This is a genomic window from Bradyrhizobium sp. SZCCT0153 (genome assembly GCF_018129995.1).
In the GTDB taxonomy this organism is placed as follows: Bacteria; Pseudomonadota; Alphaproteobacteria; order Rhizobiales; family Xanthobacteraceae; genus Bradyrhizobium; species Bradyrhizobium japonicum_G.
Map to the genome: position 1 here is coordinate 395,893 of NZ_JAFCKS010000005.1, position 110,537 is coordinate 506,429.

Sequence of the window (110,537 nt, forward strand, 5' to 3'; positions counted from 1 at the left end):
TCGCCAGCGCCGGCAACCTCGCCATCAGCCAGTCGGTGCTCTCCACGCTGACCGAAGGCCTGGAGGACCCCAACACCGGCGATATCGAGACGCTGATGAACGCGCCAACCATGTTCCAGGCCGCCCAGCGCATCGGCCGGGCGATCCGGGCCGTGCACGCCACCGAAGGCCCGGCGTTGAAATCCGAGGATGTCTCCTTCGACGTCTCCTTCCTGTTCGGCGGCCAGATCAAGGGCGCGCGCATGCGCCTGTTCATGGTCTACACCGCCGGCAATTTCATCGAGTGCACCACCGACACGCCCTATTTGCAGATCGGCGAGCACAAATACGGCAAGCCGGTGCTCGACCGCGCCATGCATTACGACGTCGAGCTCTACGAGGCGCTGAAGACCGGCCTGATCTCGATGGATTCGACGATGCGCTCCAATCTCGGCGTCGGCCTGCCGATCGACGTGCTGGTGGTGCGCGCCGATGCGTGCGATGCCGATCTCAACCATCGCATCGAGGCGGGCGAGCCCTACTTCCACGATTTGCGCTCGCGCTGGTCGGCGGCGCTGCGCGCCGCGCACCAGAACATTCCGCGGCCGCCCTACAAGAACGAAAAAGAACCCAAAACCTGACAAAAGAACTTGAAGAGAGAAAAGGCAGGAAACGATGAGTGAGGCAAAGAAGATCGCAGTGGTGACGGGCGCCGGCACAGGTGTCGGGCGCGCGGCGTCGCTGGCGCTGATGAACACCGGCTTCACCGTGGTGCTGGTCGGGCGCCGCCTCGACATGCTCGAGGAGACCGCCAAGCTCGGGCCCGCCGGCAAGAGCCTGTGTGTCACCGCCGACATGACCAAGCCGGATTCGATCGCCGCGCTGTTTGACAAGGTCAAGGCGACCTATGGCCGGCTCGACGTGCTGTTCAACAATGCCGGCATGGGCGCGCCGGCCGTCAACTTCGAGGACCTCAGCCTCGAGCAGTGGCAGGCGGTGGTGAACACCAACCTCACCGGCCCGTTCCTGTGCACGCAGCACGCCTTCCGCATCATGAAGGACCAGAGCCCGCGCGGCGGCCGCATCATCAACAACGGTTCGATCTCGGCGCATGCGCCGCGACCGTTCTCGGCGGCCTACACCTCGACCAAGCACGCCATTACCGGCCTGACCAAGGCCAGCAACCTCGACGGCCGCATGTACGACATCGCGGTCGGCCAGGTCGACATCGGCAATGCCGCCACCCCGATGACCGACCGCATGGTCAACGGCCCCGGCGTGCTGCAGCCCGACGGCACCACCAAGCACGAGCCGCGCATGGACGCCAAGGCGGTCGGCGATGCCGTCGCCTACATGGCCGGCCTGCCGCTCGACGCCAACGTGCTGACCATGACTGTCATGGCGACCAAGATGCCGTTCGTTGGACGTGGCTAAAGCTAAAATTGCGAAAACAACCCCATGCACAGTAGGCGTCAAGAGGCGCCTGCTGTTGCCTGGCTGCGGGGGTGATGTCGGCTAAGTCCCAGCACAGCCTCCGCAATCGTGAGAGACCGGCGCCCTACTCCAGACTCTCCACCCGCCGCAGGCTGGGAAACAGCCTCATCCAGAGCAGCGCCACGGCGACGGTGCAGACGCCGCCGAGCACGGCGGCCGGCATGGCGCCGAGCAGTGCGGCCGCAACCCCGCTCTCGAACTGGCCGAGCTGGTTGGAGGCGTTGATGAAGAGGAAGTTGACCGCGCCGACGCGGCCGCGCATCTCGTCGGGGGTGGACAATTGCACCAGCGAGAAGCGGATCACGACGCTGATCGTGTCGGCCGCGCCGAGAACGGCGAGCGCGAGCACCGACAGCCACATCCACGACGACAGCGCGAACACGATCGTTGCGAGCCCGAACACGATCACGGCCTGGAACATGCGCAGACCCACGTGCCGCGAGATGGTGTGACGCGCCAGCACCATGGTCATCAGCAGCGCACCGACGGCCGGCGCGGCGCGCAATATCCCAAGGCCCATCGGGCCGGTCTGGAGGATGTCGCGGGCATAGATCGGCAACAGCGCGGTGACGCCGCCGAACAGCACCGCGAACAGATCGAGCGAGATAGTGCCGAGGATCGCCGGATTGCTGCGGATGAAGCGGACGCCGGCGAAGATATTGTCCGCGCCCGCCATATCCTTGGCGACCGCCTGCGGGCGTGGCCGGATGAAGCCGGTCAAAATCATTCCAAAAATCCAGAACAGCACCATCACGGCATAGGCGAGATGCGGCGCGACCGCGTAGGCGAAGCCGCCGAGCGCCGGCCCGGTGATGGTCGCGACCTGGGCCGCGCCGCTGGACACGGCGGTGGCGCGCTGCAGCGATCCCTGCGGCGCGATCAGCGGCAACAGCGCCGCCGTGGTCGGGCTCTCGAACGCGCCGGCAATGCCGAGCACGAAGGTCGCGACGAAAATCTGCACCTCGCCGACCGCGCCGAGATAGGTGATCACGGCCAGATAGAGCGCGGTCGCGGCCTCCACGAACTGGCAGAGCTGGACCACGCGCTTGCGCTCGTAACGGTCCGCGGCGTGGCCGGCGACGAACACCAGCAGTGCAGTCGGTAGGAACTGCACGAGGCCGACCATGCCGAGGTCGAAGGCCGAACCGGTGAGATCGTAGATCTGCCAGCCGATCGCAACCGCCGCGATCTGGCTGGAGAAGCGCGACAGGCTGCGCGAGAGCAGGAAGAACAGGAAGGCGCGATGGGAGAGGAGCGCGCGGGCACTGACCGGCGGATCGGCTGATATTGGCTGCTCTGGCATCGCCGCTTGGATTACCTCTCGGATGACCTCTTGGGTCAACCCTGGACCGTCCGCCCCTGATGTCGACGTGCTCCCCGCGTGACTGAGGCGGACCTGCTTGTCAACAGCAGGACGCCTCCCGCATGTCCCGGCATTGCCTTTGCAACGCAGGCGCGGCCATAATCACCGGGGCTTTGGGGACATCATGCTGCGCTTGCAATCGGCACTCGGCATTTTCGCATTGCTGCTGATCGCGTTCGCGTTGGCAGAAAATCGCCGCGCCGTCTCGCTGCGACAGGCGGCGATCGGTCTCGTCGCGACATTCGTCACGGCGATCGTCCTGCTGAAGGTGCCCGTCGTCGCGCGCGCCTTCGGCGCCATCAACGACGCCGTCGGCGCGATCTCGGCGGCCTCGCGCGCCGGCTCCTCCTTCGTGTTCGGCTATATCGGCGGTGGTCCCCTGCCGTTCGATTTGAAGGTGCCCGGCGCCGATTTCATCCTGGCGTTCCAGGCGCTCCCGATCGTGCTGATCATGAGCGTGCTGACGACGCTGCTGTTCTATTGGCGCGTGCTGCCGCCGGTCGTGCGCGGAATGGCCTGGCTGCTCGAGCGGACGCTCGGCGTCGGCGGCGCGGTCGGGCTGTCGACGGCCGCCAACATCTTCCTCGGCATGGTCGAGGCGCCGCTGTTCGTGCGGCCGTATCTGGCCCAGATGACCCGCAGCGAATTGTTCCTGGTGATGACCGGCGGCATGGCCGGCATCGCAGGCACGGTGCTGGTGCTCTATGCGACCCTGCTTGGCCCGCTCATTCCGGATGCGGCGGCGCACTTCGTCATCGCCTCCGTGCTGGGCGCACCGGCCGCGATCCTCGTCAGCCTGATCATGATCCCAGAGACCTCCGACCGGCGCACCGGCGGCACGCTCGAGGATCCGGAGATGGAAGTTTCGAGCACGATGGACGCGATCGTGAAGGGGACGAGTGCGGGGATCGAGCTGCTGATCAACATCGTCGCGATGCTGCTGGTGCTGGTGGCGCTGGTCTATCTCGTCAACGCCATCCTCGGCCTCTTGCCGAATCTCGGCGGTGCCGCGATCTCGCTGCAACGCCTGCTCGGCCTCGTGATGGCGCCGGTGTGCTGGCTGATGGGGCTGCCCTGGGACCAGGCCGTCAGCGCCGGCAGCCTGATGGGCACCAAGACCGTGCTCAACGAATTGATCGCCTATGTCGACTTCTCGAAGCTGCCGCCGGGCACGCTCGATGCACGCTCGCGCCTGATCATGCTCTACGCGATGTGCGGCTTCGCCAATTTCGCCAGCCTCGGCATCATGATCGGCGGGCTCGGCGTGATGGCGCCGGACCGGCGAGAGGAGATCAACGCGCTGGGATTGAAGTCGATCGTGTCGGGGACGCTGACGACGTGTTTGATGGGGGCGGTGGTGGGGGTGTTGACGTAGCGAAGGGCCCGCAGCCCGCGTGGAGCGCAGCGCAATCCGGGTCCACCTTAGAGACTTTCCCGGATTTCGCCTTGCTCCATCCGGCTGCAAGGGACCCGATTCACATCGGCGGATGCGCTAAACCAAAACTCCGGCCACGGTGCGAAATGCCGTGACCGCGCGATCGATATCGGCATCATCGATATGGCGATGGGTCACACAACGCAAGCGATGCAGACCCCAGGGCCGCGCCTTCAGGCCCGCCTTCTCGAGAGCCGCCGACCACGCGGCGCTGTCGCGTCCGGAGCGAGAGACATCGACCTGCACGATATTCGTTTGCGGGATTGTCGCGCTGAGCTTGGGATGCATCCCGTTCAGCGCATCACTCAGGATTCGCGCACGTCGGTGGTCCTCGCCCAGACGCGCACCCATGACCTGAACCGCCTCCAGACCGGCGGCAGCCAGGATGCCGATCTGGCGCTGCGTGCCTCCCAGCATGCGGCGAAACCTGCGGCTCCGGTCGATCACGGTGCGCGGCCCGGCTAGCACGGCACCTGCAGGTGCGCTCAGGCCCTTCGACAGGCACAGAGAGACCGTATCGCAATGCCTCGCAACCTCGGCCGGCGCCGTTTCAAGCGCGACCGCGGCGTTGAAGAGCCGCGCGCCGTCGAGATGCACCGGGACGCCGCGAGCCGCTGCCATGGCGTGCACAGCCTGCATATGCTCCAGCGGCAGCACGGCGCCGCTCGCATTGTTGTGCGAGGTTTCCATCGCGATAAGGGCGGTCCTGAGCTTGAGCCCTTCACCCTGTATGGCGTCTTCCAGCAAATTCAGGTCCATCGCGCCGTCGGTGCCTGCAATGGCGAGGTAGAACTGCCCTGTAAATGTCGCAGCCCCTCGTTCGGAGGTGTACATATGGGCATTCGCTTCCAACGCGATCTGTTCGCTGCGCTGCGACTGCGCCAGTGTCGCCAACAGATTGGCCATGGTGCAGCTCGGCACAAACAGGCCGGCGTCCTTGCCCAACGCCGCAGCCGCGACGGCCTCCAGCTCCTGCACCGTGGGGTCACCGTCCAGCCCGTCATCGCCGAGCGGCGTCGAGGCCATGCGGGCATACATCGCTGCGGTCGGCTTGGTGACCGTATCGCTGCGCAGGTCGATCGGCGGCAACTCAGAGCCCGCCGAGTTTGTCTCGTGTTGATGTGCCATCGGAGGACCTCTCAAGCACTTGGCGCGTCATTCGTAGACTGCCGGGTCGCCGGAATCGGTCGGGTTGGCCAGCGCCCGCTTGAGCGCGGTGCTCATCGGAAATTTCAGGTTGAGGCCATGTGGTGGGATTGGGGAATTGAAATATTTGTCGTAGAGCGCCGCGATCTGCCCGCTCTTCATCAGGTCGATCACGGCATCGTCGACCACCTTCTTGAAAGCAGGATCATCCTTGGGTTCGACGATACCGTAGGGCGCGAGTTCAAGACTCTTGCTGCCGATCACGAAATCATCCGGCGTCCTGGACGAGGCGACCGTGGCATAGGCGAGACCGTCATCGTTGGCTGTGCCGGCCACCCTGCCCGTCGAGACCAGCAAGAAGGTCTCCGCGGTATCCTTGGCCGGCACGAGCGTGATGCCAAGATTGTTCTTGGCATTGATCAGCGTAATCACCTTGAAGGTCTGGCCGCCTGCCTGGGCCGAGATGGCCTTGCCGCGGAACGAAGCCGGGTCGTTGACATCGACCCCGCCATTCTTGCGTGCGACGAGGACGACCTGCGCAACGAAGATGGTGGGAGAAAAGGCGGCGAGTTTATGTCGCTCGACATTATTGGTCGTGTTGCCGCATTCGAGATCGATCGTCCCGTTGGCGAGCAGCTGAATGCGTGTCGCCGAGGTTGTGGGGTTATAGCGGGTCTCGAGCTTGGGGAGCTTGAGGGCTGTCTTGATCGCCTGCACCACCCGTTCACAGATTTCCACGGTGTAGCCGATCGGCTTCTGATTATCGTCGAGATAGGCGAAGGGCACCGAGGTCTCGGGATACCCCAATGTGATCGAGCCGTTCTCACGGATCTTGTCCAGCCTGCTCGCACCCTGGGCCATGGCCTCGCCGGAAATAAGAACTACAGCGATGGTCGCCGCGGCGAGTGCCTTGATCCTTGTCGCTTTCATGTCGTCCCTCTCTTGGCGAATGTCCGTGACGCCGTCCGCGGTGGGTGAGCAATGACAGGACAGCTCCGTGCGAGCGGCTGCATGCTCTGGACTATCGTCCAAAAGCCCGATCTGATGAAATTCCAGTTTCACACTCCCCTATACGGATTTGATATGGCCACCAGACGCATGGGCTTGAAGCACGTGGAGGCTTTTCGGGCGGTCTTCGTGACGGGATCGATGACGCAGGCGGCGCAGCGCATGCATACCTCGCAACCCCAGATCAGCCGCCTGATCGGACAGTTGGAGGCGATCACGCAATTCCCGCTGTTCGACCGCAGTGGCGGCCGCCTGCGTCCCACCGTGGACGGGTCGCGCTTTTTCCAGGAGGTCGAGAAGACTTTCATCGGCCTGGCGGGACTGGAGGCCAGCGCAGCCAGCATCCGCTCGTTCGGCATGGGTCGGCTAAGCGTTGCGGCGATGCCGCGCCTGGCCGGCGGCCTGCTGACGCGCATAGCGGCGCGCTTCAAGCTGGACTATCCGCATGTGATGATCTCGATCCGATCCGGCACGGCGAGCGCCGTGCACGACTGGGTCAGCTCCGGGCTTTGCGACACCGGGTTGGCAATGCTCTACGGCGAGGTTGCGGGGGTGCATGTCGAGCCGGTGCTCAAGACCCGTTGCGTCGCGATCATGCCGAAGGCGCATCGTCTTGCACAGAAGAAGACGCTGCGCCCTGCCGATTTCGCCGATGACGCCTTCATCTCCTTCGCCACGGGGAGTCCGCTCCACGATCGCATCGATACGATCTTCGCGCAGGCTGGCGTCACCCGCCGCGTCGTTGCCGAAACCGATCTGGGCGCATCGGTTTGTGCCCTGGTCGCGGCGGGTCTCGGCATCAGTATTATCAACCCGATTGCCGCACATGACGAAAGCTCTGGCGCGGCGCTGATCACGCGCCCCTTCAACCCTGCAGTCCCCGTCACGATCGCGCTGCTCTATCCGCCCTATGCCGCGCGCGGCCGGTTGATCGATGTTTTTGGCGAATATGCTCGCAGGATCATGAACGAAGAACTGGACTATCTTGAGCGGTAGTCGGCCGATAGCTGCCGTAGCCCGGATGGAGCGAAGCGCAATCCGGGCTACAAGGCACCCGTCATTGCGAGCGTAGCAAAGCAATCCAGAAATTTATCCGCGGAGACAGTCTGGATTGCCGCGTCGCATCGGCGCAAAATTGCTTCGCAATTTTGTCGCGAGCTCCTCGCAATGACGACCGAGAGGGTCGAGCGACCTACGCCTTCAGCTCCACCGTCTTGAACTCCGCCGGCAGGATCACCTCCAGCAGCTCGACGTCGTCGGAATAGTCCAGGATCATGTGCTTGATCTTCGGCGGCTGGGTCCAGGCGCTGCCTGCCTTCATCAGTGTCTCGCCCTCGCCGTCCATATAGGTCTTCACCCAGCCCTTGAGAACGTAGACCATCTGGAAGTCGACAGCGTGGAAGTGCAGCTTTGACACCTCTTCCGGATTGCAGGGGCCTTGCAGGCGGATCACATGCGCTTGCGCCAGGCCGTGGGTCGCATCGGCGATGCCGAGGTCGCGGTATTTTGCATAGGCGCGCAGGCCATCGGCCTTGAAGTCTTCCTCGCGGTGATGGCTGATCACGATGCGCTGCCTGGGACGTGCGGGCTTCTTCGGCGACGTCGCGCGCGCCTTCGTTTTCACCGCCTTGCGCGCGGACGAGCGCGCCGCGACCTTGGCTCCGCTCCGCTTCTTCACCACGGTCTTCGTTGCGGGTCTCGATGACTTTTGCCTGGCCATTGTCTGCCTCCCTGATCTGAGCCGCGCCCGCCGGACGGGTACAACATACGGGCAGACTATCCGCTCTTGAACGAGGCAGCAATTGCGGGGGCAATTGCGGCTTGGGCCGGTCACGCGATGACCCGACGGTCGTAGCTTGTCCCAGGCTGTCGTGGCGAGCCGCCGTCGTCTCGTAATAGCTCCCTCGCTGAATTAATCTCGCCGGGAGATTCTGGGGGATGTGATTCATGAGCAGCAGCGCAGGCCAGCGGGCATTTCAAAATGCCCGGTTGCAGAAACGGCAAAAAGCCGACGTGGCGCCGTTGCTCGAGCGCGCCCTCCAGATGCATAAGATGGGGCTTCTGCCCGAAGCCAAGGCCGCCTATCGCCAACTGCTGGAGCTCGCGCCCAATCAATTCATCGCGCTGCATTTGCTCGGCACTTTGGAGTCTGATGCCAAAGACTATCAGCAAGCCCAGGTACTGCTGAGCCGAGCGGTGACCGTGGATCCGCGATCTGCCGAAGCTCATATGAGCCTGGGCGTCGCGCTCAATGGCCTGGGACGTCACAATGAGGCCCGCGAGAGCTATCGAAAGGCTCTCGCCTTGCGATCCAACTACGCCTTGGCCCTGTCCAATCTCGGTAACGCGAACGCGGCCCTTGAGCTCTACCAGGATGCGCTCGAGAGCTTCGACAAGGCGCTCGCAATCAACGGAAACCTTTCCGAAGCCCATAACGGCCGGGGTTGGGCGCTCTGCCGCCTGCGCGCCTACGACGAGGCCATTGCAAGCCTGAGCCGCGCGCTGTCGATCAAGCCTGACTATGCCTCGGCGCTGGCGAACCGCGCCGTTGCATGGCGGGAGCTTCAGCGATTTGACGAAGCCATGGCGGATTGCAATCGCGCCATTGCCGTGGCACCCGGCGACGCGAATGGTTGGCTCTCGCGGGCCAATGTCTTGCTCCAAACCCGGCAAACCGCCGAGGCATCGCGCGATTGCGAGAAGGCTCTCGCCATCGATCCCGGCTTCGCTCAGGCCCACAGCCTGCTCGGCCAATGCTTCTTCGCACTCGGCCGGGTCGACGAAGCCCTCGCCAGTTTCGACAGAGCCCTTGAGCTCCAGCCTGACCTCGAGAGCACGATCTCCAGCAAGATATTTGCCCTCGATTTCGTGGGGGACGCCAGCGTCGAGCAGCATCAGCAGGCGCGGCAGGTATGGTGGGAGCGGATCGGCGCGAAAATCGCTCCAGGAGCAGCGGGACCGCACGACAACGGCCGCGATCCGGATCGCCGTCTGGTGCTCGGCTACGTCTCGTCCGATTTTCGGGTGCATTCGGCGGCTTTCGTTTTCAGGCCGGTCCTAGAGCATCACGATCCGGCACAGTTCGAGGTCGTGTGCTATTCGTGCTCACCGGGATCGGATGCAATGACCAGCGAATTTCAGGGGATCGCCGATCGCTGGCACGACGCCTCGCAATGGACCGACGATCATCTCGCCGCTCAGATCCGCGCCGATGGCGTCGATATCCTGATCGATCTGTCCGGCCATACCAGCGGAAACCGCCTCGGCGTTTTTGCGCGCAAGCCGGCGCCGATCCAGGTGCATGGCTGGGGCCACGGCACCGGCACAGGCCTGCCAACGATCGATTATCTGTTCTCGGACCAGGTCGCGATTCCTGTCGCGGTTCGGCATCTGTTTGCGGAGACCGTTGTCGACCTGCCGTGCTTTGTGACGCTGGCGCCGCTGCCGGCCGGGATTGCGCGGATGGAGGCGCCGGCGATCTCGAACGGTTTCGTCACATTCGGTGTCTTCAACCGCATCAGCAAGATTTCGGACGAGGCAGCGGACGTCTGGTCCAGAATTCTCGAGCGGGTGCCTGGGTCGCGACTGCTGATCAAGGATAGTGCGCTGGACGACCGGCTGGTCCGCGACAATCTGCTGGCGCGGTTTGCGGCTTGCGGGTTGCCCACCGAACGCGTCGATCTGCTGGGACGGACCTCGCGAGGCGAACATCTGGCAGCGTTCAATCGCGTCGATATTGCCCTCGACCCGTTCCCGCAGAACGGCGGCGTCAGCACATGGGAAGCCCTGCAGATGGGCGTGCCGGTGGTGGCCAAGCTCGGCAACAGCCTGCCCGGCCGTGCTGCCGGCGCCATCCTCACCGCGCTCGGCCTGCCGGACTGGGTCGCGGAGAGCGATGAGGCGTATGTCGACATCGCCGCCAGCCGTGGCTCGCAGATCGGCGAGCTGGAAAAGTTGCGCCGTGAACTGCCCGGACAGATCGGAGCTGCGGCCGCCGGCAACGCCGTATCATATGCGCAAGCGGTGGACGATGCCTATCGCACGATGTGGAAGCGCTATTGCGACGGCTGCGCCTGAGCCCTGCCCGATGCGCCGGCCATCTGGAGCCGCGCGGCCACCCTGAAACGAGATCGGCCAAACCGGCGATCGCAAGGCCCGCATCACGCGCTCTCTGCTTGCGCACGACGCAGCCATTCAAGCGACGAAAGCCAATTCGTCGGAGCCTTCAATGCAGCCGGAACACGCCGTCCACGGCGCGAAGCTCGGCCGGCTTGATCAGCTTGGAATGCGCAACCGTCACCGAATGAAGCGGGCCATCGAGCTTCTGCTGCCAGAAGGCGAGGAAGTCGGTCAGCGCCGGGAATTTCGGGAAGAGATCGTAATTCTGCCAGACATAGGTCTGAAGCAGTGAGGGATGATCCGGCATCCGGTAGAGAATTTCGGCCGTCGTCAGCCCGTAACCCAGCACCTGTTTCCGGAAGTCGTCGGAAACAACCCCAACCCGCGAGACCATGCCAACCTCCTTTTCAGGAGCGCATATCAAGGGGTGGCTTTCCGGTACGCTGCTTACGAGCCACCCGGTGGAGATGCGCTCACATGAGAGAAATGTGACGCAAACTGACAACCCATCTCAAGCCCAAAAGTTTAACAAGCTGTTGAAATTCAATGCGTTAGCAGCAGACCAAGCTCCGTGCTAATACGGTCCCGCAAAGCGGTTAACGATGGTAAAGGAAATTGGCAGACAGCGCTTTTGAGTGCTTATTTTTCTGCTAGAAGCCCTTGCCCCCGCAAAAATCCTGTCCTATTTGAGCTTAACCCGCATTAGCACTCGCGGGCATCGATTGCTAACACCCCTAAAACATCAATCTGAGCAAATGCTTAGGAGGACTGCATGAAATTCCGTCCGCTTCACGACCGCGTCGTGGTCAAGCGCATTGACGCAGAAGAGAAGACCGCTGGCGGCATCATCATTCCCGACACTGCCAAGGAAAAGCCCTCGCAGGGCGAAATCGTCGCCGTCGGCCCGGGTGGCCGCGACGAAGCCGGCAAGCTGATCCCGATCGACCTGAAGGTCGGCGACCGCGTGCTGTTCGGCAAGTGGTCAGGCACCGAGGTCAAGATCGACAGCGTCGATCTGCTGATCATGAAGGAAAGCGACATCATGGGCGTCCTCGACGTCCCCGCTTCCAAGAAGAAGGCGGCCTAAGAGCCCCCTCTCGCACCCAGCTAAACACCTAAGGAAAAATCCAGATGGCAGCTAAAGAAGTCAAATTCTCCGTCGATGCGCGCGACAAGATGCTTCGCGGCGTCGACATTCTCGCCAACGCGGTGAAGGTCACGCTCGGTCCGAAGGGCCGCAACGTCGTGCTCGACAAGTCGTTCGGCGCTCCCCGCATCACCAAGGACGGCGTCACCGTCGCCAAGGAGATCGAGCTCGAGGACAAGTTCGAGAACATGGGCGCCCAGATGGTGCGCGAGGTCGCCTCCAAGTCCGCTGACGCGGCCGGCGACGGCACCACCACCGCCACCGTGCTCGCCCAGGCGATCGTGCGCGAAGGCGCCAAGTCGGTTGCCGCCGGCATGAACCCGATGGACCTCAAGCGCGGTATCGACCTCGCGGTCGAAGCCGTGGTCGCGGACCTCGTCAAGAACTCCAAGAAGGTCACCTCGAACGAAGAGATCGCCCAGGTCGGCACCATCTCCGCCAACGGCGATGCCGAAATCGGCAAGTTCCTCTCCGACGCCATGAAGAAGGTCGGCAACGAGGGTGTCATCACCGTCGAGGAAGCCAAGTCGCTCGAGACCGAACTCGACGTCGTCGAGGGCATGCAGTTCGACCGCGGCTACATCTCGCCCTACTTCGTCACCAACGCCGACAAGATGCGCGTTGAGATGGACGACGCCTACATCCTCATCAACGAGAAGAAGCTCTCCTCGTTGAACGAGCTGCTGCCGCTGCTGGAAGCCGTGGTGCAGACCGGCAAGCCGCTGGTGATCGTGGCCGAGGACGTCGAAGGCGAAGCTCTCGCCACCCTCGTCGTGAACCGCCTGCGCGGCGGCCTGAAGGTCGCGGCCGTCAAGGCTCCGGGCTTCGGCGATCGCCGCAAGGCCATGCTGCAGGACATCGCGATCCTGACCGGTGGCCAGGCGATCTCGGAAGATCTCGGCATCAAGCTCGAGAACGTCACGCTCGCCATGCTCGGTCGCGCCAAGAAGGTGATGATCGACAAGGAGAACACCACGATCGTCAACGGCGCCGGCAAGAAGGCCGACATCGAGGCGCGCGTGTCCCAGATCAAGGCGCAGATCGAGGAGACCACCTCGGACTACGACCGTGAGAAGCTCCAGGAGCGTCTCGCCAAGCTCGCCGGCGGCGTCGCGGTGATCCGCGTCGGCGGCGCGACCGAGGTCGAGGTGAAGGAGCGTAAGGATCGCGTTGATGACGCGATGCATGCGACCCGCGCAGCTGTCGAGGAAGGCATCGTCCCGGGCGGCGGCGTCGCCCTGCTCCGTGCCTCCGAGCAGCTCAAGGGCCTGCGCACCAAGAACGACGACCAGAAGACCGGCGTTGAGATCGTGCGCAAGGCGCTGTCGGCTCCCGCTCGCCAGATCGCGATCAACGCCGGTGAAGACGGCTCTGTGATCGTCGGCAAGGTGCTGGAGAACAAGTCGTACGCTTTCGGCTTCGACTCCCAGACCGGTGAATACGGCGATCTCGTCAAGAAGGGCATCATCGACCCGACCAAGGTGGTCCGTACCGCGATCCAGAACGCTGCCTCGGTTGCCGCGCTCCTGATCACCACGGAAGCCATGGTCGCCGAGCTGCCCAAGAAGGGCGGCTCCGGCCCCGCGATGCCCCCGGGCGGCGGAATGGGCGGCATGGACTTCTAAGTCCAGCCACCTCGAGACCTACGAAACCCCGGCAGCGATGCCGGGGTTTTTGTTTTTGCTCGGCTCTTTCCACTCGTCATTCCGGGGCGCGCGAAGCGCAAGCCCTGACTGACGGAGATCTCACCACACCTTCCCGAGCCGCTCCATGTGCGGCTCGCCCTCTTCGTCGAGCGACCAGAATATCCGCGTCACGCGGCCGACCAGATTGTCCATCGGCACGAATCCGAACGTCGATATCAAGCGGCTGTCGGTGGAGTTGTCGCGGTTGTCGCCGAGCACGAAGAAATGGCCAGGCGGCACGGTGTAGGCGTCGGTGTTGTCGTAGTAGCCGTTGTCGACGCAGTCCTGCGTCACGTAGGACGCGCCGTTCGGCAGCGTCTCGCGCCAGCGCCTGGCTTTCGCGCCGTCATCCACGCCGCAGGTGGAGCCGGCAGCCACCGCCTTCAGAGCCACGCGTGTCGCCGGACGGTCGTTGAGGATGAGCTGGCCCTGCCGCATCTGGATGCGATCCCCGGGCAGCCCGACCACGCGCTTGACGTAGTCGACCGAAGTGTTCTTCGGCGTGCGAAACACCACGACGTCGCCGTACTCGGGTTCGGCAGCCCGGAAACGGCCGGAAATCCATGACGGTGCGAACGGAAAGGAATAGCGGCCATAGCCATAGGCATATTTTGCGGCGAAGACGTAGTCGCCGACGACCAGGGTCGGCGTCATCGAGCCGGAAGGGATGTTGAACGGCTGAAACAGGAAGATGCGGAACAGGAACGGCGGCGACCACAGCACCGGGATCAAGAGGATCAGGACGACGATCGCCTTCCATTCCCCGGATTTGGCCTGCGGCCGGATCGTTTCCTGCAGAATGGTCATGCGCCTGCCCTGATCAAACCGTAGCCATCACGGGATTACGCAACCTTCGCGCGCACGCAATCCCTGCTTCAATGGTTTTGTCGTGCAACGCTTCGACCGCGTTCAACAAGGCTGATCCGACGGATCAGCCGCGCGCGACATCGCCGAAGCAGCGGCGGATCCATTCGATGGTGAGCCGCGTCGCCGGATCGCGCTTGAGGTGGTTCTGCACCAGCAGCCAGACGTCGCGGCGCCTCGGCAGCAGCGTCGCGCGCAGGCTGCGGTCGGCGAGCAGCGGCCCGCAGCTATGCTCCGGCAGCACGCCGATGGCCTGGTGCGACTGGATCATGGTCCTGATGATGCGGATATTGTCGGTGACGCAGCGCACGTTGTTCAGACGCTTCGCCCGCAGGAACTGCTGTTCGGGGATGTTATCGAGCTCGTCCGGATAGACGCAGGCGACAGGCTCGCCGCCCGCGCGATCGGCGGGCTCGAAGAAATACAGCCTGACATCGCCGAGCTTGGAGATGGTGAAGTCGCCCTTCTCCGGCTTGCGCAGGCGGATGGCAAGGTCGGCCTGCCAGCGCGAGAATTTGACGTTGCCGCTGGAGGTGAGGAATTGCAGCGTCAGGCCGGGGTGACCGCGCAGGAAGGCGCTGGCGTGGGGCGCCAGCAGCTCCTCGGCGACCGCGTTGGTCGAGGCGATGCGCAGGCGGCCGACCGCGCCCGGCTGGCTCTCACCGATACGATCGATCGCCGCGACATGCGCGGCCATCGCGCCGACATGTTCGAGCACCGCTTCGCAATGGCGCGTCGGCCGGCGCTGGCCGTCGACCGCATCGAACAGCGGGACGCCGAGATCGCGCTGGATGCGTGCGAGCCTGCGGCCGACGGTGGTCTCGTCGATGCGCAGCCGCGCGCTGGCGCCGGCATAGGTGCCCTCGTCCCTCACCGCGGCGATGATGCGCAGATCATCCCAGTTCATGGCGATGAGCCTAGCAGGCACGACCGGATCCTGCAAATTTGCAGCCATATGCTGCAATAGTCCTGCACAATGGCAGGCCGACGCCGCGCTAGGGTGGCGCCATCCGACACCGCCCTGAAGGCCTGACCCGCATGACCGCTCCCAAGACCCTGCTCGAATTGTCCGGCGCCGACCTCACTCCGCCCAAGCTCGCCGATTCCTGCCTCGTGCTGATCGACATTCAGAACGAATATTGCGCCGGCCCCCTCGCCTTGCCGGATGCGGAGCCCGCGATCGCCGTCGCCGCGCGCCTGCTCGCCCGCGCGCGGGCAAGCGGCGGTGCGATCATCCATATCGCGCACAAGGGACGTGCCGGCAGCCTGTTCGACCGCGAGGCCGAGCGCGGCGCGATCGTCAGGAGCCTGACGCCGCTCGCGAGCGAAGCCGTGATCGAGAAGGCGCTGCCGAACGCTTTTTCCGGCACCGACCTGCAGGCCCGGCTGGCCGCAACCGGACGCATCAACATCGTGCTGGCAGGCTTCATGACCCATATGTGCATCTCTTCGACCGCCCGCGCCGCGCTCGACCTCGGCCTGCGCACGACGATCGCAGCCGATGCCTGCGCCACACGCGATCTGCCCGACGGCCGCGGCGGAGCGCTTGCCGCAAGGACCATTCACGAGGTCGCGCTGGCCGAATTGTCGGACCGCTTCGCGATCATCGCACGAGCCGAAGCGCTGACCTGACGGAGCGTGAGCGATGCTGCAACTCTATTTCTTTCCGATGGCCTGCTCGCTCGCCAGCCGTATCGCGCTGATGGAGGCCGGCCTGGACGCGCACTATCATCTCGCCCACATCTGGACGAAGAAGGTGGTGGACGACGGCAGCGACTTCCGCGGCGTGTCGCCGAAGGGTGCGGTGCCGGTCCTGGTGCTGGAGAACGGCGAGCGGCTGACCGAAAGCGCGGCGGTGCTGCAATACATCGCCGACGCGAAGCCGGAGGCGGGCCTTGCACCCGGGTTCGGCGATCCCGACCGTTATCGCCTGCAGGAATGGCTGAGCTTCATCGGCGCCGAGATCCACAAGGCGTTCCTGTTTCCGACCTTCTGGTACAAGGACGACGGCTCGCTCGCCAAGCCGCGAGCGAGGATCACGCAGACCTTGTCGGTGCCCTCGGCGCATCTGGCGGACCGCGAATTCCTCGTCGGCAACCGCTTCACCGTCGCGGACGCCCATCTCACCTGGGCCCTGCTGCTGCTCCGTCCTGCCGGCGTCGACATCGCGCAATGGCCGGTTTTGTCGGCCTATCTCGAACGCATGCAGGCGCGCCCCGCAGTGCGAGAGGCGGTCGCGACCGAGTTGGCACTACGCAAAACCGTGGCGGCGAGCCCGGCGTGACAGGATGCCGCGGCCGCCACGTTTGACGGTTCCGCAGCGAGGGCGTTGATGCCGGCGCGGCATGCGCTAGTCTGGGGGATATTTTTCGACTTTTCCTCGGGCGGCATTCATGCGCGCAATTTCAAGATTTCACTTGCCCGGATTCTCTCTGGCCCTCCTTGCCTGCTGGCTCTGTGTTGCGACCGCTTCGGCGGAGACGCGGGTCGCGCTGGTGATCGGCAACGGCGCCTATGTCTCGACGGCGCAACTCCCGAACCCGTCGCACGATGCTGAAGACGTCGCGGCCTCGCTCAAGCGCAGCGGCTTCGAGGTCTTTCAGGGTATCGACCTGCGCCAGGCCGACATGCAGGACCTGACCATCCGCTTCGCGCGCGCCGCAAGCAGAGCCGACGTCGCCATGTTCTACTACAGCGGCCACGCGATGCAGTACAACGGCGTGAACTACCTGATGCCTGTTGACGCCGTGCTGACGGATGAAGCGGACCTCAAGCGCTTCGTGCGGGTCGACGACATCGTGAACGATCTGCAGCAGGCCAAGAACCTGCGCATCCTCGTGCTGGATTCCTGCCGCGACAATCCGCTGGCCGAAACCCTCAAGCGCTCCGCCGGATCCACGCGCGCCGCCTCGATCGGACGGGGCCTGTCGAAGGTCGAGGCGCCGCGCGGCACGATCGTGTCGTTCTCGACGCAATCCGGGCAGGTCGCCGCCGATGGCGCCGGCCGCAACAGCCCCTACACGACCGCGTTCCTGAAGCACATCGAGGAACCGCAGGAAATCGGCGACGTCTTCCGCGACATCAGCAGCGATGTCTATGACTCAAGCGGCAAGACCCAGCTCCCCGAGCTGTCGCTGTCGATCATCGGCAAGTTCTACCTGAACGGGCCGGTGTCGGTCACCTTGGCGCCAGCCGCGCCCCAAGCCGCGCCGCGGGCGGATCCCTGCGCAGCCGCAGAGGCACACTGGAAGGCCGCGGACAGCATCGGCACGCTGGGGGCCTACGAGGACCATCTCGCCAGATTCCCGAACTGCATTTTCGCGACGCTCGCCAGGGCGCGCGTCGAGGGGTTGAAACAGAAGACGGCGCTTGCGCCGGCGGCCGGCAACGCCCGAACCGGCGGCAGCAAGGAGTTTGACGGCAACTGGGACGTGACGTTGAATTGCCAGACCAGCGGCAAGGCGCAGGGCTTCACCAGAGCCCTCGCGGCAACCGTGACGAACGGCGTTTTTCACGCCGAGGCGCGGGGCTCGAGTGGTGTCAACCGGCTGGAGATCGACGGCCAGATCCCGGCGGACGGCAAGACGACCTTGAGCGCGCGGGGGACGACGGGGGCGAGCACGTATACGCTCAACAACATCGCGCCCGGCTCGCCCTACGCCTTTACGGTCGATGCGCAGTTCGATCGCACCCGCGGCAGCGGCAAGCGCAACGAGGCACGTTCCTGCAATCTGGTTTTCGTCAAACGCTGATCGTGCAATATCACGCAGTGCAGGCGACGGCGATCGGCTCGATCCCGCGGCGGACTGACATCTCACGACAGGAACAAGATCATGGCATCGCATGACGGGAAGAAGATATTGGCCGGCAAGGTTGCGCTCGTGACCGGCGCCGGGCGCGGGCTCGGCCGCGCCTTCGCGGAGAAGCTTGCCGCGCTCGGCGCCGATGTCGCCATCCACGGCATGCGCGAGAACGGGCCGGCTGAATATGGCGAGGGCACCACCCTCACCGCGGTGGCCGCGGAGATCGGCCGGCAATTCGGCGTTCGCAGTCGGCGCATGCTCGGCGACCTCACCAAGGGCGAGGACATCGCGCGCGTGGTTGCGGAGACGGAAGGCGCACTCGGCCCGATCGACATTCTCGTGCACAATGCCGGCGGCGATATCGCGGCCGCCGGCGGCAAGCCCGACCCGAACGACGCGGTGAACATCAAGGAGGCCGACGTCCGCGCGGTGCTGGAGCGCAATCTGCTCTCCACCATCCTGACCTGCCAGGCGGTCGCGCGCGGCATGATGGAGCGCCGTAGCGGTCGCATCGTCACCCTGGGCTCGGTCGCCGCTTTCAAGGGACGCACCAACGGCTCGATCTATGCGGTGTCGAAGGCCGGCGTGACCCATTACACGCGATGTCTGGCCGACCAGCTCCGCCCCTACGACATCGCCGTCAATTGCATCGCGCCCGGAGATACCCGAACCGGCCGCTTCCTCGGCACGCGCGCGGTGGACCCCGGCAGAATGGTCGAGACCGGCACGCTCGACCGGATCGCAACCGTCGACGAGGTCGCGCGCGTCGTCGAATTCTTCGCAGGCCCCATGGGCGCGTTCGTTTCCGGCCAGGTGCTGCGGATCGACGGCGGCGGACAGTGCTGGCCGGGCTGAAACGTCGCGCAAAAGGAAAAGGCCGCTGCGAGCGGCCCTTTCTGCATCACCAGGAATGAGCCGGGATCATTCGACCCGCGCCAGCACCGCGAGCTTGCGGATGCCCTTGTTGCGGTAGGCGTCGAGGAACGCGTAATAGTCCTTGAACGACACGCAGCCGTTGGAATCGCCATTCGGCCCGAGCATGAAGGTGTGCGCCAGCAGGCCGTCGCGGCCGTAGATCGCGCTCTCGCCGCCGATCGGGGTCAGGCGCAGCGCGGGCACGCCGTGGAACAGCGCCTCGCGCGGCTTCAGCATGTAGATGTGCGGCGGGGTCACGCCGCGCATGCGGACACGTGAGGAGCGCGGGTCGTCGAGATTGGAGCCGAGGCCGGAATGCGCCTCGAGCTTGGTGCCGTCCGGCAGATAGACCGTCCTGGCGGTGATGTCGTAGACCGCGGTGTCGCGCTCATAGGGCGCCGAACCGCCGAGCATGGGGTTCTGCTCCCGCGGCGCGATGGAGGCGGTCACGCTGGCGTCGGCCGAGGCATAGGCGAGCAGCCCGCCGGACGGCTCGCGCTTGCCCCAGAGCTTGTCCACCATCGACTGGCGCGGCCCGGTGATCGACATCACCGCAGCCTTGGCGCGATCGGCGAACGATTTTGGTTTTGCCTCAGGCGCCGGCACGATCTCGGCCGGATCAGCCGAGGCCAGTTGCACCGGTGCGTCGGCGCGCTTGGTCCTGGCAGAATCCTTGGCAGAATCCTTGGCAGAATCCTTGCCAGCATCGGCGATCCTGGCGGGAGCAGGCTTCAGCGCTTCCGCGACCTTCGCGATCACGCCCGGCTTCGCCGTGTCCTTGGCCTCGGCAACCTTGGTCGCAGGCGCGACGCTCGCGGCGTTCGACTGCACGCCTTGGGTCGCAGCCGCGGCAAAGCGCTCGTTGAACATCTCGCGCGAGATCGGAGCTGCGACCTGCAACCGGTCGGGCAACAGCGCAAAGGCTTCCTTGACGGCCTCGCCCGCCTCGCGCAGCGCGACCCTGGGCGCCCGCTTGATCACGGGTGCGTCGTAGCCGATGCTGCCGACGGTCGGATAGACGCTGGCAGCGAAGATGTTGCTGTACACGGTCCAGCCGGCGCCAAGCACGACGCAGCCGATCACGGCGGCGCCAAGCGCGTTTTGGGTGGTCATCTTCCGGGAAGGTTTCCGATAAGAATTGCTCGAGAATTCTTTGGACTTCCGTGCCGCGTTACTCTGCGCAGCGATACTCGTACTCATTCGCCTTGCGTCCAGGACGGTGTCACCAAGTCCCCCTTCGAAGTGCCGCTGGTCACGATCCGGGAACAGCATCTCGCAGAGGGTCGGAGCGTCATTAAGGCGACTTTTAGTTAAATGCGGATTAAGTTCGGGCAGATGTGAGGCATCGGGTTAACGCTGTCCCATTTCGAGAAAAAGGCCCGCAGAATTACGGACTTAGGCGAAGCTGTTAACCATAATTCTCGCCCGGTTCAGCACGGTCAGCGGACGTCTCCGGCCGCATCTCTAAACGCACCAACCAAGTCGTTTTCGTGGTCTTCGATACCCGGACGATAACGGGGAAGCATTGCGTGACGCTGGTGCGCAATAGCCTCCCTCCACCTCTCGAGGCACGCGTGGCGGGCCACTCACACACCGCACGGGGCGCTCACGCCGTGCGGCGCCGTGAGTGAAAGTTGATCGCGCCGGTCTGGAAAATGCCGCAGCGAGGAAATAGCTGCGGAAGCGGCACTGTTCAGCAGCCTCTGCGTGTGATACGGTACCGTATCAACATCGCCTTGAACTGTGCCGGGCACGCTAACGGAGGCTGGCATGAGAGAGTTCGCGCGCGCAGGGTTTCTCGCTCTGGCGGGGTCGTTTCTGTTGATCGGACATGCGATTGCCCAGCCTGCAGCCAATGTTGGCTGCACGGCGTCGCCGTCTGCCGCCGGAACGCAGACCTGGCGCTGCGACAACGGCATCACGATCGTTGCCGAAAGCGGCGCCAGATTTGAACTTAAGGACGCCAACCGCGACGGACATATAGACTCCGTGGAGTTGAGCAGCAGAGCGCTGCTGGTCGAGGTGCCCAAGAAGCCCGGCGGCAACCGCTTCAAGGTCCTGACGCCGCAAGCGATCGCCGCGGTGCGCGGCACGAAATGGGCGATCGATGTCGCGGAGGCCAAGACGTCCGTGTTCGTCGCCGACGGCCGCGTCGGGGTGAGCCGCAGGGCTCGTGGACGCGGCGTCGTTTTGGGCCCCGGCGAAGGCGTCGATGTCGAGGCAGCCGGCCCGCTGACCGTCAAGACATGGGGCCAGCCGCGCGTCGACGCGCTGATGGCAAGACTGGGCCAGTAAAACTTGGCCGGTAAGACTGGGCCAGTAAGACCAGGCCAGTCAGGCGGGGTCAATAAGGCCCGGACGAGCATTTGGACGATAGAAGAGATTGCAAAACGACCGCATGAGTAGCCGACGCGTTCAGATCCTGGTGGCACTCGTCCTCACCGCGCTGTGGGGCGCGGGCATTTATGCCGGCCACGCCAACGGCCATCTGCGCTTTCTCGATCGCCTCGAGGCAGCACTGACTGATTGGCGGACGCAGGTCCGCGGCGTGCAGGCTCCGCCCGATCTCGTCACCATCGTCGCGATCGACGACACCGTCGTGAAGCGCGGCGGCAGCTATCCGCTGCCGCGCGCCGATCTCGCCCGCGTCGTCGACACCATCGTGCAATTCAAGCCGAAGGTCGTCGCGATCGACCTGCTGCTGGTCGACCGCAGCGCCGCGATCGGCGACGCCACGCTCGCCAACACGCTCGCCACCGGCCCCATGGTCCTCGCCGCCGCGGCGATTTTCCCGTCGGCCAGCGAAACGATAGAGCCCGGCAGCCAGGGCGCCCTCGCCGCCCTGCCGCAGGCCGAGCGCTTCCTGCTGCCCCTGCAGGCCTTCGCCGACCATGCCGAGGTCGGCGTCGTCAACGTGGCAACCGGACAATCGGGCTCGCCGCTCTCGGTGCCGATGCTGTTCCGGACACGCGACAAGCTCGAGCTGTCATTCCCGTTGCGGGTCGCGGCGCGCGCGCTCGACAAGCCACTGACGATCGCGCCGGATCACCTGATGCTCGGCGACCGCGCGGTGCCCACCGATACCGACTTCGCGCTGCCGATCACCTATTACGGCCCGCGCCGCACCATCCGCACCGTCAGCGCGCAGAGCATCTTCGACGGCACGCTCAATCGTGCGGCGATCGAGAACCGGATCGTCGTGATCGGCGCCTCGGTCGCGGGCGGCGGCGACTTTTATCCGACGCCGTTCGATTCCCTGATGCCCGGCGTCGAGGTGGTCTCGACCGCGATCACCCATCTCGTCGCCGGCGACAGCATCGTGCGCGACCGCAAGGTCCACATCGCCGACGCGCTCATCGCGATCCTGTTGCCGATGCTGCTGGTGGGCCTGCTCGCCTGGCGGCGCAGCGCGCTCGGTATCATGGCCGCGGCGGCGGTGATGATCGCCTGGGCCGGGTTCAATCTGTTCGCGTTCACGCACGGCATCTGGCTGAACGGTGCGACCACGCTCGCTGCAGCATTGCCGCCGGTTGCGGTCTTTGCCGGCGTGCAGTTGTGGGCGGGAGGCCGCCGCACGCAATATTTCGCAGACAAGAGCCGGTCGCTCGCGCAATTCCAGGCGCCGGCGGTGCAGGAGTGGCTGGCGCGTGATCCGAATTTCCTGTCCAAGCCCGTCCGGCAAGATGCCGCAATCGTCTTCATCGACCTCTCCGGCTTCACGGCGCTCAGCGAGCGGATCGATCCAAACCAACTCCAGGACGTCCTGAAGGCGTTTCACGCCCTGATCGACAAGGTCGCGGTCGATTGCGGCGGCATGATCACCGGCTTTCTCGGCGACGGAGCCATGATCCTGTTCGGCCTGCCCGGCGCGATGCCCGATGACGCCGCACGCGCGCTGAAATGCGCGATCGACCTGCATCGCGGCGTCGAGCGCTGGATCGTGTCGCTGCCGTCTGCGGTCAGGGATCAGCTCGGTTTCAAGATCGGCGCGCATTTCGGTCCGATCGTCGCCTCCCGCCTCGGCGAAAGCCATCAGCACATCACGGCGACGGGTGACACCGTCAACGTCGCGAGCCGGTTGATGGAGGTCGCCGTCCAGAACGGCGCGCGGCTCGCGCTCAGCGATACGCTGCTGGATACGGCCGACTTCCACGGCGCGCCCGACGGCGTCCTGTCGGGCCCGCTGCTCACGCAGGTCCGCGGCCGCTCCGGCGTCGTGACCGTCTGGTTCTGGCGTGACCGGAACAGGCCAAGCCAGGCCGCGACCAAGGCCGAGATGATCGACTAAGACGTCTACTCATCAACGTCGGCCCTTGCCTCAAAAACGGAAGTCTCCCGCTCTCGGCGTTATCGGCGCTTGTGACCTGGAACAGACATCGGATCGGAAAACCAACCGAGCGCATCCACCTCACAGCTACGTCGATGCTTTTGCATCCGGTCGCCTTGCGACGAGAACACTGCCGACGCACTGCAGCACCGACTCTCGTCTTTGGTTGTGCAGGTGGACTTGGACGCGAAGGATTCCCGTATCGGGTCTCGACTTCGACTCGCGCTTCTCTAGGACAGTCGACTCATAGTCGAGTTCGTCGCCCGGGCGTACCGCATTCGGCAGCCTCAGCTCTTCCCAGCCCAGTCCGGCAAGTGCACGGAGCGGAGGCTGCCCTTTGTCGGTTAGAAAGATGAAGATCGCGAACGTGTGGGCGGCAGATGCCGACAGTCCTCCAAAGACGGAACGAGTGGCAGCTTCCTCATCGATATGGAAAGGCCGGGGGTCGTACTGCTTGGCGAACTGAATGATTTCAGCCTTGGAGACTAAATAGGGACCAGCCTTGCGGCTATCGCCGACTTCGAAATCTTCAAAATATCCGCTGGTCATCGGGTCAATCCTCCACGCGGTTTAACGAAGGGGACGGCATGAAACGGCTGACTTTCGGCCACTATATCCAGTGCCGATCAATATCACCACGTCCCCTTCTGGCACGAACCGTCAAGTTTGCGCGGTGCAAGGCCACGTCCGCAGTTGGGGGCAAAGCCGATCTGCCGGTTGAACGCCCAGACTCATCACTCTGACCCGCAACGGACATCTATCAAATCGTCCATTTCTGCCTTGACCCCTTCTGGTATTGTCTGTTGACCACAGCCGGTGGAGGCATCGATGGCCAACCTCTATTTCGAAGAACTGCAGATCGGAGGCCGCAGCACGGCTGGGCCCTATCTGGTCTCGAAGGAGGGTATTATCCGATTTGCGAAGGAATATGATCCGATACCCCGTCACGTCGACGAAGAAGTCGCCGCGCGCTCAGCCTTCGGAGGGCTGACTGCATCAGGTTCACATACCTTTGCGATTTACATCCTTTTGACTGGTCAGCTTCAACCGCATTTTCAAGTGCTCATGGGATTGGGTTGGGACGAGGTAAAACTGCCGAACCCGGTGCGCCCGGGTGATGAGCTCGATTTGGAAATGACGGTTCTGGAGATACGCGAATCGAAATCCAGACCTGATCGAGGGATCGTTCGAAACCGAAATATCTTGCGCAACAAAAAGCGCGAAACCGTTCTCGAATGCATCTCCAACATATTCGTTGAGCGGAGACCGAACGCGAGTGTGTAGGACTCGGTTGCACAGGGCGACTTCTGCTGATTGGCCCAACGCGGAAGTCCCGCTATGCCCGCTTTCCCGCCGTTGTCAGGGGCATAGCAGACATCAAGCGGCGTCCTTGCTTGTGAGTACACGCCCTAGCCGCGGCTGCCCGCCCAATAGTCGCTGCCGTTCCAGCGAACGCACGCGTTCGCTGGAACAACGAAGAACTACCGCGCTTCCGGCGGCGGCGAGCGGTCGAGGACGTCGCCGTTGGGATGTTCGAGCAGATCGATGCCGTAGGTCTCGACCACCAGCGGCCCGCGCTTGCGCTGCAATTGTGCGATTCGCGTCACCTTCGCAAAGAGGTCGTGGACGGCGGGACCGCCGTCGCTGCGCAGCTCGTCGACATAGAGCAGCTTGCCCGCAAGCAGCTTTGGATCTGGCTCGGGCATGTTGACCCAGCGGATGCGCTGGTTCTGCTGCACCACGCAGGTGCCGCGCGGCAGATAGAAAGCGAGCCAGCCGGTGGTGCCGTAATCCGGCGCAAGTACGCAGGTCGCACCGTTGCGCGCGCGGACCGCTTCGATCTCCGCGGCGAGCTCGCGCCAGCCGACGCCGACGCTGCGCACGGTCGCATCGCGGCGGTACCCGGACAGCCAGCCGGTGTTGGCCTGCACGATCAGCGCTGCGAACATCACGATGCCGACCGGCGCGGCCCAGCGCAGGCAGAAGTCAGCGAGGCGCCGCTGGCGCGGCTTCCACTGCACGAGATTGGCGGCAGCCGCCGCGGCGACCACGAAGGGCGGATAGACCGGCGCGAACCAGTTGGCCTCGACGCGCGCATGCAGCGAATGCCAGATGAAATAGGCGACGATGGTCCAGAACATCGTCTCGATCAGCACGCGCGAGGCCAGCGCGCCGGCGCGGCGCCAGGTCAGCGCGTGCAGCCCCATCGCGCCGAGGATGAAGACCAGCGGCGTTGCGAACGCGATCTGGGTCGGCACCAGTTCGGCGATGAAGACCGGACGGAAGTCCTCGATCCTTGCCCGCCCGAGCTGCTTTGCGAACGAAACCCATTGATGATCGGCATTCCAGAGGATCACCGGCGCGAACAGCGCGAGCGCAACGAGGCCGCCGAGATATGGCCAGGGCGAGAGAAACCAGCGCCGCAGTTTCGGCACGGCCGCGAGCCAGATCAGGATCGCCGGGCCGAAGAACATCGCAGTGTATTTCGACAGCAGCGCCGCACCGACGGCCGCGCCGACCGCGAGCCACCAGACGCCGCGGCCGGTCTCCAGCACTTTTGCGAGCAAGAACAGCACGAAGCTGGAGGCAACGAGCAGCGGCGCGTCGGGCGTGACGATCAGCGTGCCGACCGAGGCCATCATCGTGACATTGAGCAGGATGGCGCTGGTCGCCGCCACGCGCGCGCCGCCGAACAGGATCGCCGCGGAGCGATAGACCGCATAGCTCATCGGCAGCGCGAGCAGGATCGAGACCAGGCGGACGCCGAACTCGGTGTCGCCGGCGATCATGGTGCCGGCGCGGATGACGTAGGCGACCATCGGCGGGTGGTCGTAATAACCGCCCGCCAGATGCTTCGACCACATCCAGTAATAGGCTTCGTCGAAGGTGATCGGCGTGAACGCGGCCGCGACCAGCCGCAGCACCACGAGAGCAACAATCACCAGCGCGGTGTTGCGGACGATCCGCGCGTCAGCCCCGCCCATCGTGGGTTATTTCTTGCGCCAGACGAACAGTCCGGACATCGCGTAGTTCCACACCACGCCCATCAGCGCACCGGCCATGCCGGCCAGCCACCAGATCGGCTCCTGGTCGTAGACAGAGAAGGCGACGCCGACATTGGCGAGCAGGCCGACGCTGCACACGATGTAGAAGGCAATCAGGCCGCCCAGCAGCGCAAAGCCCTTCAGCCGCTGGTCGCGATAGGTGAGAAAGTTGTTGAGAACGAAATTGCTGGTCATGGCGACGACGGCGCCGGCGGCCTGCGCCTCCGCGAACGGCGCCTTGAACAGCTGAAGCGCGATGAAGAGCGTCGTCAGATGCACCACGAGGCCGATGCTGCCGACCATCGCGAACAGCAGGAAGCGCAGCGAGACGGCATCGTTGGTGAACTTCGCCAGCACCAGACCGAGAAAATCCAGCGCGACCATGGAATCGAGCTTGCTTTCGCCGTGCTGGCGTTCGCCGAACGTATAGGGGATTTCGACGGCGCGCAGGCTGCCATGCGCACTCGCGACCAAGTCGAGCAGGATCTTGAAGCCGTGCACGGAAAGCTTCGGCGCGAGCTGCTCGAAACGATCGCGGCGAACCATGAAGAAGCCGCTCATGGGATCGGCGATCTCGACCCGCAGCATCTTCTTGGCGACCTCGGTCGCCAGCGCGCTGGCGCCGGCGCGCTGCTTGTTGAAGCCTTCGCTCTTGTAGCCCTCGATGTAACGGCTGCCGACGACGAGGTCGGCCTGCCCGCTTGCGAGCAGCGAGAGCATTTTCGGCAGCTGCGTCTCGTCATGCTGGAGGTCGGCGTCGATCACGGCCGCATAGGGCGCACTGGAGGCCAGGATGCCCTCGATACAGGCGCCGGACAGGCCGCGGCGGCCGATGCGACGGACACAGCGCACGCGGCTGTCGCGCTGGGCCAGCGCGCGCACGACGTCCCAGGTGCCGTCCGGCGAATTGTCGTCGACGAAGACGACCTCCCAGGCTGTGCCGGCCAGCGCCGCCTCCAGCCGCCGGTACAGCACCGTGACATTGTCACGCTCATTGAAGGTCGGGACGACGACCGACAGTTCCGCCGACGGGGACGCCGCCTGCGGGGCCTGCGGCGGGTTGTCGGAGCCCGGTCTGATCGCTTCATTCATGACGGCAGCGTATATCCGTCGCGTGCTGCGCTGCCAAGTTCTTGCGCAGCCAGGATCTTGTGCCGACGATTCGGGGGCGGGGAACGGCCCAAAGGGGCCCTAAAATGCCAACGACCCCGGAACGGCGGACCGCGCGTACATCCGGCGCAGGCCATCTATTCCAAGGTCGTCCCAGCGCCGGAGTTTTTTGCTCAACGTCGCCGTTAAAAGTTAGATAGGAACGACAAAGCCGCATCGCAAGGGGCGAAAGACGCCTTTTCAGCCCCTATTGGTTCGGGACTTCCTTGATCACCGGCCCTCGGGGCGCCGGGGCTGCGGGCACCGCAGCGGGCGCCGGCTCGACCTTCGCGGGCTTGGGCGGCTTGCCGTACTGGCCGATCGGCCCGAAGACGACGGCGACCGCAAGCACGATCGCCGCGACGATCGCCCCCAAAATGCCACCCACCGACTCAGACGACATCGAAGCCCATCCCTGTTCCCGTTGCGCCCATTGATATCACGGATGAGCGCGGAGCCGGAAGGGCCTGCCGAACCGCAACGGTCAACGGGGGCTATTTCTGTGGCGGCCTGTGCTTGACGAAAGCCGTCACGATGTCCTTCTGCGCCGACTCCACCGCCCTGTTCGCAGTCGCGAGATGGGCGTCGGCATCGATGGCCGGATATTGCGTGGTGAGATAATCGAGCAACGCCACCCGGTAATATTGTCGCTCCGAGGGACAGGCGCCCGCGACCGAGCGGCCGAAGTCCTGTTCCGACAGACCCTGATTGCTGTCGCGCGAATATTCCCGCGCCAGGCAATGCCAGTAATCGTCGCGGCCCTGCATGGCGAGCTTCTGCGCGCCCTTGGAATCGTCGTCATCCGCCATGACTGAAGAGGTCATGGCAGCAGATGTCATCATGAAGAGCGCCGCTCCCAGCATCACCATCCGCATCTTGTTCTCCTTTTTCGCGGGTCCCGCCTGCGAGCTTAGACGGGACGTCGCAACTGGCCAATCACAACTGGTTTGATTAGGATCAGGGCCTCCCCTCCTCGTCGATGCGAGATTCCCCGTGGCCAAAGCAAAAACCGCGTCCAAAAAATCCGGCAACATCTTCATCGGCATCGGCGGCTGGACGTTCGAGCCCTGGCGCGGCGTGTTCTATCCGGAGAAGCTGACGCAGGCGAAGGAGCTGTCCTACGCCGCCTCGAAGCTGACCTCGATCGAGATCAACGGCACCTACTATGGCTCGCAGAAGCCGGAGAGCTTTCGCAAATGGGCGAGCGAGGTGCCTGATGGTTTCGTGTTCTCGGTGAAGGGGCCGCGCTTCGCCACCAACCGCCGCGTGCTCGCCGAGGCCGGGGATTCCATCAAGCGGTTCTATGATTCCGGCGTGCTGGAACTCGGCGATCATCTCGGGCCGGCGCTGTGGCAGTTCGCGCCGACGAAAAAGTTCGACGGCGCCGATTTCGGCAAGTTCCTCGAGCTGTTGCCGCGCAAGCTCGACGGCCGCGCGCTGCGCCATGTCGTCGAGGTTCGCCACGACAGTTTTTGCACGCCGGACTTCGTCGCGCTGATCCGCGAATTCGAGACGCCGGTCGTGTTCGCCGAGCACGGCAAATATCCGGCGATCGCCGACGTCGCCGGCGATTTCGTCTATGCCCGACTGCAGAAGGGCGATGACGAGATCAAGACCTGCTATCCGCCGAAGCAGCTGGATGCCTGGGCCCGACGCTTTCAGGACTGGGCCTCGGGCAGTGAACCCGACGATCTTCCGAAGGTTGACAAGACCAAGCCGAAGAAGGAGCCGCGCGACGTGTTCGCGTATGTCATCCACGAGGGCAAGGTGCGGGCGCCGGCCGGCGCCATGGAACTGATCGCACGGGTGAGCTGAGGGTCGCTCATGGCAAAGGCGAAGAAGCTCTTCACCATCGGCTACGAGCAGACGCCGCCCAAGGCGGTGCTGGACGAACTGGAGCAGGCCGGCGTCAAGCTCGTGGTCGACGTGCGCGCGGTGACGTCGTCGCGGCGGCCGGGCTTTTCCAAGAAGCAGCTATCCGCCGGACTCGACGAGCGCGGCATCGCCTATGTCCATCTCGCCGCGCTCGGCACGCCGAAGGAAGGTCGTCTCGCCGCGCGCAGCGGGCAATACGACGTGCTGGAGAAGATCTACGCACGGCACCTGAAGACGCCGCAGGCCAAAGAAGAGATGGACGAACTCTCGGCGCTGGTGAAGCAGGCCGGTCCCGTCTGCCTGCTCTGCTACGAGCGCGACCACACCCACTGCCACCGCCAGATGATCGCGGAGGTCATCGAGGAGCGCGATGGCGTGGCGGTGAGGAATCTTGCTGGGCGGCAGGTCTAGCCTACCCTTCCCCCGCCAGATTGAACGTCCCCTCCATCATCTGCACGCAGCTGCCGCCGACATGGGCCGAGACGATCTTGCCGTCCTGTTTGCGCGCGCGGGTCAGCAGCAGGCTCGGCCGGCCCATGTCGAAGCCCTGGCCGACCGTCAGCTTCAATTCGCCATCGCGCGTGGGATCGAGCTCGGCGAACAGCGCGGCGGCGGCGACCGTGGCGCTGCCGGTGGCGGGATCCTCGATCAAGCCGCTGGCGCCGGGGAAGAACATCCGCGCCTGGCGCTCGCATGGCGCCTCCACCGAAGGCACGTCGCGCGTGTAGAAATAGACCGAGAAGGCGCCGTCCCGCGGCAATACCCTGCCGAAAGCGGTCGCATCGGGCTTTGCGCGTCGCACGGCATCGCGAGAGCGCACTTCCGCCACCACGAAAGGCGTTCCGACGCCGACGACCTGCGGCGCGTGGTGGTCGGTCACGATGTCCTCCGCAGTCAGGGAGATGCAGGCCGCGACCTCGGCGGTGGAAAGCTGCGCAAGCCGCGACAATTGCTGGGGCGCCGTCAGCTCCGTGCTGACCACCCGGCCCTGCACCCTCACGATATCGACCGGCACGAGCCCGGCCTTCTCCTCGAACAGCAGGCGCGGCTTCGGTTCTTTCGCGAGGCTCGCCAGCACGAAGGCAGTACCGACATTGGGATGGCCGGCGAAGGGCAGCTCCCTCACCGGCGTGAAGATGCGCACCTCGGCGTCATTGGCCTTGTCGCGCGGCGGCAGCACGAAGGTGGTCTCGGAATAGTTGAACTCGATCGCGATCGCCTGCATCTGCGCGGTCGAAAGCCCGCCGGCATCGAGCACGACGGCGAGCTGGTTGCCGCCGAAAGCGCGGTCGGTGAACACGTCGACGGTGATGTAGCGGCGCTGCATCGTTCGCTTCCTCTTCACACAAGTCGCGGCCACGAGCGCGCCGCATCGCCGGCACTCTACAGGCCGTCGACATCGCTCGTCATGCCCCAAAATTCGGAGCAATCGGAGCAATCGCGCAAAGCGAAATTCAGAAGCGGAAGAGCGGACGCGGCGACGCCAGCACTTGCGCGCGCTCGCTTTGATCGGCGATCAGCGCGTCGAGAAATTGCCGGTTATTCGCGTAAGCCTGCGACGCCTCGAACTGCGTGTGCGGCCAGTCGCTGCCCCACAACAGGCGATCAGGTCCGTAAGCGTCGCGCAGCAGCGGATAGGCCGCCTTCGCAAGGTCTTCGCCGGCCGCGCCGTTGCGATACGGCGCGGAAATCTTGACCCAGACGTTCCGCGTCGCACCGAGCTTCAGCACCGAGCGAAAGCCGGAATCGTCGACGCCGAGCTTCGGATCGGGCAGCGCATAGTGATCGAGCACGACGGAGACGCCGCGATCGAGAAGCTGCGGCGCGAGCACGGCGAGATCGGTGGCATTGCGCTGGATTTCGACCTGCCAGCCCATGGTTTTCACCTCTGCCAGCAGCGCCTTCCATTCGGCAGCGCCTAAATCCGGCAGGGGCTGGCCGACGAGATTGAGACGGATGCCGACCACGCCGGCGCGGTCGAGCGCGCGCAGTTCGTCCGCGGTGATCGTGGGATCGATCACGGCGATGGCGCGCAGGCGGCCCCCCGCCTGTTTCAGACATTCGACCAGGTAGGAATTGTCGGTACCGAGAAAGCTCGGCTGCACCAGCACGCCATGGGTCATGCCGTTGCGGTCGAGCTGCTCCAGATAAAGCGCGAGCGGCGCGTCGTAGTCAGGCGCATAGCGCCGGCCCGGCGCGAGCTTGAGGCCGCGATGGAAGGCATGGGCGTGGGTATCGATCGTCGGCAAGGCCGCCTTACTCCTGGGTGTGGTCGCGGCCATCGTCACGAGCGATGCGAGGCCCGCGGCAAACCGGCGGCGCGTGAGGTGGCGCTGGCCGAGTGCCATGGCAGATCCTCCCCATTCCGCGTCAGGCGCGCGTCGCGGCGGTCTGTTCAAAGACCTTGCCGCGGGTCTCGGGCAGCAGGACCACCGCGATCAACACCAGCGAATAGGCGAACGCCGCATCGATGCCGATCGCCGGCCCGAGCCCGATACGGTCGCTGAGGAAGCCGACCAGGAACGGGAACGCGGCGGAAACGATGCGGCCGAAATTGTAGCAGAAGCCGACGCCGGTGCCGCGCACGCCGGCAGGATAGAGCTCGCTGAACAGCGCGGCCATGCTCGCCGGGATTCCGGCCGAGAAGAAGCCGAGCGGAAATCCGAGCACCAGCATCTCGCCGTTGGTCAGCGGCGCGAAGATATAGACCAGCACGGTGACGATGCAGGCGCTGGCGAACAAGGCGACATTGGCCCTGCGGCCGATCCGATCGCTGACGATTCCGCTGGTGACGCAGCCGCAGAAGAAAGCGACGATGATGACGGCGAGATAGCCGCTGGAGCCCAGCACCGACAGATGCCGCACCTCGCGCAAGTAAGTCGGCAGGAAGGTGGTAAGCGCAGCGTAGCCGCCATGGGCACCGATGCCGAACAATCCGCCGATCAGCGTCGCGCGCAGGACGTCGCGGTGGAAGATACCCGACAGCGTGGCGAAGAACGGCGTTTTGTCGGCTGCGACGGCACGTGGCGGCTCCTTCAAGCCGCGACGGATGAAGATGATGAGGAGCGCGGGCAAGAGTCCCAGCGCGAACAGCAGCCGCCAGCCGATGTCGGCCGGCGCATAAGTGAAGGCCAGCGCCGACAGCAGCACCGCCGCGCCCCAGCCGACCGCCCACGCGCTCTGCACCGAGCCCAGCGCCTTGCCGCGATGCTCGGGGCGGATGATCTCGGCCATCAGCACGGCGCCGCAGGCCCATTCGGCGCCGAAGCCGAGCCCCTGGATCGCCTTCAGGACCAGCAGCTGGGTGTAGGTCATCGCGAACGCGCAGGCGAAGGTCGCGAGCGCAAAGGTCAGAACCGTGATCTGGAGCGCCTTGACGCGGCCGAAGCGGTCGCCGAGTGCGCCGCCGAGCCAGCCGCCGAACGCGCCGAAGAACAGCGTGACCGAGCCGAGCAGGCCCGCATCGGCCTTGCTGATGCCGAACGCCGCGATCAGCGCGGGAATGGCGAGGCCGAACATCTGGACGTCGAGCGCATCCAGCGCCCAGCCGCCAAAGCTTGCCCAGAACGTGCGCCGCTCCAGCGGCGAGCTTTCGCTGTACCAGTTTGACATTGTTTCCCCCTGTACTCGTTTATTTGTTGATGTCGTTGAAAGGCCGCTTCACCTGATCTCGGCGTGGTAGCGGAAGCGGTCGGCCGGCCCGCGCGACCGGCGCCATTCGATCGGCCGTCGCTCGAGGTCGAGCGCGAGGCGCTCGATCACGATCAGCGGCGCATGGGCCTCGAGCCTGAGCAGGCGCGCCTGCATCTCGTTGGCGGTCTCGACCGTCAGAATTTCCTCGGCGGAGACAACGATCTCGCCGCAGCGCTCCTCGTAGAGCGGATACAGGAGGTCGCCGAATTCGGCGGTGTCGATCTGAAGGATCGGCGCGAAGCGCGACTGCTGCAGCCATATCTCTTCGGCGAGCAGCGGCACATCGTCGATCAACCGCAGGCGCGACAGGCTGATCACGGGCTCGCCGACCGGAATGCGCAGCGCGGACGCGACAGCCGAGGTCGCCGGCACGCTCTTGCGCCTGATGATGCGGCTCTTCGGTACGCGCCGCTCGCCGCTTTCGGACTGGAAGCGGAAGAAGCGGAACAGCGAGGAGTTGAAGCGCGCGCGGCGCACGAACGTGCCGCGGCCCTGCTGCCGTTCCAGCACGGTATCCGCGACGAGCTGGTCGATTGCCTTGCGCACGGTACCGATCGCAACGCCGTAATGCGCAGCCAACTCGGCCTCCGACGGGATCGGCTCGCCCGGCCGCCATTCATTGCGGTTGATCCGCGCGGCGAGGTCGTCGCGCAGGCGCTGGTAGCGTGGCAGGCGGTCGTCGCGCGGAGCTGAATTCATATAGTCATATAGATGACTAGATGACAACCGAGTCAAGCGCTACGTAAATACCTCCGGCGGACGCCGGACCGGCGAACTTCACCAGCCCGGCGTCGTCTGCCCCGATCGTTAGTACGCGTACGAGTACGTCGTGCTCGGCAGGCAAGGCGGCTGCTTGTAGGGCGCAGTGGCATACGCGCCCACCGCCGGAGCTCTGACGCAGTCCGCCATCGCCTGGGTCGCGGCACGCCGCGGGGCGATGTCGCGCGCGGCTGCGGCCTCGGTCTGGGTGACGGCGGCGGCGATCAGGGCGGCCGCAATAAAGGGCAATCTAGTCATTGGCTTTCTCCAGGTGACAAAGGGACGCCGAGACGTTTCGGCTTCCACAGTGCAAGACGCCAAAGCTAGCAGGGATATTTCATCACGCGCCTTCAACGGAACGCGACCTGCTTCAACGAACCGCGACTCGCATTTGAACGCGCGCTACCCCAGTTGAAACACCGCGACCTTCTGCTCGTAGCCGCGCACCTCGACCTCGCCCAGCGCGACGGCATCCTTGCCGTCGTCGCCCAGCACCTCGCGCACCGACGCGGAGATCAGGAACTGCGAGCCGAACTCCTTGTTCAGCGCCTCCAGCCGCGAGGCGAAGTTCACGGTGTCGCCAATGACGGTGTATTCCTTGCGCCGGGGCGAGCCGATGTTGCCGGCGACGACCTCGCCGAAATGAATGCCGATGCCGATTCTGAGCGGCCAACTCGTCTTTGCATTGATGCGATCCATCGCGGTCAGCATCTCGCGGCCCGCGGCGACCGCGCGATGCGCGGCATCGGAGGCCTCCAGCGGCGCACCGAACAGCGCGAGGAAGCCGTCGCCCAAAAACTTGTTCACGATGCCGCCCTGGCGGTCGAGGATGTCGACCAGCACCGCGAAGGCGCCGTCGAGCCGGTCGACCACCTCCTGCGGGGTGCGCGACTGTGCGCCGGCGGTGAAGCCGCGAAAATCGACGAACATCACGGCGACGCGGCGCAGGTCGCCGGCCGCGCTGGTGCCCGCCGCCATCAGCCGCTCGACCACCTGAGGTGAAACGTGCTGGCCGAACAAGTTCGTCACCCGGTCGCGCGCGGTGGCCGCGGCAATGCTCGCCGCGAATTGGCGCCGGAGTTGCGCGCCGACCGCGCCCGCGAGCACGCCGCAGACCAGGATGATGGTGCTGCGCACCGCGTGGAAATAGGCCTGCGGCTCGCCGGCGCCGCTGGCGGGATCGTAAATCAGCGCCACGACGAGCAGTTCAGCCGCGGCGATAAAGCCGGTGAAGGTCGAGAGCCGAAAATCGAGTCGCAGGGTCGAGAGAATGATGAAGATGAAGTACATCAGCGGTACGGCGAAGCCGAGCGCCTGGCTCGCGCCGATGGTCCGGATCTGCAGGATCAGGATCACCGTCGGCAGCGACGTCTCAATCAGCGCACCGATATAGCGCCGGGTCACCGGCAGGTCGCGATCGAGCCGGAGGTTCTTCCTTATCTGAGTGTGGACCCAGACCTCGAACAGGATGAAACCGACGAGCAGGCCGTAGACCTCGGCAAGCCCTTCCGTCCCGCGCCAGACCCGGTTCACGACGACTGGATCGATCAGATAGATGGCGGTGAGAGACACGGTCATGACGCAGCCCGTCAGGATCAGCGTCCGCACCCGCAACAGCTCGGTGCGAAGCACTTCCCGCGTCAGCTCGCGCTCGAAATCGCCCGATAGCACGGCATGCTGCCGCGTCTTCCTGCTCGCAAACCTGGCCATCTGCCCCTCGATTCCGGGGGCATCTTGCCTCAATCCAGCGTGCGGCGGAAGCGCGTCACGGCGACGGTCATGGCGAGCAGCATCAGGGTCGCCAGCGCCAGCGTGTCGAACTGCAAATTCTGCATGCCCGCGCCCTTCAGCATGATGGCGCGGACGATGCGCAAGTAATGCGTCAGCGGCAGGCATTCGCCGAGATATTGCGCCCAGGCCGGCATCCCCGCGAACGGGAACATGAAGCCGGACAGCAGAATGCTCGGCAGGAAGAACATCATCGACATCTGCATCGCCTGGAGCTGGTTCTGCACCAGCGTCGAGATCGTGTAGCCGATCGCCAGGTTGGTGGTGATGAACAGGGTCGATAGCAGCGCCAGCAGGAACAGGTTGCCGAGCACGGGCACTCCGAACAGGCCGACGCCGATGCCGATGATGAGGAACGCCTGCAAGAAGCCGACCAGCACGTAAGGGATGATCTTGCCGAACATCACCTCGACCGGCCTGATCGGCATCGACAGCAGGCTCTCCATGGTGCCGCGCTCGATCTCGCGCGTGACCGAGAGCGCGGTGAAGATCAGCATGGTCATGGTCAGGATGGTGCCGACGAGCCCCGGCACGATGTTGAGGCTGGAGACGGCGGCCGGATTGTAGCGGGCATGCGCGCGGATCTCGAAGGGCATCTCCGGGGGATCGCCGATATAGAGATCGTGCTTGAGCGCGGTCTGCACCAGCATGCCGAGCGATCCCATCGCCGCGCTCGCCGCGACCGGATCGGTGGCGTCGGCCGCGACCAGCAGCGCCGGCTTGTCGCCGCGCCGCACCGCCCGTTCGAAGCCGCGCGGAATCTCGACGCCGAACAGCACCTTGCCGGACTTCAGCAAATTGTCGAAATCGTCGACGTCGTGCACCTCGTAGATGAAGCGGAAATAGGCGGTGTTCTCCAGCGCCTTCAGGATCGAGCGGGCGAGATCGGAGTCCTCCTGGAGCAGCACCGCGCTGGGCAGATTGTGCGGCGTGGTGTTGATGGCATAGCCGAACAGGAGGAGCTGCATCACCGGCAGCATCACGATCATCGCGAACGACACGCGGTCGCGCCTGAGCTGGATGAACTCCTTGATCAGCATCGCATAGGAGCGCCTCCAGAAGCCGAAACGCTCCCGGAGCTCGTGCAATGGAGAGGGACGATCGACGGCGCTCATTGGAAATTATCCTTGGAACGGCTCATCAATTCGATGAACACGTCCTCCAGTGACGGCGACGTCTTGTGCCAGTGCAGCCCGCTTTTCTCGCGCCATGGTGCGATGCTGGCTTCGAGCGCGGCGACGTCGCGTCCTGAAACGTGCAAGGAGGTGCCGAACGGCGCGACCATGTCGACGCCCGGCTTGCCGGTGAGCGCGGCGGTGAGACCGTTCAGATCCTCGCCCGTCACGGTGTAGGTCGTCAGCGCGGATTTCGCGATCACCTCCTCGACGGTGCCGTGCACCAGCAGATGGCCATAGGCGATATAGGCGATCTCGTGGCAGCGCTCGGCCTCGTCCATGTAGTGGGTCGAGACCAGCACGGTGAGACCGTCGGCGGCGAGCGCATGGATCTCGTTCCAGAAATCGCGCCGCGCCTTGGGATCGACGCCGGCGGTCGGCTCGTCCAGCAGCAGCAATTTCGGACTGGGCAGCGTGCATGCGCCCAGCGCCAGCCGCTGCTTCCAGCCGCCGGAGAGTTCGCCCGCAAGCTGCTCCTCGCGGCCCGAGAGCCCGAGCCGTTTGATCATGTCGCGCGCGGCGCCGCGCGCATCGGCCAATCCATAGAGTCGCGCGACGAATTCGAGATTCTCGCGGACAGAGAGATCCTGATAGAGGCTGAAGCGCTGGGTCATGTAGCCGACCTGGCGCTTGATCTTCTCGGCATCACGGCGAATATCGTAGCCGAGGCAGGTGCCCTCGCCGCTGTCGGGCGTGAGCAGGCCGCAGAGGATGCGGATGGTCGTGGTCTTGCCCGAACCGTTCGGGCCGAGGAAGCCGTAGATCGAGCCGCGTTTCACCTGCATCGACAGATCGTGCACGACCTCGCGGCCGCCGAACGATTTGGTCAGGCCCTTGACGTCGATCGCGATGCCGTTGCCGCCGTTCATCGCTTGTCCGCCACCGGAGTCTTTGGATTGAGATGGACGTCGATCGGCTGTCCCACCCGCAGGGCGTCCGGGCGCGAGGGTCGCGCCTGGATCAGATAGACGAGCTTGCTGCGTTCATCGAGGCTGTAGATGACAGGCGGGGTGTATTCGGCCGAGGTCGCGATGAAATAGATCTTTGCGGTGAGATCGGCGGCGCAATTGTCGCAAACGACCCGCACCGTGTCGCCGATCGCAAGCTTCGGAAGCTCGGTCTCGGGCACGAAGAAGCGCAGCTTCATGTTGCCGGGCGGCATGATCGAGAGCACCGGCCGCTGCGCCGCCACCATCTCGCCCTCGCGGAAATAGATCTGCTGGATGGTACCGGCGACGGGCGCAAAACCCTTGCGCCGCGCCATCCGCGTCTCCGAGGTCGCCACCCGTGCCTCGGCAACGCGCAAGGCCGACACCGCGGAATCGAGATTGGCCTGGGTGCCCGAGCCGGTCTTGCTCAGCGAGGCCGCGCGGTCATAGGTCTGCTGCGCATTCGCCAGCGTCGCCTTGTTCTGGTTGAGGTCGGCGAGTTGAAGATCGTCGTCGACGGAATAAAGGTTATCGCCGACCTTGACCTCGTCTCCTTCGCGGACGCCGAGCTTCGTCACCCGGCCCGATTCGTCCGGGCTGACATAGATCATGTCGGCCTCGACCCAGCCCTGGAAACCGGCATCGCGCTTCTCCTTGCAGCCGGCAAGGCCGGTTGCGAGCACCAGAACCACGATCGAACAGAGGCGCGGCAGATACTGCTGTCGAACCCTCACCCTGAGGAGCCGCAAAGCGGCGTCTCGAAGGGCGAGGAGCCACAGCCGGGCCTGCAATCTTCGAGACGCGCGTTCCGCGCTCCTCAGGATGAGGTGAGAGATGTTCTGCGACGGCGTCATGTCGTGCTCCGTTCGCCAAAGATCAAATCGAGATGGACACGCAGCATGTCCTGCGCGTCGAGCGGCGCGTGCCGCTCGAACAGGCTCTGCCAGATCACCGCGATCATCGCGGGCGCGACCAGGATCTGCGGATAGCGCGCGAGGTCCTTCTCGCGGATCTCGCCGCGGGCAATGCCGAGCTCGATCAGTGCGCGCATGCCGGCGATCCCGCGCGAGACGACCTCGCGGTAGTAGAAGTCGGCCACGGACGGAAAGCGCGGCCCCTCCGCCACGATCAGGCGCACGAGATCGCCGCGCCTTGTGCCGATCACCTCTTTCAGGAAGTTGCCGGCAAACGCCTCGACGAGATCGCGCACCGAGCCCGCCGGCAGCGGCAGTGCATTCAGCTTCTCCACCACCGGCACGATCACCGTGCGCACCAGTTCCTCGAACATCGATTCCTTGTCCTTGAAGTGCAGGTAGATGGTGCCCTTGGCGACACCGGCGCGCTTGGCGATGTCGTCGAGCCGCGTCGCGGCAAAGCCGCGCGCGATGAATTCCTCCATCGCGGCGTCCACGATCGCCGTGCGCCGCTCCGCCGCGCGAATGGCGCGGTTCGAGGCGGGGGCGGCAGCCTCCCGGTCAGCGTCGGGCGAACGGTCCCTAGCAGGTGGTGTGACGGGCTTCTTTGTCATTTCTCATATCTGACTGACTAGTCAGTCATTGTCAATTGCAGAATCGGATATCCGAAGACTGAGACGAATTAGCATTGACTAATGCATTAGCCTTCGCTAATTTGTTGACATGATCGAAGCAGCCCCGAATGCCGTCACCACCGTGATGCGCGCCCTCGCCGATCCCACCCGCCGCGCGGTGTTCGAGCGCGTGTTCGAGAGCAAGGAGATCAGCGTTGCCGAACTGACGCGCGGCAGCGGCGTGACCCAGGGCGCGATCTCGCAGCACCTGAAGTCCCTCAGGCAGGCCGGCCTCGTCGCCGAGCGCGCCGAGGGCCGCAATGTCTATTACCGCGCCGCGCCGCAAGGACTCGAGCCTCTGGTCACCTGGATGGACCATTACGGCGTGTTCTGGCGCGAGCGTTTCCAGAATCTGCGTGACCTCTTGAAGGAGATCGATCCGTGAGTGCAGCCGAATTGAAAGCCGAGACCCAGGAAAACTTTCGCGACATCGTCATCGACGAGGTCTTCCCTCACGCAACGGAGACGATCTGGAAAGCGCTGACCAGCGCCCAGCTCGTTGCGCGCTGGCTGATGCCGCCGTCCGGTTTCGAGGCCGTCGAAGGCAACACTTTCACCTTCAAGACCAATCCGGCCGGCGCATGGGACGGCACGATCCATTGCCGCGTTCTCGAGGTCGTACCGAACCGGCGCCTCGCCTACGCCTGGAAGGGCGGCGACGCGGGCAATACCGGCTACGGCTCGGCACTCGACACCGTCGTTACCTGGTCCCTCACGCCGGTCGAAGCAGGGACGCGCGTGAGTGTTGTGCATTCGGGCTTCGTAACGCCGAAGAACGACACCGCTTATCAAAACATGAGCGACGGTTGGGTCAAGGTGATGCAGCGGCTCGATGCCGTCACCGGCGAAGGCAAGTGAAGAGGCGTCACGATGGACAATCCCTATACCGGCGGCTGCGCCTGCGGCACGATCCGCTATTCGATTGCCAGTGAGCCGCTGTTCAGCAATCACTGCCAGTGCCGGGACTGCCAGCGGGAAAGCGGCAGCGGCCACGGTTCGTACATCACCTTCGCGCGCGCCGGTGTCACGGTGACGGGTGAGGCCAGGCACTGGGACATGGTCGGCGACAGCGGCAACGTGAAGACGCGCGGCTTCTGCATTCAATGCGGCCTGCCGGTCTATATGACCTTCGCCGCAATGCCAGACATCTTCACGATCCGCGCCGCAAGCCTCGACGAGCCCGCCCGCTACAAGCCGCAAGTCGTCACTTACGCCGCGCGCGGACATGATTGGGATCGTCTCGATCCCGACCTGCCGAAATTCGCCGGCATGCCGCCTGGGTGAGTTGACGCGTTTTCTTGACGCGAACCGGTATCCACTTCGCTCGAAAACGCTTTAGCCAAAATCCAGCACCATGCGGCCGTCGATCTTGCCGGCCTTCATCCGGTCGAATACGTCGTTGATTTGCGCAAGCGGTACCTTCGTCACCTCGGCCTTGACCTTGCCGTCGGCGGCGAACGCGATGGCCTCGTCGAGATCCCGCCTCGTGCCGACGATCGAGCCGCGCACGGTGATCCGCTTGAGCACGACGTCGAAGATCGGCGTCGGGAATTCGCCCGGCGGCAGGCCGACGAGACTGACGGTGCCCTTCCGCCGGACCATCTTCAGCGCCTGGGCGAAGGCGGCGGTCGATACCGCGGTCACCAGCACGCCATGGGCCCCGCCCCCGGTTGCCGCCAGCACCTTGTCCACCGCATCGCCAGCAAGCGCGTTCACCGCAAGATCGGCGCCCGACTCGCGCGCGAGCACAAGCTTGTCCTCGGCGATATCGACGGCGGCGACCTTGAGTCCCATCGCCTTGGCATACTGGACAGCAACATGGCCGAGCCCGCCGACGCCTGAGATGACGACCCACTCGCCGGGCCTTGCCTCGGTCTCCTTCAATCCCTTGTAGGTGGTGACGCCCGCGCACAGGATCGGCGCAATGGCGGCAAAATCGACCGTCGCCGGCAGCTTTGCAGCGAAGGCGGCGGAGGCGATGACATATTCGGCAAAGCCGCCGTTCACGCTGTAGCCGGTGTTGTGCTGGTGCTCGCACAGCGTTTCCCAACCGGTCTCGCAATATTCGCAGGACATGCAGGCGTCGTGCAGCCACGCGACGCCGACGGCATCGCCGACCTTCAGGTTTTTCACGCCGGGCCCCAGGGCCGCGACGATGCCGGCGACCTCGTGACCGGGGATGAAGGGCGGCACCGGCTTCACCGGCCAGTCGCCGGAGGCGGCGTGCAGATCGGTGTGGCAGACGCCGCACGCTTTCACCTTGACCAGGACTTCGCCGGGACCGGGCTGCGGCACCGGCACGTCCTCGATCGCCAGCGGCTTGCCGAACTGTCTGACGATGGCGGCTTTCATGGTCGGCATTGGTCTGCTCCGTTGCATTGCGGATGCAGACTAGCGAGGCCCGCGCAGCGCTCCCTTGATGGGAGTCAAACAGCACAAAGTTTGCGCAGGCAGGCTCAACAATGACAACGCGCTGACGGCACAGCGCCAAGCGCCGTCAGCTATGGAACTTCAGCCCGTCGACGATCTTGTCGATCACCTTGCGCTCGGCGCGCATGGCGATGCCGACGAGATTGAGGTCAGTGCGTGCCACCGCTTTCACCGCCTCGCGATTGGCGGCGTCGTGCGTGGTCCTGAACATGTCCTCGGTGTAGACCGCAGGCGTCACGTTGCGCGTGAGCGCGCGATCGAGCGCGCGCGTCAATGCGGGACCGTCGGCGCCGTAGATCAGGATCGGCTGGCCGATCAGCGCCTGATATTTGGTCCCCGTGGCGTCCTCATAGGGCTCGCCGATGCATTCCCGAAAGGCCGCGGCGATGCCGCTGGTGAGGAAGGCCGCGACGTTGAGCTTCTGCCAGGCCTGAAGATCGGTGCGGATCACGACGGCGATCTTGGTGTCGAACTGCATGCAACTCCCCAAATGTCATTCCGGACTCGATGCTACGCATCGCCGAAATGACAGCAAGAGGAATCAACCCTTGGCGTCGCAGGCCCAGGCGCGGATCACGCATTCCTTGCCGCCGTATTTGTAGCATTCGCGGGTGGCGGCGTTGAGAGAGGCCGAGATCTTCGGCTTGACGGCATAGCCATAGGCGCCGCAAGGATTTGACAGATCGACCGACATCGCGGCGCAGGCGCGCTTCATCGTCACGGTCGTGCAGTCGCCCTTGCACTGCTTCTGCGCCGCGGCGCGCGCCTCGTGTTCGGCGACGTAGTCAAACGCCTGGCCATAGGCGCCACACTTGCCGACCGCAATCGCACCGGCGGCATGCGCATCCGTGATGTGGCGGGCACCCGTCACACAAACCGACAGCGCAAAGAAAAACATCGCGCAACGGCGCGCGACGATGGTCGAAGCCATGGAAAAACCCCTCCCCCCAAGGCAGGTGGGAGCGACTCTAAGCGGCGGTCGTTTCCAGATGGTGAACGGGGAGTTGAAATCGTTGGAAAGTGCTTCGTAGGGTAGGCAAAGCGAAGCGTACCCACCGATCGCGGATCATCATGTGGAGAAATGGTGGGCACGGCGCTACGCGCCTTTGCCCACCTACGGCAGCGTCATCCCCGCCGCGCTGCTTCAAGCGCCTGCGGCGTGTCGATGTCGAGGAAGGCGCTCTCGCCATCGACCGGCACTTCGGCCACAGCTTCCGTGTGCTTGGCAATCAAGTGCCGCGCGCCGATGTCGCCGTCGAGCGTCATCAGCTCCCTGAAGAAGCGGCGCGACCACAGCACGGGATTGCCGCGGCGGCCCTCGCTGACGGGCACGACGATGAGGTTGCCGCGGTCCGGTGCAAAGCCGTCGATGAGGCGGTCGATCAGGCCGGCATCGATCAGCGGCATGTCGCCGAGACAGACGACTGCGCCGTCACTGGTCTCGGACACGGCCGCGATCCCGGCCTTGACCGAGCTTGCGATGCCGCCGGCGAAATCGGGGTTTTTGACGAACCGCACCTTCAGGCCCTGCAGCGCCTGCTCGACCAGCTCGATCTGATGGCCGGTGACGACGATGACCTCGGAAGCCTTCGAGGCCAGCGCCTGCTCGGTCGCGATCCGCACCAGCTTCTTGCCGTCGAGCTCGGCGAGCAGCTTGTTCGGTCCGCCCATCCGGGTCGAGCGGCCCGCCGCGAGCACGATGGCGGCGACCTGGCTGTTACCCTCGATCTCCGGCTTTGCGCGCGGCTGCGGCCGCGTCACGATCTCCATCAGGAGGCCGCCGACGCCCATGCCCATCAGCTCGGCGCGCGTCACCTTGATGCCGGCAAGCAGCCGCATCAGCACCCAATCAAAACCGTTCTCGACCGGCGAGCGCGCGCAGCCCGGCGCGCCCAGCACCGGCACGCCGCCGGCACGCGCGATCAGAAGCAGATTGCCCGGATCGACCGGCATGCCGAAATGCTCGATCTCTCCGCCGATGCCGGTGACGGCCGCCGGGATCACGTCGCGCCGGTCCGCGATCGCGGACGCGCCGAAGACGATGACGAGCTCGGCGCCAAGTCCGAGCAATTCCTTGATCGCGGCCGACAGCGCATGCTCGTCATGCTGGACCCGCCGCTCCGCGATGATGCCGGCGCCGGCCGGCGCGAGCCGCTCGGCGGTGACGCGCAGCGTCTTGTCGATCACCTTGGAGGACAGGCCCGGCAGCAGCGTCGACACCACGCCGACCCGCTTGATGACGTAAGGCGCGACCTTCAGGACGTCCGTGCCCGCCGCCTCCACCGCGGCATCGCGCAAGCTTCCTTCGACGCCAAAGGGAATGATCTTGACGGTGCCGACCATCTCACCCTCGACCACCGGCTTGAAGGCGGTGAGCGTCGCAAAGGTGATGGCCTCGTCGATGTTGTTGATGCGGTCGACCGCCGCGCGGTCGATCACCAGCACGCCGGGGCGCGCGGCGAACAGGTTGGCGCGGCCGGTGAAAGCGCGCTCGACATGGATGCCTTCGCCGCCGACGGCGAGCGCGATGCTGGCGGCCGCGACATCCTCGGAGACGTCGCCCTCCTCCATCCGCACCACGACGACGTCCTTGATGCCGGCGCGCTCCAGCGCCTCGACCTCGGCCGGCCCGATCGTCGTGCCTTTCTTCAGCACCAGCGGCCCCTGGCGCAGGGTGTGGACGGTCACCCCGCCAATCGCATCCCTGGGGCTCGCCGGACCGAACTTCATGCCGCTTCTTCTTTTTCTTTGGGTGGTAGCCGAAGCACCGCCGTGATCTCGGCCATGATCGACACCGCGATCTCGGACGGCGAGACCGCGCCGATCGCAAGGCCAATGGGCGCGTGGATGCGCGCGATGTCGCTGTCCCTGGCGCCTTGCGCCCTCAACCGGTCGCCGCGTTTGGCATGCGTCTTCCGCGAGCCGAGCGCGCCGATATAGAAGCAGTTGCGCTCGAAGGCGTGGAGCAGCGCGGGATCGTCGATCTTGGGATCGTGCGTCACTGCGACGAAGGCGGTGTAGGCATCGACGTTGAGCGGCGGCAGCGCGGTTTCGGGCCATTCCGCGACCAGCGGAATGTCGGGGAAGCGCTCGGGGCTTGCAAAGGCCGTACGCGGATCGACGACCGTGACGTCATAGCCGAGCGAGCGCGCCAGCGGCGCCAGGGCCTGGCTGATATGGACCGCGCCGACGATGACGAGCTTCGCCGTGGGCGCGTAGACGTTGAGGAACAGCTTCTTGCCGCCGGCCTCGACATTGGCGCTCTTGCCCATGCGAAGCTGTTTTTCAAGCTCCGCGCCCAGCGGGTCTTTCGCGAAATCCTTCGCCTTCACCAGGCGCTGCTCGCCGCTCTCGGTGTCCGTCACCAGGATCACCGGCCGGCGCGCGGCGCGCTCGGCATTGAGTTCGTGCAGGATATCGAGCTTCACGGCTAACCGACTTTCTCGACGAAGACGCGAATGGTTCCGCCGCAGGACAGCCCGACATTCCAGGCGGTCTCGTCGGCGACGCCGAACTCCAGCATTTTCGGCTTGCCGCTCTCGATCACGTCCATGGCCTCGGTGACCACGGCACCCTCGACGCAGCCGCCGGAGACCGAACCCAGGAACGTGCCCTCGTCGTTGATGACGAGGCTGGAGCCCGCCGGGCGCGGCGCGGAGCCCCAGGTCTCGACAACGGTCGCCAGCGCGACGCCACGGCCGGCCTTCTGCCAGTCCTCCGCCGCCTTCAGGATATCCTCGTCGCGATCGAGCATGGTGGACCTCTCAGGCTGCGGAGCGGATCAGGCTGCGGTGATGCGGCGGCAGTGGCCGGGAGAGCGTGGCGATCAGCTCCTGGATCGAACTCAAATTATGTACCGGGCGGAATTCGTCAACGTGCGGGAGCATCATTTTGATGCCCTGCGCCTTGGCCTCGAAGCCGCCGAACCGCAGCAGCGGGTTGAGCCAGATCAGCCGCCGGCAGGAGCGGTGCAGCCGGTCCATCTCGAAGGCAAGCTTGGAATCGGCCTCCCGCTCCAGCCCGTCGGAGATCAGCAGCACGATGGCGCCCTGGCTGAGCACGCGCCGTGCCCACAATTTGTTGAAGTTGTGCAGCGAGGCCGAGATCCGCGTGCCGCCGGCCCAGTCCTCGACCGAGGCCGAGCAGCTCGCGAGCGCCTCGTCCGGATCACGCTGCCGCAGCGCCCGGGTGACGTTGGTCAGCCGGGTGCCGAACAGGAACACCGAGACGCGCTTTCGCGCGTCCCCGATGGCGTGCAGGAAATGCAGGAACAGGCGGGTATACTCGCTCATCGAGCCCGAGATGTCGAGCAGCGCGACGATCGGCGCCGGCTTCTCGATCCGCCCGAGGCGATGGATGTCGATGATTTCGCCGCCGGTGCGGAGCGATGCGCGCAAGGTGCGACGCAGATCGAGGCGAAGCCCGCGCGGATCGGGCCGGTGCCGGCGCGTCAGAAGCTCGGCCTGCGGCAATCGCATCCGCTCGACGGCGCGGAGCGCCTCGGTGATCTCCGCCGCGCTCATCTGCGCAAAATCCTTCTTCTGAAGGATCTCCTTGTCGGAGACCGACAGGCGCAGATCCTGCTCCTGGTGCTGCGGCGTCTCGGTCATGCGCGGCTGCGACATCGCCTCCTGCACGCGGCGCGAGCCGGCCTGCGGCTTCTTCTTGGCCTGTTCCGGCAGCGGCACCGAATCCAGCATATGCTTCCACTCTTCCGAGGCGCGGAAGAACAGGTTGAAGGCCTGCTTGAAGATCAGCGCATGCTCGTGGCGCTTGACGAAGATCGCCTCCAGCGTGGTGAATACGTCGGCGCGATTGCCGATGTCGATCACCTGCAGCGCGCTCATGGCATCGATGACGGCGCCCGGCCCGACCGGCATGCCGGCCGCGCGGAGCGCGCGGGCAAAGCCGACGATGTTGTCGGCGAACTGCTCGGTTTGCTCGGGCGCAAGGTGGTTGATGGCCATGATCGTACCAATCTTCCCGTCATTCCGGGGCGATGCGCAGCATCGAGCCCGAAATGACGGACTCGATTTGACGCGAGATCAATCCTCGCTCGTCGCTTCCTTCAGCACCTTCTGCAGGGTGTCGCCCTGCATCCGGGTGATGTCGTCCTGGTACTTGAGCAGCGCGCCCAGCGTGTCGCCGACCACTTGCGGGGTCAGCGAGCGGGCGTCGAGCTCGGACAAAGCAGTCGCCCAGTCGATGGTCTCGGCGACGCCCGGCGATTTGTAGAAATCCTGGTTGCGCAGCGCCTGCACGAAGCGCACGACCTGCTGCGACAGTTTCGCGGAGATGCCGGGCACGCGCGACTTGACGATCGCGAGCTCGCGCTCGGCGGCGGGATAATCGACCCAGTGATAGAGACAGCGCCGCTTCAGCGCGTCGTGGATCTCGCGGGTGCGGTTTGAGGTGATGATCACGATCGGCGGACTCGGCGCCTTCACGGTGCCGAATTCGGGGATCGTCACCTGGAAGTCGCTGAGGATTTCAAGGAGGTAAGCCTCGAACGCCTCGTCGGCGCGGTCGAGCTCGTCGATCAGAAGCACCGGCGGGCCGGCAACGTCGGGCTGCAGCGCCTGGAGCAGCGGCCGCTTGATCATGTAGCGATCGGCGAAGATGTCGCTCGAGAGCTGATCGCGGTCGGTGTCGCCGGCGGCCTCCGCCATCCGGATCGCGATCATCTGCGCGGCGCTGTTCCATTCGTAGACCGCCGAGGAGACGTCGAGGCCTTCGTAGCATTGCAGGCGGATCAGCTTCCGCCCCAACGCTGCCGACAGCACCTTCGCGATCTCGGTCTTGCCGACGCCGGCTTCGCCCTCCAGGAACAGCGGCCGGCCCATGCGCAGCGACAGATAGGTCACCGTGGCCAGCGACCGCTCCGCGAGGTAGCCGCGCGACGTCAGGAGTTCGAGCATCGCATCGACCGATGCCGGCAAGGCCCCGGAAGTATTGGCCGTGAGAGTCATGAAAGAGCCAGTCTCGCTAAGCCCTTACCGGGGGCAGGTGTCGGGCCAGTCGATCCGGCCCGCTCATTCCTTGGCATTGGCGGCATCGAGAGCGCGGCGCGTCAACACCCCGATCAGGTGTGCGCGATATTCGGCGCTGCCGTGGATGTCGCTGTTGAGGCCTTCCGCGGGCACCTCGATGCCCTCGAGCGCCTTGGCGGCGAAGCGCTTCTTCAGCGCTTCCTCGAACGCGGCGACGCGGAACACGCCTTCGGAGCCGGCACCGGTGACGGCGACCCGCACATCCGACGGACGCCGAGCCACGAACACGCCGACCAGCGCGTAACGCGAAGCCTGGTTGCGAAACTTGATGTAGGCCGCTTTCTTCGGCAGCGGGAACATCACCTTGGTGATGATCTCGTCGGCTTCCAGCGCCGTCGTGAACAGGCCCTGGAAATACTCCTCCGCCTTGAGGCGGCGCTTGTTAGTGACAATGGTGGCGCCGAGCGCGAGCACCGCAGCCGGATAATCGGCGGTCGGATCGTTGTTGGCGAGCGAGCCGCCGATCGTGCCCTTGTGGCGCACGGCAGGATCGCCGATCTGGCTCGCAAGATTCGCCAGCGCCGGGATCGCTTCGCCGACGATGGCCGAGCTTGCGACCTCCGCATGCCTGGCGGTGGCGCCGATCACCAGCGAGCGGCCCTTCATCTCGATCGTGCCCAGTCCCTCGATATGGGAGAGGTCGACCAAATGCGGCGGGCTGGCGAGACGCTGCTTCATGACGGGTATCAGCGTGTGGCCGCCGGCGATCACCTTGGCGTCTTCGTTCTTCACCAGGAGGTTGGCGGCCTGCCGAACGGTCCCGGGGCGATGGTATTTGAATTCGTACATCTGAATGTCCTGATCGCGGGATGCGCGTTACGCGAGGTCGGATTTCGCCATCGCCTTGGCGCCGGCGGAGATCGAGGCGACGATGTTCTGGTAGCCGGTGCAGCGGCACAGATTGCCTTCCAGCTCCTCGCGGATGGTGTGGTCGTCGAGCTCGTTGCCCTTGCGATGGACGATGTCGATCGCGGTCATGATCATGCCGGGCGTGCAGAAACCACACTGCAGACCATGGTGCTCGCGGAAGGCCTCCTGCATCGGATGCAGCGGCGCGCCGTCGGCGGCCAGTCCCTCGATCGTCTTGACCTCGTGGCCGTCGGCCATCACGGCCAGCGTGGTGCAGGACTTCACGGCCTTGCCGTCGAGATGCACGACACAGGCGCCGCACTGCGAGGTGTCGCAGCCGACATGGGTGCCGGTCAGGCGCAGATTCTCGCGCAGGAACTGCACCAGCAGGGTGCGGGGATCGACGTTGGCCGTGACAGGATTGCCGTTCACGATGAGGGAGATTTTTGCCATAAGCACTCTCTAATCAGCGCCCCGACGGGTCCCGTCGAAGCGGTTCTTATAATTATTCCAACCCATCATATGGACCATTATGCCCCGGGGCAACATCACCCGGAACGCAAGGCGCCATACCGAAAGGCGATAGCCTTCAGCCCTGTACCGCCTTGGCGAAGTTCGCGAAAAATTCGTCGGCCAGTTTCTTGGCGGTGCCGTTGATCAGGCGCTGGCCGAGCTGCGCCAACTTGCCGCCGATCTGGGCCTCGACCTCGTAGGACAAAAGCGTGCCGCCGTCCTTCTCCGCAAGCTTGACCACAGCGCCGCCCTTGGCGAAGCCGGCCACCCCGCCCTCGCCCTCGCCGGAAATCTTGTAGCCGTTCGGCGGGTCGAGATCGGAGAGCGTCACCTTGCCCTTGAAGCGCGCCGACACCGGGCCGACCTTCATTTTCGCGGTCGCACGAAAGCCGCCGTCCTCGGTCTTCTCCAGCTCCTCGCAGCCGGGGATGCAGGCCTTCAGCACCTCGGGATTGTTGAGCTTCTCCCACACGGCCTCGCGCGGCGCCGCAAGCTGGACTTCGCCGTTCATCGTCATGGCCATGGGTGCCTCCCGGGAATCTTGCTTGGATCACGTCAGTATAGCGCAGCTCAAGTAACGCAGGGAGGCGGCAAAAGAAAGGGCGGACCCCGATCATGTGCAATGCATATTCGCAACTGCACAAGGCTTTGCGCGGATGGTTTGGGATTGGCACAGGCGGGTCATGGTGGTTAGGTCCCGCCCAAGATGAGCACATCTCTGTCCCCCCTTCTCGCGCCGATGCTGTCGAGCGCGGCCATGCGCACGGTCTGCGACGACCGGTCGACCCTGCAGAACATGCTCGATTTCGAGGCAGCCCTGGCGCGCGCCGAAGCGGCCATGGGTGTGATTCCGGCGTCCGCGGCGGCCCCGATCGAAACCGCGTGCAAGGCCGATACCTTCGACATGGCCGCGCTGGCCGAGGCCGCGACGCGATCCGGCAATCTCGCGATCCCCCTGGTCAAGACGCTGACCGCCAATGTCGGCAAGGCCGACGCGGAGGCCGCACGCTATGTGCATTGGGGGGCGACCAGCCAGGACGTCATCGACACCGCGACCATGCTCGCGCTTCGCGCCGGCATCGACGCGCTGGACGCCGACCTCAGCCGTGCCATCAAGGGCTTTGCCGCACTGGCGCGCAGCCATCGCAACACGGCGATGGTGGCGCGGACCTGGCTCCAGCACGCGCTGCCGATGCCGTTCGGCCTCAAGGCCGCCGAATATGCGGCAAGCCTCGCCCGCGCCCGCTGCCGCCTGCGGCGGCTCTCCCGCGAGGGCCTCGCGCTGCAATTCGGCGGCGCGGCCGGCACGCTCGCCGCGCTCGGCGACAAGGGGCTCGCGGTGGGCGAACGGCTGGCGCAGGAGCTGAACCTGCCGCTGCCGGAGGCACCCTGGCATACCCATCGCGACCGCATCGCGGAAGCCGCATCCGGCTTTGCGATTCTCGCCGGCAGCTGCGGCAAGATCGCGCGCGACGTCTCGCTGCTGATGCAGACCGACGTCGCCGAGGCGTTCGAGCCCGCCGGCGAAGGCCGCGGCGGCTCCTCGACCATGCCGCACAAGCGCAACCCGGTTGCGGCCGCAAGCGCATTGGGCTGCGCGACCATGGCGCCGCAGCTGGCCGCGACAATTTTTGCAGCGCAGGTGCAGGACCACGAGCGCAGCGCCGGCCCGTGGCACGCGGAATGGCCGACGCTGCCGCAATTGATGCTGGTGACCTCCGGCGCGCTCGCTGCGATCGTGGACATCGCGGAGGGCCTCGACGTCGACGCCGCGCGCATGCGCAGCAATCTCGATGCGACCCACGGGCTGATCATGGCCGAAGCAGTCACCTTTGCGCTGGCCGAGACGATCGGCAAGAGCGATGCGCACCATCTCGTCGAAGCCGCGAGCAAGCGCGCCGTCGCCGAGAAGAAGCATCTGCGCGACGTGCTATCGGCCGATTCGCGAGTTACCGCGCATCTGACGTCCCAGAAAATTGCGGCATTGTTCGAGCCGATGGCCTATCAAGGGGTTTCCCAAGTCCTGATCGACCGGCTGCTCGCTTCACTGGATCTCCCTTGATGTCACTGCCGGGCTTGACCCGGCAATCCATCATCTTGGATAGATTCACTTTTTGGATGGATGCGCGGGTCAAGCCCGCGCATGACGAGGAGTAACTCATGCCCATGATCGATGCCGACGGTTGCCTGATCAACGTCTCCGTCGAGGGCCGCGACGGCGGGCCGACGCTGATGCTGTCGAACTCGCTCGGCTGCACGCTGCAGATGTGGGAGCCGCAGATGAAGGCGCTGACGCAGGTGTTCCGCGTCATTCGCTACGACCGCCGCGGTCATGGCAAGTCCAACGTGCCGCCCGCCCCCTATACGCTGGAGCGCTTCGGCCGCGACGTGCTGGCGATCCTCGACGACCTCAACATCGAGAAGGTGCATTGGTGCGGCCTGTCGATGGGCGGCATGGTCGGGCAATGGCTGGGCGCCAATGCGCCCGACAGGTTCGGCAAGCTCATCCTCGCCAACACCTCCTGCTATTATGCCGAGCCGACCAAATGGCTGGAACGCATCGACGCGGTGAAGAAAGGCGGCATCGCGGCAGTCGCCGACGCCGTCATCGCCGGCTGGCTGACCCAGGATTTCCGGGAGCGCGAGCCTGACATCACCGCCAGGATGAAGTCGATGCTGCTTGCGACCCCGGTCGAGGGCTATCTCGCCTGCTGCGAGGCGCTGTCGACGCTCGACCAGCGCGCGCTGCTGCCCAAGATCAAAAGCCCGACGCTGGTGATCGCCGGCCGCCACGACATGGCGACGCCGATCTCGGCGGGTGAATTGATCCGCTCGAGCATTCCCGGCGCGAGCATGACCATCATCGACGCCGCCCACATTTCCAATGTCGAGCAGCCGCACGCGTTCACCGATGCGGTGGTGGGATTCTTGACGCAGCGCTGATCTCACAACGCGTCATTGCGAGCGCAGCGAAGCAATTCGGAAAATCCCTCCGCGGCGACAGACTGGATTGCTTCGCTGCGCTCGCAATGACGAGAGGAGGAAAGAACATGGACGACCAGAAACGCCGCGATGCCGGCATGAACGTGCGCCGAAAGGTGCTGGGCAATGCCTGGGTCGACAAGTCGATCGCGAACCGCAATGCCTTCAACACCGACTTCCAGGACATGATCACCCGCTATGCCTGGGGCGAGATCTGGACACGGCCGCATTTCGACGAGCGCACGCGCCGGGTGCTGGTGATCGGCACCATGGTCGCGCTCGGGCAATGGGACGAGTTCCGCCTGCATGTGCGCGCGGCGCTCGCCGAGGGCGGCTTCACGCCGGACGACATCAAGGAAATTCTGCTGCAGCAGGCGATCTATTGCGGCGTGCCGGCGGCGAACCACGCCGTCAAGGAGGCCTCAGCGATTGTGCAGGAGCTCGGCCTGCTCAAGCCCTAGCGGCGGCGCAGCCTCGACGGTCTTCGGCGCCGGCGCGGGCCGTTCGATCACGATCACGATGGCAGCGCCAAGCAGCAGCAGGAGCTCGGTGGCGTGGAGCCGCAGGGCGGCCATCTCGCCGACCTTGGAGGCCATCACCATGCTGGCAAACGAGATGATGCTGCCGATCGCCAGCGCGATGCCGAGCGCCTCGTCGCTGCCGCCATTCTTGCGGACGCGCGGGATGCAGAGCAGCGCCAGATAGATTGCGAAGAACGCCACCACGGTCAGCCGGCCCAGCGCCAGCAGCCAGGCGGCACGCACGGTGTCCATCCCCGCCATTTGGAGATGGTCGCTGAGGAACAGCGCCACGGCGACGCTCGGCCGCTCGTAGAGGCCGTGCACCGGTGCCACCATGATGTTGAAGGCGACGAGGATCCAGGCCGGAATGAAATAGGCCGCCAGCAGCGCACCGTTGACCGAGCCGATCCGCCAATTCCTGAACATGCCGCTTCCCGCTTCGCCTGCCGCGCCTTCGATGGAAGGCTTTGCCGGGAGCTAACTCGCATCAGACTGTGGCGGCAATTTAAACCCTTTGTTTACCTTAATCGCCTGACCGACCGGCCGAGCGCCCAAAGGAAAAGGCCCCGCCTTCCGGCGGGGCCCTCCTCACTACCCTTGGTTCACTACCCTTGTTCTTGGGCAAATTCCCGGGCTCCCAAACTACTTGTTGTGCTGACCGTGCTGGCCGCCCTGCTGCTGGCCGGGACGGTCGCCCTGGCGCATCGGATCGTTCTGCTGCTGCTGTCCGGGCTTCTGACCACCGCCCTGCTGCCCTGGCTGTTGACCTGACTGTTGACCTGGACGCTGCTGGCCGGGGTTCTGACTCTGCTGACCCGGATTCTGGTTCTGCTGCTTCGTCATTCGGGGAAACTCCCTTGTTGGACAGAGCAGAGACAACGGCCGGCATCCACTTTGGTTGCCTCCCGGAACCCGGTTCCGCCGCTCGCGGGAACCGGAGCGCCAAATGATCTCTGTACAATCCCCCCGGGGTAAGGCCGGGACAGTTGCGGCCGCCAGTTCCCTCCTGTTACAAAACCAGAAGAAATGCTCAAGGGCTGCCAGGGCCCAAGAACTCTCTCTCGAAGAGCTCCCTTTGAGCCCGCGTCAGGTTTGGTAACGGCAGCCTATGGATTATTTCGCCCAGCAGCTCATCAATGGCCTCGTGCTCGGCTCCATCTACGGACTGATCGCGATCGGCTACACGATGGTCTACGGCATCGTCGGCATGATCAACTTCGCCCATGGCGACGTCTTCATGATCGGCGGCTTCGTCGCCCTGATCACCTTCGTGCTCCTGATCTCGACCGGCCTGACCGCGATCCCGGTGATCCTTCTGGTGGTGTTGCTGGTCTCGATGGCGATCACGGCGCTCTACGGCTGGACCATCGAGCGTATCGCCTACCGGCCGCTGCGACACTCTTTCCGCCTCGCTCCAATGCTGTCGGCGATCGGCATGTCGTTCGTGCTGACCAACTATTCGCAGGTGGCGCAAGGCGCGCGCGTCAAGCCGATCCCGCCCTTCATCACCGGCGGCTACACGCTGCATGAGAGCCAGGACGGCTTCGTCATCCAGCTCTCCAACATCCAGATCATGGTGGTCGTCACCACCATCGTGCTGCTGGCGATCTTCACCTGGCTGGTGTCGCGCACCCGTCTCGGGCGCGACATGCGCGCCTGCGAGCAGGACCAGACCATGGCGGCGCTGCTCGGCGTCAACGTCGATCGCACCATATCGATGACCTTCGTGATCGGTGCCGCGCTCGCCGCGGTCGCCGGCCTGATGTACCTGCTCTATTACGGGCTGGTCGATTTCTTCATGGGCTTCGTCGCCGGCATCAAGGCGTTTACCGCGGCCGTGCTCGGCGGCATCGGCTCGCTGCCGGGCGCGATGCTTGGCGGACTTGCGATCGGGCTGATCGAGACATTCTGGTCGGCCTATTTCTCGGTCGAGTACAAGGACGTCGCCGCGTTCTCGATCCTGATCGTCGTGCTGATCTTCATGCCGACCGGCCTGCTCGGCCGTCCCGAAGTCGAAAAAGTCTGACGGGCCGGCCGCGTGACACCCATTCCGCACGAGACCACGCACGCAAGCCGCACCGCCGGCATTTCCGCCCTTCTGAAGACAGCCTTCATCAACGCGCTGATCGCGCTGGTGCTGTTCTCCCTGATGGTCGGCATCCGCACCGAAGCAGGCTCCGACGGCCAGCTCACTTATTGGACACGCTTCGGCGACCTCGCATCCCTCGTCGCCGCGGTGTTCGGCGGCTCGATCTTGATCGAGCTGCTCCGGCAATGGATCGGCTCGACCGGAACCGAGAAGCTGGTGCCGCCGGCGGTGAAGAGCGGCATGTCGTTCGTCGGCCGCTATCTCGCGCCCGCGCTCCTGATCTTCACGCTGCTGGTGCCCGTGATCTTCTATAACCAGCGCTACATCCTCGACCTCGCCATCCTCGTGCTCACCTATGTCATGCTGGGCTGGGGCCTCAACGTCGTGGTCGGCCTCGCGGGCCTGCTCGATCTCGGCTACGTCGCCTTCTATGCGGTCGGAGCCTATTCCTACGCTCTGCTTGCCACCAATTTCGGCTGGTCGTTCTGGGTCTGCCTGCCGCTGGCAGGCATCCTCGCCGCGTTCTGGGGCGTGCTGCTCGGCTTTCCCGTGCTGCGTCTGCGCGGCGACTATCTCGCGATCGTGACGCTCGCCTTCGGCGAGATCATCCGCCTCGTCATCATCAACTGGCAGGAGCTCACCGGCGGTCCCAACGGTGTGTCCAGCATTCCCCGCCCCTCCTTCTTCGGCATCCCGCTCGACAACAGCGACAGCGGACTCGCCGCCAGGCTCGGCATCGAATACTCGCCGACCCACCGTATCGTCTTCCTGTTCTATCTGATCCTCGCGCTTGCGCTGCTCACCAACTGGGTCACGATCCGCCTGCGCCGCCTGCCGATCGGCCGCGCCTGGGAGGCGCTCCGCGAGGACGAGGTCGCCTGCCGCGCGCTCGGCATCAACACCACGACCACCAAGCTGACGGCGTTCGCGACCGGGGCGATGTTCGGCGGCTTCGCCGGCGCGTTCTTCGCGACACGTCAGGGCTTCATCAGCCCGGAATCCTTCACCTTCCAGGAATCGGCGCTGGTGCTCGCCATCGTCGTGCTCGGCGGCATGGGCTCGCAGCTCGGCGTGGCGCTCGCCGCGCTCGCGATGATCGGCGGCTTCGAGCTGTTCCGGAGCCTCGAGACCTACCGCATGCTGGTGTTCGGCATGGCCATGGTGCTGATCATGATCTGGCGGCCGCGCGGCCTGATCGGCCATCGCGCGCCGACCGTGTACCTGACCAAGGCACAGGCGATCTCATCCGACCTGGTCAAGGAAGGCCACGGATGAGCCGCGACGAGATTCTCAGCGTCGACCGGCTGACCATGCGCTTCGGCGGCATCGTCGCCGTGCAGGACCTGTCCTTCGCGGCCGAGCGGAAAAAGATCACCGCGCTGATCGGACCGAACGGCGCCGGCAAGACCACGGTCTTCAACTGCATCACCGGCTTCTACAAGCCGAGCGACGGCACCATCCGCCTCGCCCATGACGACGGCAAGGTGATCGCGCTGGAGCGGCTGAACGATTTTCGCATCGCCAAGCAGGCCAAGGTGGCGCGAACATTCCAGAACATCCGGCTGTTTCCCGGCATGACGGCGCTGGAAAACCTGATGGTGGCGCAGCACAACGCCCTGATGCGGGCCTCCGGCTTCACCTTGCTCGGGCTCATTGGCGCGCCCGGCTATCGCGACGCCGAGAAGCGCGCGATCGGTCTCGCCACCGACTGGCTCAGGCGGGTCAATTTGCTCGATCGCGCCGACGACGCCGCCGGCAATTTTGCCTATGGCGACCAGCGACGGCTCGAGATCGCACGCGCGATGTGCACCGAGCCCGCGCTATTGTGCCTGGACGAGCCTGCAGCCGGCCTCAATGCGCGCGAGAGCGCCGCCCTGAGCGAGTTGCTGCTGTCGATCCGCAACGAGCTCGGCACCTCGATCCTGCTGATCGAGCACGACATGTCCGTGGTGATGGAAATCTCCGACCACATCGTGGTGATGGACCATGGCGTGAAGATTGCGGAAGGCTCCCCCCGCGAGGTTCGCGATGACCCCAAGGTGATCGCCGCCTATCTCGGCACCGATGAGGAAGAGGCGGTGGCCGTGATGGAGGGCGGGTCGTGACCGCGGCGCCCGCTCCCATGCTCGCGATCCGCGGCCTTCGCGCCGCCTACGGCAAGATCGAAGCGCTGAAGGGCGTCGACGTCGAGATCAATGCCGGCGAGATCGTGGCGTTGATCGGCGCCAACGGTGCCGGCAAGTCGACGTTGATGATGACGATCTTTGGCAAGCCGCGCGCCCGCGCCGGCCAGATCCTGTTCGAAGGCCGCGACATCACCGACGTTCCCACCCACGAGATTGCGCATTTGCGCATCGCGCAATCGCCGGAAGGCCGCCGCATCTTCCCGCGCATGAGCGTGGCGGAAAACCTCCAGATGGGGGCGGACGCCACCGACTGCACCGAGGCGGAGCGCAACGCGACGCTGGAACGCGTGTTCACGCTGTTTCCGCGGCTGAAGGAGCGCTACGCCCAGCGCGGCGGCACCCTGTCCGGCGGCGAGCAGCAGATGCTGGCCATCGGCCGCGCCTTGATGAGCCGTCCCCGCCTGCTCCTGCTCGACGAGCCCTCGCTCGGGCTGGCGCCGCTGATCGCGCGCCAGATATTCGACGCGATCCGCACTCTCAACCGGCAGGACGGCCTGACCGTGCTGATCGTCGAGCAGAACGCCAACCATGCACTCAAGCTCGCCCATCGCGGCTATGTCATGGTCAACGGCCTGATTACGCTGGCCGGGACCGGCGCAGAGTTGTTGCAGCGCCCCGAGATTCGCGCCGCCTACCTGGAAGGCGGCCGGCACGGCTGAGGCCGTCCAAGAACGAACCCCAAGAACGAACCCCAAGATCGAACCCTGCGGACCGGCGTGCGGCCGAATATGGCGAGATATCTCCGCCAATGCCCGTATTTTGCCGGTGACTTCTCCCCGAATTCATTCAAGAATGGCGCCGGTTTGGACCGGGCGTACCCGGCAACTTCCACAGGCGACCACCCACGAGGTATCTCATGAAATCACTGAAGCTCATCGGTCTGGCATTCGGCGCGTCGATTGCGCTGTCGAGCGCGGCATTCGCGCAGGATGTCACCGTCGCAGTCGCAGGTCCGATGACCGGCGGCGAGTCCGCCTTCGGCCGCCAGATGAAGAACGGCGCCGAGATGGCCGTGGCCGACATCAACGCCGCCGGCGGCGTCAACGGCAAGAAGCTCGCGCTGTCCATCGAGGACGACGCCTGCGATCCGAAGCAGGCCCGCTCGGTCGCCGAGAAGATCGCCGGCGCGAAAATTCCGTTCGTGGCCGGGCATTATTGCTCGTCGTCGTCGATCCCCGCTTCGGAAGCCTATGCCGACGGCAACGTCCTCCAGATCACGCCGGCCTCCACCAATCCGAAGTTCACCGATAGCGGACTGTGGAACGTGGCTCGCGTCTGCGGCCGCGACGACCAGCAGGGTTTGGTCGCCGCCCAGTACATCGCCAAGAACTTCAAGGGCAAGAACATCGCCATCCTCAACGACAAGACCACCTACGGCAAGGGTCTTGCGGACGAGACCAAGAAGGCGCTTAACAAGGCCGGCGTCACCGAGAAGATGTACGAGTCCTACAACAAGGGCGACAAGGACTTCAACGCGATCGTCTCGCGGCTGAAGCGCGACAACATCGATCTGGTCTATGTCGGCGGCTACCACCAGGAGAGCGGCCTGATCCTGCGCCAGATGCGCGACCAGGGCCTCAAGACCGTGTTGATGGCCGGCGACGCGCTCGCCGACAAGGAATACGCCTCCATCACCGGCCCGGCCGGCGAAGGCACGCTGTTCACCTTCGGTCCCGATCCGCGCAACAAGCCGACCGCGAAGAAGATCGTCGAGGCCTTCAAGGCCAAGAGCATCGACCCCGAAGGCTACACGCTCTACACCTACGCGGCGATGCAGGTCTGGTCCCAAGCGGCCAAGAAGGCCGGCACCACCGACGCCAAGAAGGTCATGGCGGCGATCAAGGCCGGCAAGTGGGACACCGTGATCGGGCCGATCGAGTATGACGCCAAGGGCGACATCAAGCAGCTCGACTACGTCGTCTACAAATGGGACGCCAAGGGCGGCTACGCCCAGATCAGCGGCAACGGCACGTAAGCGCGCTTGCCTGAAGGCCGCGTCCAAACATCCCGCGCCCCGGCTTACCCCCGGGGCGTTTCTTCTTGCGGCAGGGTCAGACGGCTGCGGGCAACTCGCCGTCCGCCGCGGCCTGGGCCTTCCGCAAGGCTTGAAGAAGATCGTTCGGCCGAAACGGCTTTTGCAGGCAGACGACGTTGCCGAGGTGGGGCGATTGTTCCATGAAATCCAGCGCCGTCATTCCCGACACGGCAACGATCGGGAGGCTTGGGGCCAGCTCGCGCAGCGTCGCGATGACTTCGACGCCGCTGGTGTCGCCGAGGAAAATGTCCACGATTGCCGCATCGAAGGGGGCCTCGGCGAAGGCGTTCACCCCGCCCGCGCCGCTCTCGGCCTCGACGACTTCGTACCGGTTGACACGCAGCACGATCGCAAGCATCGCCCGGACGTCCTTCTGGTCGTCGATGATGAGAATGCGAGGCATGGGGAAAAACTCCCGGATCTCGAAGTCAAAATCGCCTGATTCAAACCTGGAACCCGAAGCATCGGGAGGGCATTATGGCACCGTCCAGTAAAGCGCATCTTACCCGATCCCCAGTGCGCTCCCAGCAAAATTAAGTAATCTGTAACCTTCGGTTGAGTCGCGGCGGGTTTTGTCATGATGCGTGCCCGGAACCCGCTACCATGGACGGAAACCAATTGGGCCAAATGAGATTTGCGGAGATGCTCAAGACCGATCTGCGAGAGCTGGACGTCGGCGCGACCACCGATCGAAGCACATTCCTGTCGACGTTGCCTGCAACCCCGACAGACCGCGCCGCAGCATTTGCGATCGTCGGCGTCTCCGCGATCGTGTTCGCGTTGGCCGTCCCCTTCGCTGGTATCCCGCTGCTGCCGGTTCCAGCCTTCGTCGCGAGCTATCAATCCGCCCTCGCCGTCGCAGACATCGTCACCGCGGTCCTGCTGCTGTCGCAATTTGCGGTGCTCCGGACCCGCGCGCTGCTCGTGCTCGCGACGGGCTATCTGTTCACGGCCGCGGCCGCCATACTCCATGCCCTCACCTTCCCCGGACTTTTTTCACCGACTGGATTGCTGGGGGCCGGCCAGCAGACCACCGTCTGGCTCTACATGATCTGGCACGGCGGCTTCCCGCTCTGTGTGCTCGCCTATGCCTGGCTGAAGGAGGCCGATGGCGGTGCCCGGATCGCTGGCTCGGCAAGCAGGGCGATCTACGCCAGCATTCTCGGCGTCGTCGCGGCCATGATCGTTTTCGCCTGGATCGTCACCGCCCAGCACGATTTGCTCCCGGTGCTGCTGCGCGATGGCCGTTACACGCAGATCATGATCGGCGTGGTATCCTTCGTTTGGTCCCTGAGCTTCGCAGCGCTGGTCTCGCTGTGGTTCCGGCGGCCGCACTCGATCATCGACGCCTGGCTCATGGTCGTGATGTGCGCCTGGCTGTTCGACATCGCGCTGTCGGCGATCGTCAACGTCGCGCGCTTCGATCTCGGCTTCTACGCCGGCCGCCTTTACGGCCTGTGCGCGTCGACCTTCGTGCTTGCGGTGCTTCTGATCGAAAACGTCCGCCTCCAGGCCCAGACGGTGGGCCTCGTCGGCAAGCTGCGTCAGCAGTCGGCGCTCGATCGCGACTATTACGGCAAGCGCCTTGCGCTATACGGCGCCGTCGTCGAATCAGCCAATGACGCCATCATCACGAAGACGCTCGACGGTATCATCACGGGCTGGAACAAGGCCGCCGAACATCTGTTCGGCTTTTCCGCCGCGGAGGCCGTCGGCCAGCCGATCGACATCATCGTCCCGGAGGACCGCAAGGCCGAGGTCAGGGGCATCCTGAACCGGGTCGGCGGCAACGAAACGATCGCCCAGCACGAGACGGTCCGCATCCGCAAGGACGGCCGCCCGCTCGACGTGGTTCTCAATGTGTCTCCGCTGAGGTCAGACAACGGAAGGATCATCGGCGCGTCCAAGATCGCCCACGACATCACGGAAGAGAAGCAGGCGCGGGAAAAACTGCGCCGCGAGATCGAGGAGCGGGAGCGCATCTTCGAGACCTCGCAGGACCTGATCCTGGTCACCGACGGCTTCGGCAATTTCATCCAGGTCAGCCCGAGCGTGAAGACCATCCTCGGCCTCAACCCGGACGACATGATCGGGCGCAGCGCGACCGAGTTCATTCATCCCGACGACCTCGAGAAGACACGGGACGAGATGCGCGCGGCGCGGCGTGGCGCGGTCAAGCGCAGCTTCGAGGCGCGCTACTACCATGACGATGGTCACGAGGTCACACTGAACTGGATGGGCACCTGGTCCGACCCGGTGAAGCGGCATTTCTTCATCGGCCGCGACCTCACCGAGAAGCAGGCCGCCGAGGCCCAGTTCAGGCAAGTCCAGAAGATGGATTCCATCGGTCAATTGACCGGTGGTGTCGCCCACGACTTCAATAATGTGCTGACCGTCATCACCGGCACGATCGGCATTCTGTCAGACGCGGTGGCCGACCGTCCTGAGCTCGCCGCCATCACCAAGCTGATCGACGACGCCGCCGAGCGCGGCGCGCAACTGACCAAGCATTTGCTCGCCTTCGCCCGCAAGCAGCCGCTCCAGCCGCGCGAGATCGACGTCAACGCATTGATGCTCGAGGCCGCGAAGCTGCTGCATCCGACCCTCGGCGAGCAAATCACCATCATGCCGCAGCTTACCGAGGATGCGTGGCCGGCATTAGTCGACCCCGGTCAGCTTTCCACCGCGATCCTCAATCTTGCGCTGAACGCGCGCGATGCCATGCCCGACGGCGGCACGCTGGTGCTGGAGACCCGTAACATCTTCCTCGACGACGGCTATGCCAGCATGAATCCCGACGTGCTCGCCGGCAACTACGTGATGATCGCCGTCAGCGACACCGGCTCCGGAATCCCGACGGGGTTGATCGACCGCGTGTTCGACCCCTTCTTCACCACCAAGGAGGTCGGCAAGGGGACCGGCCTCGGGCTCAGCATGGTGTTCGGCTTCGTCAAGCAATCCGGCGGCCACATCAAGATCTACAGCGAGGAAGGCCACGGCACGAGCGTGAAGATCTACCTGCCGCGCTCGAGCGGCGTGCAGGAGACCGAGTACGAGGTGCTCCAGAACGTGCCCATCACCGGCGGCAACGAGAAGATTTTGATCGTCGAGGACGACGCGCTGGTCCGGCAATACGTCGTGACCCAGATCAAGAGCCTCGGTTACGCCGCCCTCGAAGCCGCCAACGCGGCCGAAGCCCTCGTCATCATCGACGCCGACAAGGACATCGACCTGCTGTTCACGGACGTCATCATGCCGGGCAACATGAACGGCCGCCAGCTCGCCGATGAGGCGGCTCGGCGCCGTCCCGACCTGAAGACGCTGTTCACCTCGGGCTATACCGAAAATGCCATCGTCCACCACGGCCGGCTCGATTCCGGGGTGCTGCTGCTGGCAAAGCCCTACCGCAAGTCCGAACTCGCCAAGATGCTCAGGACCGCGCTCGCCGGTTGAGCCTGCGGCATCCCTGCGCTATCGCTGAAGCGAGCTCCTTTCAGCCGGCGAGGCCAACCTTGAAAAATCTGCTCACCGATATCGCCGGCGTCCGCGTCGGCCATGCCGAGGATGCGAAAGCGGCCACCGGCACGACCGCGATCGTCTTCGATGCGCCTGCGGTTGCGGCGATCGACGTTCGCGGCGGCGGACCCGGCACGCGCGAGGACGCATTGCTCGACCTTGCCAGCACGCAAGAACGGGTCGATGCGATCGCACTGTCCGGCGGCTCCGCCTATGGCATCGAGGCCGGGGGCGGCATCCAGGCCTGGCTTGCCGAACAAGGCCGCGGCTTGCGGATTCGCGAGGCGGTGATTCCGCTCGTGCCGGGTGCGATCATGTTCGACCTGCTCAACGGCGGCGACAAGGCCTGGGGACGCTTCGCGCCCTATCGCGATCTCGGTTACGAAGCGGCCGCAGCAGCAGGCCACGACTTCGCGCTGGGCAGCGTCGGCGCCGGCCTCGGAGCCACCACCGCGACCTTCAAGGGCGGGCTCGGGTCGGCTTCGGCAGTGCTGGCCAACGGCATCAAGGTCGCCGCGATCATCGTCGTCAACGCGGTCGGCAGCGCAACCGTCGGCGAGGGACCCTGGTTCTGGGCGGCGCCGTTCGAGGAGAATGGCGAGTTCGGCGGGCGCGGCCTGCCGCCCGCCTTCACCCCGGACATGCTGGCGATGCGCATCAAGGGCGGTCCCGCCGCGAGTGCGCGCGAGAACACCACGATCGGTCTCGTCGTCACCGACGCGACGCTGACCAAGGCTCAAGCCAAGCGGCTTGCGATGATCGCGCATACAGGGTTTGCCCGCGCCATCTATCCGGTGCATGCCCCGACCGACGGCGATGTGCTGTTCGCCGCGGCGACCTGCGACAAGCCGATCGAGCCGCTGGTCGGCCTCACCGAGCTCGGCACCGTCGCCGCCAATGTGGTCGCGCGTGCGATCGCACGCGGCATCTACAGTGCAAGCGCGCTGCCGTTTGCGGGCGCGCTGCCGGCGTGGAAGGACCGGTTCGGCTAGCGCGTGATCCGGAGAAGTGCGACGCGGTTTTCCGAACAGATGATGCTCAGACTAGCCGCAGGCAAGGCTAGACGCTCATCGACATCGATGAGGCCGTTGATCCCGCTGAAGCCTGCGCCTGGCGCTGCATCATCTGTCCGAACCAGTCGTAGGGCGAATTGCCGCCGCCGTTCGCATTCGAGGAGCTGGAAGCGCCCGGGACGGTCGTCGACATCTTGAAGCCGTCGGCATAGGTGACGGTGGTGGTGGTCGAGCCGTCGGCACCGGTCGTCGTGGTCGAGGTCGATCCGCCGCTCGATGACGAAGAAGAATCCGAGCCGCTGCCCGATCCGCCCGCACCTTGCGCGTGGTGGCCGTGATGGCCGTTCTTCAGCGCCTTCGACATCTCGTCCAGGCTGACGCTGCCGTCGGAATCCTTGTCCAGCTTCGAGAACACGTCGTCGGCCTGCGCCACATTGGTACCGCCAGCGCCGAGTGCATTCTCGAATTCGGACTTGGTGATGCTGCCGTCGCCGTCCGCATCGATCTGCGAGAACAGGTCCTTGAGCGCAGCATCCCGGCTCGTCGAGGCCGAGGAGGTCGAACTCGCCGAGGTCGAGCTGGTGGCGCTGCTGGTGCTGTTCGAGGACTGGCTTTGCGCCGCGAGCAGCGCGCTCATCGTCTCCGGCGCGATCTGCGGACAATTGCCCGAATTGACCGACGAGGTCGCGCCGCTGGTCGTGCTGCTGCTGCCGCCGCTGTCGATCGCGAACGGATTGGTCGCGCCTTGCGAAGTCCCGGTCTTATGCGTCGCCGACGACGATTTCGAATTCGTCAGCGACTGGATCGCGTCGAGCGCGCTCGATACGGCCCCAAGAGCGAACAACATTGCACAAACTCCAAACGATGCGGCGCGCCGCAGCCAATGTTCTGGCGGTAAAGTCAGCAAGCACCGTGCCAGCGCAAAAAGCTCAATGAAATCCGCCTTCACCGCGCTTGATGCGTCCCGGAAACACCGGCAATTCATGCCGGTCACGGCAGAAATTTCCGCCCACAGGAAGCACGCCTGCCCTGCATTGCCCGGCTGAGAGGCCCATGTTAGGCGAGGTTCATCTTTCACGGCCGCCACGGGAAACCGCGCCATGACCCAAGCCTTCAGCCCCCGCCCCCTGGCAATCGCGCCCTCGATCCTGGCATCGGATTTCTCGAGGCTCGGCGAGGAGGTGCGCGCGGTGGACGCCGCCGGCGCCGACTGGATCCATCTCGACGTGATGGACGGGCATTTCGTTCCCAACATCTCCTATGGCCCGGACGTCATCAAGGCGATGCGCCCGCACACCAGGAAGATCTTCGATGCGCATCTGATGATCTCGCCCTGCGATCCCTATCTGGAGGCTTTCGCGAAAGCCGGCTGCGACCACATCACGGTGCATGCGGAGGCCGGTCCCCACCTGCACCGCTCGCTCCAGGCGATCCGCGCGCTCGGCAAGAAGGCCGGCGTCTCGCTCAATCCGGGCACGCCGATCAGCGTGCTCGAATACGTGCTCGACCTGGTCGACCTCGTGCTGGTGATGTCGGTCAATCCCGGCTTCGGCGGCCAGGCCTTCATCCCCTCCGCGATCGGCAAGATCCGCGACATCCGCGCGATGACGGCGGGCCGTCCGATCGACATCGAGGTCGACGGCGGCGTCGGTCCCGACGTCGCGGCTTCGCTGGCGGCGGCCGGCGCCAACGCCTTCGTCGCCGGCACTTCCGTGTTCAGGGGCGGCACGCAGGACGCCTACAAGACCAACATCGCCGCGATCCGCAACGCCGCCGCCGGCGCGCGCGGCGAGGCGATCTGAGGCCTCACGCGCAGCTCCGCAGAGGTGCGGCTTCCACGGGCGTTGCGGCGCGCAATGCCTAAAATTGCAACCTTGATCCGTACTCCTCCGGACTTCCCTGATTCGCGCAAATCACCGCTAGTGATTCTTGCCTGTTTTCACGGGAGCACATCATGACGACGACCCTGGTTTGGACTGGCGTGGCGTTGTGGATCGGTTTTTGTGCGTTTGTTGTGTTTGGCCCATCGGCCGGACCGGTGAAGGCCCCGGCGCGTTCCGCCCGCATCTCTCACGCGCGACTCCGCCGGGGTTGATGCCATGGAAATCTCGCTCGTGAAGCGTCAGCCGAAGCGCAGGTGTCGCATCCCGCGGCGCCCGCATCCGAGCCTCGACTATTTCTTCGGTCGGCTCGAACGCACCGAAGGCGAGATGCGCGACGACACCGGGCCGGAAACGGCGGATCCGGATCACCCGCTCCGGTCGCCGCGCCGGCATTGAAATCCTTTCTGGACCAAGCCCGATGAAACCGCATTGCCCGAACTGCCTGAAGGAAATGACCAAGGCATCCGCGTCGCGCAACCTCTTCAATTGCGAGCCCTGCCGCGAGATCATCCAGTATTTCGGCGGCAGCGCCGATCACGGCGAGCCGGGCCCGCAATTCTCCTGGCCGATCCGCCGCAAGCGCTCCGTTCACGCCGCCCACGCGGCCTGATCCCTTCCAGGATCCGGAACCGGCCCCTACCCGGCCTCCTCATCGGCGTCCGCAGCCATCCGCGGCGGCCGCACCACGGTGACGGTGCAGGCCGCTTCCGCAGCCACCTTGGCCGAAACGCTGCCGAGCAGCGTGCGCCTGAACGAGCCCTGCCGCGCCCCGATGATGAGGTGGTCGACATGGTTGACCTCGGCGAATTCCAGGATCGCCGCGGCGGGATCCACCGCCTCCAGCACATGAGCCGACAGCCGGCTCTCGTCCAGCTTCAGCGGCGTGGCCCAATGCCGGAGCGCCACCAGGCGGTCGATATGCTTGTTGGAGCCCTGCTCGTCCAGGGTCCGGTCGATTGCGATGCGGTTGAGCTTGAGCACGTTGAGGCAGGCAAGCCGCGCCGACGGCAGCGTGGCGAGAATGCGCTCGGTGGTGACACGCAGCGCCTCGTTCAGCTCGGGCTCGCCTTCCGCCGTGTCGAGCGCGACCGCGAGGATCGGACTCGATGCGATCTGGGCTGCGACATCTGATTTCGCACGCGGCGCCATGACGCCCTGGTTGAAGCGCCGCCGCCAGGCGATGCTGAGGGGATCGCGCTTCATCCGCTCCGAGCGCGTCGTGAGCCTGATTTGGTCCGGATGGGTCAGATCGAAGGCGAGCTGGGACGCAGTCGGATAGCGCCGCACCGGCTCGATCTCGAGGCACCGCAGCACCACCTCCTGGAGCCAGGGCGGATAATCGGCGCGAAGTGCGCGCGGCGGATGCGGATCGCGCCACAGCCGGCGCCGCATCGCGCGCAGCGTCTCGCCCTCTCCGAACGGCCGCTCGCCCGTCGTGAAGAAATAAAGCAGCACGCCGAGCGAGAACAGATCGCTGCGCGGATCGTCCCGGACGCCGAGCAGCCGCTCGGGTGCCATGTAGGGCGCGGTGCCGTAAGGCAGGCGGAATTCCTCCTGCAGCAGATCGGGCAGATGGTTGTGGTGCGACAGGCCATAGTCGATCAGCACCGCCTCGCCGCTGTCGCGGAACATGATGCTGCTCGGCTTGATGTCGTGATGGATCACGTTCTGCCGGTGCAGGTCGGCGAGCCCCGTCGCGATCCTGGCAACCAGCAGCCTGGCCTCGTCATACGGCAGCGGCAGGTCTGGCAGCCGCTTGTAGAGCGTGGTCCCGGGGATGCGCTCGATCACGGCATAGGCCTGGTGGGCGAAATCGCCGGTGCCGAAACACGTGGGCACGTGCGGCCCCGCAAGGCGCGGCAGGATCATCATCTCCATCTCGAAGGAGACGATCGCGGCGGGGTCTTCGCCCTCCGACACCCGCGGAATCTTCATCAGCAGCGGCACGTCGATACCGGGATGGGTGACGGTCCACAGCGTCGCCATGCCGCCGGCATGGACGCATTCGCCGATGGTATAGCCGTCGATCTTGGCGCCTGATTTGACCAGGGGTTTGGGCATCGGCCTCTAGCGCCCCTGCGACAGCCGGTCGGCGAGCCAATGCGGCAGGCCGTTCTCGCGGATCCGGTTCGCGGCCGTCTCGATGTCATAGGGCGCGCGGCAATAGGTGATCTGGCACGAGACCGTGTCGAACAGCACGAAGGCCGCGGATGGATCGCCATCGCGGGGCTGGCCGACCGAGCCGAGCACCGCAAGCCATTGCCGTCCGCGCAGGAGCTGCACCGGGACGTCGGTCTTGGGCACGAAGCTCGTCATCTTCGCCGTCACCGACATCGAGTAGAGCGCCGGACGGTGGATGTGGCCGCAGAACGTGACATGGGCGGGCGTCGCGATCAGACTCTTGGCGGCATCCGCGGTCGATCGGACATAGTGCCAGCGCTGCGGGCTGGAGGCTTCCGAATGCACGAACAGACGGTCGCTGTCCTGCACCAGCATCGGCAACTCCGCCAGGAACCGCCGCTGCACGGCATCGAGCCGGCCGCGGGTCCATTCGATCGCGACTTGAGCCTCCGCATTCATGGTCTCGGCCGAGGAATTGACCGCCTGGTCATGATTGCCGCGCACGGCGACGGCGCCCTGCGCAACCAGCTCCATCGCGGTATCCACGACCCATTCCGGGTCGGCGCCATAGCCGACGAAATCCCCGAGCAGGATGAATCGCTCCGCCCCTCTCGCCCGTGCGAGCTTCAGGCACGCCTCGAGCGCCTGCCGGTTGCCGTGGATATCCGAGAAGACCGCGAGAAGCACACACCCTCCACCCTCAGGTTCTTATCGAAAGCCGATAAGGCCAAATTGAGGGAGGTCAACATGCGCCAGCGCGGCGCGGTTTTCCAGCGCGCCTCTGCGGCGATGGTGAAGAGCCTATTGCTCGTCCTTCGGCGGCATCCGGGGCGGCGGCAGCGGGGTGAACGCGATGCCTTGCGCGCCGGCGGGCGGAGCGTTGAATTCGCCGGTCGAGGAATCGCCGCCGCTGGTCTCCAGGATGGTTTTTGGCGTCACGTATTCCCGGACCATGTCGATCAGCGAGCCCTCGCCGCCACCGAAATCTGCCGCGCGGCCGCCCTGCAAATGGCCGGCCGCGATCTCGTTTTGCGCGGCGTGGGTCTTGTCGGCCAGCCTGTCGTCGTAGGGCACGCGGAACGCCCGGGGGATGCCGCTGGGGCGATTGTCCTCATCCAGCTGTTCGACCCACAGATAGATCGAGCCGGGATCGCCCTCCAGCGAATGCGGCTCGACGATGCGGGCCTGCAGCAGCTTGAACGAGGTTGGCAACCGGTCGGCGCTCGCCCAGCCGAGCAGCCCGCGCATTTCGGTGAAGCTGACGACATAGAAGGCGCTGGTCACGACCACCGCGACCGCCTTCAGCGACCAGTGCAGCCGCGCATAGACCAGCACGACCAGCAGCAGCGCGCCGATCACGGCGTAGGCGATCGACAGCGTCAGGATGACCGTCTGCAGACTAGTCACGGCGCACCCTCGCAGCGTTCCTGCTCACCCCGGTGTTCGGATCGAGATCGGCGCCGTTGCGCCAGCCGCTGCGGAACGTCTCCAGCAACGATTTCGGCCGCTGGTCCACATTGACGACCTTGCCCTCGGCATCGAGCCGGAACCGCACCGCGGTCTTCTCGTCGCCGGTGTGGTCGAGCGTGAACTTGTTGTCGAACACCACCTGCGCCGTCGGATTGAGTTTTTGTACTTTCACATTGGCCGTCACAGGCTCGCCGGTCGTTGCGGCGAAATGCGAGACGTTGACGGTGTATTCGCCCGGCACGATGCCGCGCACCGTGACGATCTCCTCGCGGATGGGGGAAGCGATCTTCTTGCCGGCGACCATGATGAAGTCGTTGGCCCCGCCGCGGTCGTCGCGGTCGAGGGTCAGGAAGCCGGCCTCGCGGTGGCGATACCAGGCGATGTTGCCGGCGGGATCCTGCACGAACAGGTCGAGATCGTCGGGGTGACTGTCCGGCCAGTCCAGCGTGATCATGAACTCCGCCTTGGAATCGATCTTGCCGTCCTTGGCGTCCGGGGAGACCGCGAGCAGTGCCAGGAAGAACAGGAACGCGATCACCTGGAGCGCCTTGAACAGCATCACGCCCAGCGGATCGAACGGCTCCTCGCGCGGATAGAGGCCGAAATCATCCATCATGACGGGGTTCCGGCGCCCTTGATTCCAGCCCCCTTGCGCTCCAGCTCCGGGGTCACATAGGTCTCGGTCAGCACCACCGCATCCGAGAACACCCGCTGGGTCGCGGCATCCAGCATGTAGTACTGGATGCGAACCAGGATCGAGCCGACGAGGCCCGCGAGCGTCGTGTACATCGCGACCGCCATGCCATCGCTCATCAGCCCCATCGAGGAACGCATCGCGACCTTATCGGCGGCATCCAGCCCCGCGATCGGCGCCAGCATGATGATGAAGCCGATGATGGTGCCGAGCAGGCCGAGCTTCATCAGCGTATCCGAGACGAAGGCCCCGAAGCCGTTGGAGCCGCGCAGCCGATCGGCGAGCGTCCGCAGCAGCAGCGTCTGGTCGACCGGCCGGAAATCCTGCGCGGTCGCTTTCGTCACGAGGCTCTCGATGTGGTCCCGGACCAGCCCGCGCGGCAACACGTTCGCTCCGGCATCGAGCGCCTTGCTGCCGTCGGGTGCCGCGAGCACCGCGCGGCAGCGCCGCGCCGCCGCGCCTTCACGGGCGATCGCCCGCGTGCGCAGGAAGCAGTGGCCGCAGGTGAGGACATAGAGCAGCGCGATCACGCTGGAAATGTAGGTCCGGTCCGAGGTCAGCATCAGACGGATCAGGCCGAACCGCCACAGCAGCACGACGGCGAAGATAGAAAGCCCGGTGAAGATCATCCAGAACAGCAGCGCGCTGCGCTCGGATGGGTCGGCAGCAGGCCCCGCGATCGGTCCAATCGTCATCGAACTCATGCTGCGCTGCTCCCGGCTTGCAGGGACTCGCCCTGCAACGATTCCCCATCCAATAGATCAAAGCCGCCGCACCCGTCCAAAGAGCCATGCCCAATCCGGCTTGGGAAATTTGCCCGAGCTGCCACTCTGCCAAACCCTGCAATTGGCAAGGCGCAGCGGCGTTGTTAGGCTGACCCTACCAAATGTCGGGGATGATCGCATGCGCCTCGTGCTCCAGCTTGTCGCCCGTCTGCTTCTCATCGTCGCGCTCTGTCTTGGCGCTGCGACCGTCTGGGCCACGTTCGACGCCTATCGCAGCGTCGACCGGGCGACTGCGGCTTCGGCGCAGCGGGTCGCGCAGGCGCTTCAGGCCCTGTACTGGCGCGAATTCTTGTTGCGCAGCAGCAGAACACGCGAGCAGCTTTTGCCGGTTCCGGAGTGGCGCACGCTGGAGACCATGAAGCTGATCTCGCCCGGCGTTTGCGTCGAGTTCCAGCCGACCATTGCATTCGAAAGGCCGCTGTGTGGCCAGAGCGAGGGGCTGGGCAAGACGCCGCCGCGCTGGTTCGCATCGATCGTGCCGACTTTCCTCGGCAGCCACGCCGAAGTCATACGGCCGGTCAGTCCCCGGGCGGCGGCCGCCGGAACGGTGGTCGCGACGCCGGATGAAGCAGCAGCCATCTTGCTCGCCTGGGAGTACATCCTCAACGTGATCGACGTCGCGCTTTTGATGGCGGCGGCAATCGCGCTCCTGGCTTCGCTTGCGATCGCGCATGCACTGGCGCCGGCGCGCACGATCGTGATCGCATTGCAGCGCATGGCGCGCGGCCAGTACCGCACCAAGCTGCCGCGCTTCCGCTCGATGGAGCTTGCGATGATCGGGGGCGCCGTCGGCGAGCTCGGCGGCCGGCTGGAGGAAGCCACCGAACAGCGCGCGGCACTCACAAGACGCCTGATCGAGATCCGCACCGACGAACGCCGCGCGCTCGCCCGCGAGCTGCACGACGAGTTCGGGCAAAATCTTTCCGCGATTCTCGCTTTCGCCAACACCATCGAGACCGCGATCACGAAGCAAAGCCGGGACAACGACATCGCGCAGGATGCCCGCATGATCTCGCAGGCGACCCATCATCTGATGGCCTCGCTGCGCGATGCGCTGAAGCGGCTGCGCAATCCCCTGCCCGAGGAGCTCGGGCTCGAGGCAAGCCTCGTCAATCTCGTCGACAGCTGGCGCTCGCAGAGCGCGGCGCGGCCGACGATCCAGCTCGATCTCAGGGGCGACCTCACCGACATCAGCGGCCCGGCCGCCGTCACCGTCTATCGCGTCGCGCAGGAATGCCTGACCAACGCGCTCCGCCACGGCGCGGCGCGCGAGATTTCCCTGCGCGTCGAGCGGCGCACGGGCGAGGACGACATGCTGCTGGTCCACGTCGAGGATGACGGTGGCGGCGATGCGGCGCGCGTGGCGCAGTCGGCCGGCTTCGGCCTCACCGGCATCCGCGAGCGGATCGCGGCGGCCGGCGGATCGCTGTCGATCCTGCCTGCGAGAGGCGGCCTCAGCGTTGCCGCCACCATCCCGTTCGCCGCGTGAGGCCGGGATGAGCGAGGTTGCGGCTACAGGAATCTCCGTGCTGCTGGTCGACGACCATCCGATCGTACGGCAGGGCTACCGGCGCGTGCTGGAGAGCCAGGGCGATCTGCGGGTCGTGGCGGAAGCCGACAACGCCGCGGATGCCTACGTCGCCTTCAAGGCCCACGATCCCGATGTCGTCGTGCTCGATATCTCGATGCCCGGCGCGAGCGGGCTGGAAGCGATCCGCAACATCCGCGCGCGCAGCCCGCGGGCGCGGATCCTCGTCTTCACCATGCACAACGAGGCCGTGCTGGTGAAAGCCGCCTTCAGTGCCGGTGCCTCCGGCTTCGTCACCAAGAGCAGCGAGCCGTCCGCCGTCGTGACCGCGATCCGCAGCGTTGCCCGCGGCGAACGCGCCATGAGCGACGACATCGCGCATATCCTGGCCGAGGACAGCCTGTCGGCGGGTTCAGTGCTGGATCAACTCGGTGAGCGCGAGATCGAGATCGTGCGCCAATTCGCCGGCGGCGCGACGACCGAGCAGATTGCCGCGCACCTCAATCTCAGCGTCAAGACGGTGCAGAACTATCACTATCTGATCAAGACCAAGACCGGCGCGCGAACGGACGCGCAGCTCGTGCGGCTGGCCGCGGCTTGCGGGCTCACGAAGATTTAGCTGGGAGCGTCAAGCCTTCAACCCGCGCAGCACCAGCGCCAGCGTCGCATCGACGCGTGCCGGCAAGTCCGCATCCTTCCACTCGTCGGCATGGGCCGGATGGTGGAAGCGGACGGTGGCATCGAAGATCGCGCGCGCCGTGACCTTGGCGTCGTCCACGGCGAACACGCCCTGCTTCACGCCGTCGGACAGGATCGCCCCGATCTGGTCGATCATGGTGTCCTTGTGGCACTTGACCGCCGCGCAGGCCTCGCGCGCCAGCGTCAGATAGGTCTCGAACATTTCGGGGTCGTCGAGCACGCGCGAACGCTTGGCTTCGAACAGCGTGCGGAGCCAGCGGTCGAGGCGCGCCGGTGCCGGCCCCTGCTCCTCGGCGATCGCCAGCAGCGGCGCATCGATGCGATCCAGCCAGCGTTTGGCGACGGCCTCGCGTAGCGAGGCCTTGCTCGGGAAATGGCGATAGACGCTGCCGTGGCTCACATCGAGCGCACGGGCAACGTCGACCACGGTGGCCTTGGCAAGTCCGTAGCGCCGCAGCACGTCCTCGGTGACTTCGAGGATTCGCTCCGGCGTCAGGATAACGGCTTCATTCATGCCAGCACCTTGTTCCCGTTGAGGGCCCAGTTACCCGGCGATGGAGCTGCTTCCGAAGCGCCCGTGCCGGTCGTTTCGGAAAGCTCTCGCCTTAATGAGGCAGTTTTGCAGCCTGCGCCGCGATCTGGCGCGCGACCAGTAAATTGAGCCAATGCCCAATCGTCCCGGTCAGATTGATGATTTCGGTCGTCATTGTCTTAAGTCTCCATTCGTCCGCGGTCCCCTCTCTTCAATTTCGCCCTTCGAACCGTATTTGTTTCGGATCTCGGGGCTTCCGGGGGTGGCCGCGGGACGCCCAATCGGAGCGTCCGGGAACGGATATACACGTCTCTCTGACAGATTTCAATATCTGTCAGTCAATGATCCGTGATTGACAGTTAATTTTTGAGACCCGGAGCTGGAGGCCCGCTTGCCGTGCCGCGCCCCGGGTCATGCTGCGGGCTGGTGCACCTCGCCGGCCTGATCGACAAGTTCCTGTGACACGGCGGAGGGTTACGGTACGCTCACCCACCTTAGAAGCTCATCATAAGAAACGGACCCTCCCCATGCCCATCGTCAACCGCATTGCCGCCCTCTCCGACGAAATGGCCGCCTGGCGCCATGACTTCCACGAGAACCCGGAGCTGCTCTACGAGGTCCACCGCACCGCCGGCATCGTCGCCGACAAGTTGCGCGAATTCGGCTGCGACGAGGTGGTGACGGGCATCGGCCGTACCGGCGTGGTCGGCGTGATCCGCGGCCGGAAATCAGCCTCCGGCAAGACCATCGGCCTGCGCGCCGACATGGACGCGCTTCCGATCATGGAGACCTCGGGCGTGCCCTACGCCTCCAAGGTCGCCGGCAAGATGCACGCCTGCGGCCATGACGGCCACACCGCCATGCTGCTCGGCGCCGCCAAATATCTCGCCGAGACGCGCAATTTCGACGGCACTGCGATCATGATCTTCCAGCCCGCCGAGGAAGGCGGCGGCGGCGGCAAGGCCATGGTCGAGGACGGGCTGATGACGCGCTGGAACATCCAGGAAGTCTACGGCATGCACAACATGCCGGGCCTGCCCGAGGGCCATTTCGCGACCACGCCCGGCGCGATGCTCGCCTCCTCCGACAACATCCAGATCACGGTCCACGGCAAGGGCGGCCACGCCGGCGCGGGTCCGCACAAATCGGTCGACAGCGTGCTGATCGGTTCGCAGATCGTGGGCGCGCTGCAATCGATCGTCGCGCGCAACGTCGATCCGCTCAAATCGGCCGTCATCTCGATCACGCAATTTCATTCCGGCACGGCCTTCAACATAATTCCGGAGGTCGCCGAGCTCGGCGGCACCGTGCGCACGCTCGATCCCGAAGTGCGCGATCTGGTCGAGCGCCGCATCGGCGAGGTCGCCGAAAGCGTGGCGCGCGCCTATGGCGGCTCGGCGGAAACGAAATACACGCGGATGTATCCGGTGACGATGAACCATGCGCGCGAAGCCGGCCTCGCCGCCGACGTCGCCCGCGACATCGTCGGCGCCGAACGCGTCAACGACAAATTCATTCCGATGATGGGCGCCGAGGATTTCTCGTTCATGCTGGAGGCACGTCCCGGCGCGATGGTGCTGGTCGGCATGGGCGACGGCAACGAGTGCCACCACCCGGCCTACGTCTTCAACGACAACATCCTCGGCCACGGCGCGTCGTTTTGGGTGCGGCTGATCGAGACGCGGATGCCGACGGGGTAGCGCCGCATTCGCCGCTGCCGCAGCTTGCAAATTCAGTTGCAGACTTCAACCATGCTGCTGCCGCCTCCGCTCGTCAGGCCCGCGGTCCTGTTGCCCCACCCTTCCAGGCGACACCCCTGACGGACCGGACGGCAACCTGCATTGTTGCAAAAAATCTGTCCTGTCGCCTGCGGCTTCGACGGCGCGGACTCGGTTTTCTTCCGATCCTCGTCTCGCGGCTTGGAGTCCTGTCGGGTTGCGACCGGCTTCTTCTCCTGGATCTTCTCACATTCGTTGTCGTCGCCGACGCGATAACCGGCGCGGCAGGTGATCTTCATGCATTGGTCGCCGTCGGCCTTGAAGCCGAAATTGCACACCAGCGGGCAAACCCGTCCCGGTTTCGCCTTCAGCGCATCGAGGGCGTCGACGCTCGCCAGCTTCGCGTCGAACTGGGTCCCAGCATATTTGTTGAACAATGCCAGCGAGCGCTGCGCCGCTGAATTCCATTCGCCGTCAGCAGCGGCGGACAGGCAACCGACTCGGCGCAATTCGCTCTGCACGGATTTCGTCAGATCGGCTGCAGACAATGTCGATGCCGGCGCAGGCGAGAGCGCGGCCACTTTCTGGCTCTCGGCTTCGAGCATCTGTCGATCGGCAGTTAGTTTTGCGGCCGGCTCTGCCGCCGCCTTCTCCGCCTCCTGCTTGGCAGCAAGTTCGGCCTTGGCTTTCTCAGCCGCCTGCTTCTCGGCAAGCATTTTTGCGGCGGCCGCTTCGGCCGCCTTGCGCTGCCGCTCGGCCGCTTCCGTTCTCGCCTGCTCGATCTGCCTTTGCTTCTCTGCAGCGATCCGCGCCTCCTCGGCGGCCTTGGCCGCCGCAGCCGCCTTGTCCTGCTCAGCCTTCTGGGCGCGTTCGGCAACGAGCCTCGTCTTTTCCTGCTCGGCCGCCTTAGCCCTTTGCTCGGCCGCCGTGCGCGTCTCTTCGGCGGCGATCTTGTTCAATTGGCCCTTGGCCAGATTGGCATAGAACCCGTCGGGGTATTGCGCCAGGAAGGCTTCCCAGCCATCGCGCGTCGCGAGCTGGAGCGCGAGCTCGTAGTCCCTGCGAATGGCATCCTGTGGGTTGGCCTGCGGTCCGGTCGCAGCCGGTTTGACCACGACCAGGGGCACATCGTCGCCGCCCAGCGAGCCATAGACATAAGGCTCCTGCTTGTAGCCCGTGCTCTTGAGCACGTCGTCGCGCACGAAGCCGAAGGCCTTGCGCAAATCCAGTCCCGGCTTCGGCAGGTGCTCGACCAATGCGATGGCGAACGGGCTGTTTTTGGAATCGCCGTCTGACGCAGTCGAACCCGCCTTTGCAGCGAAGGCGATCATGGTGTTGGGACTGGTCGGCTCGACCTTGGCAAGCCCGCGTCCAATCGCGCGCGAGGCCAGCGTGCGCTTCATGGTCTTGGAAAACGGATTGTCGCGGCAGGCGTCCAGGATGATCAGGCGCAGCTGCTTGGCCGGCTCGACCGCGAACAGCGCGCGCTCCACCGGGATGGTCTCGTCAAGCACGTCGCCATCCGTCTCGAGCGTAGCGTCGGTCGGAATGAGATAGTTGGTGCCGTCGAGCTCGATGCCGTGACCAGCGTAATAGATCACCGCCATGTCCGCGTCGCGCGTTCTGCCGGCGAACTCACGCAACATGCGCCGCATCTCGCTGGCACTGAGATCCAGCCTGACGTCGACGGAATCAAAGCCCGCTTTCTTGAACATGCCGCCGACCAGTGTGGCATCGTTAACGGGATTGCCGAGCTTGGGCGCGCTCTTGTAGGCGGAATTGCCGATGATGAGCGCCACACGCCGGTCCGCATGCGCCGGTCCGCAGCCAAGGACAATGGCAAAAATCAACAATCCAAATATCCGAAACGGAATCACTCGCAATCCCCCGAATGCAATTCCACGAGACTATTCGGAGTTATCGCCCGATGCCAATTCTTCCCTATGTGACAAAAGTCACACAAGAGCTCTCAGGCAGCCTGTGATCCTGCGGCGAAGCACCGCCTCTCGCCGAGGTTATAAGCCAGCGTCTCGCTCCTAGGCCGCCTAGACCTGCACCACCTCGTGCCGCATCACGAACGGGTCGAGCAGCGTGTGTACCTCGCCCGCGACGACCTCGCGCTGGTCCGGCGGCAGGCCTGCAAGCGTCACCGTGGCGATCGAGCCGTGGCTGCCATGTGCGCCGACCTTCACCTTGCAATCGATGCCGCGCTCGATGATGGGCGTCAGTACCTTTGTGAACACGCGTTGCGCGGCGTCCCATCGCAGCTGCGGCTTGAACACCTTGCCGACCCCGGTCACCGGCATCGGATCGATCGGGATGACCTGCACCGGAACGGCGGCGCGCTCCGGTGTGCGCTCGCGCACCCAGGCTTCCAGCTCGCCCGGCTCGACCGTCGCGCCCGGCTTCAGCTGCACGTATCCCACCGGCAGTTCGCCGGCGTAGGCATCGGGCTGGCCGACCACCGCGGCAAAGCCGACGGCGGGATGGCGGAACATGATCTCCTCGATCGGCGCCGGATCGATGTTGTGGCCGCCGCGGATCACGAGGTCCTTGGCGCGGCCGGTGATCCAGAGATAGCCGTCGGCATCGAGCCGGCCGAGATCGCCGGAATTGACCCAGACTTCGTCGACGAAGGCCCCCTTGTTGTGCTCGTCGTTGAGATAGCCGCCGAATACGCCGGGCCCGGCCATGATAACGACGCCGATCTCGTCCGGCGCGCAGTCGCGGATCAGCCTGCCATCGGCATCGAGCTGCACGATGCGCACACGCGCATAGGGCATGGGAAGGCCGACCGAGCCGAGCCGGATCGGCCGCGACGGATAGGCCAGCGTGTGCACGCTCGAGGTCTCCGTCATGCCGTAGACCTCGACCACCGGCAGCTTCAGCCTGTCCTGGATCGCCGAACCCACGGCGACGGGAATCGCCGAGCCGCCGCCGGCGGCATATTTCAGGCTGGAGATGTCGGCATTGCCTGTTGGCACCGCGAGCGTTGCGGCAAGCACCGTCGGCACGCTCGACAGCGCCTCGGGCTTGAAGCGCTCGACCAGCCCCCAGATGTTCTTGACCGAGTTGGGATTGCGCCAGCCGCTCGGAGACAGCACCACCAGCGAGCCGCCGGCCGACAGCGTCAGCAGCACCTGCGTCAGCGAGCCGCCGACGTGAAACAGCGGCATGCCGAACAGCATGTTGGCGCCCGGCCTTGACTTCAGCAGCAGGTTGAGCGCCCAGGCCTGATAGACCTGGTTGGCATGGGTGTGCCGCACCAGCTTCGGCGTGCCGGTCGTGCCGCCGGTGTGGAAATAGGCGGCGATGTCGCTGCCGGAAATCTTGCGTCCGCTGACAAGCCGGTCCGCCGGCTGCTGCTTGATCAGGTCGCTGAAGGCATAGATTCCCTTCGCCGGATCGCCGCCGCCGAACACCTGCACGATCGCCTTGAGTTGTTTCAACTGCGGCCTGATCTGCTCGACTTTCTGCCAGATGTCGGTGCCGGGCATCGGCCCGAGCGCCACCAGGATCCTTGTGTTCGCGGCCTCCAAAATCTCCGCGATCTGGTGCGGCTCCAAGAGCGGATTGACGGGATTGGCGATGCCGGCGGCCTCCGCGCCGAACAGGGTCACGAAGGCATCGGGTACCAGCGGCAGCATGAAGCTGATGACGTCGCCCTTTTCGACACCGAGCGCGTGAAACATGTTGGCCGCTTGCGTGACGCGCGCGACGAAATCGCGGTACGTGACCACGACCGGCGTGTCGGCGGGATCGGCATTTTGAAGGAACTGGATCGCCACCGCGTCGGGATCGCGCGCCGCACCCAGCCTGATCGCGTCATAGGTGCTCTCGGCCGCGACGCGCTCGGCGTAAGGGACCTGTTCGAAGGCACGAACCTCCGCGTCCGTCGCCAGATCCGGATAGTCGTCGCCAATGAAGCGATCGAGCGCGTGGATGCCCGCCATGGAATTCCGTCCTCCCTCAGATGCATTTCCCCGCCCCCTGTCTTTTGACTTTTTGGTTCGGCAAGGCCCCGACCGACGGCCGGTCGAGCGCGGACAGAATGATGCATGATTTGGCGTTCGTCCATGACCTAACGGTCACGGTGGCAGCACCCGGCCTGGAGGCCTTTGAACCTCCGCGCCCGATCCGGGGACCAAGAACTGGCATCGGACTCGCTCGGCAGCGTCCTGCCGCAAGAGGTGATCATGACCACACCCCTGCGGGATCGCGTCTCACGGCTGATTGTCGCGCTCGCCATGACATCGGGGATCATGACGTCGATCATCGTGGTTTCGACGATCGCGCTGCCCCGCGCTGCGATCGCCGAGGACAGCCAGTTCGACAAGATGCGCGCCAAGATCGCGACTTTCGTCGCCGACAAGATGGAGAAGCTGGGCGGCTCGCGCATCGTCTACAAGGTGGACACCGACGGCTTGCGCGAGAGCGTCGTCACGGATCTGCGCGACGACGTCTACAAGGCCCTGCGCGAGGGCAAGATCGCCTTCTCCGGTCTTGCGATCCGCGACGGTGGGGTCGAGTTGAAGATCGCCGACGCCAAGGGCCGCGAGCAACTCGCGCGCAAGCTGGCGTCAGCCGCGGAGGGACTGCCGTCGCATGCGCTGAGCGTGACCGACGGCGGCAACGGACCGGTCAGGCTCGCGCCGACCGATGCCGCAGCCGCGGCGCGGCTGCACGAACTCGTCGAAGATTCCATCGCCATGATCGAGCAGCGCCTGAAGGACGCCGGCATCCAGCTCGCCAGCGTCCTGCCGGACGGGCAGGACCGAATCCGCATCTTCCTGCCTGGTATGATGGAGCCCGAGCGCGTGACCGCGGTCTTCGCCAGAAGGGTCAAGGTCAGCTTCCGTCTGATCGACCTGTCGATGCCAGCGGAGCAGGCGCAATCCGGCACGCCGCCGGCAGGCACGGAAGTCCTGTCCGGCTTCAAGGACAAGAGCCTTTATCTGGTCGCCAGGGACAGCGCGCTCGACGGCGACGACATCAGCTATGCCGCCCCGGGGTTTGCGAGCGGCACGAAGGACCCGATCGCCTCGTTCCGCTTCAACGGCCGCGGCACACGGCGCTTCGCCCACGTCACCGAAGAGAACATCGGAAGGCCCTTCGCCATCGTGCTCGACGGCAAGGTGATCTCCGCCCCCGTGATCCGCGAGCCCATCACCGGCGGTTCGGGCCAGATCTCCGGCAATTTCACCCTGGAGGAAGCCAATAGCGTCGCCATGTTGCTGCGCGCCGGTTCGCTGCCGGGACACCTCGGCCTGGTCGACCAGCAGGTCGTGCAACCCGCCGCCAAGCCCTAAAGCCGGAGATCGTCACGCCCCCGCCCCGTCGGCAGCGCCGAGGTCCATCCACGACGCCGGGACTCGCATCCGGGGCGCCGAATCGCGGCATGTTACGGCATGCAAGCAGCCAAACGGGCAATTGCCGAAATCACCGATCAGGCTAAAATTTGCCTCTTGCGGCATGACGGCCGGAGGCTTCATTCAAGCGGTCGTCATTCGATTTCGGCTATAGGTGTCGAGAAGACCGACCAGGACTGAAGGCCTTACGCGGGGATAGTACCATGCCGTCCGGCAGCGCAGACATTTCGGCGATCCTCGACCGCATTCTCGATGCGGCGACGGACAATCTCAGGATCGCGAAGATCCTGGTCCAGATGGGCCTCGATCCGAACAACGTCACCTACGACTCGATCTTCAATCGGATGCTGGAGATCTTTGTCCAGAACATCACGCTGGCCAATCTGTTCGCCGCGGTCGGCGCCGGCTTCTTCGTCGCCACCCTCTTGATGCGGACGATGGTGCCGCTGCGCGTCGCCAACATGATCGGCTGCGGGTTCTTCGCCGTTTTCGGCGCGCTCTCCGCCAACGTCTCGACGTTCCTGCTGTATCTGCTCTTGCTTCCGATCAACGCCCTGCGCCTGCGGCAGATGCTCAAGCTGGTCAAGAAGGCGCGTCATGCCGCCGAAGGCGACATGTCGATCGAATGGCTCAAGCCGTTCATGACCGAACGCAAATATCGCCGCGGGGACACACTGTTCAAACTGGGCGATCCTGCCAAAGAGATGCTCCTCACGGTCACAGGAAAATTCCTGGTCAAGGAGATCAAAGTCGAGATCGGCCCCGGAGCTCTCATGGGGGAGCTTGGTTTCCTCACGCCTGACAACCGGCGGACCGGAACGATCGAATGCATCGAAGACGGACAGGTGCTGACGATCACCTATGACCGGCTGCTCGAGATCTACTTCCAGGATCCGCAGTTCGGCTATTACTTCCTGGTGCTCACCAGCCAGCGCCTGCTGCAAAACATCGACCGCCTGCAGAAGCAGCTGGCGAGCGAGCGGGCGGCCACGACGAACCGAATCGCATGATCGCCGACGCCACTCAGCTCAGCAGCAGAGCCATGCCCGGATCGCCCTTCTCCATCGCCCGCTGGTAGGCCGGACGCGCGCCGATGCGGCCGAGATATTCGACCACGTTCGGGCAGCGCGACAGATCGTAGGGCTGGAAGTAGCGCATCGTGGTGAGCGAGAAGCCCATCATGATATCCGCGGTGGTGAAGGTGCTGCCGGCCAGATATTCGGCGTTGCGAACGCGCGCATCGACCAGATCGAAGGCGCGGTCGACGCGCCCCCTGGTCGCGACCAGCATCGGGTTGTCCTCGGCGAGCTTCAGGCGGTTCAGGATCATCAGTCGGCCCATGCCGGCCTGCAGCGTGCCGTTGGCGAAGTGAAACCAGTACAGGAACTGCGCGAAGTCAGGATCATCAGGGCCGAGCACGAGGCGCCCCTTACCGTATTTGGCCATGATGTAATCGACGATGGCGCCGGATTCGGCGAGCACAAGGTCACCGTCGGTGATGACCGGCGCCGCCCCGATCGAGTGCAGCGCCTTGTAGTCGGACGGCGCCAGCATGGTCACGGAGTCGCGGGTATAGCGCTTCAGCTCGTAAGGAAGTTCGAGCTCTTCGCAGAGCCACACGATGCGCTCGGATTGCGACTTGCCGAGATGATGGACGGTGAGCATGAGGCCTCCTGCGACGTAACGTAGGCTCGATCAGTGGTGACGCCGCATCATATCCCGTCATTGCGATGTAGAAGCAATGTCATTCCTCTCCGTCACCCTGAAGTGGCCGCTTCTTCAGCGGTCTTCGAAGGATGACGGATCGAACTGAAACGCGAGCCGCCCTACGCCGCCTCGTCTGTCACCATCCGTGCCACGACGCGGTCGCGGCGGATGAAGTGATGCCAGAGGGCCGCGATCACGTGAACCGCGATCAAGGCGAGCAGCACATAGGCAAAGAGGATGTGGCGGTCCTCATAGGCGCCCGCCGCCGCACGGTCGGGAGAGGTGAATTGCGGTACGTGAAACAGGCCGAAGAAGTCCGAGTAGTCCGGCGCGTGCGCGCCGGAATGCGCCCAGCCGAGCAGGGTCACGACGATGACGGCGAGATAGAGCGCGCCATGGCTGATATGGGCCGCAACCTTCTGCCAGCGCGAGGTATCGGCCGGCATGGCGGGCGTCGGGTTGATGAGGCGCCAGACCAGGCGCAGCACGGTCAGCAGCAGGATCACATAGCCGATATCGGCGTGGATCGAGCGGTAAAAGAAGCGGTCGGGCCGCGCCGGGATGTGGTTCATCCACCAGCCGAAGCCGATCATGCCGATGATGGTCAGCGCCAGGATCCAGTGCATCCACCGGGAAACGCTGCCCCAGCCAGCATTGGTGTTTCTGATCATGTCGGCACTCCGGAGTTTTGCGGGCCTGTCCCTGTGCGCACCGCAATACGGCTGCTGATAACGGGAACAGGCGGCAATCGTGAAATTGAATCGCTCCAAATCGGGTCCCGCCGCAAAACCGCCCAAAAACCGAATGGTAACCATGGCTCCCTTAAGGTAGCGACGTGACCAATTCCCCGACGATCCTGGTGTTCGATTCCGGCCTTGGCGGGCTCACGGTCCTGCGTGAGGTCGTGGCCGCGCGTCCGGACGCGCACTACGTCTACGTCGCGGACGACGCCTTCTTCCCCTACGGCCACCACGGCGAGGACGAGATCATCGCCCGCGTGGTCCCCCTGATGGGGGAACTGATCGGCGCGCATGATCCTGACCTCGTCGTCATCGCCTGCAACACTGCGTCCACCCTGGTCCTATCGCATCTGCGCGCCGCTTATTCCCTGCCCTTCGTCGGCACGGTACCGGCGATCAAGCCGGCCTGCGCGCAGTCGAGGAGCCGGCGGGTATCGGTGCTCGGCACCAAGGGCACCGTGAAGCGCGAATACACCAAGGCGCTGATCCGCGATTTCGCACTGGGCTGCGAGGTGACGCTGGTCGGCTCGCCCGAGTTGGCCGCGCTGGCTGAAGCCGAGCTCAGCGGCTCTTCCGTCAGCGACGACGCCATCCTCGCCGAGATCGCCCCGTGCTTCGTCGGCGATGCCGAAGAAGCAGGCGCCCGTACCGACACCGTGGTGCTGGCCTGCACGCATTATCCGCTGCTGCTCGACCGGCTGAAAAAACTCGCGCCCTGGCCGGTCGACTGGATCGATCCGGCGCCCGCGATCGCCCGCCGCGTCTCGGATCTGCTCGGCGTGCGCATCGGCGGCATCGCGCAGTCAGGCGCCGAGATGATCTTCACATCCAACCGTGCGCATGGCCTCAGCGCCACCCTGAGGCCGTTCTTCGGCGGCCGCATACCGGCCTGACTTTTCGGAGTCACGGCGGGCTGCTAGGCTTCGCCGTCGTCATTGTCCCCGCAGGCTCTTTCATGTCCGTCCCGACCACGCCGCTCAACCGCCTCCGCCAGCTCTGGCGCGAGGGCCGTCCCGCCTTCGGCGCGATCGCGACGATCCCGAGCGTGCAGACCGTGCAGATCATGGCGCGTTCGCTCGACTGGATCATCGTCGATCTCGAGCATGGTCCGATCGGGCTGACCGAGGCGCATGCGATGATCGCGGCGACGACAGGCACACCCTGCACGCCGCTGGTGCGGATCGCGGCGAACGAGCCGTGGCTTGCGAAGGCGCCAATGGACATCGGCGCCTTCGGCATCAACTTTCCGATGATCACCAATCGCAACGAGGCCGAGAAGGCGGTGCGAAGCGTGCGCTATCCGCCGCGCGGCGATCGGCTCTGGGGTCCCTTCCACGCGCCGTTCCGCTGGGGCCAGTCGATGCCGGACTACATGGCCAGCGCCGATGACGAGATGATCTGCATGATCACCATCGAGCATGTCGACGCGGTCAACCGCATCGACGAGATCATGGCGACGCCCGGCATCGACGTTGCCGTGATCGGCCCCGGCGATCTCGCCACCTCCATCAACAAGCGCGGCCAGATGGACGATCCGGAATTGCTGGAGCTGGTCGCCCGGGCCGAGGCCGGCATCCTCAGAAGCGGCGTGCCGATCGGTGGCGTCGCCCGCACGGCGGACCAGGCCAACGCCTTGGTCGACCGCGGCTACCGTGCGATCGCCCTCGGCTTCGACTGGTCGCTGTTCCAGCGCGGCATCATGGCGGCGTTCGAGGGCATCAAGCGCTGAAGCAAGCCGATTGCCACCTTGCCGGGAACGACCGCGCTGCTAGGGTCGGCGAACCGACTGGGCCCAACCGGGTTAGTTCGTGCTAGAGCAGGCGGCGAGCAGGAGGCCTGCTCGCTGCACATATTTTAATCCGCGGGAACCGGAACAACGATGCGCGGGAAACCCAAGCACATTTCACTGCCGCGCCGCCTGATTTGCGACCTCATGCGGGCTTCGATGGACGTGCCGTTCGTGTCGCTGTCCCGATCGCTGCATATCCGCCCCCTGCTGGAGGCCCGCGCGGGCACGATGACACCCGCCGGCTGGGCCGCGATGTTCGTCAAAGCCTTTGCCCTGGTCGCCAGGGACGAGCCGATCCTGCGCACCGTCTACGCCAAATGGCCCTGGCCGCAGCTCTACGAGCTGCCGAGGAGCGTGGCGCTGGTGGCCATCGCCCGGGTCGAGGACGGCGAGGAATGCGTGATGCCGCAGCGAATCGCGGCCCCTGAAACCATGGCGCTAGCCGCGGTCGACGCCGAGATCCGGCGCGCCAAGACGGCCCCGATCGACGACGTCCCCATGTTCCGCAAGATCATGCGGGCGACCCGCCTGCCGCTGCCGCTGCGGCGGCTGTCCTGGGCGATCGGACTGAATTTCGGCCGCCAGCGCGGCAACTGGTTCGGCAGCTTCGCGGTGAGCTCGGTGGCCGCCTACGGCGGCGGCGAGCTCCACCCCATCACGCCGGGCCCCTTCATCGTCAGTTACGGGGTGGTCGAGCCCGACCAGACCATCCATGTCGTGATCCGCTGGGATCACCGGGTCACCGACGCTGCCCCGATCGCGCGGGTCCTGACCCGGCTGGAACAGGTCCTGAACGCTGAAATTGCTGCCGAATTGCGCTCCGCCGGTCCGAAACCGATCCGGGCCGTCGGAACGTGATTCCGGGGCCATTCGCATTGACAGCGAACCCCAAACTCCCCTAAAAGCCGCCTGCTCGCGGGCCGATTTCGGCCCGCGAAGCGTTTCGCGACCCGTGGTCCTGCCCCCTATGCTTTGGGGATCGGACCTGTCGGTGCCGGGCCTCGCCCGTCACACAGGAGGGCGCGTTTCCTCAAACCATGGACCTGAAGAGGACGCGATGACTAAGCGCAGTGAAGCCAAGTACAAGCTCGACCGCCGTATGGGCCAGAACATCTGGGGCCGCCCGAAGAGCCCCGTCAACCGCCGCGAATACGGCCCCGGCCAGCACGGCCAGCGCCGCAAGGGCAAGCTCTCCGATTTCGGCGTGCAGCTGCGCGCCAAGCAGAAGCTGAAGGGCTACTACGCCAACATCTCCGAGCGCCAGTTCCACAGCATCTATGTCGAGGCCAGCCGCCTCAAGGGTGACACCGGCGAGAACCTGATCGGCCTGCTCGAGCGCCGTCTCGACGCGGTCGTGTACCGCGCCAAGTTCGTCTCGACGATCTTCGCCGCGCGCCAGTTCATCAACCACGGCCACGTCAAGGTCAACGGCCGCAAGGTCAACATCTCGAGCTATCAGGTCAAGATCGGCGACGTGGTCGAGGTCAAGGAAGCCTCCAAGCAGCTCGCCCACGTCCTCGAAGCCAGCCAGCTCCCCGAGCGTGACACCCCCGACTATCTCGAAGTCGACCACGGCAAGATGACCGCGAAATACGTGCGCATCCCCCACCTCTCCGACGTGCCGTTCCCGGTGCAGATGGAGCCGCATCTGGTCGTCGAATTCTATTCGCGCTGATAATCGGCAAGATCAATCGCTCAAAGGCCCCGGTTTCCGGGGCCTTTTTGTTTGAACCGGCCATTCCCATGTCTCGATCCACTTGTGCTATGATCGCACGTGGTGGAGCTTCATCATGACGCGTCTTCTGGAAGAGGCCTTTAGCAAGGTTTCCGCCCTGCCTGATTCAGAGCAGGACGAGTTGGCGCGGACCCTGCTTGAACTTGCCGGGGTCGATCAGCCTCCGATCAAGCTGACGGCGGCGGAAGAGGCAGACCTCGCCGAGGCCGAAGCTGAAATCGCCCGCGGCGAATTGGCCAGCGCCGACGAAGTTCGCGCGATGTGGGCCAAGCACGGGCGGTGAATGTCCGCTACACAAAGCGGGCGCTCGCCCAGATCGACGAAATACTGACCTATCTCCAAGCGCGCTCTCCTCAGGGAGCGGGGCACGTGCGCGATCGCATTGCCGCTCTCATCGCGCTGCTCCAGGATCATCCCTATGCAGGGCGGCAGACCACTCGCGCATACGTCCGTCGCTTGCCGGTCAATCCATATCCCTATCTGATAGACTATCGTGTGGCCGAGACGGAAATCGTTATTATGCGGTTTCGTCACGCCGCCCGGCGTCCACCCAGAACTCGCTGACCGCGAGTGAGTGCCATTCCCTTAGGGAGCAAGCTGATGCTCTACACCCCTCCCCCGATCGATCCCAAGGCGCCGCCGGTGCGCATCAATCTGCTCTCGGACACGCAGACCAGGCCGACGCCGGCGATGCGCGAGGCGATGGCGCGGGCGGAGGTCGGCGACGAGCAGGTCGGCGACGATCCGACCGTGAACGCGCTGTGCGAGCGCGTTGCCGAGCTGCTGGGCAAGGAAGCCGCCGTCTACATGCCGTCAGGCACCATGTGCAACGTCACCGCGACGCTGGTGCATTGCCGCCCCGGCGACGAGATCCTCGCCCATGAGAGCGCGCACATCATCGCACGCGAAGGCGGCGCGCATGCCGCGATTGGCGGCTTCCAGGTCACGCAGCTGAAGGGACCCGACGGCCAGTTCACGCCGGAGACCTTGCGCAAGGCGCTGCATCCGCGCACCCGCTACCAGCCGCCGCAGACCGTAGTCAGCGTCGAGCAGACCGCCAATATCGGCGGTGGCACGATCTGGAAGAAGGCCGCCCTCGACGAGATCGTCGCGATCGCCAGGCAGCACGGGCTCGTGACCCACATGGACGGCGCGCGCCTGCTCAACGCCACCGTGGCGAGCGGCATCTCTCCGCGCGACATGACGGCGGGCTGGGATTCGGCGTGGATCGACTTCTCCAAAGGCCTCGGCGCGCCGATCGGCGGCGTGCTCGCAGGCTCGCGCGCCTTCATCGAAGCGGTCTGGCAGTGGAAGCAGCGTCTCGGCGGCTCGATGCGGCAGGCCGGCATCTGCGCCGCCGCCTGCATCTACGCGCTCGATCATCACGTCGAGCGGCTCGCCGACGACCACGCCAATGCGCGCGCGCTCGCCCGCGGACTGTCGCAGATCGCAGGCATCGAGGTGCAGGAGCCGGAGACCAACCTCGTGTTCTTCAAGCCTGATGGCGCCGGCGTGCCCGGCGACAAGATGGTCGCCGCGCTGCGCCAGCGCGGCGTGACGCTCGCAATGATGGACGGCCGCATCCGCGCCTGCACCCATCTCGACGTCAATGCGAGCCAGATCGAGGAGACGATCGGATACGTGCGCGAGATCGTGCGCGGGGCGTAAGTCCGCAGCCCGATATCACCGCCCCATCGCCTGATAGATCAGCGTCTTCAGCGCCAGTTGAATCCGGCCGCGCTGAGACGGGGTCTGCACCATGAAGATTCCGAGCAGATCGTCCTCGGGATCGATGAAGAAGAACGTGCCGCCGACGCCGTCCCAGCGATATTCACCAAGGGGCCAGTCCGTTCCCGGCGGCACCGAGGTGCGCACGGCGAAGCCGAGACCGAACCCGGAAGACCCGCCCGGATAATAGTTCTGGTCGCGCGCGACCTTCGTCTCCGGTCCGATATGATCCGACGCCATCAGCGCAATGGTCTCGGGCTTGAGATAGCGCCGGCCTTCGTAGGTCCCGCCATTGAGCAGCATCTGCGCGAAGCGGGCGTAGTCGCCGACCGTACCGACCATGCCGGCGCCGCCCGACTCCCATGTCGCGGGCCGCCTGATATCGCGAACCTGCGTTGTTGCATTGATGTGACGATCGTCCGGCATCGGCTCGGCAATGCGCGGAAATTTTGCCGGATCGGCGACATAGAACGCCGTCTCGGTCATGCCGAGCGGATCGAGCACCCGCTCCCTCTCGAACTGGAGCAACGTCTTTCCAGAGATCACCTCGACGACGCGGCCGAGCACGTCGGTGGAAAAGCCGTAGTCCCACACCGTGCCCGGCTGTTCGGCGAGCGGCAGCGTGATGAGCTTCGCGATGAAGTCGGCGTTGGAAAGATCGCTGTTGAAAAGGTTGGCCGCAGCATAGAGCTCGCGCACCGGTCCACCGCCGGAGAAGCCGTAAGGCAGCCCCGAGGTGTGGCGCAGCAGGTCCTTGATCGTGACCGGACGATCGAGCGGCTCCAGCGCCAGCGCCACCTTGCCGCCCTCGGCCTTCTTCTCGACGCCGACCTTCATGCCGGCAAAGGCCGGAATGTATTTCGAGACGGGATCGTCGAGCGCGAGCTTGCCCTCCTCGACCAGCATCATCGCCATCACGGAGGTGATCGGCTTCGACATCGAATAGAGGCGGAAAATCGTGTCCGCACTCATCGAGATCTCGGTCGCGACGTCGCGGACGCCGAAATTCTCGTAATAGACCGGCTTGCCGTGCTGCTGGAGCAGCAGGATGGCGCCGGGGATCTTGCCGGTGGCGACCTCGTTGCGGATGTAGTCGGAAACCTTCGCCAGCCCCTCGGGCGAGAGAGTGTGGACCCTGCCTCCCTCGGAACCCGCCTTCGCACCGAAGCCACCGACCAGAACGACGAGCGCCGCGATCAGCGCGCGGCGCCCGAACATGTCACTTCTCCATGGCTTCATAGACCAACTGCTTCAGTGTCCGCTGTACCCGCTGCCGCTCGGACGGGGTCTGCTCCAGCAGCACGAAGAACATGTCCTGCTTGGGGTCGATCACGAAATAGCAGCCGGAGGCGCCGTCCCACTTCAACTCGCCGAGATCGCCGGGCGGCGGCGGCTTGGCGTTGCCGGGGTCGGTACGGACCGCAAGGCCGAGGCCGAAGCCGAAGCCGTCGCCGGGGAAGTAGAAATAGTCGCGATCGACGCCGGAGCCGGGGCCGATCTGATCGGTCGCCATCAGCTTGAATGACTCGGGCTTGAGGATGGTCTTGCCATCGAGGCTACCGCCATTGAGCAGCATCTGCGTAAAGCGCGCGTAGTCCGCCATGGTCGTGACCATGCCGCCGCTGGCGAACTGGATCTTCTTGACGACGGTCGGATCGTTGATCCGGCCGACGCGGAAATCGGCGTCGTTCGGCACCGGCTGCGCCAGGAGCTTCTGCTTCTCGGGGTCGGTGACGAAGAATCCGGTGTCGACCATGCCGAGCGGATCGAGCAGCTTCTCCCGCTCGATCTCGATGAGCGGCTTGCCCGCCGCGATCTCCATGACACGCGCGAGGATGTCGGTGGAATGGCCGTATTGCCAGAGCGCGCCCGGCTGGTTGTGCAGCGGCAGCTTGGCGATGCGCTCTGCGAACTCGGCGAGGTCGAAATCGCCGGCATAGATGTTGGCGTCGCGATAGGCCTTGCGGACCAGGCTGTCGCCGTAGAAGCCATAGGTGACGCCGGAGGTATGGCGCATCAGATCGAGCACCGTCATTGGCCGCACGGGCGGCACCAGCTCGAGCGACTTGGTGCCGTCGTCGGCCTTCTTCTCGACGCCGACCTTCACATTGGCGAAGGACGGGATGTATTTCGAGACCGGATCGTCGAGCTTGATCTTGCCGTCCTCGATCAGCTGCACCGCGACAACGGACGTGATCGCCTTGCTCATCGAGAACAGGCGGAAAATCGTCTTGTCGGTGATCGGCGCCTTGCTGACCACGTCCTGCACGCCGAAGGCTTCGTGATAGACCGGCTTGCCGTGCTGCTTGATCAACACGGTCGCGCCGGCGATCTTGCCGGTGGCAACCTCGTTCTTGAAGAACTCGCTGACCTTGGCGAGCTTGTCCTGATTGAAATGCGCGCCGGCGGGAATCTCGTAAGTCCCCTCAGCGCACGCGAACGACGTCGCGCCAACCGATAGAAGCGCGCTGCAAACCAGCGCACGCAGTCCAAAACGCAAAATCATATCCCCTCCCCGGAACATGGCCGGGCGGAGTGTACTGACCGTAGCATCAGGCACAAGGGCTGCCGTACCGCGCCAAAACGTCCGTGTGGAAAGCGGCGCTCGTCTCCGAAAAGCAACAAAATATGACGTGGCCGACCAGCGGCGCAGCCGGCAGGGCTTGAATGGTCGCATGAACTGCGATCTCCGCGGCCTGGTCGGCCGGAAAGCGATACACCCCGGTCGAGATCGCGGAGAACGCCAGCGAGTTCAGCTGATTGATTTGGCAGAGCTCGAGCGCGCGACGGTAACAGGAGCGCAGCGCCTCGGCCTCACCGCGGCCACCGCCGTGCCAGACGGGGCCGACCGCGTGGATCACATGGCGCGCGGGCAGAAGGTAGCCCTTCGTGATCTTGGCATCACCGGTCGGGCATCCTCCGAGCGTCTGGCACTCGGCAAGAAGCTCGGGACCGGCAGCGTCGTGGATCGCCCCATCGACGCCACCCCCTCCAAGGAGAGACGAATTTGCGGCGTTGACGATGGCGTCAACGCTCAGCATGGTGATGTCAGCAACGATGACCTCGAGCTCCGCGCCGCCGATCCGGCGCGTCAGCTGGGTCACGTATCAGGCCGCGACCGCGACGCCCTTCTCGGAGAAGAGCTGCTGCAGCTCGCCGGCCTGGAACATCTCGCGGACGATGTCGCAGCCGCCGACGAACTCGCCCTTCACATAGAGCTGCGGGATGGTCGGCCAGTTGGAATAATCCTTGATGCCGTTGCGCAGTTCTGCGGATTCGAGAACGTTGAGGCCCTTATAGCCAACGCCGATATGGTCGAGGATCTGGACGACCTGGCCGGAGAAACCGCACTGCGGAAATTGCGGCGTGCCCTTCATGAACAGTACCACGTCGTTCGACTTCACTTCGTTGGCGATGAATTCCTCGATGCTCATATCCATGTCCTTCTGGGGCCGAGCCCACTCCAATTGCTTCGGGCCGGCTCAGCCGATCTAACCCGATACCTGCCTATATATGTAGCCCAAACCGTTGTGCATCCAAAGTAAAATGGCAGCGAACAGCCGCCGGGCGGCGGTCCGGGGGAGCTCCCTCCCCATTGCATGATGACACGAATATCATCGCCGGGGAGGACTTTCATACCGTAACGGAGCCCCTATCTAGGACGAACCCAGGTTTTGGAACCGGGCAACGCCAACAACGTTCTCTTGTCCTGTCTGGAGAAAAACGTGACGAAACAAGCCTCCGCTTCGGCCCCTGCCCCGCTTTCGTCACCGTCGGCCGATCTGGGCGGCCTCGCCCAGGGGCTGGAAGACGCGTTTCTCACCGTCCGCAACGAGACCGAGCGCCGGGCCGCGCCGCTGTCAGCGGAGGACCAGCAGATCCAGTCGATGCCGGACGCGAGCCCCACGAAATGGCACCGGGCTCATACCACCTGGTTCTGGGAGCAGTTTTTGCTCGGCGAGCACTCCCCGGGCTACCGGCCATTCCATCCCGACTTCGCCTTCCTGTTCAATTCCTATTACGTCAGCGCAGGCCCGCGCCACGCGAGAGGCCATCGCGGCGACATCACCCGGCCGAGCGCGAGCGAGGTCGGCGCGTATCGCCGATATGTCGATGCGGCGGTCGTAAAATTCTTCCGCGAGACCCGCGAGGACGAGCTTCGCGCCGTCGCGCCGCTGGTCGAGGTGGGGCTCAACCACGAGCAGCAGCATCAGGAATTGATGTTCACCGACATCCTGCATGCCTTCGCGCAGAACCCGGTCTATCCGACCTACGATCCGGACTGGCGCTTCCCTGCCTCGACACGAACGGCTGAGGATTGGCTGACGCTGAACGAGGGCATCCACACCGTCGGCCATGTCGACGACAGCTTCCATTTCGACAACGAGAAGCCCGCGCATCGCGCCCTCGTCGGCCCCGTCAAGGTCGCGCGCAATCTCGTCACCAATGGTGAATGGCTCGCCTTCATGCGCGATGGCGGGTACCGGACCGCGACGCTCTGGCTGATGGACGGCTTTGCGGAGGTCAGCAAGGAAGACTGGCAGGCCCCGGGCCATTGGCGCGAGATCGACGGCCAATGGCATGTGATGACGCTGGCCGGCCTCAAGCCGGTCGATCCGGACGCACCGGTCTGCCACGTCAGCTATTACGAGGCCGACGCCTTCGCGCGCTGGGCAGGAAAACATCTGCCGACCGAAACGGAATGGGAGGTCGCGGCCCGCGCCGGCCAGCTCAACGACGCCTTCGGCATCGTCTGGCAGTGGACGCGATCTTCGTACTCACCCTATCCCGGCTATCGCGCGATCGAAGGCGCGCTCGGCGAGTACAACGGCAAGTTCATGGTCAACCAGCTGGTGCTGCGCGGCTCCTCGCTTGCAACCCCGGAGGGGCACAGCCGTATCACCTATCGCAACTTCTTCTATCCGCACCACCGCTGGCAATTCACGGGATTGCGGCTCGCCGACTACGAATAGAAGTCTTATCCGACGACAAATGCGCGCCGGACAGCGCGTTCAGGAGAGTATCATGAATGTGCACGCCAGCGCTTTGGCCGAAGCCCATCTTCCCGACGAGCAGACCACCGCTTTTGCCCGCGAGGCCATCGTGGACCTTTCGCAGCAGCCGAAAAAGCTGTCGCCGAAATATTTCTATGATGCGGCCGGATCGGAATTGTTCGAGGCGATCACGCGCCTGCCGGAATATTATCCGACGCGCACCGAGCTTGCGATCCTGAAGGAGCGCGGCAGCGAGATCGCGAAGATCATTCCGGAGCATGCGGCACTGGTCGAGTTCGGCGCCGGCGCGACCACGAAGGTGCGCCTGCTGCTCAACCACTGCAAGTTCGCGGCCTATGTCCCCGTCGATATCTCCGGCGACTTCCTGAAGGCGCAGGCGAACGGCCTGAAGCGGGATTTCCCTTCGCTCGGCATCTACCCGGTCGCCGCGGACTTCACCACGCCGTTCGAGCTGCCCAAGGCGGTCGCGTCGATGCCCAAGGTCGGCTTTTTCCCGGGCTCGACCATCGGTAATTTCGAGCCGCACGAAGCGCAGGCCTTCCTGAAAAGCGCGCGCGCCATCCTGGGCCGGGGCGCGCAGATGATCATCGGCGCCGACCTGGAGAAAGAGGAGCGCGTGCTCCACGATGCCTATAACGATGCCGCCGGCGTCACCGCGCGCTTCAACCTCAATGTGCTGGTGCGCATCAACCGCGAGCTCGGCGGCAATTTCGACCTCTCCGCCTTCACCCATCGCGCGATCTACAACCGTGAGCGGCACCGCATCGAGATGCACCTGATCAGCAAGAAGAGCCAGACCGTGCGTCTGCTCGGCACCAGCTTCTCGTTCCGCCCCGGCGAGAGCATCCACACCGAGAACAGCTATAAATACAGCATCGAGCGTTTTGCGACCCTGGCGCAAGGCGCAGGCTGGCGGGTGCGCGAGAGCTGGACGGATGAGGCGAGGATGTTTTCGGTGCATGCGCTGGAGGTTGCGGAGTAAACGCGCCACCGCATCTGAGAGCGCTTTGCCTGCGGCGCATCCTTCGAGACGCCCGCTTTAGGCGGGCTCCTCAGGATGAGGAAGGAGTGCGCGGCAGCAAGTTCAACGGGCAGCGACGCGGATTAGCCTCATCCTGAGAGCCTGATCGAAAAAGGAGACCGCGCAGCGGTCGCCTCGAAGGACGAGGCGTGCAATCAGGCCGCTCCCGCGGCTCAATGCTCCTCGGCCTCTTTCGGCGTCGCCCCCAGCGACACCGACTCCCACACCGCGACCAAGATCATGATCAGGCTCGTCGCGACCGACAGCCAGAGCGGCGAGAGGTCGGCGGCGAACCACCACAGCGCCAGCAGCAGGATGATGCCGATGCCGTGCGAGAGCTGGAGGAAGCCGCGGATCGCGTGCTTGAACAAAATGGTGCCGACCAGGAACACCAAGGGACCACCGATCGTGCTCACGATGGTCCTGAGATCGGAATGGCCGGTTGGATGCTTCAGCACCAGCTCGTCCGACACCGCGGTCAGGATGATGCCGGCGATGATCGGCATGTGCAGATAGGTGTAGGCAAGCCGGGCCAGCCGGCCGGATTCGGCGGACTTCGAGATACGCTCGGAGCCCGCCTCGGCGCCCTTGTGGAAATAGACCCACCACATCGCGATGCTGCCGACCAGCGCCGAGACGAAGGCCAGGATGTTGTCCGCGGTCCACTCCAGCTCGGCGAAAGTGGCGCCGTTGACGACGACGGCCTCGCCGAGCGCGATGATGACGAAGAGAGAGCAGCGTTCGGCCACGTGGCCGCCTTCGACGGCCCAGGCCTCGACCGACGAGAAGCCCAGCCTGGGGACCCAGAAGCGGACCGCCGGCGAGACATATTCCCAGGTGACCGCCGCGATCCAGAGCCACAGCCGAGTCTCCCCCTCGGACAAGCCGCCCGCGATCCACAACACCGCGGAGATCGAGAGCCAGGTCAGGATGCGAATGGCATTGTGACGCACCGGAATCCGGTGGGACGGGGTTGCGAACAGCCAGAAGGCGGTGCGTCCGACCTGCATGGTCGCGTAGGACATCGCAAACCACAGGCCCCGGCCCTCGAAGGCGGTCGGGATCGTCGTCGACAGCACGAGGCCGCCCAGCATCATCAGGAAAAGCAGGATCCGGACCGGCGTCAGGTCGGGATTGAGCCAGTTGGTGACCCAGGCGGTGTACACCCACACCCACCACACCGCGAGAAACAGCACCGTGACGTGCACCGCACCGAGCGGCGTGAAGTGGTGCAGCAGCGTGTGCGAGACCTGCGTGATTGCGAAGACGAAGACGAGATCGAAGAACAGCTCGGCATTGGTGACGCGGCTGTGCTGGTTCGGCGCGATGACGCGAAACATGGCGCCGCGAGGATTGTCCGCAGCCATCGTCAGCCCCCCGTCACGCGATCAGTGAGGTGTCCGCCGGATCAGGTGCCCGGTACACCTGTCTGCAGCGCCAGCGCATGCAGCACGCCGCCCATCTGGCCGCGCAGGGACTGATAGACGATCTGGTGTTGCTGGACGCGGGATTTGCCGCGGAAGGATTCCGAGATCACGGTCGCGGCATAGTGGTCGCCGTCGCCGGCGAGGTCACGGATGGTCACCTCGGCATCGGGGATCGCCGCCTTGATCATCGCCTCGATATCGTGGGCGTCCATGGGCATTCGGGTCTTGCTCCTTGTCTCGGCTGCAGACCAGCCTCGTCGTCGAATCGCGGCCGGGGTCCGGATCTGCAAAGCCAAACTTGCCGGCAGGGCCAAACTTAGCGTGAACGGTCTTCTACGTCACGCTTTCCGGCACTATATCCCTGATCCGATCAGGATAAAGGCACGACAAAGTGCCGCGCGCGGCAGATTGATCGAAAAGGCGTGAATCATGAAGCTTCCAGGACCCGACCACCCCATCACCATCACCCCGAATCCCCGGCGCGTCCGCGTCACGGCGGGTGATGTCGTGATTGCCGAGAGCGCCAAGGCGCTGACGCTGAAGGAGGCCAGATACCCGGCGGTGCAATATCTGCCGCGCGAGGACGCCAACATGGCGCTGCTGGAGCGCACCGGCCGCGTCACCCACTGCCCCTACAAGGGGGACGCGAGCTATTACAGCGTCAAGGCCGACGGCAAGACGCTCGACAATGCGATCTGGACCTACGAGACGCCGTTCCCCGCGATGACCGAGATTTCCGGCCACCTCGCCTTCTATCCGGACAAGGTGAAGATCGAGGAAGTGGGGTAAGTCGCTGAGAGTTCGTCATGCCCGGCATGGCCGCCGCTACGCCCTGAATATCGTGAGCCCGAGTATCAGCAGCACCAGGAAGATCACGACGAAGACGTAGAACAGGAAGCGGGCGATGTCGGCGGAGGCGGCCGAGACGCCGGTGAAGCCGAGCACGCCGGCCACGATCGAGATCAGCAGGAAGATCAGCGCCCATTTCAGGATCGTCATTGCCAGCTCCAAATTGGTACGCTTTTCGCGGTCCTCAAGCCCTTTTGGCGAACGCTAACTTCCCTGCGGGGAACTGGTTCCTAGCGGTTGCCGGCCCCGCGGGACGTCCCAAACGACACTTGCTGAATCCAGTTCCTGGCGGCACAGTCCGGCCGGGATGGAAGCGCAAGCCGGGGCAACCATGATCACGATGTCACATTCCGCGACGATCGGCGCAGAGGCGCACGCCGCGCCGAAGATCAGGGCGCGCAACGTCTCGCTCGACCGCGCCCGCACCTTCCTCACGCTGGTCGTGCTGCTGCATCACGCCGTCATTCCCTATACTTATTTCGGCCACACCGATCCGGCGTCCTGGATCGGCTTCGACATCGTCGTGCTCGCCACCGACAGCTTCTTCATGGCGATGTTCTTCTTCCTGTCGGGCCTGTTCACCTGGCCCGGCATCGCGCGCAAGGAGCCATCGGTCTTCCTGCGCGACCGCCTGTTGCGGCTCGGACTGCCGTTCGCGATCGCCGCCCTCACCGTCATCCCGCTCGCCTATTACGCGATCGCACTGCGGCAGGACCCCGAACTGAGCTTCGCGGCGTTCTGGTGGAAGACGATCAGCGTTGGCCCGTGGCCCAGCGGCCCGATCTGGTTCGTGTGGGTGCTGCTGGCGTTCGACCTCACCGCGAGCCTGCTCTACCGGGTCTCGGCGCATCTGGTCGATCCGGTCAACCGAATCTCGCTGCGCGGATTTGACCAGCCGGCCGTGTTCTGGCTGCTGCTCGCCGTCGTGAGCGTCATCGTCTACGTGCCGGCACTGCTCTATCTCGGCGCCAACAGATGGTTCGAGTTCGGGCCGTTCTCGGTGCAGGAGAGCCGCATCCTGCTCTACTTCGCCTATTTCTTCATCGGCGTCAGCGTCGGTGCGGCGAACTTCGATCGCGGCATCCTCAGCGCCGACGGCCAGTTGCCGAAACAGCGTTGGCTGTGGGCGATCGTGACGCTGATCCCGTACTGCCTGATGTGGGGCATGATCTACGTCAAGCGCGAAATCCTGGGGAATCCGGACCCGCAACCGCACTGGTACCAGGCGATCTACGGCACGTTCTTCGTGCTTTTCTCGGCTTCGATCCTGCTCGCGATCCTCGCCTTCTTCCTGCACGAGAAGTCGCCGGGGCCGAACCTGCTCGACCGCATGCAGGCGGATGCCTATGGCATGTTCCTGGTGCACTACCCGATCGCGCTGTGGATCCAGTACGCGCTGTTCGACTATGGATTACCGGCGATCGTGAAGGCCGCGATCGGCTTCGTGCTCACGGTGGTCCTGAGCTGGGGCCTGACCGCGGCGTTGCGGAAGATTCCGGGGGCGTCACACGTGTTGTGAGGCGCACGCTCTCTCAACTCCGTTGAAGCAGCTTACGCCGCCTTCCCGCCCATATAGTCCGGCAGCCAGCGCTCGAACGAGGTCCGCAGCGTATCGATCGCGACCGGCGCCTCGCCGGCGATGGCGATCGCGTCGCCGCCGGTGGTGCCGATCCGCACGCAGGGCACCTCGCAGCCGCGCATCTTGGCGAGCACCAGGCCGGCTTCGGTTTCCGGCACGGTGACGAGATAGCGCGCCTGGTCCTCGCCGAACCAATAGGCCTGCGGCACCAGCGCGGTCGGCGCCGCCAGCAGTTTGGCGCCGATGCCGCTCGCCATCGCCATCTCGGCGAGCGCGATCAGTAGGCCGCCATCCGACAGGTCGTGCACGGCAGTTGCGGTGCCCGCATGGATCATGCCGCGCACGCAGTCGCCGTTGCGCTTCTCGGCGGCGAGATCGACCGGCGGCGGAGCGCCCTCCTCGCGGCCGCAGATGTCGCGCAAATAGACCGACTGGCCGAGCCAGCCATGGGTCTCGCCGACCAGAAGGATCGCCTCGCCCTCGGCCTTGAAGGCGAGCGAAGCCGATTTGGTGAAGTCGTCGAGCAGGCCAACGCCGCCGATCGAGGGCGTCGGCAGGATCGCGCGGCCGTTGGTCTCGTTGTAGAGCGAGACGTTGCCGGACACGACCGGGAAGTCGAGCGTGCGGCAGGCTTCCGAGATGCCCTTCAGGCAGCCCACGAACTGGCCCATGATCTCGGGCCGCTCCGGATTGCCGAAATTGAGATTGTCGGTGATCGCGAGCGGCTTGCCGCCGACCGCGGTGATGTTGCGCCAGGCTTCCGCCACCGCCTGCATGCCGCCCTGATAGGGATCGGCCTCGCAATAGCGCGGCGTGACGTCGACGGTCAGCGCTAGGCCCTTTGGCCCGTCCTCGACGCGCACCACGGCGGCATCGCCACCGGGACGCTGCATGGTGTTGCCGAGGATGACGTGGTCGTACTGCTCCCAGACCCAGCGTTTGCTGCACATGTCGGGCGTGCCGATCAGCTTCTCCAGCGCTGCACCGAGACCCATCGGCGCCGGCACCTCGCGCGCATGCACGATCGGCAGCGCGGCGGAGGGCACATGCGGGCGGTCGTAGAGCGGTGCCTCGTCGCCAAGCTCCTTGATCGGCAAATCGGCCATGACGTCACCGCCATGCTTGACCACGAAGCGCTTGCTCGGCGTGGTGTAGCCGACCACGGCGAAGTCGAGCCCCCACTTCTTGAAGATCGCTTCGGCTTCCTTTTCCTTCTCGGGCTTGAGCACCATGAGCATGCGCTCCTGGCTCTCCGAGAGCATCATCTCGTAGGCGCTCATGCCGGTCTCGCGGGTCGGCACCGCGTCGAGATCGAGATCGACGCCGAGGTCGCCCTTGGCGCCCATCTCGACCGCCGAACAGGTCAGGCCGGCCGCGCCCATGTCCTGGATCGCGATGACGCAGCCCTGCTCCATGATCTCGAGGCAGGCCTCCAGCAGCAGCTTCTCGGCGAAGGGATCGCCGACCTGCACGGTCGGGCGCTTCTCCTCGGACTTGTCGTCGAATTCGGCCGAGGCCATCGAGGCGCCGTGGATGCCGTCGCGGCCGGTCTTGGAGCCGAGATAGACGATCGGCATGTTCACGCCGGAGGCGGCGGCATAGAAGATCTTGTCGGCGTCGGCGAGGCCGACCGCCATCGCGTTGACGAGGATGTTGCCGTCATAGCGAGTGTGGAAGCGCACCTGGCCGCCGACCGTCGGCACGCCGAAGGAATTGCCATAGCCGCCGACTCCCGCGACGACGCCGGAGACGAGATGCCGCGTCCTGGCATGCTCGGGCGCACCGAAGCTCAGCGCATTGAGGCAGGCGATCGGCCGCGCGCCCATCGTGAAGACGTCGCGCAAAATGCCGCCGACGCCGGTGGTCGCGCCCTGATAGGGCTCGATATAGCTCGGATGGTTGTGGCTCTCCATCTTGAATACCACGGCCTGGCCGTCGCCGATGTCGATCACGCCGGCATTCTCGCCGGGGCCCTGGATCACCCAGGGCGCCTTGGTCGGCAGGCCCTTCAGATGGATACGCGAGGACTTGTACGAGCAGTGCTCGTTCCACATCGCCGAGAAGATGCCGAGCTCGGTGAAGGTCGGCTCCCGCCCGATCAGCTTTAGGATGCGCTCATACTCGTCGGGCTTTAGCCCGTGGGCGGCAACCAGTTCGGGGGTGATCTTGGGTTCATTCTTCATGGATTCGAGGCTTTCGGCGGCGGTTGGCCGTTCTTAGGAACATCGGGGGCCTACGAAAAGCCCTTTATGAAGCATTTTCCCGCTGTCCCACGTTTTGCGGCCGGGGGATGCGGGAACGGGAATTGCAAGGCGCTGACGGATCGGATTTAAGGGCTGAAGACCCGTAATTGAAGGCCCGTTTCTTTGCACGAATTGACCAAAGCGCCGCCGCCCCGCCGCCCCGACCTGCACGTCGCCACCGAGGGCGAATTCAAGGGCTGGCGGACCTGGATTCGCGACAGTTTCGAGAGCCATATCGGCCCGTTCTGGCACAGGATCGAGAACGACGGCAGCGTCCGCAGCGCCTTCCGGGTCGAGAAAAAGCACCTCAACGGCTCCGGCAACGTCCATGGCGGCTGCTTCATGGCATTTTCCGACTATTGCCTGTTCGCGATCGCCACCCACGAACTGGACGGGCCGGCAGTGACCACCAATTTCGCCTGCGATTTCCTCGACGCAGCCCGCGAAGGCGAGCTGATCGAGTGTGTGGGCGAGGTTTCCCGTGCCGGCGGCTCGCTAATCTTCCTGCGCGGCAAGCTAACATCGGGCGGACGGCCCCTGTTCACCTTCTCCGGCACGATCAAGCGGGTGAAGCGGAAGCCCGCCGTGCAGCCAAACGCATAGCTCGACGCCTTCCCTTTTCGCGTCCCCTCGCCCAGAGTTGGGTCAAGCGCTATCGCGCCGGGGAGCAAAAACAAGGGTGCCGCAGAGCACATCAAGGACGGGCCGCACAGCGGCCTCCGTCGCATCGCCATTGCCATCCATGACCGCCACCGGCGCGCGCAACTGGCGCGACTACGCGCTGCTGTTCGCGCTCGCCTGTTGCTGGAGCTCCACCTATCCACTGGCCAAGCTGGCGCTTCCCACCATCCCGCCGATCACTTTCATCTCCGCGCGCTCGCTGATCGCGGCCGCGTTCCTGTTCGCGATCCTGGGGATGCGCAGCATCAGGATCCCCACCGACGCAAAAGCCTGGAAGCTGTTCGCGACCCAGCAGCTGATCAACTCGACATTCCCGTTCCTGATCATCACCTGGTCGCAGCAATATGTACCAGCCTCGAACACGGTGGTGCTGGCCTCCACCACGCCGATTTTCGCCTTCCTGATCACCTCGCTGATCACGCGGCACGAGCCGGCAACGCTGCTCAAACTCGCAGGCGCGATCCTCGGCCTTGCTGGCACCATCGTCATCGTCGGCCTCGACGCGCTGCGCGGGCTCAGTAGTGAGATTATCGCGGAGATCGCGATCCTGCTCGCCACCATCTCCTTTGCCTGCGCGACGATCTTCGGCCTGCGGCTCTCCGACTACGACCCGATGGTGGTGGCGGCAGGCTCCCTGCTGTTCGGCGGCCTCGTATTGCTGCCGCCCGCGCTGATCATCGACCAGCCCTGGACGCTGCATCCGACGCCGACGGCGATCGTCGCCACCATCGTGATGGGTATCGTCTCCAGCGCCTTGGGATTGATGCTGTTCTACATGTGCCTGGGCCGGCTCGGAACGCTGACGACCAACGCGCAAGGGTACTTGCGTATCCCGATCGGCGTCGGCCTGTCCGTGCTGCTGCTCGGCGAGAGCGTGCCGTCGAACCTGGCGCTGGGACTGCTGCTGGTCATGGCGGGCGTCGCCGCGATGACGGTGCCGGCCGAGCGGCTGAAGTTGCGCCTCAAACGTTGAAATTCAACCGCCAAGTCAGAACCCCATTCACGCCGCACGGTCAAGATGCTGGACCAGGCCCGCGAACAGGCCGCGGCCGTCGGTGCAACCCATGATATCTTCGACGTGGTTTTCCGGATGCGGCATCATGCCGAGCACGTTGCCCTTGTCGTTGACGAGGCCGGCGATGGAATGCGCCGCGCCGTTGATGTTGTGGCTCTCGTCAACCGCGCCGTCGGGGGAACAGTAGCGATAGAGCACCCGCCCCTCGCCTTCGATGCGCTTGATGGTCTCTTCATCCGCTTCGTAGTTGCCCTCGCCATGGGCGACGGGGACGCGGATCACCTGCCCGGCATTGTAGCCGCGGGTGAACGGCGTGTCGGAGCGCTCGACGCGCAGATGCACGTCGTGGCAGATGAATTTCAGCCGCGCATTGCGCATCAGCACGCCCGGCAGCAGCCCGGATTCGCAGAGGATCTGGAAACCGTTGCAGACGCCGAGCACGAGGCCGCCCTTGGCCGCGTAGTCGCGCACCGCATCCATCACGGGCGCCCGCGCTGCGATGGCGCCACAACGAAGATAATCGCCATAGGAAAAGCCGCCCGGCACCACCACGAGATCGGTTCCTGCCGGCAGCGACGTCTCGGCGTGCCAGACCATCGCGGGCTCGCGGCCCGAGATCAGCCTCAAGGCGCGCGCCATGTCGCGCTCGCGGTTGATTCCGGGAAAGACGAGAATGGCGGCTTTCATGGCAGGGGTTCCGACGGTGGCGGGATTCGGGGTGGCCAACGGGCCAAATCGTGAAGAGACATATCCATTTGACGGGGATTTTACCAGTGCTAGCCTCCGCAAGCGGCCTTGTGCACAGGCTATGGACGCATGCCGTTGGCCGACCGATTTGCCGGGATTGAAGCCATGAATGTCCCGTCGCTGCCCGCATCCCTCTCCGAGCCGGTGTCCACCGAGGGCGTCGTCGCCGCCGGCGCCTATGTCGACGGCCGGCGCGTCGCCAATATCGCCATCAGCGAGGCCTCGAGCTGGCGGGCCAAGCCCGGCCACGTGGTCTGGATCGGCCTGCACGAGCCCGACATGGCGCTCCTCGCCGCCGTGCAGAAGCAGTTCGACCTGCACGACCTCGCCATCGAGGACGCCGACCACGCTCATCAGCGGCCCAAGATCGAGCAATATGGCGAGGCGCTGTTCATCGTGGCGCGGACGGCGCAGCTGATCGAGGGCCGCATCGCCTTCGGCGAGACCCACATCTTCGTCGGCGAAGGCTATCTGGTCTCGGTGCGCCACGGCGCCTCGACGTCCTACACACCGGTGCGCGAGCGCTGCGAAAGCTGCCCGCGGGCGCTCGCGCGCGGCGAAGACTACATCCTCTACGCCATCCTCGATTTCATCGTCGACAACTACTCGCCCGTGCTCGAAAGCATTCACGACGAGGTCGAGGGCATCGAGGACGACGTGCTCTCCAAGCCGATCAGCAAGGCGCAGATCGAGCGGCTCTACATGCTGCGCCGTGACCTCTTGCGGCTCAGGAACGCGATCGGCCCGCTGGTGGAGGTCTGCCGCCGGCTGGAGCACGACGAGCTTGCGATGGTGCGCGCGACCATGCAGCCGCTGTTCCGCGACGTCACGGACCACGTTCGCAATATCCAGGAGCGTATCGATTCCATGCGCGAGGTGCTGGCGTTCGCCTTCGAGGCGAGCCTGCTGGTCGGCCAGGCCCAGGAGACGGCGGTGTCGAAGAAGCTCGCCTCCTGGCTCGCGATCATCGCCATCCCGACCGCGCTCGCCGGCATTTACGGCATGAACTTCAAGCACATGCCGGAGCTGGACTGGGAGTACGGCTACTACACGCTGCTCGGCGTGATGCTGACGTCGTGCGGCGCGCTGTACTGGCGTTTTCGTCGGGTCGGTTGGCTGTGAGCCATCCCGTTCACCCGATCAACTCGACCCGATAGTTCTCGATCACGGTGTTCGCCAGCAGCTTGTCGGCGGCGTCCTTCAACGCCGCCTCCGCCTTGGCCTTGTCCGCGCCGGCAAGCTCGATGTCGAACACCTTGCCCTGCCGGACGCTGGCGACGCCGTCGACGCCGAGCGACTTCAGCGCGCCTTCGATGGCCTTTCCCTGCGGATCGAGGATGCCCGTCTTCAAGGTAACGGTGACACGTGCCTTCACGTCCAAATCCCCTTTTAGCTCTTCACCAGCACCGGGCCGGAGCCCGCCGGACGCTCGTTCTCCATGAGGATGCCGAGACGCTTGGCGACTTCGGTATAGGCTTCGAGGAGCCCACCGAGATCCCTGCGGAAACGGTCCTTGTCGAGCTTCTCGTTCGACTTGATGTCCCACAGACGGCAGCTATCCGGCGAGATCTCGTCGGCGACGATGATCCGCATCATCTCGTTCTCGAACAGCCGGCCGCATTCCATCTTGAAGTCGACGAGGCGGATGCCGATGCCGAGGAAGAGGCCGGTGAGGAAGTCGTTGACGCGGATGGCGAGCGCCATGATGTCGTCGATCTCCTGCGGCGTCGCCCAGCCGAAGGCGGTGATGTGCTCTTCCGACACCATGGGGTCGTTGAGCTGGTCGTTCTTGTAGTAGAATTCGATGATCGAGCGCGGCAGCTGCGTGCCCTCCTCGATGCCGAGTCGCTGCGACAGCGAGCCGGCGGCAACGTTCCGCACCACCACTTCCAGCGGCACGATCTCGACTTCGCGAATCAGCTGCTCGCGCATGTTGAGGCGGCGGATGAAATGGGTCGGCACCCCGATGTCGTTGAGGTGCTGAAACAGGTACTCCGAGATCCGGTTGTTGAGGACACCCTTGCCCTCGATCACCTGATGCTTTTTCGCATTGAACGCGGTGGCGTCATCCTTGAAGTGCTGGATCAGGGTACCGGGCTCCGGGCCTTCGTAAAGAACCTTTGCCTTGCCTTCATAAATGCGACGCCGACGGCTCATGGGGATGTACCGTGTTTTGTTGAAATCCATGTATCTGGTGTGCTCCGGTTGACGAGACCTACGACCCACAGCGGAGCTGCCGTGAACGGCCCGGAACCCGCGGAAACAGAACGGGAACCCAGCCTTAGGCAACCTATCCGATTGGCTGTCCAAGCACAATCGATCCGGCCGTCCGGCATCAACTTATACCGTCTTGCCTGCGGCTTAACGGCTCGTTGTTTTGCCGATTCTTGCCTCCTATCTAGGCATGGACCGGGGCTCTCGCAACGAGGGCCGCCGGGGCCAGTCAGCAGGGAATTGGAAAAGGCATGAGCACGTTCGACAAGCGCGAGGAAGGCTTCGAGAAGAAGTTCGCCCTCGACGAGGAGCAGAAATTCAGGGCGGAAGCCCGCCGCAACCGGCTGCTCGGGCTGTGGGCGGCCGAAAAGCTCGGAATCACCGGGGAAGCCGCCACGGCCTACGCCAAGGAAGTGGTCGCGGCCGATTTCGAGGAAGCCGGCGATGCCGACGTCCTGCGCAAGGTCATGGCCGATTTCGCCGCCAAGAACGTGGCCGTCACCGAACAGGCGATTCGCGCCAAGATGAGCGAGTTGATCGCGGCGGCGGCCGCCGAGGTGAAGGCGGGAAAGTAGTTAAAAAGGGAGTGGCGAATGGCGACGGAAACCCCATTCGCCGCTCGGGCTTGCAGCCAGCCCCGGGCAATGCCAAATGGGCGGTATGCCCCAAGATCGCACCCAAGATCGCACCCCGGACCATATCTCCAACGTCCTTTCCGAACGCTATGCCTCGCCCGCCATGCGCGCCATCTGGAGCGGCGAAGGCAAGGTTCGCCTCGAACGCGACTACTGGATCGCCGTGCTGAAAGCGCAGCGCGATCTCGGCATTCCCGTGCCGGATGGCGTGATCGACAGCTACGAGCGGGTGAAGGACCAGGTTGACCTCGCCTCCATCATGCGGCGCGAGCGCGTCACCCGCCACGACGTGAAGGCGCGCATCGAGGAGTTCTGCGATCTTGCCGGTCATGAGCACCTGCACAAGGGCATGACGAGCCGCGACCTCACCGAGAACGTGGAGCAGCTGCAGGTCTATCGCGGACTGCAGCTCGTCGAGACCAAGTGCATCGCCGCGCTGATCCGTTTTGCGAAGCACGCCAGGCAATTGCGAGACATCCCGTTCACGGCACGCACCCACAACGTGGCTGCGCAGGTCACGACGCTCGGCAAGCGCATCGCCATGTTCGGTGAAGAGATGCTGCTGGCGCACCAGAGCCTGGCCAATTTGCTGCAAACCTATCCCGCGCGCGGCCTGAAGGGCGCCGTCGGCACGCGGCTCGATCAGATCACCCTGTTCAACGGCGATGCCGGCAAGGCGCGTGCGCTCGAGCAGCGCATCCTGGTCCATCTCGGCCTGCCCAAGAGCTTCGATGCCGTGGGCCAGGTGTATCCCCGCAGCCTCGACTTCCGCGCGGTCAGCGTCCTCGTCGATCTCGCCAGCGGTCCCGGCAGCTTCGCCAAGACGTTGCGCCTCATGGCGGGCCATGAGCTCGCCAGCGAAGGTTTTGCGAAGGGCCAGGTCGGCTCTTCCGCGATGCCGCACAAGATGAACAGCCGCTCCTGCGAGCGCATCAACGGCCTGCATGTGGTGCTGAAGGGCTATCTCGCCATGGCCGCCGGCCTCGCCGGCGAACAGTGGAACGAGGGCGATGTCTCCTGCTCCGTCGTCCGCCGCGTGATGCTGCCCGATGCCTTCCTCGCCATGGACGGCCTGCTCGAGACCCTGCTCTCGGTGCTCGACCAGATGGAAATATTCGACGCCGTCGTCGCGACCGAGCTCAACCGTTATTTGCCTTTCCTGCTGACCACCACGGTCATGATGGAAGCGGTGAAAAAGGGTGCCGGCCGTGAAGGCGCGCACGAGGCGATCAAGGAGCATGCGGTCGCGGCCATTCGCGACCTGCGCACCGGCAAGATCGTGCAGAACGACCTGCTGCAGCGTCTCGCTGCCGATCCGCGCCTCGGCATGAGCGAAGCCGAATTGCAGCGCGTGCTCGACCACGGTCGCGCCAATTCCGGCGACGCCGGCGCCCAGGTCGATTACTTCGCCGAGCAGGTCGACGCGCTCGCCAGGGCCAATCCTGAAGCGGCGAAGTACACGCCGGGCGCGATCCTGTAACGAGGAGCGAATAGCGAGCGGCAAGAAGCCATTCGCTATTCGCAATTCCCCACTCGCCCCCGTCAGCCTTCCTTGAAGCCATACTCCGGAACGTTGCCGCTGGCGCCGTAATATTTGTACGGCAGGAATTTGCCGCTCATGGTGATCTTGACGCGGTCGCCCTTCGGATTGGGCAGGCGCTCCATCACCATGTCGAAGTCGATTGCCGACATGATGCCGTCGCCGTACTCCTCCTCGATCAGCGCCTTCCAGGCCGGGCCGTTGACCATGACCAGTTCGTAGAAGCGATAGATCAGGGGATCGGTCGGCGGCATCGGCATGCCGCGCATCGGCGTCTCGTTGAGCATCGTGGTCTCTGCCTTGGTAAGGCCGAACAGTTCGGCGGCGTTGGCGGCCTGCGGCTTCGTCAATTTCATCTGGCCGAGGATCGCGCCTGTTATCAGCACCTCCGAATAGCCACCGATCTTCTCGCAGATGTATTTCCAGCTCCAGCCCTTCTCGCGCTTGATGTCGAGCAGCTTCTCGGTGAGGTCTTCGCGTTTCATGTCAGTCTCCCTTCTAGGCAGTAAGTCCGGGACTGGTCCCGGGTATCCGTGTTTGTCGTGGTTCGTCGCTGGCCGCGATCGTCAGTCCGGGCTTGCCGATATGCACCATCGGCACGTTGCGCGGATCGTGATCGGGTGTCTCGGCGGTGAAGGTCTTGCTGCGCGTCACCAGGAAATCGATGATGTGATTGCGCAGCGCGTAATAGAGCGGATGGCGGTGCAGGTCCGTACGACCGCGATCCCTGGGCAGCGGATTTTCGACGACCTCCGCCAGCACCGCGCCGGGCCCGTTGGTCATGAGAAAGATCTTGTCGGCAAGGTAGATCGCCTCGTCGACGTCGTGGGTAATCATGAATGCGGTCTGTCCGGTCTCCAGACAAATCCGGCGCACCTCGTCCTGGAGCGTGCCGCGCGTCAGCGCGTCGAGCGCGGAGAACGGCTCGTCCATCAGCATCATCTTGGGCGTGATCGAGAGAGCGCGCGCGATGCCGACGCGCTGCTTCATGCCGCCCGAGAGTTCGGAAGGTCGTTTGTGCTCCGAACCCGTCAGGCCCACGAGATCGATGAAAGTCTGCGCATGCGCCTTGACCTTGGCGCGGTCCCAGCGCCGCCATTTCGAGCTCACGGCATAGGCGACATTGCCGAGCACGGTGCGCCAGGGCAAGAGCGCATGGCTCTGGAAGATCACGGCACGGTCGAGGCTGGTGCCTGATATCGACTGTCCGTCGACGATGACCGTGCCTTCGCTCGGCGCATCGAGGCCGGCGAGGATGTTGAGCACCGTGGTCTTGCCGCAGCCGGAATGGCCGATCACGCAGCAGAACTCGCCGCGCGCCATCGAGAGCCACAGATTCTCGAAGATCGTCGTCGTGGCGCCGCTCGCGCCCGGATAGCGTTTTGCGATGCCTTCGATGGAGATGAATTTGTCGGTCACAGCCCCTACTCCGGAAATGTGACCATGCGCGTGAAGCGCGCGAGGATCTGGTCGAGCAGCATGCCGACGACCCCGATCAGCAGGATCGCGATGATGACGTTTGTGATCGAGAGGTTATTCCACTCGTTCCAGACGAAATAGCCGATGCCGGTGCCGCCGACGAGCATTTCGGCGGCGACGATCACGAGCCAGGCGATGCCGATCGAGATGCGCATGCCGGTCAGGATCGTGGGCGCGGCCGCCGGCAGGATCACGGTGAAGGCGCGCCTGATGGTGCCGACCTCCAGCGTCCGCGCGACGTTGATCCATTCCTTGCGCACGCTGGCCACGCCGAACACGGTGTTGAGCAGCATCGGCCAGATCGAGCAGATGAAGATCACGAAGATCGCTGAGATCGAGGAATCCTTGATGGTGTAGAGCGCGAGCGGCATCCACGCCAGCGGCGAAATCGGCTTCAACACCTGGATGAAGGGATCGAGCGCCTTGCTCAACAGCGGCGACATGCCGATAAGGAAGCCGAGCGGGATGGCGACGAGCACGGCCAGCAGGTAGCCGGTGCCGACGCGCGCGATGGAATAGCCGAGCTGGATGCCGAGCCCTTTGTCGTTCGGCCCATTGTCGTAGAACGGCCGCTTCAGATGCTCCCAGAGTTTTGCGCCGACGTCGATCGGACCCGGCATGGCGGATTTGCCCTGCGTCGCGGTCAGGCCCATCAGCTTGGCGTATTCCGGACTCATCGTCGCGACCGGTGCCGTCGATCGCGTGGCCAGATGCCAGATGCCGAGGAACGCGGCGAGCAGAACGATCGAGACGAGGCCGGCGCGGAGGCGGAGGGAGGATGTCATGTCGCAAGACCTCTCCACACGTCGTCCCGGCGAAGGCCGGGACCCATACCCCCAGGGAGACGTTTGGCTAAGACTGGTCGTTCGGTACCGCTGCCGTTCGAAATCGACCGATCACGCGGTATGGGTCCCGGCCTTCGCCGGGACGACAACGGAGAGCGCGCGCGGCCCCTCACGATGCCTTCCTGATCTTGAAGCTCGCGACATAATCCTCGGGCTTCGCCGGATCGAAAGTCTTTCCCATCACCGCGAACGATTTGTAGGCGCTCGCGGGCGGCGACAGGCCCATCTCGGTCATCAGCTTCCTGGTGTCGGTGGCGAGATACACCTGCTCGGCGACCGCCTTGTAGTCGACGTCGCCCTTGATCTGGCCCCAGCGCTTCATCTGCGTCAGCATCCACACCGCAAAGGACTGCCAGGGGAACGGATCGAAATCGACGCGTTTGGCGTCCGTCTTCACGCCGCCGAGGCCGTCGGCATAGGTGCCGGTCAGGACCTGCTCCAGCACCGTGACCGGCGCGTTGATGTAATTGGCGGGCGCGATGGCTTCCGCGATCTGCTTGCGGTTCTCCGCCTTCGACGCATAGGCGGTGGCATCGACGATGGCGCGCGTCAGCGCGGCAAAGCTGTTCGGCGCCGTCGTGATGAATTCCTTGCTGGCGGCAAAGCTGCAGCAGGGATGGCCATCCCAGATTTCCTTGGACAAGAGGTGCATGAAGCCGACGCCGTCGTAGATCGCGCGCTGGCAGATGTTGTCGGGCGCGAGGAAGCCGTCGATGTTGTCGGCGCGCAGATTCGCCACCATTTCCGGCGGCGGCACCGAGCGCAGCTGCACGTCGGTATCGGGATCGAGCCCGTGCTCGGCGAGATAATACCGCAGCAGGTAATTGTGCATGGAATAGTCGAAGGGAATTGCGAACTTCATCCCCTTCCAGTCCTTCGGATCGCGCTTGTCCTTGTGCTTGGTCGCCAGCACGATGCCCTGCCCGTTGATGTTCTCGATCGCGGGCACCGTGAAGGGAATGGCATTGGCTCCCAGGCCCAGCGAAATCGCGAGCGGCATCGGGGCCAGCATGTGCGCGGCGTCGTATTCCTTGTTGATGGTCTTGTCGCGGATCACCGCCCAGCCGGCGGTCTTGACGACTTCGACATTGAGACCATGCTTGGCATAGAAGCCGAGCGGCGCTGCCATGATGATCGGTGTCGCGCAGGTGATCGGGATGAAGCCGACCTTGAGGTCCTTCTTCTCGGGCGCGCCGGTCTGCGCGAAGACTTCGGTCGCCGTCTTGATCGGGAAGAATTGCGACAGCGCGGCCAGCGCCGTGGACGCACCGACCGACTTC

Annotated in this window: 116 protein-coding genes (2 of these 116 only partly in view); 53 read left to right on the top strand and 63 right to left on the bottom strand. The window is 64.8% G+C overall.

From position 1 onward, the window contains the following. Nucleotides 1–620: the 3' portion of a proteasome-type protease gene (locus JQ572_RS23270; protein ID WP_211385150.1), read on the top strand. The gene continues 139 nt to the left of window position 1, outside the view; the window shows 620 of its 759 coding nt (coding positions 140–759); its start codon lies beyond the left edge, outside the window; its stop codon occupies nt 618–620. Nucleotides 621–654: 34 nt separating this feature from the next. Then, nucleotides 655–1,413: an SDR family oxidoreductase gene (locus JQ572_RS23275; protein ID WP_211385151.1), complete on the top strand. Its 759-nt coding sequence runs from the start codon at nt 655–657 to the stop codon at nt 1,411–1,413. Between the two features lie 124 nt (nt 1,414–1,537). On the opposite strand, the gene JQ572_RS23280 is transcribed toward JQ572_RS23275, so the two are convergent. Continuing rightward, nucleotides 1,538–2,776 carry an MFS transporter gene (locus JQ572_RS23280; RefSeq protein WP_211385152.1) on the bottom strand — a complete coding sequence of 413 codons (1,239 nt, stop codon included), beginning with the start codon at nt 2,774–2,776 and terminating at the stop codon, nt 1,538–1,540. Between the two features lie 184 nt (nt 2,777–2,960). Between JQ572_RS23280 and JQ572_RS23285 the strand changes: the two genes are divergently transcribed. Next, a complete protein-coding gene (locus tag JQ572_RS23285; protein ID WP_211385153.1) occupies nt 2,961–4,211 on the top strand; it encodes a NupC/NupG family nucleoside CNT transporter in 1,251 nt (416 codons plus the stop codon). Between the two features lie 117 nt (nt 4,212–4,328). On the opposite strand, the gene JQ572_RS23290 is transcribed toward JQ572_RS23285, so the two are convergent. Beyond that, a complete protein-coding gene (locus JQ572_RS23290) occupies nt 4,329–5,360 on the bottom strand; it encodes a threonine aldolase family protein (RefSeq protein WP_306235728.1) in 1,032 nt (343 codons plus the stop codon). A gap of 66 nt (nt 5,361–5,426) precedes the next feature. Further along, nucleotides 5,427–6,347 (bottom strand): amino acid ABC transporter substrate-binding protein, encoded by a 921-nt coding sequence (locus tag JQ572_RS23295; RefSeq protein WP_211385385.1) that lies wholly within the window; start codon nt 6,345–6,347, stop codon nt 5,427–5,429. Between the two features lie 114 nt (nt 6,348–6,461). Here JQ572_RS23295 and JQ572_RS23300 point away from each other — a divergent pair, with 114 nt between their 5' ends. Beyond that, the gene (locus tag JQ572_RS23300; RefSeq protein ID WP_249129209.1) at nt 6,462–7,421 is read left to right on the top strand and encodes a LysR substrate-binding domain-containing protein; all 960 of its coding nucleotides are present in this window, start codon (nt 6,462–6,464) and stop codon (nt 7,419–7,421) included. 196 nt (nt 7,422–7,617) lie between these two features. On the opposite strand, the gene JQ572_RS23305 is transcribed toward JQ572_RS23300, so the two are convergent. Further along, the gene (locus JQ572_RS23305) at nt 7,618–8,145 is read right to left on the bottom strand and encodes a cupin domain-containing protein (protein WP_211385156.1); all 528 of its coding nucleotides are present in this window, start codon (nt 8,143–8,145) and stop codon (nt 7,618–7,620) included. 227 nt (nt 8,146–8,372) lie between these two features. Here JQ572_RS23305 and JQ572_RS23310 point away from each other — a divergent pair, with 227 nt between their 5' ends. After that, a complete protein-coding gene (locus JQ572_RS23310; protein WP_211385157.1) occupies nt 8,373–10,502 on the top strand; it encodes an O-linked N-acetylglucosamine transferase, SPINDLY family protein in 2,130 nt (709 codons plus the stop codon). A 148-nt stretch (nt 10,503–10,650) separates the two neighbouring features. Here JQ572_RS23310 and JQ572_RS23315 read toward each other — a convergent pair whose 3' ends face one another. Next, entirely contained in the window at nt 10,651–10,938 is a 288-nt protein-coding gene (locus JQ572_RS23315; RefSeq protein ID WP_211385158.1) for an usg protein, read from the bottom strand. Nucleotides 10,939–11,316: 378 nt separating this feature from the next. Here JQ572_RS23315 and JQ572_RS23320 point away from each other — a divergent pair, with 378 nt between their 5' ends. Both JQ572_RS23320 and groL read left to right on the top strand, forming a co-directional pair. Beyond that, nucleotides 11,317–11,631, top strand: coding sequence for a co-chaperone GroES (locus tag JQ572_RS23320; protein ID WP_211385159.1), 315 nt, complete (start codon nt 11,317–11,319; stop codon nt 11,629–11,631). Nucleotides 11,632–11,675: 44 nt separating this feature from the next. Next, nucleotides 11,676–13,316, top strand: a complete 1,641-nt coding sequence (gene groL / locus JQ572_RS23325; protein ID WP_211385160.1) for a chaperonin GroEL — start codon at nt 11,676–11,678, stop codon at nt 13,314–13,316. A 120-nt stretch (nt 13,317–13,436) separates the two neighbouring features. Here the strand turns inward: groL and lepB are convergent, their stop codons facing one another. Together lepB and JQ572_RS23335 are read right to left on the bottom strand one after the other, a co-directional pair. After that, nucleotides 13,437–14,183 carry a signal peptidase I gene (gene lepB, locus JQ572_RS23330; RefSeq protein ID WP_211385161.1) on the bottom strand — a complete coding sequence of 249 codons (747 nt, stop codon included), beginning with the start codon at nt 14,181–14,183 and terminating at the stop codon, nt 13,437–13,439. 124 nt (nt 14,184–14,307) lie between these two features. Next, nucleotides 14,308–15,147 carry a LysR family transcriptional regulator gene (locus tag JQ572_RS23335; RefSeq protein ID WP_211385386.1) on the bottom strand — a complete coding sequence of 280 codons (840 nt, stop codon included), beginning with the start codon at nt 15,145–15,147 and terminating at the stop codon, nt 14,308–14,310. A gap of 131 nt (nt 15,148–15,278) precedes the next feature. Between JQ572_RS23335 and JQ572_RS23340 the strand changes: the two genes are divergently transcribed. The 4 genes from JQ572_RS23340 (at nt 15,279) to JQ572_RS23355 (ending at nt 18,898) form a co-directional block, all read left to right on the top strand. After that, entirely contained in the window at nt 15,279–15,872 is a 594-nt protein-coding gene (locus JQ572_RS23340; RefSeq protein ID WP_211385162.1) for a cysteine hydrolase family protein, read from the top strand. Between the two features lie 13 nt (nt 15,873–15,885). Next, a complete protein-coding gene (locus tag JQ572_RS23345; RefSeq protein ID WP_211385163.1) occupies nt 15,886–16,524 on the top strand; it encodes a glutathione binding-like protein in 639 nt (212 codons plus the stop codon). Nucleotides 16,525–16,633: 109 nt separating this feature from the next. Then, on the top strand, nt 16,634–17,992 hold the full coding sequence (locus JQ572_RS23350; protein WP_211385164.1) for a caspase family protein: 1,359 nt from the start codon (nt 16,634–16,636) through the stop codon (nt 17,990–17,992). An 81-nt stretch (nt 17,993–18,073) separates the two neighbouring features. Then, nucleotides 18,074–18,898: an SDR family NAD(P)-dependent oxidoreductase gene (locus tag JQ572_RS23355; protein ID WP_211385165.1), complete on the top strand. Its 825-nt coding sequence runs from the start codon at nt 18,074–18,076 to the stop codon at nt 18,896–18,898. Nucleotides 18,899–18,964: 66 nt separating this feature from the next. Here the strand turns inward: JQ572_RS23355 and JQ572_RS23360 are convergent, their stop codons facing one another. After that, nucleotides 18,965–20,071, bottom strand: a complete 1,107-nt coding sequence (locus tag JQ572_RS23360; RefSeq protein ID WP_211385166.1) for a DUF2778 domain-containing protein — start codon at nt 20,069–20,071, stop codon at nt 18,965–18,967. A 657-nt stretch (nt 20,072–20,728) separates the two neighbouring features. Here JQ572_RS23360 and JQ572_RS23365 point away from each other — a divergent pair. Both JQ572_RS23365 and JQ572_RS23370 read left to right on the top strand, forming a co-directional pair. Continuing rightward, nucleotides 20,729–21,253 (top strand): FecR domain-containing protein, encoded by a 525-nt coding sequence (locus JQ572_RS23365; RefSeq protein ID WP_211385167.1) that lies wholly within the window; start codon nt 20,729–20,731, stop codon nt 21,251–21,253. A gap of 103 nt (nt 21,254–21,356) precedes the next feature. Beyond that, nucleotides 21,357–23,246, top strand: coding sequence for a CHASE2 domain-containing protein (locus JQ572_RS23370; protein ID WP_211385168.1), 1,890 nt, complete (start codon nt 21,357–21,359; stop codon nt 23,244–23,246). Between the two features lie 126 nt (nt 23,247–23,372). Here the strand turns inward: JQ572_RS23370 and JQ572_RS23375 are convergent, their stop codons facing one another. Continuing rightward, nucleotides 23,373–23,834: a MaoC/PaaZ C-terminal domain-containing protein gene (locus JQ572_RS23375; RefSeq protein ID WP_211385169.1), complete on the bottom strand. Its 462-nt coding sequence runs from the start codon at nt 23,832–23,834 to the stop codon at nt 23,373–23,375. Nucleotides 23,835–24,113: 279 nt separating this feature from the next. On the opposite strand from JQ572_RS23375, the gene JQ572_RS23380 reads away from it, so the two are divergent. Continuing rightward, nucleotides 24,114–24,569, top strand: coding sequence for a MaoC/PaaZ C-terminal domain-containing protein (locus tag JQ572_RS23380; protein ID WP_211385170.1), 456 nt, complete (start codon nt 24,114–24,116; stop codon nt 24,567–24,569). A 197-nt stretch (nt 24,570–24,766) separates the two neighbouring features. On the opposite strand, the gene JQ572_RS23385 is transcribed toward JQ572_RS23380, so the two are convergent. From JQ572_RS23385 to JQ572_RS23400, 4 genes are all read right to left on the bottom strand, one after another. Then, entirely contained in the window at nt 24,767–26,269 is a 1,503-nt protein-coding gene (locus JQ572_RS23385; protein WP_211385171.1) for a glycosyltransferase family 39 protein, read from the bottom strand. A 6-nt stretch (nt 26,270–26,275) separates the two neighbouring features. Further along, on the bottom strand, nt 26,276–27,421 hold the full coding sequence (locus JQ572_RS23390) for a glycosyltransferase family 2 protein (RefSeq protein ID WP_211385172.1): 1,146 nt from the start codon (nt 27,419–27,421) through the stop codon (nt 26,276–26,278). Between the two features lie 265 nt (nt 27,422–27,686). Further along, on the bottom strand, nt 27,687–27,881 hold the full coding sequence (locus tag JQ572_RS23395) for a hypothetical protein (protein ID WP_211385173.1): 195 nt from the start codon (nt 27,879–27,881) through the stop codon (nt 27,687–27,689). A 91-nt stretch (nt 27,882–27,972) separates the two neighbouring features. Then, nucleotides 27,973–28,353: a hypothetical protein gene (locus JQ572_RS23400; protein ID WP_211385174.1), complete on the bottom strand. Its 381-nt coding sequence runs from the start codon at nt 28,351–28,353 to the stop codon at nt 27,973–27,975. Between the two features lie 118 nt (nt 28,354–28,471). Here JQ572_RS23400 and JQ572_RS23405 point away from each other — a divergent pair, with 118 nt between their 5' ends. Further along, nucleotides 28,472–29,293, top strand: a complete 822-nt coding sequence (locus JQ572_RS23405; protein ID WP_211385175.1) for a DUF72 domain-containing protein — start codon at nt 28,472–28,474, stop codon at nt 29,291–29,293. A 9-nt stretch (nt 29,294–29,302) separates the two neighbouring features. Further along, nucleotides 29,303–29,764, top strand: a complete 462-nt coding sequence (locus JQ572_RS23410; protein WP_211385176.1) for a DUF488 domain-containing protein — start codon at nt 29,303–29,305, stop codon at nt 29,762–29,764. A gap of 1 nt (nt 29,765) precedes the next feature. Here the strand turns inward: JQ572_RS23410 and JQ572_RS23415 are convergent, their stop codons facing one another. The 10 genes from JQ572_RS23415 to JQ572_RS23460 form a co-directional block, all read right to left on the bottom strand. After that, a complete protein-coding gene (locus JQ572_RS23415; protein ID WP_211385177.1) occupies nt 29,766–30,680 on the bottom strand; it encodes a PhzF family phenazine biosynthesis protein in 915 nt (304 codons plus the stop codon). 127 nt (nt 30,681–30,807) lie between these two features. Then, nucleotides 30,808–31,701 carry an amidohydrolase family protein gene (locus tag JQ572_RS23420; protein WP_211385178.1) on the bottom strand — a complete coding sequence of 298 codons (894 nt, stop codon included), beginning with the start codon at nt 31,699–31,701 and terminating at the stop codon, nt 30,808–30,810. A gap of 22 nt (nt 31,702–31,723) precedes the next feature. Then, nucleotides 31,724–32,965: an MFS transporter gene (locus tag JQ572_RS23425; RefSeq protein ID WP_211385179.1), complete on the bottom strand. Its 1,242-nt coding sequence runs from the start codon at nt 32,963–32,965 to the stop codon at nt 31,724–31,726. A 48-nt stretch (nt 32,966–33,013) separates the two neighbouring features. Then, nucleotides 33,014–33,745 (bottom strand): GntR family transcriptional regulator, encoded by a 732-nt coding sequence (locus JQ572_RS23430; protein ID WP_211385180.1) that lies wholly within the window; start codon nt 33,743–33,745, stop codon nt 33,014–33,016. 108 nt (nt 33,746–33,853) lie between these two features. Beyond that, complete coding sequence (locus JQ572_RS23435) at nt 33,854–34,063, bottom strand: hypothetical protein (protein ID WP_211385181.1); 210 nt, start codon at nt 34,061–34,063, stop codon at nt 33,854–33,856. Between the two features lie 144 nt (nt 34,064–34,207). Further along, nucleotides 34,208–35,515, bottom strand: a complete 1,308-nt coding sequence (locus JQ572_RS23440; RefSeq protein ID WP_211385182.1) for an adenylate/guanylate cyclase domain-containing protein — start codon at nt 35,513–35,515, stop codon at nt 34,208–34,210. A 29-nt stretch (nt 35,516–35,544) separates the two neighbouring features. Then, nucleotides 35,545–36,708 carry an ABC transporter permease gene (locus JQ572_RS23445; protein ID WP_211385183.1) on the bottom strand — a complete coding sequence of 388 codons (1,164 nt, stop codon included), beginning with the start codon at nt 36,706–36,708 and terminating at the stop codon, nt 35,545–35,547. After that, a complete protein-coding gene (locus JQ572_RS23450; RefSeq protein ID WP_211385184.1) occupies nt 36,705–37,637 on the bottom strand; it encodes an ABC transporter ATP-binding protein in 933 nt (310 codons plus the stop codon). The genes JQ572_RS23445 and JQ572_RS23450 overlap by 4 nt, the downstream gene beginning before the upstream one ends. Then, nucleotides 37,634–38,551, bottom strand: a complete 918-nt coding sequence (locus JQ572_RS23455) for an HlyD family secretion protein (RefSeq protein ID WP_249129211.1) — start codon at nt 38,549–38,551, stop codon at nt 37,634–37,636. Before JQ572_RS23455 ends, JQ572_RS23450 begins: the two co-directional genes overlap by 4 nt. Beyond that, entirely contained in the window at nt 38,548–39,225 is a 678-nt protein-coding gene (locus JQ572_RS23460) for a TetR/AcrR family transcriptional regulator (protein ID WP_249129214.1), read from the bottom strand. Before JQ572_RS23460 ends, JQ572_RS23455 begins: the two co-directional genes overlap by 4 nt. Before the next feature lie 109 nt (nt 39,226–39,334). On the opposite strand from JQ572_RS23460, the gene JQ572_RS23465 reads away from it, so the two are divergent. From JQ572_RS23465 to JQ572_RS23475, 3 genes are read left to right on the top strand one after another with little or no spacing between them, the layout of a single operon-like run. Continuing rightward, on the top strand, nt 39,335–39,670 hold the full coding sequence (locus tag JQ572_RS23465) for an ArsR/SmtB family transcription factor (protein WP_211385185.1): 336 nt from the start codon (nt 39,335–39,337) through the stop codon (nt 39,668–39,670). Further along, the gene (locus JQ572_RS23470; protein ID WP_211385186.1) at nt 39,667–40,143 is read left to right on the top strand and encodes an SRPBCC family protein; all 477 of its coding nucleotides are present in this window, start codon (nt 39,667–39,669) and stop codon (nt 40,141–40,143) included. Before JQ572_RS23465 ends, JQ572_RS23470 begins: the two co-directional genes overlap by 4 nt. A gap of 12 nt (nt 40,144–40,155) precedes the next feature. Beyond that, nucleotides 40,156–40,569, top strand: a complete 414-nt coding sequence (locus tag JQ572_RS23475) for a GFA family protein (protein ID WP_211385187.1) — start codon at nt 40,156–40,158, stop codon at nt 40,567–40,569. Between the two features lie 51 nt (nt 40,570–40,620). On the opposite strand, the gene adhP is transcribed toward JQ572_RS23475, so the two are convergent. From adhP to JQ572_RS23530, 11 genes are all read right to left on the bottom strand, one after another. Then, complete coding sequence (adhP, locus tag JQ572_RS23480) at nt 40,621–41,646, bottom strand: alcohol dehydrogenase AdhP (protein WP_211385188.1); 1,026 nt, start codon at nt 41,644–41,646, stop codon at nt 40,621–40,623. 136 nt (nt 41,647–41,782) lie between these two features. Then, entirely contained in the window at nt 41,783–42,193 is a 411-nt protein-coding gene (locus tag JQ572_RS23485) for a DUF2000 family protein (RefSeq protein ID WP_211385189.1), read from the bottom strand. Between the two features lie 63 nt (nt 42,194–42,256). After that, nucleotides 42,257–42,646: a DUF4189 domain-containing protein gene (locus JQ572_RS23490; protein ID WP_211385190.1), complete on the bottom strand. Its 390-nt coding sequence runs from the start codon at nt 42,644–42,646 to the stop codon at nt 42,257–42,259. Nucleotides 42,647–42,840: 194 nt separating this feature from the next. Beyond that, the gene (locus JQ572_RS23495) at nt 42,841–44,445 is read right to left on the bottom strand and encodes an NTP transferase domain-containing protein (protein WP_211385191.1); all 1,605 of its coding nucleotides are present in this window, start codon (nt 44,443–44,445) and stop codon (nt 42,841–42,843) included. Further along, on the bottom strand, nt 44,442–45,143 hold the full coding sequence (locus JQ572_RS23500; protein ID WP_211385192.1) for an XdhC family protein: 702 nt from the start codon (nt 45,141–45,143) through the stop codon (nt 44,442–44,444). Before JQ572_RS23500 ends, JQ572_RS23495 begins: the two co-directional genes overlap by 4 nt. A gap of 2 nt (nt 45,144–45,145) precedes the next feature. Beyond that, nucleotides 45,146–45,469, bottom strand: a complete 324-nt coding sequence (locus tag JQ572_RS23505) for an XdhC family protein (protein WP_008564652.1) — start codon at nt 45,467–45,469, stop codon at nt 45,146–45,148. A 10-nt stretch (nt 45,470–45,479) separates the two neighbouring features. Beyond that, nucleotides 45,480–46,682, bottom strand: a complete 1,203-nt coding sequence (locus JQ572_RS23510) for a vWA domain-containing protein (protein WP_211385193.1) — start codon at nt 46,680–46,682, stop codon at nt 45,480–45,482. Between the two features lie 78 nt (nt 46,683–46,760). Beyond that, a complete protein-coding gene (locus tag JQ572_RS23515; protein WP_211385194.1) occupies nt 46,761–47,684 on the bottom strand; it encodes an AAA family ATPase in 924 nt (307 codons plus the stop codon). Between the two features lie 63 nt (nt 47,685–47,747). Continuing rightward, a complete protein-coding gene (locus JQ572_RS23520; protein ID WP_211385195.1) occupies nt 47,748–48,554 on the bottom strand; it encodes an FAD binding domain-containing protein in 807 nt (268 codons plus the stop codon). Between the two features lie 27 nt (nt 48,555–48,581). Next, nucleotides 48,582–49,067 carry a (2Fe-2S)-binding protein gene (locus JQ572_RS23525; protein WP_008137528.1) on the bottom strand — a complete coding sequence of 162 codons (486 nt, stop codon included), beginning with the start codon at nt 49,065–49,067 and terminating at the stop codon, nt 48,582–48,584. Nucleotides 49,068–49,203: 136 nt separating this feature from the next. Beyond that, a complete protein-coding gene (locus JQ572_RS23530) occupies nt 49,204–49,650 on the bottom strand; it encodes an SRPBCC family protein (protein WP_211385196.1) in 447 nt (148 codons plus the stop codon). 183 nt (nt 49,651–49,833) lie between these two features. Here JQ572_RS23530 and JQ572_RS23535 point away from each other — a divergent pair, with 183 nt between their 5' ends. From JQ572_RS23535 to JQ572_RS23545, 3 genes are all read left to right on the top strand, one after another. Further along, the gene (locus JQ572_RS23535; protein WP_211385197.1) at nt 49,834–51,189 is read left to right on the top strand and encodes a 3-carboxy-cis,cis-muconate cycloisomerase; all 1,356 of its coding nucleotides are present in this window, start codon (nt 49,834–49,836) and stop codon (nt 51,187–51,189) included. A gap of 98 nt (nt 51,190–51,287) precedes the next feature. Continuing rightward, on the top strand, nt 51,288–52,070 hold the full coding sequence (gene pcaD, locus JQ572_RS23540) for a 3-oxoadipate enol-lactonase (RefSeq protein WP_211385198.1): 783 nt from the start codon (nt 51,288–51,290) through the stop codon (nt 52,068–52,070). Between the two features lie 107 nt (nt 52,071–52,177). Next, a complete protein-coding gene (locus JQ572_RS23545; RefSeq protein WP_135169198.1) occupies nt 52,178–52,570 on the top strand; it encodes a carboxymuconolactone decarboxylase family protein in 393 nt (130 codons plus the stop codon). On the opposite strand, the gene JQ572_RS23550 is transcribed toward JQ572_RS23545, so the two are convergent. Next, complete coding sequence (locus JQ572_RS23550) at nt 52,532–53,056, bottom strand: hypothetical protein (RefSeq protein ID WP_211385199.1); 525 nt, start codon at nt 53,054–53,056, stop codon at nt 52,532–52,534. The two genes, JQ572_RS23545 and JQ572_RS23550, sit on opposite strands and share 39 nt — an antisense overlap. Before the next feature lie 216 nt (nt 53,057–53,272). After that, on the bottom strand, nt 53,273–53,473 hold the full coding sequence (locus JQ572_RS23555; RefSeq protein ID WP_211385200.1) for a hypothetical protein: 201 nt from the start codon (nt 53,471–53,473) through the stop codon (nt 53,273–53,275). A gap of 265 nt (nt 53,474–53,738) precedes the next feature. On the opposite strand from JQ572_RS23555, the gene JQ572_RS23560 reads away from it, so the two are divergent. From JQ572_RS23560 to JQ572_RS23580, 5 genes are all read left to right on the top strand, one after another. Further along, nucleotides 53,739–54,656 (top strand): ABC transporter permease subunit, encoded by a 918-nt coding sequence (locus tag JQ572_RS23560; RefSeq protein WP_211385201.1) that lies wholly within the window; start codon nt 53,739–53,741, stop codon nt 54,654–54,656. A 12-nt stretch (nt 54,657–54,668) separates the two neighbouring features. Beyond that, nucleotides 54,669–55,994 (top strand): high-affinity branched-chain amino acid ABC transporter permease LivM, encoded by a 1,326-nt coding sequence (gene livM, locus JQ572_RS23565; protein WP_211385202.1) that lies wholly within the window; start codon nt 54,669–54,671, stop codon nt 55,992–55,994. Then, nucleotides 55,991–56,824, top strand: coding sequence for an ABC transporter ATP-binding protein (locus JQ572_RS23570; RefSeq protein ID WP_211385203.1), 834 nt, complete (start codon nt 55,991–55,993; stop codon nt 56,822–56,824). Before livM ends, JQ572_RS23570 begins: the two co-directional genes overlap by 4 nt. 17 nt (nt 56,825–56,841) lie before the next feature. Next, entirely contained in the window at nt 56,842–57,564 is a 723-nt protein-coding gene (locus tag JQ572_RS23575) for an ABC transporter ATP-binding protein (RefSeq protein WP_211385389.1), read from the top strand. Nucleotides 57,565–57,761: 197 nt separating this feature from the next. Further along, entirely contained in the window at nt 57,762–58,880 is a 1,119-nt protein-coding gene (locus tag JQ572_RS23580; protein WP_211385204.1) for a branched-chain amino acid ABC transporter substrate-binding protein, read from the top strand. 76 nt (nt 58,881–58,956) lie between these two features. On the opposite strand, the gene JQ572_RS23585 is transcribed toward JQ572_RS23580, so the two are convergent. Continuing rightward, complete coding sequence (locus JQ572_RS23585; RefSeq protein WP_211385205.1) at nt 58,957–59,343, bottom strand: response regulator; 387 nt, start codon at nt 59,341–59,343, stop codon at nt 58,957–58,959. Between the two features lie 239 nt (nt 59,344–59,582). On the opposite strand from JQ572_RS23585, the gene JQ572_RS23590 reads away from it, so the two are divergent. Together JQ572_RS23590 and JQ572_RS23595 are read left to right on the top strand one after the other, a co-directional pair. Next, nucleotides 59,583–62,393: a PAS domain S-box protein gene (locus JQ572_RS23590; RefSeq protein WP_211385206.1), complete on the top strand. Its 2,811-nt coding sequence runs from the start codon at nt 59,583–59,585 to the stop codon at nt 62,391–62,393. Nucleotides 62,394–62,452: 59 nt separating this feature from the next. Beyond that, on the top strand, nt 62,453–63,448 hold the full coding sequence (locus JQ572_RS23595) for a P1 family peptidase (RefSeq protein ID WP_211385207.1): 996 nt from the start codon (nt 62,453–62,455) through the stop codon (nt 63,446–63,448). A 67-nt stretch (nt 63,449–63,515) separates the two neighbouring features. On the opposite strand, the gene JQ572_RS23600 is transcribed toward JQ572_RS23595, so the two are convergent. Continuing rightward, the gene (locus JQ572_RS23600) at nt 63,516–64,316 is read right to left on the bottom strand and encodes an EF-hand domain-containing protein (protein WP_211385208.1); all 801 of its coding nucleotides are present in this window, start codon (nt 64,314–64,316) and stop codon (nt 63,516–63,518) included. A gap of 253 nt (nt 64,317–64,569) precedes the next feature. On the opposite strand from JQ572_RS23600, the gene rpe reads away from it, so the two are divergent. The 3 genes from rpe to JQ572_RS23615 all read left to right on the top strand — a co-directional run bounded on the left by rpe (nt 64,570) and on the right by JQ572_RS23615 (nt 65,962). Then, nucleotides 64,570–65,271 (top strand): ribulose-phosphate 3-epimerase, encoded by a 702-nt coding sequence (rpe, locus tag JQ572_RS23605; protein WP_211385209.1) that lies wholly within the window; start codon nt 64,570–64,572, stop codon nt 65,269–65,271. A 297-nt stretch (nt 65,272–65,568) separates the two neighbouring features. Further along, nucleotides 65,569–65,748, top strand: coding sequence for a hypothetical protein (locus tag JQ572_RS23610; protein ID WP_211385210.1), 180 nt, complete (start codon nt 65,569–65,571; stop codon nt 65,746–65,748). A 22-nt stretch (nt 65,749–65,770) separates the two neighbouring features. After that, complete coding sequence (locus tag JQ572_RS23615; protein ID WP_211385211.1) at nt 65,771–65,962, top strand: hypothetical protein; 192 nt, start codon at nt 65,771–65,773, stop codon at nt 65,960–65,962. 26 nt (nt 65,963–65,988) lie between these two features. On the opposite strand, the gene JQ572_RS23620 is transcribed toward JQ572_RS23615, so the two are convergent. The 5 genes from JQ572_RS23620 to JQ572_RS23640 all read right to left on the bottom strand — a co-directional run bounded on the left by JQ572_RS23620 (nt 65,989) and on the right by JQ572_RS23640 (nt 70,341). Further along, complete coding sequence (locus tag JQ572_RS23620; protein ID WP_211385212.1) at nt 65,989–67,413, bottom strand: serine/threonine protein kinase; 1,425 nt, start codon at nt 67,411–67,413, stop codon at nt 65,989–65,991. Nucleotides 67,414–67,419: 6 nt separating this feature from the next. Continuing rightward, nucleotides 67,420–68,160, bottom strand: a complete 741-nt coding sequence (locus JQ572_RS23625) for a metallophosphoesterase family protein (protein WP_211385213.1) — start codon at nt 68,158–68,160, stop codon at nt 67,420–67,422. Between the two features lie 114 nt (nt 68,161–68,274). Continuing rightward, the gene (locus JQ572_RS23630) at nt 68,275–68,880 is read right to left on the bottom strand and encodes a hypothetical protein (RefSeq protein WP_211385214.1); all 606 of its coding nucleotides are present in this window, start codon (nt 68,878–68,880) and stop codon (nt 68,275–68,277) included. After that, nucleotides 68,873–69,559 carry a hypothetical protein gene (locus JQ572_RS23635; RefSeq protein ID WP_211385215.1) on the bottom strand — a complete coding sequence of 229 codons (687 nt, stop codon included), beginning with the start codon at nt 69,557–69,559 and terminating at the stop codon, nt 68,873–68,875. The genes JQ572_RS23630 and JQ572_RS23635 overlap by 8 nt, the downstream gene beginning before the upstream one ends. Continuing rightward, the gene (locus JQ572_RS23640) at nt 69,556–70,341 is read right to left on the bottom strand and encodes a MotA/TolQ/ExbB proton channel family protein (RefSeq protein WP_211385216.1); all 786 of its coding nucleotides are present in this window, start codon (nt 70,339–70,341) and stop codon (nt 69,556–69,558) included. The genes JQ572_RS23635 and JQ572_RS23640 overlap by 4 nt, the downstream gene beginning before the upstream one ends. Before the next feature lie 199 nt (nt 70,342–70,540). Between JQ572_RS23640 and JQ572_RS23645 the strand changes: the two genes are divergently transcribed. Both JQ572_RS23645 and JQ572_RS23650 read left to right on the top strand, forming a co-directional pair. After that, complete coding sequence (locus JQ572_RS23645; protein WP_211385217.1) at nt 70,541–71,911, top strand: sensor histidine kinase; 1,371 nt, start codon at nt 70,541–70,543, stop codon at nt 71,909–71,911. Between the two features lie 7 nt (nt 71,912–71,918). After that, nucleotides 71,919–72,569, top strand: a complete 651-nt coding sequence (locus JQ572_RS23650; protein ID WP_211385218.1) for a response regulator — start codon at nt 71,919–71,921, stop codon at nt 72,567–72,569. A 9-nt stretch (nt 72,570–72,578) separates the two neighbouring features. Here JQ572_RS23650 and JQ572_RS23655 read toward each other — a convergent pair whose 3' ends face one another. Then, nucleotides 72,579–73,163: a TetR/AcrR family transcriptional regulator gene (locus JQ572_RS23655; protein WP_211385219.1), complete on the bottom strand. Its 585-nt coding sequence runs from the start codon at nt 73,161–73,163 to the stop codon at nt 72,579–72,581. 545 nt (nt 73,164–73,708) lie between these two features. On the opposite strand from JQ572_RS23655, the gene JQ572_RS23660 reads away from it, so the two are divergent. Further along, on the top strand, nt 73,709–74,881 hold the full coding sequence (locus JQ572_RS23660) for a M20 aminoacylase family protein (protein WP_211385220.1): 1,173 nt from the start codon (nt 73,709–73,711) through the stop codon (nt 74,879–74,881). 32 nt (nt 74,882–74,913) lie between these two features. On the opposite strand, the gene JQ572_RS23665 is transcribed toward JQ572_RS23660, so the two are convergent. Continuing rightward, nucleotides 74,914–76,776: a caspase family protein gene (locus JQ572_RS23665; protein WP_256808227.1), complete on the bottom strand. Its 1,863-nt coding sequence runs from the start codon at nt 76,774–76,776 to the stop codon at nt 74,914–74,916. 168 nt (nt 76,777–76,944) lie between these two features. Next, nucleotides 76,945–78,852 (bottom strand): acyl-CoA synthetase, encoded by a 1,908-nt coding sequence (locus JQ572_RS23670; RefSeq protein WP_211385221.1) that lies wholly within the window; start codon nt 78,850–78,852, stop codon nt 76,945–76,947. A 243-nt stretch (nt 78,853–79,095) separates the two neighbouring features. Here JQ572_RS23670 and JQ572_RS23675 point away from each other — a divergent pair, with 243 nt between their 5' ends. Beyond that, a complete protein-coding gene (locus JQ572_RS23675) occupies nt 79,096–80,208 on the top strand; it encodes a SecDF P1 head subdomain-containing protein (RefSeq protein ID WP_211385222.1) in 1,113 nt (370 codons plus the stop codon). A gap of 263 nt (nt 80,209–80,471) precedes the next feature. Next, complete coding sequence (locus JQ572_RS23680; protein WP_211385223.1) at nt 80,472–81,278, top strand: Crp/Fnr family transcriptional regulator; 807 nt, start codon at nt 80,472–80,474, stop codon at nt 81,276–81,278. Nucleotides 81,279–81,291: 13 nt separating this feature from the next. Here JQ572_RS23680 and JQ572_RS23685 read toward each other — a convergent pair whose 3' ends face one another. Together JQ572_RS23685 and JQ572_RS23690 are read right to left on the bottom strand one after the other, a co-directional pair. Beyond that, on the bottom strand, nt 81,292–81,933 hold the full coding sequence (locus JQ572_RS23685) for a glutathione S-transferase family protein (RefSeq protein ID WP_211385224.1): 642 nt from the start codon (nt 81,931–81,933) through the stop codon (nt 81,292–81,294). Between the two features lie 161 nt (nt 81,934–82,094). Further along, a complete protein-coding gene (locus tag JQ572_RS23690; RefSeq protein ID WP_211385225.1) occupies nt 82,095–82,646 on the bottom strand; it encodes a cytochrome b in 552 nt (183 codons plus the stop codon). 164 nt (nt 82,647–82,810) lie between these two features. Between JQ572_RS23690 and murI the strand changes: the two genes are divergently transcribed. The 7 genes from murI (at nt 82,811) to JQ572_RS23725 (ending at nt 87,907) form a co-directional block, all read left to right on the top strand. Beyond that, on the top strand, nt 82,811–83,608 hold the full coding sequence (gene murI / locus JQ572_RS23695) for a glutamate racemase (RefSeq protein WP_211385226.1): 798 nt from the start codon (nt 82,811–82,813) through the stop codon (nt 83,606–83,608). Between the two features lie 62 nt (nt 83,609–83,670). Then, on the top strand, nt 83,671–84,444 hold the full coding sequence (locus JQ572_RS23700) for an HpcH/HpaI aldolase family protein (RefSeq protein WP_211385227.1): 774 nt from the start codon (nt 83,671–83,673) through the stop codon (nt 84,442–84,444). Nucleotides 84,445–84,594: 150 nt separating this feature from the next. Then, nucleotides 84,595–85,362: an acyltransferase gene (locus tag JQ572_RS23705; RefSeq protein WP_211385228.1), complete on the top strand. Its 768-nt coding sequence runs from the start codon at nt 84,595–84,597 to the stop codon at nt 85,360–85,362. A 199-nt stretch (nt 85,363–85,561) separates the two neighbouring features. Further along, nucleotides 85,562–86,179: a 30S ribosomal protein S4 gene (gene rpsD / locus JQ572_RS23710; RefSeq protein ID WP_129268552.1), complete on the top strand. Its 618-nt coding sequence runs from the start codon at nt 85,562–85,564 to the stop codon at nt 86,177–86,179. Nucleotides 86,180–86,294: 115 nt separating this feature from the next. Then, on the top strand, nt 86,295–86,522 hold the full coding sequence (locus JQ572_RS23715; protein ID WP_211385229.1) for a hypothetical protein: 228 nt from the start codon (nt 86,295–86,297) through the stop codon (nt 86,520–86,522). Further along, complete coding sequence (locus JQ572_RS23720; RefSeq protein ID WP_315986400.1) at nt 86,519–86,803, top strand: type II toxin-antitoxin system RelE/ParE family toxin; 285 nt, start codon at nt 86,519–86,521, stop codon at nt 86,801–86,803. The genes JQ572_RS23715 and JQ572_RS23720 overlap by 4 nt, the downstream gene beginning before the upstream one ends. Before the next feature lie 36 nt (nt 86,804–86,839). Continuing rightward, complete coding sequence (locus JQ572_RS23725; RefSeq protein ID WP_211385231.1) at nt 86,840–87,907, top strand: threonine aldolase family protein; 1,068 nt, start codon at nt 86,840–86,842, stop codon at nt 87,905–87,907. A 15-nt stretch (nt 87,908–87,922) separates the two neighbouring features. On the opposite strand, the gene JQ572_RS23730 is transcribed toward JQ572_RS23725, so the two are convergent. Genes JQ572_RS23730 through grxD form a run of 4 tightly spaced genes read right to left on the bottom strand, consistent with a single transcriptional unit; the run spans nt 87,923 to nt 91,401 of the window. Then, complete coding sequence (locus tag JQ572_RS23730) at nt 87,923–89,185, bottom strand: serine hydrolase domain-containing protein (protein ID WP_211385232.1); 1,263 nt, start codon at nt 89,183–89,185, stop codon at nt 87,923–87,925. Nucleotide 89,186: 1 nt separating this feature from the next. Continuing rightward, nucleotides 89,187–90,473, bottom strand: a complete 1,287-nt coding sequence (locus JQ572_RS23735) for a serine hydrolase domain-containing protein (RefSeq protein ID WP_211385233.1) — start codon at nt 90,471–90,473, stop codon at nt 89,187–89,189. A 46-nt stretch (nt 90,474–90,519) separates the two neighbouring features. Beyond that, nucleotides 90,520–91,071 carry an O-acetyl-ADP-ribose deacetylase gene (locus JQ572_RS23740; protein ID WP_211385234.1) on the bottom strand — a complete coding sequence of 184 codons (552 nt, stop codon included), beginning with the start codon at nt 91,069–91,071 and terminating at the stop codon, nt 90,520–90,522. A 3-nt stretch (nt 91,072–91,074) separates the two neighbouring features. Then, nucleotides 91,075–91,401, bottom strand: coding sequence for a Grx4 family monothiol glutaredoxin (gene grxD / locus JQ572_RS23745; protein WP_007602294.1), 327 nt, complete (start codon nt 91,399–91,401; stop codon nt 91,075–91,077). Between the two features lie 240 nt (nt 91,402–91,641). Here grxD and egtB point away from each other — a divergent pair, with 240 nt between their 5' ends. Together egtB and egtD are read left to right on the top strand one after the other, a co-directional pair. Continuing rightward, nucleotides 91,642–92,940 carry an ergothioneine biosynthesis protein EgtB gene (gene egtB, locus JQ572_RS23750; protein WP_211385235.1) on the top strand — a complete coding sequence of 433 codons (1,299 nt, stop codon included), beginning with the start codon at nt 91,642–91,644 and terminating at the stop codon, nt 92,938–92,940. 52 nt (nt 92,941–92,992) lie between these two features. Continuing rightward, nucleotides 92,993–93,964, top strand: a complete 972-nt coding sequence (gene egtD / locus JQ572_RS23755) for an L-histidine N(alpha)-methyltransferase (RefSeq protein ID WP_211385236.1) — start codon at nt 92,993–92,995, stop codon at nt 93,962–93,964. Nucleotides 93,965–94,176: 212 nt separating this feature from the next. Here egtD and JQ572_RS23760 read toward each other — a convergent pair whose 3' ends face one another. Both JQ572_RS23760 and JQ572_RS23765 read right to left on the bottom strand, forming a co-directional pair. Next, nucleotides 94,177–95,370: a low temperature requirement protein A gene (locus JQ572_RS23760; RefSeq protein WP_211385237.1), complete on the bottom strand. Its 1,194-nt coding sequence runs from the start codon at nt 95,368–95,370 to the stop codon at nt 94,177–94,179. 41 nt (nt 95,371–95,411) lie between these two features. After that, entirely contained in the window at nt 95,412–95,648 is a 237-nt protein-coding gene (locus tag JQ572_RS23765; protein ID WP_011088461.1) for a BolA family protein, read from the bottom strand. 211 nt (nt 95,649–95,859) lie between these two features. Between JQ572_RS23765 and JQ572_RS23770 the strand changes: the two genes are divergently transcribed. Beyond that, nucleotides 95,860–96,219, top strand: coding sequence for a DUF427 domain-containing protein (locus tag JQ572_RS23770; protein WP_211385238.1), 360 nt, complete (start codon nt 95,860–95,862; stop codon nt 96,217–96,219). A gap of 36 nt (nt 96,220–96,255) precedes the next feature. Here JQ572_RS23770 and JQ572_RS23775 read toward each other — a convergent pair whose 3' ends face one another. Next, nucleotides 96,256–96,429, bottom strand: a complete 174-nt coding sequence (locus tag JQ572_RS23775) for a DUF1328 domain-containing protein (protein WP_008564193.1) — start codon at nt 96,427–96,429, stop codon at nt 96,256–96,258. A 181-nt stretch (nt 96,430–96,610) separates the two neighbouring features. Here JQ572_RS23775 and JQ572_RS23780 point away from each other — a divergent pair, with 181 nt between their 5' ends. Further along, the gene (locus JQ572_RS23780) at nt 96,611–97,798 is read left to right on the top strand and encodes an acyltransferase family protein (protein ID WP_211385239.1); all 1,188 of its coding nucleotides are present in this window, start codon (nt 96,611–96,613) and stop codon (nt 97,796–97,798) included. Between the two features lie 32 nt (nt 97,799–97,830). Here JQ572_RS23780 and purL read toward each other — a convergent pair whose 3' ends face one another. Then, a complete protein-coding gene (purL, locus tag JQ572_RS23785; protein ID WP_211385240.1) occupies nt 97,831–100,041 on the bottom strand; it encodes a phosphoribosylformylglycinamidine synthase subunit PurL in 2,211 nt (736 codons plus the stop codon). Nucleotides 100,042–100,224: 183 nt separating this feature from the next. Between purL and JQ572_RS23790 the strand changes: the two genes are divergently transcribed. Together JQ572_RS23790 and JQ572_RS23795 are read left to right on the top strand one after the other, a co-directional pair. After that, complete coding sequence (locus tag JQ572_RS23790; protein ID WP_211385241.1) at nt 100,225–100,704, top strand: PaaI family thioesterase; 480 nt, start codon at nt 100,225–100,227, stop codon at nt 100,702–100,704. A 76-nt stretch (nt 100,705–100,780) separates the two neighbouring features. Beyond that, a complete protein-coding gene (locus JQ572_RS23795) occupies nt 100,781–101,755 on the top strand; it encodes a DMT family transporter (protein WP_211385242.1) in 975 nt (324 codons plus the stop codon). A 27-nt stretch (nt 101,756–101,782) separates the two neighbouring features. Here JQ572_RS23795 and purQ read toward each other — a convergent pair whose 3' ends face one another. Next, a complete protein-coding gene (gene purQ, locus JQ572_RS23800) occupies nt 101,783–102,484 on the bottom strand; it encodes a phosphoribosylformylglycinamidine synthase subunit PurQ (RefSeq protein ID WP_211385243.1) in 702 nt (233 codons plus the stop codon). A 165-nt stretch (nt 102,485–102,649) separates the two neighbouring features. On the opposite strand from purQ, the gene JQ572_RS23805 reads away from it, so the two are divergent. Then, a complete protein-coding gene (locus tag JQ572_RS23805) occupies nt 102,650–103,666 on the top strand; it encodes a magnesium and cobalt transport protein CorA (RefSeq protein WP_211385244.1) in 1,017 nt (338 codons plus the stop codon). A gap of 10 nt (nt 103,667–103,676) precedes the next feature. Here JQ572_RS23805 and purS read toward each other — a convergent pair whose 3' ends face one another. Together purS and purC are read right to left on the bottom strand one after the other, a co-directional pair. Beyond that, nucleotides 103,677–103,919, bottom strand: a complete 243-nt coding sequence (gene purS / locus JQ572_RS23810) for a phosphoribosylformylglycinamidine synthase subunit PurS (RefSeq protein ID WP_007602264.1) — start codon at nt 103,917–103,919, stop codon at nt 103,677–103,679. A gap of 14 nt (nt 103,920–103,933) precedes the next feature. Beyond that, complete coding sequence (gene purC / locus JQ572_RS23815; RefSeq protein WP_008974302.1) at nt 103,934–104,701, bottom strand: phosphoribosylaminoimidazolesuccinocarboxamide synthase; 768 nt, start codon at nt 104,699–104,701, stop codon at nt 103,934–103,936. 308 nt (nt 104,702–105,009) lie between these two features. Between purC and JQ572_RS23820 the strand changes: the two genes are divergently transcribed. Beyond that, on the top strand, nt 105,010–105,333 hold the full coding sequence (locus JQ572_RS23820) for a DUF1476 domain-containing protein (RefSeq protein ID WP_211385245.1): 324 nt from the start codon (nt 105,010–105,012) through the stop codon (nt 105,331–105,333). Between the two features lie 85 nt (nt 105,334–105,418). Continuing rightward, nucleotides 105,419–106,873: an adenylosuccinate lyase gene (purB, locus tag JQ572_RS23825; protein ID WP_211385246.1), complete on the top strand. Its 1,455-nt coding sequence runs from the start codon at nt 105,419–105,421 to the stop codon at nt 106,871–106,873. Nucleotides 106,874–106,935: 62 nt separating this feature from the next. Here the strand turns inward: purB and cynS are convergent, their stop codons facing one another. From cynS to JQ572_RS23845, 4 genes are all read right to left on the bottom strand, one after another. Beyond that, nucleotides 106,936–107,418, bottom strand: coding sequence for a cyanase (cynS, locus tag JQ572_RS23830; RefSeq protein WP_211385247.1), 483 nt, complete (start codon nt 107,416–107,418; stop codon nt 106,936–106,938). A gap of 13 nt (nt 107,419–107,431) precedes the next feature. After that, nucleotides 107,432–108,352: an ABC transporter ATP-binding protein gene (locus JQ572_RS23835; protein WP_211385248.1), complete on the bottom strand. Its 921-nt coding sequence runs from the start codon at nt 108,350–108,352 to the stop codon at nt 107,432–107,434. A 5-nt stretch (nt 108,353–108,357) separates the two neighbouring features. Further along, nucleotides 108,358–109,197: a nitrate ABC transporter permease gene (ntrB, locus tag JQ572_RS23840; RefSeq protein ID WP_211385249.1), complete on the bottom strand. Its 840-nt coding sequence runs from the start codon at nt 109,195–109,197 to the stop codon at nt 108,358–108,360. A gap of 169 nt (nt 109,198–109,366) precedes the next feature. After that, nucleotides 109,367–110,537 carry the 3' portion of a CmpA/NrtA family ABC transporter substrate-binding protein gene (locus tag JQ572_RS23845; protein ID WP_211385250.1) on the bottom strand. Its footprint extends 209 nt past the window's final position, so 1,171 of the gene's 1,380 nt are visible here — the last part of the coding sequence; the start codon falls outside the window, past its right edge; it ends in the stop codon at nt 109,367–109,369.

Bases quoted from the DNA above. Each gene is read 5' to 3' on its own strand.
- JQ572_RS23510 (WP_211385193.1), bottom strand. From the start codon at position 46,682: ATGGCCATCAACCACCTTGCGCCCGAGCAAACCGAGCAGTTCGCCGAC.
- cynS (WP_211385247.1), bottom strand. From the start codon at position 107,418: ATGAAACGCGAAGACCTCACCGAGAAGCTGCTCGACATCAAGCGCGAG.
- JQ572_RS23725 (WP_211385231.1), top strand. From the start codon at position 86,840: ATGCTCTACACCCCTCCCCCGATCGATCCCAAGGCGCCGCCGGTGCGC.
- JQ572_RS23445 (WP_211385183.1), bottom strand. From the start codon at position 36,708: ATGAGCGCCGTCGATCGTCCCTCTCCATTGCACGAGCTCCGGGAGCGT.
- JQ572_RS23620 (WP_211385212.1), bottom strand. From the start codon at position 67,413: ATGCCCAAACCCCTGGTCAAATCAGGCGCCAAGATCGACGGCTATACC.
- JQ572_RS23780 (WP_211385239.1), top strand. From the start codon at position 96,611: ATGATCACGATGTCACATTCCGCGACGATCGGCGCAGAGGCGCACGCC.
- JQ572_RS23555 (WP_211385200.1), bottom strand. From the start codon at position 53,473: ATGACGAAGCAGCAGAACCAGAATCCGGGTCAGCAGAGTCAGAACCCC.
- JQ572_RS23300 (WP_249129209.1), top strand. From the start codon at position 6,462: ATGAAATTCCAGTTTCACACTCCCCTATACGGATTTGATATGGCCACC.
- JQ572_RS23400 (WP_211385174.1), bottom strand. From the start codon at position 28,353: ATGCGGATGGTGATGCTGGGAGCGGCGCTCTTCATGATGACATCTGCT.
- JQ572_RS23680 (WP_211385223.1), top strand. From the start codon at position 80,472: ATGCCGTCCGGCAGCGCAGACATTTCGGCGATCCTCGACCGCATTCTC.
- JQ572_RS23770 (WP_211385238.1), top strand. From the start codon at position 95,860: ATGAAGCTTCCAGGACCCGACCACCCCATCACCATCACCCCGAATCCC.
- JQ572_RS23530 (WP_211385196.1), bottom strand. From the start codon at position 49,650: ATGGCCATGACGATGAACGGCGAAGTCCAGCTTGCGGCGCCGCGCGAG.
- JQ572_RS23425 (WP_211385179.1), bottom strand. From the start codon at position 32,965: ATGTCAAACTGGTACAGCGAAAGCTCGCCGCTGGAGCGGCGCACGTTC.
- groL (WP_211385160.1), top strand. From the start codon at position 11,676: ATGGCAGCTAAAGAAGTCAAATTCTCCGTCGATGCGCGCGACAAGATG.
- JQ572_RS23375 (WP_211385169.1), bottom strand. From the start codon at position 23,834: ATGACCAGCGGATATTTTGAAGATTTCGAAGTCGGCGATAGCCGCAAG.
- JQ572_RS23515 (WP_211385194.1), bottom strand. From the start codon at position 47,684: ATGACTCTCACGGCCAATACTTCCGGGGCCTTGCCGGCATCGGTCGAT.
- JQ572_RS23295 (WP_211385385.1), bottom strand. From the start codon at position 6,347: ATGAAAGCGACAAGGATCAAGGCACTCGCCGCGGCGACCATCGCTGTA.
- JQ572_RS23430 (WP_211385180.1), bottom strand. From the start codon at position 33,745: ATGAATTCAGCTCCGCGCGACGACCGCCTGCCACGCTACCAGCGCCTG.
- JQ572_RS23455 (WP_249129211.1), bottom strand. From the start codon at position 38,551: ATGACGCCGTCGCAGAACATCTCTCACCTCATCCTGAGGAGCGCGGAA.
- lepB (WP_211385161.1), bottom strand. From the start codon at position 14,183: ATGACCATTCTGCAGGAAACGATCCGGCCGCAGGCCAAATCCGGGGAA.
- JQ572_RS23730 (WP_211385232.1), bottom strand. From the start codon at position 89,185: ATGTTCGGGCGCCGCGCGCTGATCGCGGCGCTCGTCGTTCTGGTCGGT.
- JQ572_RS23285 (WP_211385153.1), top strand. From the start codon at position 2,961: ATGCTGCGCTTGCAATCGGCACTCGGCATTTTCGCATTGCTGCTGATC.
- JQ572_RS23345 (WP_211385163.1), top strand. From the start codon at position 15,886: ATGCTGCAACTCTATTTCTTTCCGATGGCCTGCTCGCTCGCCAGCCGT.
- purB (WP_211385246.1), top strand. From the start codon at position 105,419: ATGCCCCAAGATCGCACCCAAGATCGCACCCCGGACCATATCTCCAAC.
- adhP (WP_211385188.1), bottom strand. From the start codon at position 41,646: ATGCCGACCATGAAAGCCGCCATCGTCAGACAGTTCGGCAAGCCGCTG.
- JQ572_RS23340 (WP_211385162.1), top strand. From the start codon at position 15,279: ATGACCGCTCCCAAGACCCTGCTCGAATTGTCCGGCGCCGACCTCACT.
- JQ572_RS23355 (WP_211385165.1), top strand. From the start codon at position 18,074: ATGGCATCGCATGACGGGAAGAAGATATTGGCCGGCAAGGTTGCGCTC.
- JQ572_RS23305 (WP_211385156.1), bottom strand. From the start codon at position 8,145: ATGGCCAGGCAAAAGTCATCGAGACCCGCAACGAAGACCGTGGTGAAG.
- pcaD (WP_211385198.1), top strand. From the start codon at position 51,288: ATGCCCATGATCGATGCCGACGGTTGCCTGATCAACGTCTCCGTCGAG.
- JQ572_RS23315 (WP_211385158.1), bottom strand. From the start codon at position 10,938: ATGGTCTCGCGGGTTGGGGTTGTTTCCGACGACTTCCGGAAACAGGTG.
- JQ572_RS23765 (WP_011088461.1), bottom strand. From the start codon at position 95,648: ATGCCCATGGACGCCCACGATATCGAGGCGATGATCAAGGCGGCGATC.
- JQ572_RS23435 (WP_211385181.1), bottom strand. From the start codon at position 34,063: ATGACTAGATTGCCCTTTATTGCGGCCGCCCTGATCGCCGCCGCCGTC.
- JQ572_RS23655 (WP_211385219.1), bottom strand. From the start codon at position 73,163: ATGAATGAAGCCGTTATCCTGACGCCGGAGCGAATCCTCGAAGTCACC.
- JQ572_RS23600 (WP_211385208.1), bottom strand. From the start codon at position 64,316: ATGTTGTTCGCTCTTGGGGCCGTATCGAGCGCGCTCGACGCGATCCAG.
- JQ572_RS23590 (WP_211385206.1), top strand. From the start codon at position 59,583: ATGCTCAAGACCGATCTGCGAGAGCTGGACGTCGGCGCGACCACCGAT.
- grxD (WP_007602294.1), bottom strand. From the start codon at position 91,401: ATGAGCATCGAGGAATTCATCGCCAACGAAGTGAAGTCGAACGACGTG.
- purQ (WP_211385243.1), bottom strand. From the start codon at position 102,484: ATGAAAGCCGCCATTCTCGTCTTTCCCGGAATCAACCGCGAGCGCGAC.
- purL (WP_211385240.1), bottom strand. From the start codon at position 100,041: ATGAAGAATGAACCCAAGATCACCCCCGAACTGGTTGCCGCCCACGGG.
- JQ572_RS23525 (WP_008137528.1), bottom strand. From the start codon at position 49,067: ATGGCAAAAATCTCCCTCATCGTGAACGGCAATCCTGTCACGGCCAAC.
- JQ572_RS23410 (WP_211385176.1), top strand. From the start codon at position 29,303: ATGGCAAAGGCGAAGAAGCTCTTCACCATCGGCTACGAGCAGACGCCG.
- JQ572_RS23610 (WP_211385210.1), top strand. From the start codon at position 65,569: ATGGAAATCTCGCTCGTGAAGCGTCAGCCGAAGCGCAGGTGTCGCATC.
- rpe (WP_211385209.1), top strand. From the start codon at position 64,570: ATGACCCAAGCCTTCAGCCCCCGCCCCCTGGCAATCGCGCCCTCGATC.
- JQ572_RS23475 (WP_211385187.1), top strand. From the start codon at position 40,156: ATGGACAATCCCTATACCGGCGGCTGCGCCTGCGGCACGATCCGCTAT.
- JQ572_RS23570 (WP_211385203.1), top strand. From the start codon at position 55,991: ATGAGCCGCGACGAGATTCTCAGCGTCGACCGGCTGACCATGCGCTTC.
- rpsD (WP_129268552.1), top strand. From the start codon at position 85,562: ATGACTAAGCGCAGTGAAGCCAAGTACAAGCTCGACCGCCGTATGGGC.
- JQ572_RS23520 (WP_211385195.1), bottom strand. From the start codon at position 48,554: ATGTACGAATTCAAATACCATCGCCCCGGGACCGTTCGGCAGGCCGCC.
- JQ572_RS23700 (WP_211385227.1), top strand. From the start codon at position 83,671: ATGTCCGTCCCGACCACGCCGCTCAACCGCCTCCGCCAGCTCTGGCGC.
- JQ572_RS23460 (WP_249129214.1), bottom strand. From the start codon at position 39,225: ATGACAAAGAAGCCCGTCACACCACCTGCTAGGGACCGTTCGCCCGAC.
- JQ572_RS23550 (WP_211385199.1), bottom strand. From the start codon at position 53,056: ATGTTCAGGAATTGGCGGATCGGCTCGGTCAACGGTGCGCTGCTGGCG.
- JQ572_RS23685 (WP_211385224.1), bottom strand. From the start codon at position 81,933: ATGCTCACCGTCCATCATCTCGGCAAGTCGCAATCCGAGCGCATCGTG.
- JQ572_RS23320 (WP_211385159.1), top strand. From the start codon at position 11,317: ATGAAATTCCGTCCGCTTCACGACCGCGTCGTGGTCAAGCGCATTGAC.
- JQ572_RS23705 (WP_211385228.1), top strand. From the start codon at position 84,595: ATGCGCGGGAAACCCAAGCACATTTCACTGCCGCGCCGCCTGATTTGC.
- JQ572_RS23635 (WP_211385215.1), bottom strand. From the start codon at position 69,559: ATGATGGATGATTTCGGCCTCTATCCGCGCGAGGAGCCGTTCGATCCG.
- JQ572_RS23420 (WP_211385178.1), bottom strand. From the start codon at position 31,701: ATGGCACTCGGCCAGCGCCACCTCACGCGCCGCCGGTTTGCCGCGGGC.
- JQ572_RS23370 (WP_211385168.1), top strand. From the start codon at position 21,357: ATGAGTAGCCGACGCGTTCAGATCCTGGTGGCACTCGTCCTCACCGCG.
- JQ572_RS23775 (WP_008564193.1), bottom strand. From the start codon at position 96,429: ATGACGATCCTGAAATGGGCGCTGATCTTCCTGCTGATCTCGATCGTG.
- purC (WP_008974302.1), bottom strand. From the start codon at position 104,701: ATGAGCCGTCGGCGTCGCATTTATGAAGGCAAGGCAAAGGTTCTTTAC.
- JQ572_RS23380 (WP_211385170.1), top strand. From the start codon at position 24,114: ATGGCCAACCTCTATTTCGAAGAACTGCAGATCGGAGGCCGCAGCACG.
- JQ572_RS23805 (WP_211385244.1), top strand. From the start codon at position 102,650: ATGAATGTCCCGTCGCTGCCCGCATCCCTCTCCGAGCCGGTGTCCACC.
- JQ572_RS23350 (WP_211385164.1), top strand. From the start codon at position 16,634: ATGCGCGCAATTTCAAGATTTCACTTGCCCGGATTCTCTCTGGCCCTC.
- JQ572_RS23820 (WP_211385245.1), top strand. From the start codon at position 105,010: ATGAGCACGTTCGACAAGCGCGAGGAAGGCTTCGAGAAGAAGTTCGCC.
- JQ572_RS23365 (WP_211385167.1), top strand. From the start codon at position 20,729: ATGAGAGAGTTCGCGCGCGCAGGGTTTCTCGCTCTGGCGGGGTCGTTT.
- JQ572_RS23415 (WP_211385177.1), bottom strand. From the start codon at position 30,680: ATGCAGCGCCGCTACATCACCGTCGACGTGTTCACCGACCGCGCTTTC.
- JQ572_RS23485 (WP_211385189.1), bottom strand. From the start codon at position 42,193: ATGCAGTTCGACACCAAGATCGCCGTCGTGATCCGCACCGATCTTCAG.
- JQ572_RS23585 (WP_211385205.1), bottom strand. From the start codon at position 59,343: ATGCCTCGCATTCTCATCATCGACGACCAGAAGGACGTCCGGGCGATG.
- JQ572_RS23450 (WP_211385184.1), bottom strand. From the start codon at position 37,637: ATGAACGGCGGCAACGGCATCGCGATCGACGTCAAGGGCCTGACCAAA.
- JQ572_RS23545 (WP_135169198.1), top strand. From the start codon at position 52,178: ATGGACGACCAGAAACGCCGCGATGCCGGCATGAACGTGCGCCGAAAG.
- JQ572_RS23490 (WP_211385190.1), bottom strand. From the start codon at position 42,646: ATGGCTTCGACCATCGTCGCGCGCCGTTGCGCGATGTTTTTCTTTGCG.
- JQ572_RS23645 (WP_211385217.1), top strand. From the start codon at position 70,541: ATGCGCCTCGTGCTCCAGCTTGTCGCCCGTCTGCTTCTCATCGTCGCG.
- JQ572_RS23615 (WP_211385211.1), top strand. From the start codon at position 65,771: ATGAAACCGCATTGCCCGAACTGCCTGAAGGAAATGACCAAGGCATCC.
- JQ572_RS23385 (WP_211385171.1), bottom strand. From the start codon at position 26,269: ATGGGCGGGGCTGACGCGCGGATCGTCCGCAACACCGCGCTGGTGATT.
- JQ572_RS23465 (WP_211385185.1), top strand. From the start codon at position 39,335: ATGATCGAAGCAGCCCCGAATGCCGTCACCACCGTGATGCGCGCCCTC.
- JQ572_RS23505 (WP_008564652.1), bottom strand. From the start codon at position 45,469: ATGCTCGATCGCGACGAGGATATCCTGAAGGCGGCGGAGGACTGGCAG.
- JQ572_RS23735 (WP_211385233.1), bottom strand. From the start codon at position 90,473: ATGATTTTGCGTTTTGGACTGCGTGCGCTGGTTTGCAGCGCGCTTCTA.
- JQ572_RS23715 (WP_211385229.1), top strand. From the start codon at position 86,295: ATGACGCGTCTTCTGGAAGAGGCCTTTAGCAAGGTTTCCGCCCTGCCT.
- JQ572_RS23535 (WP_211385197.1), top strand. From the start codon at position 49,834: ATGAGCACATCTCTGTCCCCCCTTCTCGCGCCGATGCTGTCGAGCGCG.
- JQ572_RS23495 (WP_211385191.1), bottom strand. From the start codon at position 44,445: ATGAAGTTCGGTCCGGCGAGCCCCAGGGATGCGATTGGCGGGGTGACC.
- JQ572_RS23310 (WP_211385157.1), top strand. From the start codon at position 8,373: ATGAGCAGCAGCGCAGGCCAGCGGGCATTTCAAAATGCCCGGTTGCAG.
- JQ572_RS23675 (WP_211385222.1), top strand. From the start codon at position 79,096: ATGACCACACCCCTGCGGGATCGCGTCTCACGGCTGATTGTCGCGCTC.
- JQ572_RS23670 (WP_211385221.1), bottom strand. From the start codon at position 78,852: ATGGCGGGCATCCACGCGCTCGATCGCTTCATTGGCGACGACTATCCG.
- JQ572_RS23335 (WP_211385386.1), bottom strand. From the start codon at position 15,147: ATGAACTGGGATGATCTGCGCATCATCGCCGCGGTGAGGGACGAGGGC.
- JQ572_RS23280 (WP_211385152.1), bottom strand. From the start codon at position 2,776: ATGCCAGAGCAGCCAATATCAGCCGATCCGCCGGTCAGTGCCCGCGCG.
- JQ572_RS23660 (WP_211385220.1), top strand. From the start codon at position 73,709: ATGCCCATCGTCAACCGCATTGCCGCCCTCTCCGACGAAATGGCCGCC.
- JQ572_RS23560 (WP_211385201.1), top strand. From the start codon at position 53,739: ATGGATTATTTCGCCCAGCAGCTCATCAATGGCCTCGTGCTCGGCTCC.
- JQ572_RS23390 (WP_211385172.1), bottom strand. From the start codon at position 27,421: ATGAATGAAGCGATCAGACCGGGCTCCGACAACCCGCCGCAGGCCCCG.
- JQ572_RS23580 (WP_211385204.1), top strand. From the start codon at position 57,762: ATGAAATCACTGAAGCTCATCGGTCTGGCATTCGGCGCGTCGATTGCG.
- JQ572_RS23650 (WP_211385218.1), top strand. From the start codon at position 71,919: ATGAGCGAGGTTGCGGCTACAGGAATCTCCGTGCTGCTGGTCGACGAC.
- JQ572_RS23360 (WP_211385166.1), bottom strand. From the start codon at position 20,071: ATGACCACCCAAAACGCGCTTGGCGCCGCCGTGATCGGCTGCGTCGTG.
- JQ572_RS23575 (WP_211385389.1), top strand. From the start codon at position 56,842: ATGCTCGCGATCCGCGGCCTTCGCGCCGCCTACGGCAAGATCGAAGCG.
- ntrB (WP_211385249.1), bottom strand. From the start codon at position 109,197: ATGACATCCTCCCTCCGCCTCCGCGCCGGCCTCGTCTCGATCGTTCTG.
- JQ572_RS23690 (WP_211385225.1), bottom strand. From the start codon at position 82,646: ATGATCAGAAACACCAATGCTGGCTGGGGCAGCGTTTCCCGGTGGATG.
- JQ572_RS23395 (WP_211385173.1), bottom strand. From the start codon at position 27,881: ATGTCGTCTGAGTCGGTGGGTGGCATTTTGGGGGCGATCGTCGCGGCG.
- JQ572_RS23275 (WP_211385151.1), top strand. From the start codon at position 655: ATGAGTGAGGCAAAGAAGATCGCAGTGGTGACGGGCGCCGGCACAGGT.
- egtD (WP_211385236.1), top strand. From the start codon at position 92,993: ATGAATGTGCACGCCAGCGCTTTGGCCGAAGCCCATCTTCCCGACGAG.
- JQ572_RS23640 (WP_211385216.1), bottom strand. From the start codon at position 70,341: ATGAGTTCGATGACGATTGGACCGATCGCGGGGCCTGCTGCCGACCCA.
- JQ572_RS23440 (WP_211385182.1), bottom strand. From the start codon at position 35,515: ATGGCCAGGTTTGCGAGCAGGAAGACGCGGCAGCATGCCGTGCTATCG.
- JQ572_RS23760 (WP_211385237.1), bottom strand. From the start codon at position 95,370: ATGGCTGCGGACAATCCTCGCGGCGCCATGTTTCGCGTCATCGCGCCG.